Annotated in this window: 113 protein-coding genes (2 of these 113 only partly in view); 59 read left to right on the top strand and 54 right to left on the bottom strand. The window is 66.3% G+C overall.

Features of this window, described 5'->3' with window-relative positions; genetic code table 11:
- Positions 1–982, top strand: partial view of an HNH endonuclease signature motif containing protein gene (locus NWF22_RS23260; protein ID WP_160904283.1) — the 3' portion only. It extends 1,001 nt beyond the left edge of the window; only the last 982 of its 1,983 coding nucleotides appear in the window; the start codon falls outside the window, past its left edge; the stop codon is at positions 980–982.
- Positions 983–1,014: 32 nt separating this feature from the next.
- Here the strand turns inward: NWF22_RS23260 and NWF22_RS23255 are convergent, their stop codons facing one another.
- Positions 1,015–1,578 (bottom strand): dihydrofolate reductase family protein, encoded by a 564-nt coding sequence (locus NWF22_RS23255; protein WP_160904284.1) that lies wholly within the window; start codon positions 1,576–1,578, stop codon positions 1,015–1,017.
- A complete protein-coding gene (locus tag NWF22_RS23250; protein WP_160904285.1) occupies positions 1,575–2,516 on the bottom strand; it encodes a helix-turn-helix transcriptional regulator in 942 nt (313 codons plus the stop codon). The genes NWF22_RS23255 and NWF22_RS23250 overlap by 4 nt, the downstream gene beginning before the upstream one ends.
- Before the next feature lie 131 nt (positions 2,517–2,647).
- Between NWF22_RS23250 and NWF22_RS23245 the strand changes: the two genes are divergently transcribed.
- On the top strand, positions 2,648–4,513 hold the full coding sequence (locus tag NWF22_RS23245; protein ID WP_160904286.1) for an N-acyl-D-amino-acid deacylase family protein: 1,866 nt from the start codon (positions 2,648–2,650) through the stop codon (positions 4,511–4,513).
- On the top strand, positions 4,510–4,965 hold the full coding sequence (locus NWF22_RS23240) for a nuclear transport factor 2 family protein (protein WP_160904287.1): 456 nt from the start codon (positions 4,510–4,512) through the stop codon (positions 4,963–4,965). The genes NWF22_RS23245 and NWF22_RS23240 overlap by 4 nt, the downstream gene beginning before the upstream one ends.
- Before the next feature lie 3 nt (positions 4,966–4,968).
- Here NWF22_RS23240 and NWF22_RS23235 read toward each other — a convergent pair whose 3' ends face one another.
- On the bottom strand, positions 4,969–6,846 hold the full coding sequence (locus NWF22_RS23235; RefSeq protein WP_160904288.1) for an alpha/beta hydrolase: 1,878 nt from the start codon (positions 6,844–6,846) through the stop codon (positions 4,969–4,971).
- 11 nt (positions 6,847–6,857) lie between these two features.
- On the opposite strand from NWF22_RS23235, the gene NWF22_RS23230 reads away from it, so the two are divergent.
- From NWF22_RS23230 to NWF22_RS23210, 5 genes are read left to right on the top strand one after another with little or no spacing between them, the layout of a single operon-like run.
- Positions 6,858–7,934, top strand: a complete 1,077-nt coding sequence (locus NWF22_RS23230; RefSeq protein ID WP_160904289.1) for an ABC transporter permease — start codon at positions 6,858–6,860, stop codon at positions 7,932–7,934.
- Positions 7,931–8,752 carry an ABC transporter ATP-binding protein gene (locus NWF22_RS23225; protein WP_160904290.1) on the top strand — a complete coding sequence of 274 codons (822 nt, stop codon included), beginning with the start codon at positions 7,931–7,933 and terminating at the stop codon, positions 8,750–8,752. The genes NWF22_RS23230 and NWF22_RS23225 overlap by 4 nt, the downstream gene beginning before the upstream one ends.
- Positions 8,749–9,612 carry an ABC transporter ATP-binding protein gene (locus NWF22_RS23220; RefSeq protein ID WP_160904291.1) on the top strand — a complete coding sequence of 288 codons (864 nt, stop codon included), beginning with the start codon at positions 8,749–8,751 and terminating at the stop codon, positions 9,610–9,612. Before NWF22_RS23225 ends, NWF22_RS23220 begins: the two co-directional genes overlap by 4 nt.
- Positions 9,609–10,208, top strand: coding sequence for a TetR/AcrR family transcriptional regulator (locus NWF22_RS23215; RefSeq protein WP_160904292.1), 600 nt, complete (start codon positions 9,609–9,611; stop codon positions 10,206–10,208). The genes NWF22_RS23220 and NWF22_RS23215 overlap by 4 nt, the downstream gene beginning before the upstream one ends.
- The gene (locus tag NWF22_RS23210) at positions 10,205–10,915 is read left to right on the top strand and encodes a CPBP family intramembrane glutamic endopeptidase (RefSeq protein WP_160904293.1); all 711 of its coding nucleotides are present in this window, start codon (positions 10,205–10,207) and stop codon (positions 10,913–10,915) included. Before NWF22_RS23215 ends, NWF22_RS23210 begins: the two co-directional genes overlap by 4 nt.
- A 31-nt stretch (positions 10,916–10,946) precedes the next feature.
- Here the strand turns inward: NWF22_RS23210 and upp are convergent, their stop codons facing one another.
- The 4 genes from upp to NWF22_RS23190 all read right to left on the bottom strand — a co-directional run bounded on the left by upp (position 10,947) and on the right by NWF22_RS23190 (position 14,898).
- Positions 10,947–11,576 carry a uracil phosphoribosyltransferase gene (gene upp / locus NWF22_RS23205; RefSeq protein WP_160904294.1) on the bottom strand — a complete coding sequence of 210 codons (630 nt, stop codon included), beginning with the start codon at positions 11,574–11,576 and terminating at the stop codon, positions 10,947–10,949.
- A 15-nt stretch (positions 11,577–11,591) separates the two neighbouring features.
- Complete coding sequence (locus NWF22_RS23200) at positions 11,592–12,869, bottom strand: URC4/urg3 family protein (RefSeq protein ID WP_160904295.1); 1,278 nt, start codon at positions 12,867–12,869, stop codon at positions 11,592–11,594.
- Positions 12,866–14,143, bottom strand: a complete 1,278-nt coding sequence (locus NWF22_RS23195; protein WP_202399061.1) for a GTP cyclohydrolase II — start codon at positions 14,141–14,143, stop codon at positions 12,866–12,868. Before NWF22_RS23195 ends, NWF22_RS23200 begins: the two co-directional genes overlap by 4 nt.
- Before the next feature lie 167 nt (positions 14,144–14,310).
- Positions 14,311–14,898 carry a class I SAM-dependent DNA methyltransferase gene (locus NWF22_RS23190; RefSeq protein ID WP_160904296.1) on the bottom strand — a complete coding sequence of 196 codons (588 nt, stop codon included), beginning with the start codon at positions 14,896–14,898 and terminating at the stop codon, positions 14,311–14,313.
- Positions 14,899–14,990: 92 nt separating this feature from the next.
- Between NWF22_RS23190 and bluB the strand changes: the two genes are divergently transcribed.
- Positions 14,991–15,608, top strand: a complete 618-nt coding sequence (gene bluB, locus NWF22_RS23185) for a 5,6-dimethylbenzimidazole synthase (RefSeq protein WP_160904297.1) — start codon at positions 14,991–14,993, stop codon at positions 15,606–15,608.
- Between the two features lie 58 nt (positions 15,609–15,666).
- Here bluB and katG read toward each other — a convergent pair whose 3' ends face one another.
- From katG to NWF22_RS23165, 4 genes are all read right to left on the bottom strand, one after another.
- Positions 15,667–17,898: a catalase/peroxidase HPI gene (gene katG, locus NWF22_RS23180; RefSeq protein WP_160904298.1), complete on the bottom strand. Its 2,232-nt coding sequence runs from the start codon at positions 17,896–17,898 to the stop codon at positions 15,667–15,669.
- Between the two features lie 36 nt (positions 17,899–17,934).
- Positions 17,935–18,378, bottom strand: a complete 444-nt coding sequence (locus tag NWF22_RS23175; RefSeq protein ID WP_160904299.1) for a Fur family transcriptional regulator — start codon at positions 18,376–18,378, stop codon at positions 17,935–17,937.
- Positions 18,379–18,443: 65 nt separating this feature from the next.
- On the bottom strand, positions 18,444–18,668 hold the full coding sequence (locus NWF22_RS23170; RefSeq protein WP_160904300.1) for a dodecin: 225 nt from the start codon (positions 18,666–18,668) through the stop codon (positions 18,444–18,446).
- Between the two features lie 73 nt (positions 18,669–18,741).
- Positions 18,742–19,635: an MBL fold metallo-hydrolase gene (locus tag NWF22_RS23165; RefSeq protein ID WP_160904301.1), complete on the bottom strand. Its 894-nt coding sequence runs from the start codon at positions 19,633–19,635 to the stop codon at positions 18,742–18,744.
- 199 nt (positions 19,636–19,834) lie between these two features.
- On the opposite strand from NWF22_RS23165, the gene NWF22_RS23160 reads away from it, so the two are divergent.
- Together NWF22_RS23160 and NWF22_RS23155 are read left to right on the top strand one after the other, a co-directional pair.
- A complete protein-coding gene (locus NWF22_RS23160; RefSeq protein WP_160904302.1) occupies positions 19,835–20,698 on the top strand; it encodes a hypothetical protein in 864 nt (287 codons plus the stop codon).
- A gap of 3 nt (positions 20,699–20,701) precedes the next feature.
- Entirely contained in the window at positions 20,702–22,477 is a 1,776-nt protein-coding gene (locus NWF22_RS23155) for a GMC family oxidoreductase N-terminal domain-containing protein (RefSeq protein WP_160904303.1), read from the top strand.
- Between the two features lie 52 nt (positions 22,478–22,529).
- Here NWF22_RS23155 and NWF22_RS23150 read toward each other — a convergent pair whose 3' ends face one another.
- Positions 22,530–23,300, bottom strand: coding sequence for a TspO-related membrane protein (locus NWF22_RS23150; RefSeq protein WP_160904304.1), 771 nt, complete (start codon positions 23,298–23,300; stop codon positions 22,530–22,532).
- A 179-nt stretch (positions 23,301–23,479) separates the two neighbouring features.
- On the opposite strand from NWF22_RS23150, the gene NWF22_RS23145 reads away from it, so the two are divergent.
- Complete coding sequence (locus NWF22_RS23145; protein WP_160904305.1) at positions 23,480–24,352, top strand: hypothetical protein; 873 nt, start codon at positions 23,480–23,482, stop codon at positions 24,350–24,352.
- Positions 24,353–24,378: 26 nt separating this feature from the next.
- On the opposite strand, the gene NWF22_RS23140 is transcribed toward NWF22_RS23145, so the two are convergent.
- Positions 24,379–24,969: an FKBP-type peptidyl-prolyl cis-trans isomerase gene (locus NWF22_RS23140; RefSeq protein WP_160904341.1), complete on the bottom strand. Its 591-nt coding sequence runs from the start codon at positions 24,967–24,969 to the stop codon at positions 24,379–24,381.
- A gap of 139 nt (positions 24,970–25,108) precedes the next feature.
- Between NWF22_RS23140 and NWF22_RS23135 the strand changes: the two genes are divergently transcribed.
- Positions 25,109–25,546, top strand: a complete 438-nt coding sequence (locus NWF22_RS23135; protein ID WP_160904306.1) for a VOC family protein — start codon at positions 25,109–25,111, stop codon at positions 25,544–25,546.
- Positions 25,547–25,575: 29 nt separating this feature from the next.
- Here NWF22_RS23135 and NWF22_RS23130 read toward each other — a convergent pair whose 3' ends face one another.
- From NWF22_RS23130 to NWF22_RS23120, 3 genes are all read right to left on the bottom strand, one after another.
- On the bottom strand, positions 25,576–26,130 hold the full coding sequence (locus NWF22_RS23130; protein ID WP_160904307.1) for a DUF4334 domain-containing protein: 555 nt from the start codon (positions 26,128–26,130) through the stop codon (positions 25,576–25,578).
- 77 nt (positions 26,131–26,207) lie between these two features.
- The gene (ilvD, locus tag NWF22_RS23125; protein ID WP_160904308.1) at positions 26,208–27,923 is read right to left on the bottom strand and encodes a dihydroxy-acid dehydratase; all 1,716 of its coding nucleotides are present in this window, start codon (positions 27,921–27,923) and stop codon (positions 26,208–26,210) included.
- Between the two features lie 39 nt (positions 27,924–27,962).
- Positions 27,963–29,093, bottom strand: coding sequence for a carboxylate-amine ligase (locus tag NWF22_RS23120; RefSeq protein ID WP_160904309.1), 1,131 nt, complete (start codon positions 29,091–29,093; stop codon positions 27,963–27,965).
- A gap of 98 nt (positions 29,094–29,191) precedes the next feature.
- Here NWF22_RS23120 and NWF22_RS23115 point away from each other — a divergent pair, with 98 nt between their 5' ends.
- Complete coding sequence (locus tag NWF22_RS23115) at positions 29,192–29,638, top strand: type II toxin-antitoxin system Rv0910 family toxin (protein WP_160904310.1); 447 nt, start codon at positions 29,192–29,194, stop codon at positions 29,636–29,638.
- A 295-nt stretch (positions 29,639–29,933) separates the two neighbouring features.
- On the opposite strand, the gene NWF22_RS23110 is transcribed toward NWF22_RS23115, so the two are convergent.
- The gene (locus tag NWF22_RS23110) at positions 29,934–30,266 is read right to left on the bottom strand and encodes a hypothetical protein (protein ID WP_160904311.1); all 333 of its coding nucleotides are present in this window, start codon (positions 30,264–30,266) and stop codon (positions 29,934–29,936) included.
- A gap of 79 nt (positions 30,267–30,345) precedes the next feature.
- Positions 30,346–32,016 carry a cation:proton antiporter gene (locus NWF22_RS23105; protein WP_160904312.1) on the bottom strand — a complete coding sequence of 557 codons (1,671 nt, stop codon included), beginning with the start codon at positions 32,014–32,016 and terminating at the stop codon, positions 30,346–30,348.
- Between the two features lie 140 nt (positions 32,017–32,156).
- Between NWF22_RS23105 and NWF22_RS23100 the strand changes: the two genes are divergently transcribed.
- A complete protein-coding gene (locus NWF22_RS23100; RefSeq protein WP_160904313.1) occupies positions 32,157–32,588 on the top strand; it encodes a PPOX class F420-dependent oxidoreductase in 432 nt (143 codons plus the stop codon).
- 91 nt (positions 32,589–32,679) lie between these two features.
- Positions 32,680–34,260 carry an aspartate:alanine exchanger family transporter gene (locus tag NWF22_RS23095; RefSeq protein WP_160904314.1) on the top strand — a complete coding sequence of 527 codons (1,581 nt, stop codon included), beginning with the start codon at positions 32,680–32,682 and terminating at the stop codon, positions 34,258–34,260.
- Here the strand turns inward: NWF22_RS23095 and NWF22_RS23090 are convergent.
- Positions 34,229–35,956, bottom strand: coding sequence for an alkaline phosphatase D family protein (locus NWF22_RS23090; RefSeq protein ID WP_160904315.1), 1,728 nt, complete (start codon positions 35,954–35,956; stop codon positions 34,229–34,231). The two genes, NWF22_RS23095 and NWF22_RS23090, sit on opposite strands and share 32 nt — an antisense overlap.
- A gap of 29 nt (positions 35,957–35,985) precedes the next feature.
- Complete coding sequence (locus NWF22_RS23085; protein WP_160904316.1) at positions 35,986–36,747, bottom strand: alpha/beta fold hydrolase; 762 nt, start codon at positions 36,745–36,747, stop codon at positions 35,986–35,988.
- Positions 36,748–36,846: 99 nt separating this feature from the next.
- On the opposite strand from NWF22_RS23085, the gene NWF22_RS23080 reads away from it, so the two are divergent.
- The gene (locus tag NWF22_RS23080; RefSeq protein ID WP_202399088.1) at positions 36,847–37,152 is read left to right on the top strand and encodes a hypothetical protein; all 306 of its coding nucleotides are present in this window, start codon (positions 36,847–36,849) and stop codon (positions 37,150–37,152) included.
- Here the strand turns inward: NWF22_RS23080 and NWF22_RS23075 are convergent.
- Entirely contained in the window at positions 37,149–38,633 is a 1,485-nt protein-coding gene (locus tag NWF22_RS23075; RefSeq protein ID WP_160904317.1) for a multicopper oxidase family protein, read from the bottom strand. The genes NWF22_RS23080 and NWF22_RS23075 overlap by 4 nt on opposite strands.
- A 181-nt stretch (positions 38,634–38,814) precedes the next feature.
- Here NWF22_RS23075 and NWF22_RS23070 point away from each other — a divergent pair, with 181 nt between their 5' ends.
- Positions 38,815–39,282: a nitroreductase/quinone reductase family protein gene (locus tag NWF22_RS23070; RefSeq protein ID WP_160904318.1), complete on the top strand. Its 468-nt coding sequence runs from the start codon at positions 38,815–38,817 to the stop codon at positions 39,280–39,282.
- Positions 39,283–39,337: 55 nt separating this feature from the next.
- On the opposite strand, the gene NWF22_RS23065 is transcribed toward NWF22_RS23070, so the two are convergent.
- Positions 39,338–40,576, bottom strand: coding sequence for a wax ester/triacylglycerol synthase domain-containing protein (locus NWF22_RS23065; RefSeq protein ID WP_160904319.1), 1,239 nt, complete (start codon positions 40,574–40,576; stop codon positions 39,338–39,340).
- A gap of 102 nt (positions 40,577–40,678) precedes the next feature.
- Positions 40,679–41,200 (bottom strand): DUF421 domain-containing protein, encoded by a 522-nt coding sequence (locus NWF22_RS23060; protein WP_160904320.1) that lies wholly within the window; start codon positions 41,198–41,200, stop codon positions 40,679–40,681.
- 168 nt (positions 41,201–41,368) lie between these two features.
- Here NWF22_RS23060 and NWF22_RS23055 point away from each other — a divergent pair, with 168 nt between their 5' ends.
- The 4 genes from NWF22_RS23055 to NWF22_RS23040 all read left to right on the top strand — a co-directional run bounded on the left by NWF22_RS23055 (position 41,369) and on the right by NWF22_RS23040 (position 43,705).
- A complete protein-coding gene (locus NWF22_RS23055; RefSeq protein WP_160904321.1) occupies positions 41,369–42,046 on the top strand; it encodes an LGFP repeat-containing protein in 678 nt (225 codons plus the stop codon).
- A 171-nt stretch (positions 42,047–42,217) separates the two neighbouring features.
- Positions 42,218–42,895: a TIGR00266 family protein gene (locus tag NWF22_RS23050; protein WP_160904322.1), complete on the top strand. Its 678-nt coding sequence runs from the start codon at positions 42,218–42,220 to the stop codon at positions 42,893–42,895.
- A 275-nt stretch (positions 42,896–43,170) separates the two neighbouring features.
- Positions 43,171–43,404, top strand: coding sequence for a hypothetical protein (locus NWF22_RS23045; RefSeq protein ID WP_160904323.1), 234 nt, complete (start codon positions 43,171–43,173; stop codon positions 43,402–43,404).
- Entirely contained in the window at positions 43,394–43,705 is a 312-nt protein-coding gene (locus NWF22_RS23040; protein WP_160904324.1) for a type II toxin-antitoxin system PemK/MazF family toxin, read from the top strand. Before NWF22_RS23045 ends, NWF22_RS23040 begins: the two co-directional genes overlap by 11 nt.
- 75 nt (positions 43,706–43,780) lie before the next feature.
- On the opposite strand, the gene NWF22_RS24610 is transcribed toward NWF22_RS23040, so the two are convergent.
- Positions 43,781–44,122: a PIN domain-containing protein gene (locus NWF22_RS24610; protein WP_325064879.1), complete on the bottom strand. Its 342-nt coding sequence runs from the start codon at positions 44,120–44,122 to the stop codon at positions 43,781–43,783.
- Positions 44,123–44,952: 830 nt separating this feature from the next.
- On the opposite strand from NWF22_RS24610, the gene NWF22_RS23035 reads away from it, so the two are divergent.
- From NWF22_RS23035 to NWF22_RS22965, 15 genes are all read left to right on the top strand, one after another.
- Positions 44,953–45,594 (top strand): nucleotidyltransferase domain-containing protein, encoded by a 642-nt coding sequence (locus NWF22_RS23035; protein ID WP_160904325.1) that lies wholly within the window; start codon positions 44,953–44,955, stop codon positions 45,592–45,594.
- Complete coding sequence (locus tag NWF22_RS23030) at positions 45,594–45,980, top strand: hypothetical protein (protein WP_160904326.1); 387 nt, start codon at positions 45,594–45,596, stop codon at positions 45,978–45,980. Before NWF22_RS23035 ends, NWF22_RS23030 begins: the two co-directional genes overlap by 1 nt.
- 372 nt (positions 45,981–46,352) lie before the next feature.
- Positions 46,353–46,481, top strand: a complete 129-nt coding sequence (locus NWF22_RS23025) for a hypothetical protein (protein ID WP_258321256.1) — start codon at positions 46,353–46,355, stop codon at positions 46,479–46,481.
- Entirely contained in the window at positions 46,478–46,864 is a 387-nt protein-coding gene (locus tag NWF22_RS23020) for a type II toxin-antitoxin system VapC family toxin (protein ID WP_160904327.1), read from the top strand. Before NWF22_RS23025 ends, NWF22_RS23020 begins: the two co-directional genes overlap by 4 nt.
- A 170-nt stretch (positions 46,865–47,034) precedes the next feature.
- A complete protein-coding gene (locus NWF22_RS23015) occupies positions 47,035–47,199 on the top strand; it encodes an antitoxin MazE family protein (RefSeq protein ID WP_258321255.1) in 165 nt (54 codons plus the stop codon).
- An 89-nt stretch (positions 47,200–47,288) separates the two neighbouring features.
- Complete coding sequence (locus NWF22_RS23010) at positions 47,289–47,492, top strand: antitoxin MazE-like protein (protein ID WP_160902222.1); 204 nt, start codon at positions 47,289–47,291, stop codon at positions 47,490–47,492.
- Positions 47,489–47,821: a type II toxin-antitoxin system PemK/MazF family toxin gene (locus NWF22_RS23005; RefSeq protein ID WP_160902223.1), complete on the top strand. Its 333-nt coding sequence runs from the start codon at positions 47,489–47,491 to the stop codon at positions 47,819–47,821. The genes NWF22_RS23010 and NWF22_RS23005 overlap by 4 nt, the downstream gene beginning before the upstream one ends.
- Positions 47,822–47,989: 168 nt before the next feature.
- The gene (locus NWF22_RS23000) at positions 47,990–48,229 is read left to right on the top strand and encodes a type II toxin-antitoxin system Phd/YefM family antitoxin (RefSeq protein WP_160902224.1); all 240 of its coding nucleotides are present in this window, start codon (positions 47,990–47,992) and stop codon (positions 48,227–48,229) included.
- 26 nt (positions 48,230–48,255) lie between these two features.
- Complete coding sequence (locus NWF22_RS22995; protein ID WP_160902225.1) at positions 48,256–48,657, top strand: type II toxin-antitoxin system VapC family toxin; 402 nt, start codon at positions 48,256–48,258, stop codon at positions 48,655–48,657.
- A gap of 850 nt (positions 48,658–49,507) precedes the next feature.
- Positions 49,508–50,206 carry a MerR family transcriptional regulator gene (locus NWF22_RS22990; protein ID WP_160902226.1) on the top strand — a complete coding sequence of 233 codons (699 nt, stop codon included), beginning with the start codon at positions 49,508–49,510 and terminating at the stop codon, positions 50,204–50,206.
- Positions 50,203–50,880, top strand: coding sequence for a hypothetical protein (locus NWF22_RS22985; RefSeq protein WP_160902227.1), 678 nt, complete (start codon positions 50,203–50,205; stop codon positions 50,878–50,880). The genes NWF22_RS22990 and NWF22_RS22985 overlap by 4 nt, the downstream gene beginning before the upstream one ends.
- Positions 50,881–51,841: 961 nt before the next feature.
- Positions 51,842–52,336 (top strand): hypothetical protein, encoded by a 495-nt coding sequence (locus NWF22_RS22980; RefSeq protein ID WP_258321254.1) that lies wholly within the window; start codon positions 51,842–51,844, stop codon positions 52,334–52,336.
- A gap of 19 nt (positions 52,337–52,355) precedes the next feature.
- Complete coding sequence (locus tag NWF22_RS22975) at positions 52,356–53,630, top strand: flotillin family protein (RefSeq protein ID WP_160902229.1); 1,275 nt, start codon at positions 52,356–52,358, stop codon at positions 53,628–53,630.
- A 200-nt stretch (positions 53,631–53,830) separates the two neighbouring features.
- Entirely contained in the window at positions 53,831–54,700 is an 870-nt protein-coding gene (locus NWF22_RS22970; protein WP_160902230.1) for an urea carboxylase-associated family protein, read from the top strand.
- A 226-nt stretch (positions 54,701–54,926) separates the two neighbouring features.
- Positions 54,927–55,682 carry a hypothetical protein gene (locus NWF22_RS22965; RefSeq protein ID WP_160902231.1) on the top strand — a complete coding sequence of 252 codons (756 nt, stop codon included), beginning with the start codon at positions 54,927–54,929 and terminating at the stop codon, positions 55,680–55,682.
- Between the two features lie 34 nt (positions 55,683–55,716).
- Here the strand turns inward: NWF22_RS22965 and NWF22_RS22960 are convergent, their stop codons facing one another.
- Positions 55,717–56,094 (bottom strand): HepT-like ribonuclease domain-containing protein, encoded by a 378-nt coding sequence (locus tag NWF22_RS22960; RefSeq protein ID WP_160902232.1) that lies wholly within the window; start codon positions 56,092–56,094, stop codon positions 55,717–55,719.
- Positions 56,091–56,546, bottom strand: coding sequence for a helix-turn-helix domain-containing protein (locus NWF22_RS22955; RefSeq protein ID WP_160902233.1), 456 nt, complete (start codon positions 56,544–56,546; stop codon positions 56,091–56,093). Before NWF22_RS22955 ends, NWF22_RS22960 begins: the two co-directional genes overlap by 4 nt.
- A 123-nt stretch (positions 56,547–56,669) precedes the next feature.
- Between NWF22_RS22955 and NWF22_RS22950 the strand changes: the two genes are divergently transcribed.
- Entirely contained in the window at positions 56,670–58,178 is a 1,509-nt protein-coding gene (locus NWF22_RS22950) for a protein adenylyltransferase SelO (protein ID WP_160902234.1), read from the top strand.
- Between the two features lie 520 nt (positions 58,179–58,698).
- Complete coding sequence (locus tag NWF22_RS22945; protein WP_258321253.1) at positions 58,699–59,601, top strand: exodeoxyribonuclease III; 903 nt, start codon at positions 58,699–58,701, stop codon at positions 59,599–59,601.
- 42 nt (positions 59,602–59,643) lie between these two features.
- On the opposite strand, the gene NWF22_RS22940 is transcribed toward NWF22_RS22945, so the two are convergent.
- On the bottom strand, positions 59,644–59,982 hold the full coding sequence (locus tag NWF22_RS22940; protein WP_160902235.1) for a glutaredoxin domain-containing protein: 339 nt from the start codon (positions 59,980–59,982) through the stop codon (positions 59,644–59,646).
- Positions 59,983–60,163: 181 nt separating this feature from the next.
- On the opposite strand from NWF22_RS22940, the gene NWF22_RS22935 reads away from it, so the two are divergent.
- The gene (locus NWF22_RS22935) at positions 60,164–60,760 is read left to right on the top strand and encodes a hypothetical protein (protein ID WP_160902764.1); all 597 of its coding nucleotides are present in this window, start codon (positions 60,164–60,166) and stop codon (positions 60,758–60,760) included.
- 35 nt (positions 60,761–60,795) lie between these two features.
- Here the strand turns inward: NWF22_RS22935 and NWF22_RS22930 are convergent, their stop codons facing one another.
- From NWF22_RS22930 to NWF22_RS22900, 7 genes are all read right to left on the bottom strand, one after another.
- A complete protein-coding gene (locus tag NWF22_RS22930) occupies positions 60,796–61,188 on the bottom strand; it encodes a hypothetical protein (protein WP_160902236.1) in 393 nt (130 codons plus the stop codon).
- 96 nt (positions 61,189–61,284) lie between these two features.
- Positions 61,285–61,536 carry a hypothetical protein gene (locus NWF22_RS22925; RefSeq protein ID WP_160902237.1) on the bottom strand — a complete coding sequence of 84 codons (252 nt, stop codon included), beginning with the start codon at positions 61,534–61,536 and terminating at the stop codon, positions 61,285–61,287.
- A 540-nt stretch (positions 61,537–62,076) separates the two neighbouring features.
- Entirely contained in the window at positions 62,077–62,847 is a 771-nt protein-coding gene (locus NWF22_RS22920; RefSeq protein ID WP_202398622.1) for a DUF6319 family protein, read from the bottom strand.
- A gap of 35 nt (positions 62,848–62,882) precedes the next feature.
- Positions 62,883–63,803 (bottom strand): dienelactone hydrolase family protein, encoded by a 921-nt coding sequence (locus tag NWF22_RS22915; protein WP_160902238.1) that lies wholly within the window; start codon positions 63,801–63,803, stop codon positions 62,883–62,885.
- A 51-nt stretch (positions 63,804–63,854) separates the two neighbouring features.
- Positions 63,855–64,310, bottom strand: coding sequence for a hypothetical protein (locus tag NWF22_RS22910; RefSeq protein WP_160902239.1), 456 nt, complete (start codon positions 64,308–64,310; stop codon positions 63,855–63,857).
- A gap of 74 nt (positions 64,311–64,384) precedes the next feature.
- Complete coding sequence (locus NWF22_RS22905) at positions 64,385–64,879, bottom strand: hypothetical protein (RefSeq protein ID WP_160902240.1); 495 nt, start codon at positions 64,877–64,879, stop codon at positions 64,385–64,387.
- Positions 64,880–65,194: 315 nt separating this feature from the next.
- A complete protein-coding gene (locus tag NWF22_RS22900) occupies positions 65,195–67,390 on the bottom strand; it encodes an MMPL family transporter (protein ID WP_160902241.1) in 2,196 nt (731 codons plus the stop codon).
- A gap of 359 nt (positions 67,391–67,749) precedes the next feature.
- Between NWF22_RS22900 and rsgA the strand changes: the two genes are divergently transcribed.
- From rsgA to NWF22_RS22885, 3 genes are all read left to right on the top strand, one after another.
- Positions 67,750–68,871 carry a ribosome small subunit-dependent GTPase A gene (gene rsgA, locus NWF22_RS22895; RefSeq protein WP_373691967.1) on the top strand — a complete coding sequence of 374 codons (1,122 nt, stop codon included), beginning with the start codon at positions 67,750–67,752 and terminating at the stop codon, positions 68,869–68,871.
- A 130-nt stretch (positions 68,872–69,001) separates the two neighbouring features.
- Positions 69,002–69,694, top strand: coding sequence for a hypothetical protein (locus tag NWF22_RS22890; protein ID WP_258321252.1), 693 nt, complete (start codon positions 69,002–69,004; stop codon positions 69,692–69,694).
- 307 nt (positions 69,695–70,001) lie between these two features.
- Positions 70,002–71,606: a hypothetical protein gene (locus NWF22_RS22885; protein WP_160902243.1), complete on the top strand. Its 1,605-nt coding sequence runs from the start codon at positions 70,002–70,004 to the stop codon at positions 71,604–71,606.
- 166 nt (positions 71,607–71,772) lie between these two features.
- On the opposite strand, the gene NWF22_RS22880 is transcribed toward NWF22_RS22885, so the two are convergent.
- Complete coding sequence (locus tag NWF22_RS22880; protein ID WP_160902244.1) at positions 71,773–72,135, bottom strand: Rv2640c family ArsR-like transcriptional regulator; 363 nt, start codon at positions 72,133–72,135, stop codon at positions 71,773–71,775.
- Between the two features lie 100 nt (positions 72,136–72,235).
- On the opposite strand from NWF22_RS22880, the gene NWF22_RS22875 reads away from it, so the two are divergent.
- Entirely contained in the window at positions 72,236–72,748 is a 513-nt protein-coding gene (locus NWF22_RS22875; protein ID WP_202398587.1) for an ArsI/CadI family heavy metal resistance metalloenzyme, read from the top strand.
- 48 nt (positions 72,749–72,796) lie between these two features.
- On the opposite strand, the gene NWF22_RS22870 is transcribed toward NWF22_RS22875, so the two are convergent.
- From NWF22_RS22870 to NWF22_RS22840, 7 genes are read right to left on the bottom strand one after another with little or no spacing between them, the layout of a single operon-like run.
- Entirely contained in the window at positions 72,797–73,213 is a 417-nt protein-coding gene (locus tag NWF22_RS22870; RefSeq protein ID WP_160902246.1) for an arsenate-mycothiol transferase ArsC, read from the bottom strand.
- Positions 73,210–73,647, bottom strand: coding sequence for an arsenate reductase ArsC (locus NWF22_RS22865; RefSeq protein WP_160902247.1), 438 nt, complete (start codon positions 73,645–73,647; stop codon positions 73,210–73,212). Before NWF22_RS22865 ends, NWF22_RS22870 begins: the two co-directional genes overlap by 4 nt.
- A gap of 36 nt (positions 73,648–73,683) precedes the next feature.
- The gene (locus NWF22_RS22860; RefSeq protein WP_160902248.1) at positions 73,684–74,367 is read right to left on the bottom strand and encodes an arsenate reductase/protein-tyrosine-phosphatase family protein; all 684 of its coding nucleotides are present in this window, start codon (positions 74,365–74,367) and stop codon (positions 73,684–73,686) included.
- On the bottom strand, positions 74,360–75,463 hold the full coding sequence (gene arsB / locus NWF22_RS22855) for an ACR3 family arsenite efflux transporter (RefSeq protein ID WP_160902249.1): 1,104 nt from the start codon (positions 75,461–75,463) through the stop codon (positions 74,360–74,362). Before arsB ends, NWF22_RS22860 begins: the two co-directional genes overlap by 8 nt.
- Complete coding sequence (locus NWF22_RS22850) at positions 75,460–75,825, bottom strand: ArsR/SmtB family transcription factor (RefSeq protein ID WP_160902250.1); 366 nt, start codon at positions 75,823–75,825, stop codon at positions 75,460–75,462. Before NWF22_RS22850 ends, arsB begins: the two co-directional genes overlap by 4 nt.
- Positions 75,826–75,879: 54 nt before the next feature.
- Entirely contained in the window at positions 75,880–76,905 is a 1,026-nt protein-coding gene (locus NWF22_RS22845) for a potassium channel family protein (RefSeq protein ID WP_160902251.1), read from the bottom strand.
- On the bottom strand, positions 76,902–78,152 hold the full coding sequence (locus NWF22_RS22840; protein WP_160902767.1) for a PucR family transcriptional regulator: 1,251 nt from the start codon (positions 78,150–78,152) through the stop codon (positions 76,902–76,904). The genes NWF22_RS22845 and NWF22_RS22840 overlap by 4 nt, the downstream gene beginning before the upstream one ends.
- A 133-nt stretch (positions 78,153–78,285) precedes the next feature.
- Between NWF22_RS22840 and NWF22_RS22835 the strand changes: the two genes are divergently transcribed.
- The 4 genes from NWF22_RS22835 (at position 78,286) to NWF22_RS22820 (ending at position 82,508) form a co-directional block, all read left to right on the top strand.
- Positions 78,286–79,788, top strand: coding sequence for a flavin-containing monooxygenase (locus NWF22_RS22835; RefSeq protein ID WP_202398588.1), 1,503 nt, complete (start codon positions 78,286–78,288; stop codon positions 79,786–79,788).
- 334 nt (positions 79,789–80,122) lie between these two features.
- Positions 80,123–80,398 carry a DUF1918 domain-containing protein gene (locus NWF22_RS22830; protein ID WP_233751157.1) on the top strand — a complete coding sequence of 92 codons (276 nt, stop codon included), beginning with the start codon at positions 80,123–80,125 and terminating at the stop codon, positions 80,396–80,398.
- A 167-nt stretch (positions 80,399–80,565) separates the two neighbouring features.
- On the top strand, positions 80,566–81,573 hold the full coding sequence (locus tag NWF22_RS22825) for a YihY/virulence factor BrkB family protein (protein ID WP_160902252.1): 1,008 nt from the start codon (positions 80,566–80,568) through the stop codon (positions 81,571–81,573).
- A gap of 65 nt (positions 81,574–81,638) precedes the next feature.
- On the top strand, positions 81,639–82,508 hold the full coding sequence (locus NWF22_RS22820) for a D-hexose-6-phosphate mutarotase (RefSeq protein ID WP_258321251.1): 870 nt from the start codon (positions 81,639–81,641) through the stop codon (positions 82,506–82,508).
- Between the two features lie 37 nt (positions 82,509–82,545).
- Here NWF22_RS22820 and NWF22_RS22815 read toward each other — a convergent pair whose 3' ends face one another.
- A complete protein-coding gene (locus NWF22_RS22815; RefSeq protein ID WP_160902253.1) occupies positions 82,546–83,097 on the bottom strand; it encodes a YceI family protein in 552 nt (183 codons plus the stop codon).
- 141 nt (positions 83,098–83,238) lie between these two features.
- On the opposite strand from NWF22_RS22815, the gene NWF22_RS22810 reads away from it, so the two are divergent.
- Both NWF22_RS22810 and NWF22_RS22805 read left to right on the top strand, forming a co-directional pair.
- A complete protein-coding gene (locus NWF22_RS22810; protein ID WP_160902254.1) occupies positions 83,239–84,039 on the top strand; it encodes a crotonase/enoyl-CoA hydratase family protein in 801 nt (266 codons plus the stop codon).
- Between the two features lie 124 nt (positions 84,040–84,163).
- Positions 84,164–85,678 carry a phospholipase D-like domain-containing protein gene (locus tag NWF22_RS22805; RefSeq protein ID WP_373691966.1) on the top strand — a complete coding sequence of 505 codons (1,515 nt, stop codon included), beginning with the start codon at positions 84,164–84,166 and terminating at the stop codon, positions 85,676–85,678.
- 25 nt (positions 85,679–85,703) lie between these two features.
- On the opposite strand, the gene NWF22_RS22800 is transcribed toward NWF22_RS22805, so the two are convergent.
- On the bottom strand, positions 85,704–87,098 hold the full coding sequence (locus NWF22_RS22800; protein WP_258321250.1) for an NAD(P)-binding protein: 1,395 nt from the start codon (positions 87,096–87,098) through the stop codon (positions 85,704–85,706).
- Between the two features lie 130 nt (positions 87,099–87,228).
- On the opposite strand from NWF22_RS22800, the gene NWF22_RS22795 reads away from it, so the two are divergent.
- Together NWF22_RS22795 and NWF22_RS22790 are read left to right on the top strand one after the other, a co-directional pair.
- Entirely contained in the window at positions 87,229–87,894 is a 666-nt protein-coding gene (locus NWF22_RS22795; RefSeq protein ID WP_160902772.1) for a HEAT repeat domain-containing protein, read from the top strand.
- A 9-nt stretch (positions 87,895–87,903) separates the two neighbouring features.
- Entirely contained in the window at positions 87,904–88,899 is a 996-nt protein-coding gene (locus tag NWF22_RS22790; protein WP_160902255.1) for a MerR family transcriptional regulator, read from the top strand.
- A gap of 9 nt (positions 88,900–88,908) precedes the next feature.
- On the opposite strand, the gene NWF22_RS22785 is transcribed toward NWF22_RS22790, so the two are convergent.
- Both NWF22_RS22785 and NWF22_RS22780 read right to left on the bottom strand, forming a co-directional pair.
- A complete protein-coding gene (locus NWF22_RS22785) occupies positions 88,909–89,394 on the bottom strand; it encodes an SRPBCC family protein (protein ID WP_160902256.1) in 486 nt (161 codons plus the stop codon).
- Between the two features lie 3 nt (positions 89,395–89,397).
- The gene (locus tag NWF22_RS22780) at positions 89,398–89,739 is read right to left on the bottom strand and encodes an ArsR/SmtB family transcription factor (protein ID WP_160902257.1); all 342 of its coding nucleotides are present in this window, start codon (positions 89,737–89,739) and stop codon (positions 89,398–89,400) included.
- Positions 89,740–89,901: 162 nt separating this feature from the next.
- On the opposite strand from NWF22_RS22780, the gene NWF22_RS22775 reads away from it, so the two are divergent.
- Positions 89,902–90,609: a hypothetical protein gene (locus NWF22_RS22775; protein ID WP_160902258.1), complete on the top strand. Its 708-nt coding sequence runs from the start codon at positions 89,902–89,904 to the stop codon at positions 90,607–90,609.
- A gap of 75 nt (positions 90,610–90,684) precedes the next feature.
- On the opposite strand, the gene NWF22_RS22770 is transcribed toward NWF22_RS22775, so the two are convergent.
- On the bottom strand, positions 90,685–91,437 hold the full coding sequence (locus NWF22_RS22770) for a DUF4386 domain-containing protein (protein WP_160902259.1): 753 nt from the start codon (positions 91,435–91,437) through the stop codon (positions 90,685–90,687).
- Between the two features lie 218 nt (positions 91,438–91,655).
- Entirely contained in the window at positions 91,656–97,148 is a 5,493-nt protein-coding gene (locus NWF22_RS22765) for an ATP-binding protein (protein WP_160902260.1), read from the bottom strand.
- Positions 97,149–97,568: 420 nt separating this feature from the next.
- Here NWF22_RS22765 and NWF22_RS22760 point away from each other — a divergent pair, with 420 nt between their 5' ends.
- Positions 97,569–98,420, top strand: coding sequence for a 3-hydroxybutyryl-CoA dehydrogenase (locus NWF22_RS22760; RefSeq protein ID WP_160902261.1), 852 nt, complete (start codon positions 97,569–97,571; stop codon positions 98,418–98,420).
- A gap of 100 nt (positions 98,421–98,520) precedes the next feature.
- Here the strand turns inward: NWF22_RS22760 and fadD5 are convergent, their stop codons facing one another.
- The 3 genes from fadD5 to NWF22_RS22745 all read right to left on the bottom strand — a co-directional run bounded on the left by fadD5 (position 98,521) and on the right by NWF22_RS22745 (position 102,820).
- Positions 98,521–100,131, bottom strand: a complete 1,611-nt coding sequence (gene fadD5, locus NWF22_RS22755) for a fatty-acid--CoA ligase FadD5 (protein ID WP_160902262.1) — start codon at positions 100,129–100,131, stop codon at positions 98,521–98,523.
- Between the two features lie 138 nt (positions 100,132–100,269).
- The gene (locus NWF22_RS22750) at positions 100,270–101,685 is read right to left on the bottom strand and encodes an aldehyde dehydrogenase family protein (RefSeq protein WP_160902263.1); all 1,416 of its coding nucleotides are present in this window, start codon (positions 101,683–101,685) and stop codon (positions 100,270–100,272) included.
- A gap of 10 nt (positions 101,686–101,695) precedes the next feature.
- Positions 101,696–102,820 (bottom strand): NDMA-dependent alcohol dehydrogenase, encoded by a 1,125-nt coding sequence (locus NWF22_RS22745; protein WP_160902264.1) that lies wholly within the window; start codon positions 102,818–102,820, stop codon positions 101,696–101,698.
- 290 nt (positions 102,821–103,110) lie between these two features.
- Here NWF22_RS22745 and NWF22_RS22740 point away from each other — a divergent pair, with 290 nt between their 5' ends.
- Complete coding sequence (locus NWF22_RS22740; RefSeq protein ID WP_202398631.1) at positions 103,111–104,187, top strand: AraC family transcriptional regulator; 1,077 nt, start codon at positions 103,111–103,113, stop codon at positions 104,185–104,187.
- Between the two features lie 62 nt (positions 104,188–104,249).
- Here the strand turns inward: NWF22_RS22740 and NWF22_RS22735 are convergent, their stop codons facing one another.
- Together NWF22_RS22735 and NWF22_RS22730 are read right to left on the bottom strand one after the other, a co-directional pair.
- Positions 104,250–105,836 carry a flavin-containing monooxygenase gene (locus tag NWF22_RS22735; protein ID WP_160902266.1) on the bottom strand — a complete coding sequence of 529 codons (1,587 nt, stop codon included), beginning with the start codon at positions 105,834–105,836 and terminating at the stop codon, positions 104,250–104,252.
- Complete coding sequence (locus tag NWF22_RS22730; RefSeq protein WP_160902267.1) at positions 105,829–106,815, bottom strand: alpha/beta hydrolase; 987 nt, start codon at positions 106,813–106,815, stop codon at positions 105,829–105,831. The genes NWF22_RS22735 and NWF22_RS22730 overlap by 8 nt, the downstream gene beginning before the upstream one ends.
- A gap of 161 nt (positions 106,816–106,976) precedes the next feature.
- On the opposite strand from NWF22_RS22730, the gene NWF22_RS22725 reads away from it, so the two are divergent.
- From NWF22_RS22725 to NWF22_RS22710, 4 genes are all read left to right on the top strand, one after another.
- Positions 106,977–107,837 carry an LLM class F420-dependent oxidoreductase gene (locus tag NWF22_RS22725; RefSeq protein WP_160902268.1) on the top strand — a complete coding sequence of 287 codons (861 nt, stop codon included), beginning with the start codon at positions 106,977–106,979 and terminating at the stop codon, positions 107,835–107,837.
- 81 nt (positions 107,838–107,918) lie between these two features.
- Positions 107,919–108,296, top strand: a complete 378-nt coding sequence (trxA, locus tag NWF22_RS22720) for a thioredoxin (RefSeq protein WP_160902269.1) — start codon at positions 107,919–107,921, stop codon at positions 108,294–108,296.
- Between the two features lie 142 nt (positions 108,297–108,438).
- Positions 108,439–109,773, top strand: coding sequence for an NAD(P)H-binding protein (locus NWF22_RS22715; protein WP_160902270.1), 1,335 nt, complete (start codon positions 108,439–108,441; stop codon positions 109,771–109,773).
- 139 nt (positions 109,774–109,912) lie between these two features.
- Positions 109,913–112,150, top strand: coding sequence for an NADP-dependent isocitrate dehydrogenase (locus NWF22_RS22710; protein ID WP_160902271.1), 2,238 nt, complete (start codon positions 109,913–109,915; stop codon positions 112,148–112,150).
- Positions 112,151–112,253: 103 nt separating this feature from the next.
- On the opposite strand, the gene NWF22_RS22705 is transcribed toward NWF22_RS22710, so the two are convergent.
- Positions 112,254–115,343, bottom strand: partial view of an ATP-binding protein gene (locus NWF22_RS22705; RefSeq protein ID WP_160902272.1) — the 3' portion only. Its footprint extends 270 nt past the window's final position; the window shows 3,090 of its 3,360 coding nt (coding positions 271–3,360); its start codon lies beyond the right edge, outside the window — the gene reads right to left on this strand; its stop codon occupies positions 112,254–112,256.

The following is a 115,343-nucleotide window of genomic DNA, read 5'->3' as shown; positions in this document are numbered from 1 at the left end:
TGTCCGCGACTCGTCGGTCACCGGCAGAGACCGCGACTCGTCGGTCGACACCAGCACGGCCGGCGACGCCAACACACCCGTCGACACCGCCGACGAACCCGCAGTGGGTGGGCCTGACGCGGCCGAAGAACAGCCGATCACCCTCGCCGACCTCGACGATGACCGTGACATCGACTCGGACATCGGGCCCACCGCGGAATCCCGACGAGACTTCATCACCGCACCTCGCGCCGAGCACGACACCGACGGGGCCGATACGGAGCCGACCCACGACCCCGACGCGAACAGCACCGACGACGCGGACACCGACAACACCGCGGCACCAGCAGCCGAACTCGCCACGGACGCCGAACACGCCGAGGACACAGCAGACGCCGCGGTAGCCGATGACTCTGACGACGACCCCGCCGACACCGACCCGGACTCCGACACCGACTCCGGCCTCGTCGTCCCCGGCCTGACGCTGCTGCGCGACCCGACCGGCCTGGACCCGACCCGGCTGATGGGTTACGGGGCGATCGATCCTGCCCACGCCGCACGTCTGGCACTCCACGCCACCACCATCACCGCCCCACCGAGTGAAACCCGCACCGCCAGCGGCCTGATCATCTTCGGCAACCGGACACCGGCACCACCCATCGACCCGACTGGGCACGGCGGTTTCGCCACCCCACCGCCCGGGGCACTGACCTACGCACCCTCAGCAGCACTGCGTGCCGAGATCATCCAACTCGACCGACGCTGCCGCTACCCCTACTGCGGCCGACCGTCCGAGGAGTGCGAACTCGACCACCTGCACAAATTCCTCCACGCCGACCCGCTGGCCGGCGGCTGGACCGTGGCCTTCAACCTCGCACCCCTATGCCGACCCGACCACGACCGCAAACACGACGGCCCGTGGATCCCCACCATGCACACCGACCGCACCATCACCTGGCGCAACGCCCGCACCGGCCAGGTCATCATCACCTATCCGAGGTGATGACGCCGTCGGTGGGGTTGAGCAGACTGCGGTCACGAAGAGATTCGCGACCGCGGACCGACTACCGCATATCGAGCACACACGAACGCCCGGTTGCGTGCTGTGTCAATGAGCTCCAGGTCGAAACGGCGGGGGAAGAGCGGGCGGCCCGCGCCGACGGTGACCGGGGCGAAGGACACCACGATCTCGTCCAGCATTCCGGCCTCGGCGAACTGTGCCGCAAGATCGCCGCCACCGACGATCCAGACGTCCTTGTCCCCGGCGGCCGCGATAAGCAGGTCCCGATGATCGGCCGGGCTTCCGGCCACTACGGAAATCGACTCTGCAACCGGAACCACGTCACGATGAGTGAACACGAAGCACGGCATGTCGTACGGCCAGGGCTTGCCGTCACTCACCTCGTTGTCGAGTAGCCAGCGATAGGTGGTCCATCCCATCACCATTGCGCCAATGTCGGCGATGAACTCCGTGTAGTTCATCGGACCGTTCTCGTCGATGGGTTGGGTCAGCAGCCAGTCCAACGAGTCGTCCAGATCGGCCAGGTAGCCATCGAGCGTGCTGGCCGTGTAGTAGCGAAACTTCGGTCGTGCACTCATGGCGTCCCTCCAGATCGTTGTCGATGCCACATGATGGGGTCGGGATCGGCGTCGCTGATGTCAACGCCCGCGTCGGCGAGCATCCAGCGGATCAGTTGTCTGCGGTGAGCGGAGAAGGTCAACACATGCGCCCAGATCTGCGACAGCAGAAATGATTCCGGCGGCTCACAGATCGCGTCGACGATACGGTCCGACCATGCGGCGCGGCGGTCGATGTCGCGGGTCAGCGCCAGCCAACGCGGCGCGATCTCGCCGTGCAGATCTGTCAACGTCGCCACATCCATCGCATCACCGAACTCTGGGGTGTCGTCGCCCGCTATGCTCGCCAACCATGGCGCCTTTCCGGCGACCAAACCGGTGAGAACCTCGGCGATTGATTCCTCCGACCCGCTCCATGCCAGTGGTCGGTGACCGGGCAGGCGCCTCGCGTGATAGTCGGTGTCATCGACCGCCTTTGCGATGTCGAGCAGCGCGGAGGTGTCGTCGAGGTCATGGCGCACCATCAGCGCGAGAACGTCACCAGCAGATTCCTCCAACGGATTGCCGTTGTCGACGTAAAGAACAGTGGGCGAATGGAAGTGGATCCCATTGGGCGACGGCAGCCAGTGTCCACGAACGTCCCGCGATCCGAGGCGGCTCGGCGCATGCCCGAACGCCCGCGAGAACGCACGGGCAAATCCTTCGACCGAATCGTAGCCCGCTGCGAAAGCGGCGTCGGTGACCGACGACCCGCGCTGGAGCTGCCATGCGGCACGCTCGAGCATCACGCGGCGTCGTAGCGCAACCGGCGCCTCGCCGACATGACGGGTGAACTGGCGGCTGAAGTGGAAGGCCGACGCATGTGCGCCGGCGGCCATGTCGTCGAGTCGGTGATGGTCGTCGTTCAGCACCGCGTCGAGCAACTCACGGATGCGATCGCGCCCGGTTTCCTGGCTCATTCACCCAGTATCCGCCGGTAGCCGTAGCGCCGCCCGACCGTTCTTGCCCAGTGGCGTCGCCGCCTGTTCCGCACGATGACGGATCGCCGGAGCCGCGGCGCCGAGTGGGTCGGGTGTACAGAAATCCAGAAATGTCTACTGAATCGTTGACACTCATCCTGGCGAGTGTCTCTAATGATCGAGTGACCTACGACACAATCATTCGTGACGGGCTCTGGTTCGACGGTAGCGGTAGCCCGGCGGCCATCCGATCCATCGGTATCCGTGACGGCGCGGTCGTCGTGGTCTCGGCAGATCAGCTCGACGAGACGGGCTGCGCAGACGTGATCGACGCGAGCGGCAAATGGGTGATGCCGGGGATGGTCGACATCCACACCCACTACGACGTCGAGGTGCTCGCACAACCGGAACTCGCCGAGTCACTGCGGCACGGCGTGACCACGGTCCTGGTCGGTTCGTGCTCCCTGTCGACCATTCACGTCGACGGCACCGAGGCGGGGGATCTGTTCGGTCGGGTGGAGGCGATTCCACGCCGACACGTCATCGACACGATCGACAGCCACAAGACGTGGTCGACTCCGTCAGAGTACGTCGACGCGCTCGAACATCGCGCCCTCGGCCCGAATGTCGCCGCGTTCATCGGCCACTCCGACATGCGGACCGCGGCCATGGGTCTCGATCGTGCCACGCTGGAGACCGTCCGCCCGACCGCCGCCGAGCAGGCACAGATGGAGCGCTGGTTGGCCGATGCCCTCGACGCGGGCTTCGTGGGCATGTCCTCACAGCAACTGTTGTTCGACAAACTCGACGGCGACACCTGCCGATCGCGCACTCTCCCGTCGACCTACGCAAAGCCGCGAGAACTGCGACGTCTCAAATCGCTGCTCCGCAAGACCGGTCGGATCCTGCAGGCCGGCCCGGATATCACCAACCCGGCCAACGTCGCTTCACAAGCCTTCACCTCGCTGGGCATCGGACGGCGCAACCTCAAGACGAGTCTGCTGTCTGCTGCCGACATCAAGGCCAACCCGTATGCCATCAAGATCATGGGACCACTTGCGGGACTGGTCAACCGGCTCGGCGGCAACTTCCGCTGGCAGCACCTTCCGGTGCCCTTTGAGGTGTACGCCGACGGCATCGACCTGGTGATCTTCGAAGAGTTCGGTTCCGGCGCAGCCGCCCTCCATCTCAAGGAACAGCTCGCCCGTGATGAGTTGTTGCGTGACGAGAACTACCGACGACGGTTCCGAAAGGACTACGAGTCGAAATTCGGTACACGGGTTTGGCACCGTGACTTCTTCGACGCCGAGATCGTCGCCTGCCCGGACGGGTCGGTGGTCGGGAAATCATTCGGACAGGTAGGACTCGATCGGGGCGGACTGCATCCGGTCGACGCCTTCCTCGACCTCGTGCTCGAACACGGCACCGACATCCGTTGGCGCACCACCATCTCCAACCACCGGCCAGAAGTCCTCAAGCAGATGGCCCGTGAGCCCGGAATCCAACTCGGCTTCTCCGATGCCGGCGCCCACCTGCGGAACATGGCTTTCTACAACTTCGGGCTGCGGCTGCTCAAACACGTCCACACCGCCGAACAGCGCGGTGAACCGTTCATGGACGTCGCCGCTGCCGTGCATCGCATGACCGGTGAGCTCGCCGACTGGTACGGCATCGATGCCGGTCACCTACGGCCGGGGGACCGGGCGGACCTGGTGATCATCGACCCCGATCGCCTCGACGACTCACTCGACACCTATGCCGAGGCAATCATTCCGGCGTTCGGCGGGATGTCGCGAATGGTCAACCGCAACGACGACACGGTGGTCGCGGTCTTCGTGAGTGGACACAAGGTGATCGAGCGGGGCTCACCGACCGCCGTGGTGGGGGAGACTCGAACGGGCCAGTTCCTCCGTGCGGGACGGCGCGGAGATCCGGTGGCCAGTCCTGCGCAGACATCTCGGGGAACAACCCTCGCCGAGGCCGGGGTCGTCGAGTGACCGTCGTCCCGGCCCCGGCTGATACGGTTCTCGGCCTGTGGCGGGCGCTGTCGGATCGCGACTGGGATGCGGTGGCCCCGTTCCTGGCCGACGGTTGCATCTACCTCGACGTCCCCTTCGGCCCGGCCCTCGCGGCCCGCGGCCCCGCCGACATCGTCGCACGTCTCAAGGTGGGGCTCGAAGAGTTGTCGTCGTACCGCAACCACGACGGGCTGATCGTGGCCGACGGCGACGACGTCACCTATGAGCATTCCGAGACCTGGACGTGGACCACGGGCGAAGTCGCCGAACTACCGTTCGTCACGGTGCACCGGGTGCGCGACGGCCAGATCACCCTCTGGAAGGACTATTGGGACTCGACGACCCTGATGAACAACGCCCCGCCGAGTTGGATGGACGACCTGCTGTCCGCCGACACGAGTTGGGTCTACGACGCGACGGGCCAGATCTGAGCGTCAGTCCCGGTTGAGACGCGGCAGCAACGCCGCGGTCTTCGCCTCGGTCCACCCCGGCGGCTCCAGAATGTCGGCCCACGCATAGGGGATCGCCGACATGTAGTCGTGGCCATGGCCGTCCGGCACGTTCACCGCGACTGCCATGTCCGCCGATACCTGCAGGAAGGTCACGAACGGAATCCATCGCGTCGATGACAGCACATCCCGTCCCCGCGGTTCCGACAGCCACGCCGGTTCGTTGAGGATGAGGTTCGGATTCCACCACGTGATGGGGTCGCTGGCGTGCTGGAGGTACACGATGCGCGATGGTTTCCACTCCGAGTCGGGCTCCGACAGGTCGGTTTCGTCGGCGATGAACCGGACGTGTGTGCCGTCGTCGTAGACCGGCAGCACCTGGGGCGAACCCTCGTCCCGGTTGTTGGTGGTGTCACGCCACAGGGTGTTGTTGAACGTGGGACCGCTGAACAGGGCGCCGTCGGTGCGGGCGGCCAATGCCGGGATGGTGCCGAAGGCTGCCTCACCGGCGAACGATCCCAGACTCTCGCCGAACACGACCAGCTTCGGACGGTCCGCCTCCGGCACCGCACGAATGCGCTCGGACACCGCCTCGAACAGTGCGCGACCTGCCTGGCGGGCGCGCTCCTTGTCGACGAGGAAGGACAACCAGCTCGGCAGGTACGAGTACTGCATGCTGACGGTTGCGGTATCGCCGTTGTACATGTACTCCAGTGAGTCCACCGTCGCCTTGTTGACCCAACCGCTGCCGGTGGTGGACGCCACCGCGACGACGGCCCGGTCCAGACCGCCGGTGCGCACCAGTTCATCGGCCGCCAACTCCGCCTCCTCGCGCAGACTGTCCGCCGACTCCAGCCCGGCATACACCCGGATCGGTTCCTGCGCCGGCGCGCCGTTGAACACCGAGAGAGCGCCCACATCGGGACCCTTGGCGACAAAGACGCGGCCCTCGCGGCCGAGCGAGTCCCAGGTGACCAGCGAGTCGGGGCCGCCGGAGCGCAACGACGACGTGGGCGGTGACGTCTCGGCCTTCGTCTCCTCGTTGGCCGCCGCGAAGCTCGCGTTCAGCCACTGCATCGAGTACTTGGCGACCACACCGTTGAGGATGAAGATCGTCAACAGCAGCACCACCACGGCACCCACCGCCGCCGACACGCGCGGCGGGGCAACTCGGTTGAGGTGGCGAACGCACCACCGCACGGAGTATCCGAACAGACGTCCGAGACTGACGAGGATCAGGAACACCACCACACCCACGACCGGGATGAGCGGGTACGAACCCCAACTCAGGCGGTCGACGCCCATCAGATCGCGGATGTCGTCCTGCCACTGGGAGAACCACACCAGCATCAGCACGGTGCCGGTCACCGCGATCACACCCAACACGATCCACGACCGCCGCGACGGCGGCCGCCAGGGTTCGTCGCGCGACATCATGTACCGGATGAACCAGCTGGCGAACGCGCCGAGGCAATAGCCCACGGCCGCAGACGCGCCGCTCACCACACCTTGGAAGAACGCGCCCCGCGGCAGCAGGGACGGTGTCATCGAGAACCAGACGAACACCAGGGCGACCGAGACCGGCACATATCGGTAGCGGCCCAGGTGACGCCGCCACCAGGGTGCCGCCGGCTTGCCCTCGCCTGGCGAATCGGCATCGTCGTCGACCGGGTGGCCGTCATCGGTCGAGGTGGGGTTCTCCGAAGTCACGGTGCTCCTCCGCTGTAGTCGGCGCGATGACACTACCAGCGCGGTCAGCGGCACGCCCGGATCCCGGTTCAGACGGCAACCCGGCACCGGCGCCTCCACCGAGGCGCCGAGGAATTTATTCAACAAGCGTTGACCTCTGATATCCCAGGTCATACGCTCGCAGCATGCGCGCAATGATTCTCAAAGAGTTTCGCGAACTGCGGCGCGACCGCCGCACGCTGGCCATGCTGATCGTTCTGCCGTTGCTGCTGCTGGTGATCTTCGGCTACGCGGCCAACTTCTATGTGTCCTCGGTTCAGACGGCCGTGCTCGGCCCGTCGGCCGAACGGGTGGCCACTGCGCTGCCCCCCTTCTTCGAGGTCACCGAGACCGACGCCGCCGACGGCGCCACGCATGCGCAGGACATGCTGCGCGAGAACACCGTCGACGTGGCCGTGGTGACCGGCAATCCGGGTGAGCAACCCACTGCCTACGTCGACGGCTCCAATCTGTTCGCCGCGCAGTCGACGGTCTCGATCCTGAACAAGCTCGGCGGGCAGATCCGCACGGAAGTGTTGTTCAATCCGGATCTCAAGACCTCATGGGTGATGGTCCCGGCCATCATCGGCCTCATCCTCACCTTCATCGGCACCATCATCACCAGCATCGGACTGGTCCGCGAACGCGAGGCGGGTACGCTCGAGCAGCTCGCGGTGATGCCCATCGCGCCGAGTCAGGTGATCCTGGGCAAGATCGTGCCCTACTTCATCCTCGCCGCGATCGACATGACCGTGGTGACCGTGCTGGGCATGCTCCTGTTCGACGTCCCGTTCAACGGCAATGTGTTGGTCTTCGCGCTCGGCGCGGCCATTTTCCTGTTCGTCGTCCTCGGGCTCGGCGTGCTGATCTCCACCATCTCCCAGACGACCGGTCAGGCCATTCAGACGGCGTTCTTCTTCCTACTGCCGCAGATACTGTTATCCGGCATGATCTTTCCGCTCGATGCCATGGCGGCGGGAGTCCGGTGGATCGGCTACCTGTTACCGCTGACCTACTTCACGATGATCTCGCAGGGTGTGATGCTGCGTGGCGCCCCGATCGAGTCGCTCTGGTTGCCTCTGGTGGTACTGACCGCGATGGCGGTGGTCGTGTTCACCGCTGCCACCCTGCGGTTCCGTCGGGACCTGGCCCCCGACGTGTCGAAGCCGTCGCCGCCGCAACAAGAGACCTCGGCGGGGTCGACTGGCGCGGACGTCGCATGATCGCGGCAGCCCGGTCGGTGACCGTGACCTTCGGTGCGACAACCGCCCTCGACGGCGTCAGCGTCGCGGTGGCACCGGGGCAGGTGGTCGCGCTGGTCGGCGGCGACGGTGCCGGCAAGACCACGTTGTTGCGCACATTCGTCGGGGAGATAGCCCCCGACAGTGGGGATGTCGAGGCACCGGGCAAGCACCGGATCGGATACCTGTCGGCCGGTCCGGGGAGTTGGTCGGCGCTGACCGTCCGGCAGAATCTCGACTTCGTCGGCGGCATATACGGATTGACGGGTGACGAGCTCGTCGGGCGGCGTGAGGACGTCATCGACCGCGCCGGCCTGCGAATCGCGGCCGATCGACTGGCATCGGCGCTGTCCGGCGGGATGCGCCGCAAGCTCGGTGCCGCGATGGCGATGCTGCATCATCCGGACCTGCTCGTCCTCGACGAGCCGAGTACCGGCGTCGATCCGGTGAGTCGTATCGATCTGTGGCGCATGATTTCCGAGGCCGCCGCCGCCGGCGCCGGCGTGCTGATGTCGACAACCTACCTCGACGAGGCCGAACGGGCAGCCGAACTCGTCGTCCTCGACCGGGGCCGTGCGCTGGCCACCGGTTCCTACGACGATGTGCGGGCCGGCTTCACCGGCACGGTCACCTCATCGAGCGTCCCCACCCGGTCGGATTGGTCGTGGCGGCGAGGACGGCAGCGGCGCGAGTACTGGCCCGACGGTGACCCTGCCTGCGATGCCGACGTGGTGACGCCGGACCTGGAGGACATCGTCATCGCGCTGTCGATGACACGGCGCCACCAGGAGGTGTCATGACAACCGACCAGGCGCTGCGCGCACAATCGGTGACCCGTCGATTCGGCGACTTCACCGCCGTCGACGCGGTGTCGATGGAGGTGTCGTCGGGAGAGGTCGTGGGCCTGCTCGGCGCCAACGGAGCCGGCAAGACCACGCTGATCCGCCTGCTGTTGGGACTCCTGGCCCCCAACGAGGGCAGGGTCGAACTCCTCGGCGGGCCACCGGATCGTGCCCACCGCGCGCGGATGGGCTACGTCCCACAGAATCTCGGCCTCTATCGCGACCTCACGGTGGCGGAGAACCTGGCATTCAGCGCCGACGCCTACAACGCCGCGGTTCCGGAGATCCCACCGTCGCTGCGCGATGCCCGGAACACGCTGGTCGGCGACCTGGCGCTGGGTGCGCAGCGACAAGCGGCGTTTCTGGTTGCCCTGGCACATCAGCCCGAGGTGCTGGTCCTCGACGAGCCGACCTCCGGGGTGGACGCATTGTCGCGGGCCGAACTGTGGGACACCATCCGTGCACAGGCCGACGACGGGGTGGGGGTGCTGGTCACCACGCACTACATGGAGGAGGCACAACACTGCGACCGGCTGTTGCTGATGGCCGGTGGCGCACTCGTCGCCTCGGGTAGTGAAGACGACATCGTCGGTGACACCCGCGCCGTGGCCGTGCACACCGCGGATTGGGCCCGCACATTCGCGGTGCTCAACGCCGCAGACATTCCGGTGATCCTGGACGGCAGGGCGATCCGGGTGCCCGACACGGATCCGGCAACGATCTCCTCGGCGTTGGACGACGCCGGCGTCGAGGCCGAGATCCGGCCGGTCCCGGCCACCATCGAGGAGCGGATGCTGGTCCTCGCCCGGTCCCGATGAGCTCGGCCCGCCGCCGTGGCCGGCCCAGACTCGGTCCGACCGTCGACAATCGCGAACGGATTCTGACCACCGCACGAGAAATGTTCTCCGAGAGCGGTTTCGAACGGACCACCATGCGGGCGATCGGTCGGCGGGCCGGAGTGGATCCGGCGCTCATCCACCACTATTTCGGGACCAAGAACGACCTGCTGGTCGCGGCGCTGCGTCCCGAGGTCGACGTTTCGACCGTCTTCGCCGGGATCGCCGAGGCCGACACCTCCGTGGGATGTGAGTTCGTCCATCGGGTCGTCGACTTGTGGGAGAGCGACCCACAGCAACGTGCTCGCGCGGTCGCGTTGCTGCGAATCGCGGTGACCCACGAGGAGATCGCCGACCGTCTGCGGGAGTTCTTCCTCGGTGTCGCGACGGGGGTCCTCGGCCAGTTCGTGCATGCCGACCAACTCGAGCGGCGCGTGGCGTTGGTGATGTCGCAGATGTTGGGCCTGGTGCTGGCACGATATGTGATGAGAGTGCCCGGCATCGCGGAAGCCTCTGCCGCCGAGTTGAGTCGCTGGGTGGGTCCCACCATCGACAACTACCTGTTCGGGGAGCAATGAACGCGTGGCCCACACGGTCCATCCTGCTGGTGGTGGGTGTCGTGGCAGCGCTGATCGGGATCAATATCCTCGCGCATTTCACGACCGGCCCGGCATCGGTCCTGGTGATCCCGGTTGCGGCCATCGTCCTGGTCGCCGCTGCGCGGCTGGCAGGTCTGGGTTGGCGCGAGATGGGATTGAGTCGAACCGAATTGCGTGCCGGCATCCCCTATGCCGTCGGCGCCGTGGTCGCGGTGTTCGCGATCGTGTCGGTGGCCGTGGCCATCCCGGCCACTCGACAGTTCTTCTTGTCCGACCGATTCGACAGCGCCTCCGCGGCAGCGGTGGCCGCGTTGGTGACGATTCCGTTGCAGACCGTGCTACCCGAGGAACTGATGTTCCGTGGCGTGTTGCAAGGCGGCCTCGGCCGCCTGTTCGGGGTGCGGTGGACCCTCTCCCTGGGGGCGGTTGCCTTCGGTCTGTGGCATGTCACGTCGTCCTTGGGTCTCACCGCGGGGAATGCGGGTCTGAGCGGCGTGCTCGGTTCCGGGTCTGTCGGTCAGGTCGCGGGAGTGCTCGGTGCCGTCGCAGCAACCACGGCCGCCGGATTTGTGTTCGGTTGGCTACGGCACCGGACGACGAGTCTGCTCGCGCCGGTCGCGCTGCACTGGGCGCTCAATGCCACCGGTGCGGTGGGTGCCGCGGTCGCCTGGCACCTGCCGTCGTGACCGTGCTCTCGTACACGGTCGGTGTGGGTTGTCAGGTCGTACCGAATATGCGGTCTCCGGCGTCGCCGATACCGGGCACGATGTACCCGTCGTCGTTGAGTCCCCGGTCGACGGCCGCGGTGAAGATGTGGACATCGGGATGTGCGGTGTGCAGGGTCGAGATACCCTGCGGGCAGGTCAGCAGGCAGACGAATTTGATCGATCGCGGGGAGTACTCCTTGATCCGATCCACCGCGGCGACCGCCGAATGTCCGGTCGCCAGCATGGGATCCACGATCACCACATCCCGCTCGGCCAGGTCGCCGGGCATCTTGAAATAGTATTCGACGGCGATGTGGGTCTTCGGATCCCGGTAGAGCCCGATGTGTCCGACACGCGCGCCGGGCACCACGGTCAGCATGCCGTCGACGATGCCGGTACCGGCTCGCAGGATCGATGCGAAAACGACCTTCTTGCCGTCGATGACGTTGGCGGTCATCGTCTCGAGCGGTGTCTCGATCGTGACCGGATGCATCGGGATGTCGTGCAGCACCTCATAGGCCATCAACGTGGAGATCTCGGTCAGCAGCCGACGGAAGTCGTTGGTGGAGGTGTCCTTGCGTCGCAGCAGGGTGAGCTTGTGCTGCACCAGCGGGTGGTCGATCAGCACCACGTCGTCCATGTCATGTCCTTCGGGTCAGAAAACTGTTCCGTCACTGGCGATGTCGAGGGGTGGAAGGCCGGAGCGGAGCTTGCCGGCGAGCTCTCGGCCGGCGGCCCAGGTGCCGCCTTCGAGGACACACGCCAGCGGCATTCGCGTCTCGTCGACGTTCAGTTCGGTGCGTACCAGGGACGCGAGCTCGTCGATCAGGGTGATCGTCAGCGCCCGCCACTCGACGACGAGTTCGTCGCCGACGAGGTGGCGATGATGCGCCTGTGCGGGATCGCGCAGACGGAGGACCCCGGTGTCGAGCAACAGTCCACCGTTGCGGTATTCGGGCAACGCAGTCAGGTCGGCCAGGCCGCCGACGCGATGCCCCGCCCACGCGAAGGGCTCGAGTAGCGAATAGGTCAACCACTGACTCAGCTTGTGGAACGGCATCCACCCGTCCGAGGGCCCCTCGCCCCGCACCGCGTCGTGTCGCCAACAGTCACCGACCGGGATCCCGTCGAGAACGTTGTCGGACAACCAGATACCGGAGGTGCAAGACAGCAGCAGCGAGAGGATGGTGTGCGCGTCGACGTCGGCCGTCGACGCGCCCAGCACCGCATCGTAGAGATGACCCGGACGTGGCTGCTCGCCGAAGACGTCGGGATGTGCGGTCAATGCGGTACCGAGACGGCGAAGCAATTCGACGCGACCGTCGAGCCCGACCAGCGGATTGCGTCGGTTGACCTGAAACGCGGCCGACAGCGCGTCGACCGTCAGTTCGGCCAGGCCGATCGCGTCGACCCGCAGCCGGTGGCCCGGATCGCCGGAGAACAGACCAGCGGTGAAGGCATGCCATCCGGCCACCGCGAGGCCTTCGGACCGACCGATCTGCAGGCCGGAATCGGCCTCGAGGTAGGACCAGTCCGGGCCGGCGCCGGCGTCGAGCAGCACGCTGACGACGGCGAGATCGATGAGGGTTCGTGCCTGCTCGGCCGGATCGTCGCCGAGTCGGCTTCGCAGCATCGACGTCCGGTCCACGCCGCCGGCCTCGAAATGTCGCCACCGGCTGTGGAACGGGATGTCGAGGTCGGGGTAGCGGCGGCGTGTGACGCCGGCGACCTCGGCGGCCGCCGCCGGGAGCGCCGCGTCATCGATCACGAACCACGGAGAATCACCGGCTCGCGCACGATCGGTCAGCTGCCCGGCACGCTCGCGGATCGCGGCGGTGGAGCGAAGGACGTGGGGGGACCCCGGAGCCGGCGGCCGCCCCGATCCGGGGTCGGTCCGTGGCACCCTGTCCCGGCCGGAGATCTCGACACTCATGTGTCGAGCCCTCGCCCTTTGGCCTTACCGAGTTCGGTCGCGTCCGGAACCTGACCCGGCGTGAAGTAGCCGGCCGCCATCTTGGCGTCGATCTCCACCTGCGCGTCGGCCGGGACGAGTGCGTCGGGGATGTTGACCCGCTCCCCGACCTCGATCCCGGAGCCGGTGATCGCGTCATACTTCATGTTGCTCATCGACACCAGCCGGTGGATCTTGCGGATTCCGAGCCAATGCAGCACATCGGGCATCAGTTCCTGGAAGCGCATGTCCTGTACTCCGGCAACGCATTCCGTTCGGGCGAAGTATTGTTCAGCGGTGTCTCCGCCGACCTGTCGTTTGCGGGCGTTGTAGACGAGGAATTTGGTCACCTCGCCCAGTGCGCGTCCCTCCTTGCGGGAGTAGGCAACCAGTCCCACCCCGCCGCGCTGCGCGCCGAGGATGCACTCCTCGATCGCGTGGGTCAGGTAGGGACGGCAGGTGCAGATGTCGGAACCGAACACATCCGAACCGTTGCATTCGTCGTGGACTCGTGCGGTCAGTTCCACGTCGGGATCGGCCAGATCTGCCGGTCGGCCGAAGATGTAGACGGTCTGTCCGCCGATGGGCGGTAGGAAGACGTCGAGGTCGGAGCGGGTGACCAGTTCCGGGTACATGCCGCCGGTCTCCTCGAACAGGACACGACGGAGATCTGCTTCGCTACAGCCGAAACGGCGTGCAACCCCGGGTAGATGCCAGACGGGTTCGACGGCGGCCTTCGTCACCAGGGCGGCACCGGTGTCGAGCAAGTACCGACCATCCGGTTGCAGCCGACCTTTGGCGATGGCGTCGGCGATCTCGGGCAGGATGACGTGCGCCTTGGTGATCGCGATGGTGGGCCGGATGTCGTGTCCGGCGGCGAGATGTTCAGCGAACACGTCGGCGGTGACCGCGCCCCACGGGTCGAGGCTGACGATGCGTTCCGGATCAGACCATTGTGGATGGGGTCCGACGACGTCGGTGGGCGCGGTGTCGGTGAGGTCGGCGCGATGCGCACGGGACAACGCGCCGGCCGCGACGGCAAGCGCGCGGTACACACTGTACGAGCCGCTGTGCGTGCCGATCACATTGCGGTGCGACCGGCGCGACGTGGTGCCGACCACCGGCCCGCGCTGCGCGGCGGTGGCAGCTCCCCAACGGATGGGGAGCGCATCGAGTCCACCGCTGTGTGAGGTCAACCGGATATGGCCGCCGGCGGCCGACGGCCCGACGGCGTCCGGACTCAGATCTGCGGTCATCGTCGCTCCTGTCCGTCAGCGGCTGATCCGGCGGATGCCGAATCGTCTGGCCGCTCCGTTCGGAGCCGAGTACTCGGCGCCGGGTGGAAAGCGCCAGCATAGCGATTGCCGGGAACGGTTGCTGGACGAGAAAGGTAACGGATTCCCCACGATCGCTGACCGAACCGTCAGCCCCGCCGATGCACCGAGACGGCGTAGTCCTCCTCGTGGAACGGGTCTCGCTCCCAGGTGGACCAGCGCGCCTCGAGTTCGAAACCATTGCGCGCGGCGAGCCGGTCGTAGTCCGCCAGGGTCAGACGGTCGTCGCGCAGACTGAAGCCCGCGACGAGCAGACCACCGGATGGGAGTCGATCCGCGAGCTGGGCCAGCACGGCGTCCTCGGTGCCCGGGTCGACGAAGATCATCACGTTGCCGGCGAGCAGCGCCACATCGAACTCGCTGTCCACGTGGGTTCCCAGCGAGGTGAGATCCGCAAGTATCCAGACGACCTCCGGGCCGTTTCGGCGTGCGGTCGCGAGCATGGTGTCGTCGGCGTCCACACCCACCACCGCGAGGCCGCGCCGACGCAGCTCGATCGCCACCCGGCCGGTCCCGCAGCCCGCGTCGAGTACACGTTGACCGCCGTGATCATGTAAGAGCGCCTCGACGAGATCGGCCTCACCGTGGATGTTCTGACCGGCGGCCACCAGGTGTTGCCAGCGTTCGTCGTACTCGTCGCCCTTGGGGGCGTTGGTGTCATCCCATCGTGTGGCCACCAGCCCATGGTGGCACAGGCCCTGCGTGTCGACAGGTGTGCAGCCGCTGGCGCGTGGTTGGTTGGTTCGGGCATGGCACGAGAGGGGAGTGGATGGACGTCTACGAGGCGATCGCACGGCGACGCGATGTACGCAGCGAGTTCAGCGGTGCGTTGATCGACGAGAACCGGCTGTGGCGGGTGCTGGAGGCCGCGCACGCCGCGCCGAGTGTCGGCAACACCCAGCCGTGGGATTTCGTGGTGATCCAGGACCGTACCGTGCTGTCGCGGTTCGCCGAGCACGTCGCCGGATGTCGGGCGGATTTCGCGCGGTCGCTGCCCGGCGATCGGGCCGCCACCTTCGGGCCGATCGTCGTCGAGGGGATCGAACAGGCAGGGACCGGGGTGGTGGTGACCTATCAGTCGGCACGCGGGGGCGCACACGTGCTCGGTCGGCACACCATCGACGCCACCGGGCGCCTGTCGGTGGGGCTGGCGATCCAGAATCTCTGGTTGGCGGCCACGGCCGAAGGACTCGGAGTCGGGTGGGTCTCGTTCTACCGAGAAGATTTCCTTCGGGATCTGATCGGTGTGCCGGAGTCGATGGATGTGGTCGCTTGGCTGTGCCTGGGCCCCGTCACGGGGCTGCAGACGGTTCCCGACCTCGAACGGTTCGGTTGGCGGACCCGGCGCCCGCTTGCCGACGCGGTACATCGAGAGGGTTTCCGGTGAGACAGATGCTGCCCTCCGGCGAGGCCGGAGGGCAGCATCGTCACTGCTCAGGTGCGACTCAGGCGTCGAACCGATCGAGGTTCATCACCTTGTCCCACGCGGCGACGAAATCCTTGACGAACTTCTCGGTGGCGTCGTCCTCGGCGTAGACCTCGGCCAGGGCCCGCAGCTGCGAGTTGGCACCGAAGACGAGGTCGGCACGGGTGCCGGTCCACGTGGTCGCGCCGCTCTCGCGGTTCTTGCCGATGTAGGTCCCGTCGTCGGCCGGCGATGCCGACCAGTCGGTGCTCATGTCGAGCACGTTGACGAAGAAGTCATTCGTCAGGCGGCCGGGCGTCTCGGTGAGGACACCGAGCGACGATCCCTTGTAGGTCGCGCCGAGCACACGCAGACCACCGACGAGCACGGTCATCTCCGGCGCCGACAGCGTCAGCAGGTTCGCGCGATCCAGCAGGCGGTACTCCGCGGGCATCTCACTGGCCTTGCCCTCATAGTTGCGGAAACCGTCGGCCTTGGGCTCCAGGTAGGAGAAGGACTCCTCGTCGGTCATCTCCTGGGTCGCATCGGTGCGGCCCGGGGTGAACGGCACCGTGATGTCCACGCCGGCGTCCTTGGCGGCCTTCTCCACCGCGGCCACACCACCGAGCACCACCAGATCCGCGAACGAGACCTTGGCGCCGGCCTCGGCGTTGAAGCTCTCCTGGAGTCGCTCGAGGGTGCCGATCACCTGGGCGAGTTCCTCGGGCTCGTTGGCCTCCCAGGCCACCTGCGGCTGCAGGCGGATGCGACCACCGTTGGCGCCGCCGCGGAAATCGCTGCCACGGAACGACGATGCCGCCTTCCACGCGGTCGACACGAGCTGTGCGACCGTCAGACCCGAGTCGAGCAGCTGCGCCTTGAGGGAGTCGATGTCGGCGTCCGACAGGGTCGGTCCCTCCTGGGCGGGCACATTGTCCTGCCAGAGGTAGGTCTCCGACGGAACCAGCGGGCCGCGATAGCGGACGGCCGGACCCATGTCGCGGTGCAGCAGCTTGAACCAGGCCTTGGCGAACTCGTCGGCGAGTTCCTCGGGATGCTCGAGCCACCGGCGGGTGATCTTCTCGAAGCCGGGATCCATCCGCATGGACAGGTCGGTGGTCAGCATCGACGGGTGGGTCTTGCCGTCGCCGAACGCATTCGGGACGGTGCCGTCGCCGGCCGAGTCCTTCGGGCGCCACTGGTTGGCGCCGGCCGGGCTCTTGAAGAGCTCCCACTCGTAGCCGTAGAGGATCTCCAGGAAGCTGTTGTCCCAGGCGGTCGGGGTGTTGGTCCAGGTGACCTCCAGACCGCTGGTGATCGCATCGGCGCCCACGCCGGTGCCCTGCGGGTTCACCCAGCCCAGACCCATCTGCTCGATGGGAGCGGCCTCCGGCTCGGGGCCGACGAGTTCGGCGTCGCCGTTGCCGTGGGTCTTGCCGAAGGTGTGTCCGCCGACGATCAGCGCGGCGGTCTCGACATCGTTCATGGCCATCCGGGCGAAGGTCTCGCGGATGTCGACAGCAGCGGCAAGGGGATCCGGATTACCGTTGGGCCCTTCCGGATTGACATAGATCAGACCCATCTGCACAGCGGCGAGCGGATTCTCCAGGTCGCGCTGGCCGCTGTAGCGGCTGTCGCCGAGCCACTCGGCCTCCGGGCCCCAGTACACCTCTTCGGGTTCCCACTCGTCGGCGCGGCCGAAGGCGAAACCGGCGGTCTTGAAGCCCATGGACTCCAGTGCGACGTTGCCGGCCAGCACCAGCAGGTCGGCCCACGAGATGGCCTTGCCGTACTTCTTCTTGACCGGCCACAGCAGGCGGCGGGCCTTGTCGAGGCTGGCGTTGTCGGGCCAGCTGTTGAGCGGCGCGAAGCGCTGCATACCCGATCCCGCACCACCGCGTCCGTCCTCGACTCGATAGGTGCCGGCAGCATGCCACGACATGCGGATGAAAAGTGGGCCGTAGTTCCCGAAGTCGGCCGGCCACCACGACTGCGAGGTCTTCATCACATCCACGAGGTCGGCCTTGAGGGCATCCACGTCGAGGGTCTGCAGCGCGGCATCGTAGTCATAGTCGGTGTCGAGCGGGTTGACGACGTCGGGGTTGTGCGCCAGCAGCTTCAGGTTGAGCTGGTTGGGCCACCAGTCGCGGTTGCCGCCGCCCTCGACCGGCGGCTTGATGCGCATCGGGCAGCCGCCCTTGTCGGCGGCCTCGGTATTGGCTTCCGCGATCGGCGGATGCTCGGTGGCGTGAGCGGGGTTTTCCTCAGACACGACAAACCTTTCAGGAGAGAGCGATTCGGGCTGTGATCACGGTTGTGACCCCGAAACGGGAGCGGCTGCGCACTCGGCGCAGAGTCCCCAGTAGATGACCTCGGCCTCGTCGAGGACGAAGCCGTGGTGGTCCGACGGAGTGAGGCACGGTGCCTCCCCGACGGCGCAATCAACGTCGCCGATGATGCCGCATGATCGGCAGATGACGTGATGATGATTGTCGCCGACCCGCGACTCGTAACGAGCCACATGGCCGGACGGCTGGATTCGCCGGATCAGGCCTGCGGTCGTCAACGCGCGCAGCACGTCGTAGACCGCTTGACGTGAGACATCCGGCAACTCGGTGCGGACTGCCCCGACGATTGTGTCGGTGTCGGCATGGGGATGTGCGCACACCGCATCGAGAACGGCGAGTCGCGGGCGGGTCACCCGCAAATCGGCTTCACGCAACCGCGTTACGTGATCTGGCTGTGATGGCACGAGACCATCATGCCGGTTTTCTGGACTGAGTCAAGTTTTATCGGGGTGGTGTCTCGAATCGAGACTCAGCCGAGGGCGTCGTCGGGTTCGATCCGGAAGCCGACCTTCAGCGTCACCTGCGTGTGCGCGATGGCGCCGTCGACGATGTGGCCGCGCGTACTCACCACCTCGAACCACTCGACATTTCGGGTGGTCTGGGTGACGCGCGTGATCGCGTTGGCGATGGCTGCATCCGTGCCGTCCGACGAGGACCCGACTACCTCGATGACTCGATATGTGTGATCACTCATGGGCCGATGCTCCCATGGCGCGGACCTGCGCCACCGGAGATTTCGCAGACCGGTGCGAGCGTGACGCGGCCGGTCAGGTCGCGGCGTACCTGCCGTCGTGGCTCTCGACTGCGTCCTGACCGATCAATCGGTCGAGGTGGAGTTGCGCGGTGCGGCGCTCGACGGCGTCGACGAACGGCAACTCGACGTGCGGGCGATATACCAGCCGGTGGCGCACGATGTCGTCGAGGGTGCGCGGGACCTCCAGAAATGCCAGCAACCGGTCCTCGCGCCGACCGATGACCTGCACGTAGTCGTCGAGCCGACGACGGAACTCGGCCGCACCGTCGATGACCCCCTTCTGATGAAAGGTGCCATACCATCGTGCGTCGATCGATCGGACGGTCTCGATGGAGCGGAGATAGTCTTCGACGCTGCTGCCGACATCGCCGTACATTGGCCCGAACGACGTCAGGTCGATATCGGCGACGTAGAGAAAGCCCGTGGGCTCCACCAGCACACCGCAATGGCCGGCGGTGTGGCCGGGAAGATGGATCACGCTCGCTCGCACACCGCCGAGGTCGAACTCGTGTGCGGCATCGACCCCGACGGCGTCCGGGAACCCCGGCGGCAGGTGAAACTGGTCATCAATCTGCTCACCGACCGCGGTCGTCTCCGCGGTGGTCAGCCCATATCCCTCGAGCAATACCTCCAGCGACCGTACTGCCTGCACGTCGGCGTGGTGGCAGTACGTGGTCGCACTGAAGTGCCGGAGGCCGGCGAGGTGATCCTCGTGTGCATGGCTGATCATCACCGCATCGGCCCCCACTGGGTCGCGGTCGACCTCCAGTGACGGATCGACCACCAGCGTCGCTTCCGAGCCCATCACGACCACCGAGTTGCCGTAGGGATACGCACCGCCATGCGCGGAGGTCAGCACGGTGACCTCGCCATACTCGGTGGCACCGAAGGACGGGTTGTTGTACATCTCCGCTTCGTACCGTCGCCGCGTCGGCGTTGTCAACGAGTCGCGGTCGTGCCAACCGGACATCCTGGTCTGTTTTGCCGGAACCGAGCGTTTCCGGTCTCTCTGCCGTAACGTGCGGATGCAATGCCACGCGCGGTGTCGCTCGAGACCGTGGCGTTGTCCGGCGACGTGGCGGTGACCGACAAGAGTTAGGTCGGGCGTGCTTTCACCCATCAGTCGTAGGGATTTGCTGGTCACCACCGGATTGACTGCGGTCCTCGCAGCGATCTCGCGGGGGCCGGCGGCAACGGCCGCACCACCCGACGGCTACGCGGATATGCCCGCGGCCGCGCGGCAGGTGCTCGGCGGTCTGCGCATCTCCTCGCGTGACGCATTGCGGGGGGTCGCGGTGATGGTGATGCCCGGCGACGACCCCTACTCGGTGCGGCAGGGTGTCAGTGTGCGCGGCGGCGGAGCCATGAGTGATGGCGCCGCCGACGAGTTCATCGGCCTGGTCGACCGTTTCTTGCCCCAGGGAGACCAACTCGTGCGCCCCGTCGCAGTGGCGTTGTCGGTGACGCTTGCCGATCTGGGCGCCGGCTCCGTGCCGCTGCCGGACCAACGGACCGCCGACGCGGTCGATCGCGGGCTCGGGATCGCCGACAACGAGCGCACTTTCCCGCTGTCGCTGCTGGCAGGGCTCGTGGTGGATGTGGCCGCGGTGCTGGCGGGGGCGCCGTTGGCCGGACCGTTCGCCTCGCCGTTCGCCAACGCCGACTACCGAACCAAATGTCGCACCTTCGAACTGATCGAGCGTCCACTCGCCGATCTCGCCGCGATCTTCGACAACGCACTGCCCCAACCGCTGCGCGGGTCGGCGTCGGGAGTGTTGCGGTTCGTCGGCGGAATCCTCCTCGACGGTTCGGCATTCACCGTCTGGAGCGAACACCGCCTCTACGATCAGTCCGCGGGCCGCCTGCTCAAACGCCCTGTCGCCTGGGATATCACCCGCTATCGGACGCAGGGGCTCGTCGACGGCCACGACGATTTCATCGGCTACTACCAGGGATTCGAGGAGTTCTGATCTGTGCGTGACGTGATCGTGATCGGTGCCGGTGGTGGTGGCCCGGTGGTGGCCGCCGAACTCGCCGGCCAAGGCCTCGACGTGCTGCTTCTCGAAGGCGGTCCGCGGCAGGCGAATCCGGAGAGTCAGTGGTCGCACCTGGAGTTCGACGCCAATGACCCGACGGCCGGATTCCTGCGCTTCGGGCCCGCGGACCGCAGCAAGGCGGGCTGGTATCGGGAGTGGGCGCAGAACAGCTTCGTCTGGGAGCTGGCCGGCGTCGGCGGCACCACCCAACACTTCTTCGGCAACAGTCCACGACCGTACCCGGGTGTGTTCGCCGACTATCGAGGTGCTGATGCGGCCCGGTACGACACGGCACACCGTTTCCCGTTCGGTTACCGGGAACTGGTGCCCTATCTGGAATGGGTGGAGGAGACCCTTCCGGTCAAGCCGGCGCCGATGGGCACCAAGGAAGCGCTGTTCTTCCGGGGATGTGAGGGGCTGGGGCTGCCGCTGCAGCGGTCCCGGGACACCACCCGTGCTTCCTTTCGCCCGCAACCGAATTGCATCCTGCACCCAGGGGGCACCGCGGGGAGGACCTCGCAGTCGGAACTCCTCGTCCATCCTCAGGCCAGCGGGTGCACCTTCTGCGGTCACTGCTTTCAGGGCTGTTACCAACCTGCGCGGGCGCCACGCAATCTCTTCGCCCGCAGGTCGACCGACAACAGTTACGTCCCGCTCGGTCTGGCCGCCGACGCGGTGCGACCGGGCGGACGGGCGGTCGAACTCAAGACCGACTGCTTCGTGGTGCAGATCCATTCCGAGAAACGAGGCGAGAAGACCCGCGCCACCGGTGTCACGTGGCGCGACAACACGACCGGCGCCGAATCGCGCGAAGACGCCCGGGTCGTGGTGCTGTCGGCCGGCGCCACCGAGAGTCCGCGGCTGTGGTTCAACAGCGGCCTGCCCAACCCGAACGACTGGGTGGGGCGTGGACACACCGATCATTGGTTCGACTGGGTCGTCGGCCTGTTCGATGTGGACACCGGCAACACCCGGGGTGCGAACTCGTGTGCGCGGGTCGAATTGCCCGGCTACGGGTGTCTGGAGAACTCGGGTGTCACGCCCGCGATCCAGGCGTTCACGATGACGTTGTCCAACAGTGGGATTCGTGGTCAGTACACCAACGGGCGCGGGATGCGGGGAGCCTGGGACGGGCCGACCGGTCGCCTGGCCGGTGCGGAACTGCGCGAGTTCATGGCGCACGGCATCGATCGGATGCTGAACATCCTGTGTATCACCGACGACCATGTGGAGCCGGAATGCCGGATCGTCCCCTCGGCGATGCCCGCCGACTCGAATGGAGCGGTCGCGAAGATCGACATCGACATCCGGAAACGATCCGCGCCGACCCGACGTAACCGCGAATACGTAGCGACCAGGGCCGCACAGCTGCTACGCAAGGCCGGGGCGCGGACTGTCTACCGACTGGATTGGGCGCCGTTGCTGCTGCATGTGCATTCGTCGATGCGGATGGGGGACTCGGCCACCAATTCGGTGGCCCGGCCCAGCGGGGAGGCGAGGTTTGTCGATCGGCTGTTCATCGCCGACAACTCGGTGCTCGCCAATTCGCTCGGCGGACCCAATCCCACGCTCACCACCCAGGCGATCGCCACCCGCACCGCCGAGAAGATCATGACCACCTACTTCGGCGGTGACGCCTGGGTGGGTTCGGACGCGCCGGTGGTCACCACCGACGATCGGATCACCCGCCGGATGGTCGAACTCGGCCTCTGAGTCGGGGGTCGGCGTCGCAGAATGGCGTGGCGGCCAATGCGGTGTCGTCACGTCACACGTTGTCAGCGCGCAAGCGGATCGCGTAGAGCGAGATCCCGGTGGCGATCACCAACACGAAGATCGTGGCCAGGCAGACTGCGGCGACGGTCGGTGTCTCACCGGCAGCGGTGACGATGATGCCGATCAACGCCCAGATCACCGTGAGGGGATAGCCGATCAGAACCCCGCCCAGAAACAACGTGACGATGATCGCGAACACCGCGGCCGCCAGCAATATGGCGATCTGCCATCCCAGCGCGTCGGCATCGGCGCCGGCGGCGGCGACATCCGACGCCCAGTTCTGGAACACGGCGGCGGTCGCCCAGCCGGCGTAGATGCCGACCAGCACGCGGGTGAGGGCGGCACGCCACGCAGGTGTGTCCGGATCGCGCGGACCGGCAGCGATGCGGGCGGCGTCGATGAGGGCCACGGTCATGATCGTCAGGACGATCGAGGTGATCCACCGCCACTCGGCCGCCGACAACAGAATCCAGACGGCAGCGCCGAAGAACGCGACCGAGACGTCGGCGGTGACCCGTGCCGGGGCGCCGGTGCCCGTCGATCTGGTCAGCACCATCATTCCGCCGAACACCAACGACAGTAGGTAGATCACACTCCAGATCGAGAAAGTGTAGCCGGCGGGGGTGATCAGCAGATCTACGGTCGACTCGTTGGGAGATGCGCCGATACCCGCGAACGGGACCACGGGAGCCAGGATTTGGGCTATCGCACCCACGAGCGCGACGATGGCCAGGGATGTGTTCACACGCGTTTGGGCAGCCATGCCGCCCAGGGTAGGCATATTCTCGGCGGGCCATCACCGACGGCCGGGCGGGGTGGTGGCAGGGGCCGACCGCGGTCACCACCCTAGGACGATGCGGTAGTGATGAGGTGTGCGAGTGAGCGGTAAGCGATGAGCCGGGCGCCCGGCCGGACCGTCGTCGGCTGCGTCGGGATGGGCCGATGACCATCGACGAGGTGACCGACGAGCTGTACGGGATGATGCCCGGCGAGTTCGTCGGGCGACGCACCGAACTCGCCCGCGAGGCTCGAGCGGCCGGCGATCGCGAGTTGGCTCGGAAGATCACGTCACTGCGACGGCCCACGCAGGTCGCCTGGGCGATCAATCAATGGGTACGTACCGATCCCGACGGCGTCGCGGCGCTGCTCGACCTGGCGGCCGAACTGCTCGCTGCACAGCGCAGGTCGTCGGCGGATCGATTGCGCGAGTTGGCCGGCCGGCGACAGACACTGGTCGCCGAGTGCGCGACGTCGGTCGCGCGCGGCGCCCGGCAGCAGGGTGTGTCACTGTCGGACAACGCGACCCGCGAGGTGGGACAGTCTCTGCGCGCCGCGGTGGCCGACGAGGAGATAGCCGAGCTGCTGCGGCGTGGACATTTCGTGACCGCAGCCGAGTACAGCGGCTTCGGGCCGGCCGCGGTCTTCGTCGTACCCGACGCCGACACCGAGCCGGCCGCTGCGGAGCCCGAGTCCGAAGCGCCGGAACCGGCGCGCGCGAGCGACAAGGATCTGGCGCTGCGACGAGCCCGGCAAGCTCTCGCCGAGGCCGAGGATGCCGAACGATCGGCCACCGCCGACGTCGCCGAACACGAGGAGGAGATGGCCGCGGCACGTGCTCGTGCCGACGAACTCGCCGAGGACTGCGCACGGCTACGCGCTGAGCTGGAACGGCGAGATGCCGAGCTGCGGTTCGCGCTGCGTCAGGTCGACGCGGCCGCCGAGCAACTCCGTACGGCCGGCGACGCTCTCGACCGCGCACACGATGAGCTCGACGTGGCGCGGAACGACGTGGCGCGGCTGGAGTCCGACGGGTAGGGCCGCGATCTGCGGGGTTTCGCCGATCAGCCCTCGGCGCCGAGGATCTCGATGACGAACACCAGGGTGTCGCCCTGTTGGATTCCGGCTTGCGGATTGCCCTGCGGATACCCGTCCGCCGAGGTCATCGCGACCGCCACGGTGGCACCGACATTCTGTCCGGCGATGGCCTTCTGGAAGCCGGTCACCACGCCGTCGAGGGGGAACTCGGCGGGGGCGCCGCGTTCGTAGCTGCTGTCGAACACCGAGCCGTCACGCCCGTTGACCCCGAGGTAGCACACCGAGACGGTTGCGGTGTCCTCCACGATCGCGCCGGACGCGGGCTCCAACGTCTGCACGGTGGTCTCGTCGACCGAGAAGGGTGTGGTGACCTCGACGCCCGGGGCGGCGTCATCGGTGGGGGCGATCACGGCGATCGCGCCGGTCGCCCCGCTGAACTCCCACGCCGGGGTGGCCGAGGTGTCGGGTGCACCCGAGGGACAGTCCGTGGTCGCGACGGTGCTCGCCGCGGCCTGCCCGGTCGACTCCGAGGTGGCGTCGTCGGTGGAGTTGCAGGCGCTCAGCGCCATGGTCAGCAGCAGGGTCGAGGCCAGCGCCGCTCGGCGCACCGTGAACATGGCCGCAACGCTACCGAGCGAGTCGGCAATAGCGGACACCGGCTGTCCTGGTGGCCGGGCAGGATGGGTACTGCGATCCCGCCGCTCGCCGATGACCAGTGGTGGGTCGCGCACCGACCATCGTGGGAGTGAGGCAGATATGTCCCGGGAACTTCAGGTCACGATCGACTGCGCCGATCCGGGCACGCTGGCCGAATTCTGGAGCGCGGCCCTGGGATATCGGGTACAGAGTCCGCCGCCGGGATTCGATTCCTGGGATGCGGCCCTCGACGCGCTGGGCATCCCGCCGGATCGTCGCAACGACGCGTCCGGGATCGTCGACCCCGACGGTCACGGGCCACGCGTGTTCTTCCAGCGGGTGCCCGAGTCCAAGGTCGGCAAGAACCGCCTGCACCTCGATGTGCGCGCGGCACCGGGCCTGACCGGCGAGGAACGGATGGCCGCGCTCGAGGCCGAATGTGCTGGACTGCTGAGAGCGGGAGCCACCCGCATCGCCCGATACGAACCGGCGCCACCGCTGGAAGGCGGCCACATCGTGATGGCTGATCCGGAAGGCAACGAGTTCTGCCTCGACTGACCGCAGATCCGTCGGCGAGCCGGTGCCGATCAGCGTACGGGCAGAGAGTTGTCGCGCCGCAGGGCGAAGAAGTACGGCCGATCCGAACCCTTCAGGTCCATCGCGCCGAGCACGGCGTCGTCGGCGAGCCGCCGGAACACGTCATTGATCGGTAGCTGGTCGTAGAGCATCGTGGCGGTGTCGACGCCGCGGTATCGGGTCGTGCGCAGGCGCGCCTTGGCCGACCGGGCCCGCCACAGCAGTCGGGTGGCGGCGATCGGTGTACCGAAGGACATCGACTTGATCGACGGAGCCTTGGCGGCCAGCGGCACCCCACTGAATGCAAAGGCCGGATTCATCGGCCACAACGCCTGGCCGTCGGGAGTGGGAAACAACAGTGGATGCACCGTCTCGGCGTCCACGAACTGCTTGCCCCACCATCCGCTCGCCGCCAGCAGACCGTCCATCGGATGGTTCGTCGGGAGCTCGGCGCCGCGCCACGTGCCGATCATGGCGTCGGTCTCGACAGCGGGTGCCGAGTCGAAGAGTTCCAGTGCCGCTTCCGTGGTGGACGGAACGTTGTCCATCAATTCGGTCAGGTGCATGGCACGATCCTACGCAGCAAGACACAGATGGACCATCATGTGTCATCACCTGCCCGTCGAGCGGTCCGCATGGTCGGTCATCGACAGACGGCGCCCTCCGACGCGGATGTGACCAGCTTCGAATACTTCGCCAACACGCCGCGGGTGTAGCGCGGCGGCAACGGCTCGAAGGCGTCGGCGCGCCGCGCCAATTCGTCCGGATCGACCAACAGATCCAGCGTGCCCTTGCCCACGTCCAGGCGGATGCGGTCGCCGTCGCGCACCAGGGCGATCGGGCCGCCGTCGACGGCCTCCGGGGCCACATGGCCCACGCACAGGCCGGTGGTGCCGCCGGAGAATCGGCCGTCGGTCATCAGGAGTACGTCCTTGCCGAGGCCGGCACCTTTGATGGCCCCGGTGATCGCCAGCATCTCGCGCATGCCGGGGCCGCCCTTGGGGCCCTCATAGCGGATCACCACGACGTCGCCGGCGGTGATCGTGCCGTCCTCGAGTGCATCCATCGCCGCGCGTTCGCGATCGAAGACCCGGGCGACCCCCTCGAAGACGTCTGAGTCGAAGCCGGCCGATTTCACCACGGCGCCCTGCGGGGCGAGTGATCCCTTCAAGATGGTGATGCCGCCGGTCGGATGGATCGGCTCACTGGTGGCGCGCAGCACCAGCCCGTCGGGGTCGGGCGGCGCGATGCCCGCGAGGTTCTGTGCGACGGTCTCGCCGGTCACCGTCAGGCAGTCGCCGTGCAGCAGGTCGGCGTCGAGCAGCGCCTTCATCACGACCGGAACACCGCCGATCCGGTCCACATCGGTCATCACGTGCCGGCCGAACGGTTTGACGTCGGCCAGGTGCGGCACCTTGGCGCCGATACGTGCGAAGTCGTCGAGTGACAGGGGTACTTCGGCCTCGTTGGCAATGGCGAGCAGGTGCAGGACCGCGTTGGTGGACCCGCCGAACGCCATCACCACGGCGATGGCATTCTCGAACGCCTCGCGGGTCATGATGTCGCGGGCGGTGATGCCGCGGCGCAGCATCTGCACGACCGCCTCACCGCTCTCCCGTGCATACCGGTCACGACGCCGATCAGGGGCCGGGGGAGCGGCGCTGCCGGGTAGCGACATCCCCAACGCTTCGGCGGCGCTGGCCATCGTGTTCGCCGTGTACATCCCACCGCAGGCGCCCTCGCCCGGGCAGATCGCCCGTTCGATCGTGTCCACGTCCTCGCGGCTCATCAGGCCCCGTGAGCAGGCCCCGACCGCCTCGAACGCATCGATGATCGTCACCTGCCGCTCGGCCCCGTCGGACAGCGTGGCGTAGCCGGGCAATGTGGAACCGGCGTAGAGGAATACGTTCGCCAGGTCCAGCCGGGCCGCCGCCATCAACATCCCGGGCAGCGACTTGTCGCAGCCGGCGAGCAGCACCGATCCGTCGAGTCGCTCGGCGTTCATGACGGTCTCCACGCTGTCGGCGATCACCTCTCGAGAGACCAGTGAGAAGTGCATGCCTTCATGGCCCATCGAGATACCGTCGGAGACCGAGATCGTGCCGAACTCCAGTGGATAGCCGCCGGCGGCATACACACCCTCCTTGACGGCCTTCGCGAGGCGGTCGAGCGAGAGATTGCACGGGGTGATCTCGTTCCACGACGAGCCGACCCCGATCTGCGGTTTGACCCAGTCGTCGTCGCCCATCCCGACCGCTCGCAGCATGCCGCGCGCTGCGGTCTTCTCGAGCCCGTCGGTGACGTCGCGACTGCGGGGCTTGATGTCGATGTCCGTGTCGGGCTGAGTTGGATCGGTCATGACGGCAACCCTAGTGCCGTGCCCGGGTGATCGGTGGCGTCACTCGGTGAAAGCGAGCATGGCGGCCGCCACGACCGCCGATCCGCGGCCGTGCTCGGAAAACCGGGCACGCTGCCGGACGGCGCCGTTGCCGTGCCGATCCAGGCGGGTCAGGTAGTGCTCGATCTGATCCTGGTCGCCGAGCTTCGCCACACTCGGTCCGATGTCGGCGATGAGCCCGGCGACCATGTCGCGCGCGGCTGCGGACTGCTGCGTCAGCACATCGATCCCGTCACCGTCGATGCCGTCGTGGGCCGCCTTCCAGAGCGCTGCGGAGAGGACCGCGTCGTCCACCTCCGGAGCGACGCGACCGGCGGCGAGGTCGGCGGTCGCGGTCATCACCAGCGCCCGTACCAGCGTGGCGAGACCTGCTGCGTCCGCGGCATGTTGTTGGACGTCGCCGATCCGGATCTCGATGGTGGGCAGATGGTCCGACGGCCGGATGTCCCAATAGACCATATGGTCGTCGAGGATCGCGCCCGACGACACGAACATGTCGACGAGTTGCTCGAAGTGCTGTCGGGAGCGCAGATGCGGTGGGGGACCCGACGCCGGCCAGCGGTTCCACAGCACCGAACGCCAACTGGCATGCCCGGTGTCGGAGTCGCGGTAGATGGCCGAATTGGCCGACAGGGCGAGCAGAACCGGGAGCCGCCGACGCAGATGATTGCTGACGCCGACGGCGACGTCGCGGTCGACGACGTCGACGTGGATGTGACAGCCGGAGATGCCCTGTTCGTGCGCGAGCATGCCGAAGTGTTCCCCGATGCGGCGATACCGCTCGGTGTCGGTGATCGGAAAGGCATCGGGCACCGTCGGTGGCACGCCGGTCGCGATGACGCCGACGCCCACCTCGTGCGCGGCAGCCGCCACCACCGACCTCAGACGCCGCAGCTCAGCGAGTACCTCCCCACTCGTCGAGCACGCGGGGGTTGCGATCTCCACCTGGCAGGTCGTCAATTCCAGATCCAGATGCACGTCGCGGCGCGCGGCCGCCTCGGCGACCTCCCGGTTGCGTCCCACCGGATGGCCGGTCGACGTGTCGACCAGGATGAATTCTTCTTCGACACCGATCCTCGGGATGCCGGCCGAGTCGGTACCGTCGGTGGTCGACACATCTGCGGGGCACATCACGACATCGTCCGGTCGAGACGTACGGCCGAATTCTGGGTCGGGATCCGCAGGTTCACGACAAAGATCCGTAGGTTCACGACAAAGGGGAGGCACGTGTGGCAGGAGTCGATGTCGGCATCCGTTCGGAGATGAGCCCGGAGGAGGCCTGGAAGCTGGCTTCCGACCTGCACCGCTTCTCGGAATGGATGACCATATTCGGAGGATGGAAGAGCGACGTGCCGGACGAGATCGACGAGGGGACCGAGGTGTCCTCGCTGATCAAGGTCAAGGGATTTCGCAATGTGATCCACTGGCGGGTGACCTGCTACGAGGAGCCCACGGCGATCGCGCTGTCCGGCAAGGGCCGCGGTGGTGTTCACATCGATCTCACCATGCGGGTCGACGGCGTCGATGAGGGCTCTCGGTTCACGCTGGACGCCACGCTGCGCGGCGGGCTCCTCAACGGACCGGTGGGCCGGTTCGTGGCGCGGTTGATGGAGTCCGATGTGCGTGAATCCATCGAGAATCTGGCCCACTTGGGCGGTTCGACCGAAGGCCGCTGATCGCTGTCGACAATCGCTCAACTGTCGGTACCTCCGACCCGAGTGCGAAGCTCGTCGAACAACCCTGCGGTCGCCGGAACGAGATGTGCACGCGATGCGGCCCCCAGCCCGACCTCGACCAGGCAGGGGGAACACCGCAACCGGACGGGCATCGCAGTACTCGGCCACACTCGTCCCCACATTGCCGGTGGCACCGACCACCACGACGGTCAGATCGGCGGCCTCGTTGCTCGACATGATCGGGGGATACCCGCAGCCGGAAATGCAGAAACGGCGGCACCGGCGAACATGGCTGTCAGTCCTGGCCGCCCTCGTTGTGGGTCGGGCGAACGCGTGCGAAGTACCGCCGCAGTGCCATTGCCGACACCACCGCGCTTGCGCCCCCGACGCCGACGAAGGCGGGATCTGTCAGTCGCGCGCGGCCCGCGTAGAGAAGGCCCACAGCCGCGGCCGCGTTCATCGATGCCCACACCACGTTGAGTCCGGGCGAGGAGTCGCCGACTCCCGGCGGGTCGGCGAACGGCGTCGGAAATGGTGTGCCGGTGAGCCCGTGGGCGAGGTGCGGCACCACATTGGCGGCGACTGCCCCGGCGGCTCCGGCAGTGAGCAGTACACGAAAGTCGGGCATGAATCTCCTCACGGTGGGACCTGGTGTCGTGCGTGGCCAGCGCCAGCCTAACCACATGCGGATGCGGTGCTCGACACGACTACTCGTCGCGGGAGGGGTCCTCCGGTTCGCGTCCTGGATCACCGGTGATCAGGTGATCGAGCAGGTCGGTGGTCGCCTCGGCGGCCATCGAGAAGGGTTCGAGGACGATGTCCGCACCGGCGGCACGCAACTGCTCGGCATCATGTGGATGATGGGCGGTCATCACCACATGGCCGCCGTAGCCGTGATGGTGCAACGCATGCAAGAGCGCGTGATTGGCGTCCATTGTCGGGATCGTGCTGATGATGAAGCGTGCCCGGGACAGTGGCAGCGTTTCCAGGAAGTGCAGGTCGGACGCGCTGCCGTAGACGGACCTGACGCCCGGACGCGCGTTCGACGCCAGGCGGTGCGGGTCGAAATCGACCGCGAGCACCCGGTGTCCGGCGGCACTGAATTCGTCGGCGATGTGGCGGCCGAAGCGGCCCAGTCCGTACAGGATCGCGTCGACGTCGACCTCCGTGTCGTCTGGCGGCAGGTGGCGGGTCGGAGAGCGGTCGAAGATTCCCAGCCACCGTTCGAGATATCGGTAGAGCCGGTGGGAGAACCGGATCAGATATGTGGATCCGGCGATGGTCACCAGAGCGACCACGGTGATCACGCTCGAAGTGGTGTCGGTGATGTGTCCGAGACCGAGGCCGAGTGCTGCCAGGATGAGCGAGAACTCGGAGATCTGACCCAGCGGCAGCCCCGTCATGAATCCGACTTGCGGCGGGTATCGCTGAACAGCCATCAGGATCATGATGATCAGCGGTTTGGCGATCAGGACGAACAACGACAGCACCACGATCTGCGGGATACGTCCGGACGCGTCGGCGAAGTTCAGACCGGCACCGAGATCGAGGAAGAAGAACAACAGCATGAAATCGCGCAGACTCACCAAGCGGGCGCCGAGCGCATCTCGATACGGCGTGGCAGCCAGCGACACCCCCGCCAGGAAGGCGCCGACTTCGGAGCTGAAACCGAGCGCCTCGGTGCCCGCGGCGAGGGCGATCGCGTAGGCCACGCCGAACAGCACGAGCAACTCTTGGGACCTCGCCACCTGATGGAGTAACCAGGGCAACACGTATCGCATCAGCAGGGCGATACCGACCAGTAGCCCGATGCCCTTGGCCAGCACCAGCGCCACGCTGACCATCATCGTGTCGTCGGTTTCTCGGCCGAACGCATTGATCGCGATCATCACCACCACGACGACGAGATCCTGCACGATCAGCAGTCCGACGGCGATCCGGCCGTGCAACTGTTCGATCTCACGGTTGTCGGAGAGGAGTTTGACAATGATGATCGTGGACGAAAACGTCAGGGCCATCGCAACATAGAACGCGGGGACAGCGCTCATCCCGAACGCGATGCCCAGCAGGTAACCCAATATGCCGGTGATCAACACCTGCCCGACACCGGTGATCAAGGCCACTGGTCCGGTGGTCCGGATGAGGTTCATGTCCAGGCGCAGACCGACGAGGAACAGCAGGATCGCGATGCCGAGGCGGGCCAACAGGTCGATGGTCTCGTTGGTGGTGACCCACCCGGTGCCGGTGGGACCCACCAGAATGCCGACGCCGATGAACGCCACGATCATCGGCTGCCGCAGCTTGGTCGCCACCAGACCGGCAACCGCCGCGATGGCCAGGATGCCCGCGATCAGCACGAAGTCGTGCGGTTCCACCACGTTGCAACTCTTTCGTCCGACACTGTGCCCCTAAACCTAACGCGCGAATCGGACACGGCAACCCAACCCGGCGCGTCGGTTCTCAACGTCCTGCTCCGACCGGTCGGAATGCGCCGTGCACAACCCTGGTTGGCCATGACATGACCGAACACGACTTCGATCCCCGCGACCTGATCGCCGAGACCCGCATCGGCATCCTGGCCACCATCAAGCGCAGCGGTCTACCGCAACTGTCTCCCGTCACGTGCGTCTACGACCGCGACGACGACACCATCTACGTCTCGATGACCGAGGGACGGGCGAAAACCGCCAATCTGCGCCGGGACCCGCGGGCGGCAGTCGAGTTCACCGGGCCCGACGGATACACCTGGGCGACCGCGGAGGGGCACGTCACCTTGATCGGGCCGGCCGACGCGCCGGACTCCGCCGAGGTCGACGCGCTGGTCGAGTACTACCGACTCGGCGCCGGCGAGCATCCCGATTGGGACGAGTACCGCGCCGTGATGGTGGCCGACCGACGGGTATTGATGGTCCTGAAGGTGTCACATGTGTACGGGGCCAGATTGCGCTGACGGGTGGCCACACCGATTCCCCAGCACGATCGGATACGTCGCAATAGAGTGACTTACGCCAGGACGCGACCTGCCTTCCCCAGGAGATCCGATGCAGTGGTTCGTGGACAGTCCGTTGCTCACCCTGTTCTTCTGCGTCGGTGTCGGTGCACTCATCGGCCGGATTCCCTTCGGGCCCGTATCATTCGGCCCGGCCGGAGCACTGTTCGTGGCGCTGGCGCTGTCGGCCATCGACGAAGACGTCGCGTTGCCACAGATCGTCACGAACCTGTCGCTGTGCGTGTTCTGCTACATGGTCGGCATCGCGGCCGGACCGTCGTTCGTTCGTGCGTTGCGGACCGGGTGGAAACCGGTGCTGGTATCGGTGGTGGCGATCCTCGCGATGGCGGGTACTGCGCTCGGTCTGGGCAAGGCCCTCGGCTTCGACATCGGGACGATCGCCGGCGCCTTCTCGGGGGCGGGCACGGCGACGGCCGCACTCGGTGCGGTGCAGCAGCAACTCGCCGACGGCGGTGACATCCCGCCCCAACCCGCCATCGGATATGCGGTGGCCTATCCGATCACCGTCCTGTTGACCATTCTCGCGTGTGCCTACCTGATCGGGGTCGGCCGGCGTCGGCCCACCGCCGAAGACCAGGAGAAGGTCGCGCCGATCGTGATCCGCACCCTGGAGATCGTCGGGGAGCCCGATCTGACGGTGCACGGGTTGGGCGAACGCTACGACGCGGTCGTGTCGCGGTTGACCCGCGGCGGCCGCACCGTCATCGCACACGATTCCGAGCAGCTGTCGGCCGGAGACCTGCTCACCGTCACAGCTCGCGAGGACGTCGTCGACGGCTTGGTGGCGGACCTCGGTCGTGAGAGCGGTGACGAATTCTGGCGCGATCGCTCCGACATCGACTTCCGTCGCATCATCATGTCGAACCGCACCCACGCGGGCCGGCAGTTGCACGAGCTGCGACTCGAGGAACGTTTCGACGCCGTTGTGAGCCGGGTGCGCCGCGGCGACGTGGATCTGATCGCCACTCCCGATCTGGTGCTGCAGACCGGGGATCGGCTGCGCGTGACCGCACCAAGGGACCGCCTGCGTGACGTCGCCGACGATCTCGGGGATTCCGAACGGACCGCCGGCGACATCAACCCCATCGGTCTCGGACTCGGGCTGACGATCGGACTGATGCTGGCGTTTGTGGAGATCCCGATGCCCGGCGGTGGGACGTTGGTGCTGGGTACCGCGACCGCCCCGCTGATCGCGGGCGTCGTGCTCGGGGCGCTGGGCCGGACCGGCCCGATCGTCTGGACGTTGCCGGGCAACGTGTCCAACACGCTCAACCAGTTCACCCTGATGGTCTTCTTGGTGGCGGTCGGTACCGGTGCCGGTTCAGGGCTCGTGGACGCGCTCGCCGACGACGGGCTGCAACTTGTCCTGCTCGGCGTGGCCATCTCGGCGGCACATGCGCTGATCTGTGTGTTCGCTCTGCGTTCGTTGCTGCAGTACGGAACCGCCCGCGCACTCGGCGGCCTCACCGGTTCACAACTCAACCCGGCGCCGTATGCGTATGCGATGGGCAAGGTCCCCGACCAGCGGGTCGCGCTGGGTTACGCGGTGCTGTTCCCGGTCAGCATGATCATCAAGGTGTTCATCGCCCAGTTGATGGTGGTGTACTTCTGAGGCTTTTCTGATCGGCCGCCGGCACGAGTGCGTCGGATGACGCGTGGACCGGGCCGGGCGAGCGCTGCTCCTGCGACGTGGTCAGCGGGATATCCGACACCGTGGACAGTTCGCCGTCGTCGCCGGGTTGCTCGAAGATCGCGCGTGCCGAGCGGCCGGACGACTCGACGGTGGCGATGGTGTTGCCGAAGATGGGGCCGTTCACCTTCGACCAGGTCATCGGCAACGCGGGCGCGCCCCGGTGGCGTGCCCACCGTCTCGTCAGCCGGGCCACCCTCGACGACCAGCCGGCGATGAACATCGGTCTGACGAAGGCGGGCACCATGTTGTGCACCGGCGAGCACACGAGTTGGTACACGTCGGAATGCACAGCGGCGCGAAAGTCGACGCGCGCCGCGTAGCTGTGGTGGACATCGCCAGACAGGACGGTGATGGTTGCCGGTGCATGCGCCGGCCGGGCGGCGAGGTCGCCGATCAATGCGGTCAGCCGCTCGAACGAGCGACCGAACGCCTGCCAGTGTTCCAGATCGGCTGCCTGCCGGATCTTCTCGGCGATCCGTCCCCGAATGCCCGGGTGCGCTGCCGCGATCTCGTTCACCGTCTCCGCGTCGCCGAGTACCGGGGGCAGCAGCCACGGCAGCGACGAGCCGATCATCAGATGATCGACGTCGTCGGGTCGGTCGTTCATCTGCTCGGCCAGCCAGTCGAACTCGTTGTCGCTGAGCATGTTACGGGTGCCATCGGTGAACACTCGGCCGTTGCGGGAATCGACCATGATGAGACGTGCACGACCCAGATCCCAGCGGAAACTGAACCGCAGGCCCTTGCGCCCGTCGACCTCGGTGTCGGCGCGATCGGCGAGATCAACCAGCTGGGTCCAGCAATCACCCTCGGCGGCGAGTACCGATTGGTATTCCGGGTCCGCGGCAAGGGACGCCGGACTGAGATTGCCGATGTGCTGATACACCCAGTACGAGGCGAGGCCCGCGCGGATCCGCTCTCGCCACCACGGTTCGCGGTTGATCTGTTCCCGCCACGCCGCCGATGTGTTCCAGTCATCGCGGATGTCGTGGTCGTCGAAGATCATCGCGGTCGGCACCGTGGAAAGAATCCACCGGATCTCGGGATCGCCCCAGGTGTGACGGTAGAGGCTGGCGTACTCGTCGAATGTGACCACCTCGTCCTCGGGATGTTCGGTGGCGCGCCGTCTGCCGGCGAGGTTGCGCCGTGCGTGTGGGGTGAGCTCGTCGGCGTACACCTGGTCACCCAGCAGGAGTAGCGCGTCCGGCCAGAGTTCGTGCGACAGTCCGGCGAGGCGCGCCGCGTAGGAGTCGAGTGCGTCGACGCCCAGTCGCGCGTCCAGGTCCGGGTCGTCGGTTCGCGGGAACCGGCAGGAACCGAACACGACACGCTTGCGGGTCGCCGAACGCGGACCGCGCGTACGGATGACGCTCGGCGGGAACGGCGAGTCGGCTGCCGGCCACTGCACCGCACCGTCGACGGTGACCTCATAGGGCGTGGTGGAATCCGGAGCGAGACCGTCGACGACGACCAGGGCGAAGTGGTGGCCGTGCACCTCGAAAGTTCGGGCTCGGCACCCGAGTATCTCCACGTCACCTGGATTGTCGGTCTGAACCCACACGACTGCCGTCGTCTCCCCGACGTGTCGGAGGACCGGTCCGAGAACAAGAGCCATCGGACCAGCCTAGGTGGAGTTCCTGTGAACTAGCCCGGCTCGTCGTCGAGGAACCCGCGGATCAACGTCAGGCACGACTCGGTCAGGGCCCGGTCCACGGGCCCGGAGTCGGTGCTGCCGAGGTAGTCGCCGTGTCCGGCGGGCACGATCAGTGCTCGGCCGCCGGGCGTCGCATACGCCATGCGGATCGTGTGCTGGGGGAGCACCACATCCTGATCGCCGCTCGCGTAGAGCACGGGTCCGCGCAGGCCGGCGAGCTCGACGTCGTCCCAGTCCCGAAACCCGCGCATGACGGCGACGTCGAGGTCGAACATGCGGCGCAGATCGGCGGGATCCGGGTTGATGGCCCGATAGGCCTCGACCAGCGCGCCGGGCATGGAGTCGATCGTCGGGTCGTCGAAACCGTCCCAGAAGCCGTCGATGAACCCATCGCGGCGATAGAAGCCTGAGGCCACCACGGTGCGGTTGACCAAGTCGGCATGCCGCTGAGCGAACCGCAGGACCGTGGGACCGCCATTGCTGAAGCCCATGATGTCGACAGGGGAGAGGCCGAGCGAACACACCACCGCAGCGATGTCGTCTGCCGAGTTCTCGAAGCTGTACTCGCGGGCCGCATGTGGCGTGTGGCCGTGACCCTGTAGTTCGACGCCGACCACGAGGCGATCGGTGGACAGGTATGGGATCGCTGCGCCCCAGTGCGATCCGATCGTGCCTGCTCCACCGTGTACGAGGACCAGCGGGATGCGCGCACTCGCTGTGCCATAGGTCTCGTGGTGCAGGTCGACAATCATCGGTCCTCCGTGGGCTCGCTTGTGGGCGTTCTGGTCTGGTGGACTCCGCACATGCGCGGAAATCATTGGTGTCCGATGCAGCGGGTCGACCATGAGTCCATGATCCTGTCGCCGCAGCGCGATCCTCGGTTGATCACCATCCGTCGGGGCGGGATGCTCACCGACCACGACCATCACCTGCGGGCGAGGGGTATCCCGGTGCAGGATCGCCGGCGGCATGGCCGTGCGTGCCCACGACGTGGACGTGCTGAGTGGGATCTCGCCGAAGCCGTGATGATCATGCGGTCTGTGTCCCAGATGGCACCTCAGCGGCCCGCCGGACCTTCACTCGGGGTGGTGGGCCGCTGGAGTGCCATCTGGGACACGTCTCCGGAAGATCTCGACGCGACCGCGCTCGAGGTCTAACTCGACGCCATTCGGATGACGCCCATCATCCCGAGATCCTCGTGGTCGAGGATGTGGCAGTGATACACCGTCTTCCCGGGGAACCGGTCGAACGCGATCCGGACGGTGATCGACTGGCGTGCGGGCACATCGATGACGTCACGGACGTCGACGTCGGCGACGTCCACCGTGCCCTGCCGGATCAGTTGCATCGGCCAGATATGAAGGTGGAAAGGATGATTCATAGGCGACTGGTTGGCGATCGTCCACTCCTCGACGGTGCCCGGTCGCACGTTCTGGTCGATCCGGCCGTGATCGAACGTGCGCCCGTCGATCAGAAACTGGCCGCCGCCCATGCCCCCGTTTCCCATGCCCCCGCCACCCGCCATACCGCCGCCCATGCTGAACGTCAGTGTCCGAGTGGCGTCGGCAGGGCGATCCCGCAGATCGGTGGCGACCGCCCGAGTCGGCTCGGCGATCGTCGACCGCTGCACACCGGTGTCCGGGACCAACGACAGCACGGTCGCCTCGGGGGACACGGTGGACTGCCCGCCCATCATGCCCATACCCATCTGGCCGCGGTCGTAGGTGGCCGAGACCAGGTCGGCCGGTGCGGCTGGCACGGTGACCACCAGATCTGCCCGATTGCCCGGTGCGAGTAGCAATCGATCCGCGGTGGTCGGCGCGGACAGGCGTGCGCTATCGAGGCCACGGATCTCCGCGTTCAGGCCGGCGAGTTGCAGATCGAGGTAGCGACTCGCGCACGCGTTGATCAGCAGCAGCCGCTCATTGCTGCCGGCGGGTGCGTGCAGCGCCGGGCGGATCCGTCCGTTGGTCAGCAGCGTTTCGCCGGTCCGTCCGGCCCTGCGCTCCATCGGCGTGACGGCGGCGACCTGCCCGCCGCGGTAGGTCACATCCGAGATGACGACCACTCGAGGTGCACCTGCGGTCCAGTCCTCCTCGTCGACGATGATGGCGCCGTAGAGCCCGGCGAACAGCTGGTCGGCCACCGTGCCGTGGTGGTGGGGGTGATACCAGCAGACCCCCGACGGGTGATCGTCGGGGAGGACGATCTCGTAGTCGAAGGTGTCGCCGGGACCGATGCGGATGAACGGGTTGTCACTGTTGCCGTCCGCGGAGACCACCAGGCCGTGGGTGTGCAGGTTGGTGGGGTGGTCGAGACCGTTGTGCAGATGTACGAGCAGGCGATCGCCCGGATGCAGATGCAGGGTGGGGCCGGGGACGGTTCCGTTGTAGGTCAGCATCCGGACGGTCGTCCCGCCGACCGTCACGTCGGACTCGGCGAGGGTGAGATCGAGCTCGAGGATGCCGTCCTCGGAGGTGATGACCTGGGGTTCGGCCCATGCGGCGGACGAACCGTCGGAGTCCGCCGGCGACGACGATCGCGTGCCGACTATCAGTCCGGTGGCCCCCGCCGCGACCGCGCCGAGACCGAGCGCCCCGACGGTCAGGACCTGCCGTCGGGAGATCGGTTCGCTCATCGGTGCTGAATCCCCTCTCGGTCGCGTACTCGCGATCGTCTGTTCCGTCACCTCTATACCCAGAGGGGTATAAGACTCAGCGTACGCGTCGCCTGGAAGTTGTACCGCCCGGCGGCAACAGGACGATACGAGATGACCTACGCCTCTCGTCGTGGACCTGCCGGACGAGTGAGATGAGGTCATGGCGGTTCACATATTGTCCGAGGAACGCAAGACCCGGCTCGAGCATGCGCTCGACACCAAGTCGGTGGCCATCGGAGTGTGGCTGTATCGACGAACCCACGGTCGGATCACGTCATTGTGGCGGCGCCGGGCGATCGTGCTGACCACCACCGGCCGCCGGTCGGGTCGCGACCGCACCGTTCTGGTCCAGGTCTTCGAGGACGGCTCGCAGTTGTACGTCGTCGCCGCCAACAGCGGGATGGACCGACCACCGGGCTGGTTTCACAATCTGCGCGCTCACCCGCAGCTGATCGGCGAGTTGGACGGTCGCCGACTGCAGTTGCGCGCCGACCTCCTCACCGAGGATGACGCGGCCGACAAGTGGCCGTGGATACTCACCATCGCACCCGACTACGACCGCTACGAACGTCGACTCGGCCGGATTCCGCCGATCTTTCGGCTCGTTGCCGATGAGCAGCATCAGTGATTCTCGAGAAGAGATCACGGAACAGATGGGGCGGGACACGGGGAGATGACCGATGTCAGTGTGCGAGGCGGGCGATGGCGTCGACTTCCGTCGAGAGGGCGTCGGCCATCGTGTCGGCGGGAATCGCGGCTGCGGTGTGCACACCCCAGGACAGCATTCCGGCGTACGAGGCCGCGACGATGCTGATGCGCACGTTGCCACCGAGCGTTCCGACCGCATGCATGTCGAGAAGGGGCGCACCATCGAAGCTGAGGCGATGTGCCGGACCCCGTACGTCACTGGTGACCATACCGATTCGGCGTTGATGCAGGCTGTAGCGAACGAATTGACGCATCATCCAACGACTGTGGACCGGTGGGAACTCACCTGCGTGACGTGCGTCGGCGATCGCGGGTGCGGCGCCGGTGTGGATCGCACGTATGCGCTCGACACGGTCGTCGATGCGCAGCGGCAGAGGCACGAGCGCCGAACCGATGGCGTTGCCCTGTCCCTGACGCCGGGCGAGAGCCACCGGGACCGACACCGCCACCGATTCCGGAGGGTTCTCGCCGAGCGACCGCAACGTCGTGCTCACCGCGCCGGCGACGGCCGCCAGCACGCCCTCGTTGACCGTGCCATCGGCGGCGAGCGCCCCGGCACGCAATGCTGACAGCCCGATTTCGCCGAACCGGACCGAATGGGGCCCATCGGTCGTGCCCAGCAGCGAACTCGTCGTGGGCACCCGACTGCCGGTGACGACCTTCCAGAGTTGGCCGAGACCTCGGCGCCGCGCCGCATCATCGCCGATGGTCGGCGGTCGGACAGCGGTGAGAGCGGGATCTGGGTCGGCCAGCGAGGCGAGCATCGCCGCGGCGGCCAGGCCGTCGGCCACGGCATGGTGGATGCGGATGACGACTCCGGCATGCCCGGGGCTGATCCGCGGGACCAGGACTATCTCCCACAGTGGATATGCCCGGTCCAGTCGTACGGCCATGCGTTGTGCGCACAGTCCTTCGAGGCTTGTCGCGGCGACTGTACGGATGTGGCGATCCGGGTCGACGGTGGCGTCGCGCCAGCGCCACACGCGGCCTGCGGTGTCGGCGATCTGGCACAGACGCGGCACTCCCAGTGCGCGGCGGCCCAAGATCTGCCGGGCCCGGTTGAGATCGATACCGCCGTCTGGGTCGACGAATCCGCCCGGACCCAGATGCCCGGCCAGCGCAAACGTGTTGACACGGTCGGCGGAGTCGAACACCAGGTTGGCGACATCGGCCGGGCCGATCACGGCGTCACCGGGTGGACGTATCTCACTCACGTCTCGATTGTTCCCGACCCGGGTGATTGTCACGGCCGGAACGCGACGAATCAGCGTGCAGGAGAGGTGAAGAAGAGCCACAGCTGTGTCGCACGTGGTCGATCAGATGGACTCTTCGGGTCTGTCCACATCCTCGAGCGCCGAGCCGTCGCCGAGTTTGCCGGTCGCGACGACGCTGATGCTGCCATCGGTTTCGAGGACGACGGCGGCGACCGCGTCCACATCGCCGACTCCTGCCGCGCGGATCGCCTGGTGCACCTCGGCGACGGCGACACGTTGTCGGGCGAGCGCGCCGGCGAGGACGATGCCGTTGTCGACCAGCAAGGTCGGCCGTGCGGTCACCGCCGAACGTACGCCGGGCCGCCGCGTCGTGACCCATGCGACCACGTACTGCAGGGCGGCGAGAACTGCCAGGGCGACGACACCTTCGGCGAACGACACGTCCGAACTGAGCAGGATGGTGGCCAGCGTGGAACCCAACGCCACGGTCACCACGAGATCGAAGGCATTGAGTTTGGCCAACGTGCGTTTGCCGGAGATGCGCAGGGTGACGACCAGCGTCGCATAAGCCGCGGTGCCCACGGCGAGTACCCGGATGATGTCAGACCACGAATCGAACCACATGAGCCCTACATACCCGCTTGCCCGACCGGCGACACCGACGCGGCGAGACCCGTGCCACGAGGGCTCATGCGCGTCGTCATGCCGATAGGGTCGAACAGGATTCCCGGTTCGACCGCGCGTGATCGGCCGTGTTGGATCGGCAATGTGTCGAAGATTCGAGAGGAATACATGAGGCAGATCGCTTCCCGTCGCACCACATTCGTTGCCGGACTGTCCGCGGTCACGTTGATCGCGGCGGCATGCGGCAGCGACGAGTCGACAGACGACGCCACATCGCAGGCCCCGTCGGTCGCGGCATCGTCGTCAGTGGCATCGTCGTCGATGGCAGTGCCCAGCGAGGAGACCACAACAGAAGAGGTTGTCGAGACGACAGCCGAGGCCGCTGGAGCCGACGTGACGATCATGGGGGAGCGCGACGTCGAGGTGACGCTGACCGGTCCGCTGGCCGTCAAGTACGCGTCGGCGACCGACGCTCAGAAAGACGCCCTCGGCAAGCCGCTGACCGGCGATCACAACGCCGGAACCCGCGAGAGCGGCGTGGTGTTCCAGCAGTTCCAGGGTGGCGTGATCATCGCGAAGAACGACGATCCCGGGACGCCGGCGTATGTGGTCACGTCGGGTGGGATCCGGGATGCCTGGAACACCGAGCGTGCCCCAGACGGCACCCCGTCGCTCACCGGCAAGAACGGCTCGCCCGGGCCGCTGGGAGTGCCCACCAGTGACCTGACCACCGACGGTGACATGGAGGTGGTGATCTTCGAGTACGGCAAGGTCACCGAGAACACCACGACCGGCGAGGTCACCGTGACCGTCAACGGCAAGGTCGTGCCATTGGGTCTGAATTAGCCAGACTTTCGCGAGGAACTGAGGCAGTTGGACAGGCGGAGGACTCCCGCCGGCCCTGCGCCTCAGGCGGTCCGAACCTTCGCGGCCACTGTATTCCTCGGTGCGGTGATTGTGGTTACAGTTGGATGCCCCCGACGGGCTCACAGACCGCGCGACGCCGAGGAGTACATCATGGATGTTGACATCAGTGCCGGACCCGCCTTCGCCATGGGCACGATCACCGTTCCGCCGGGTGGATCGGTTCGGGTCGAGGCCGGCGCGATGGCGATGACCCGTGGTGACATTCAGATCGAGACCTCCACCCGCGGTGGCTTTTTCAAGGGTCTGCGGCGCAGCCTCGGCGGGGAGAGCTTCTTTGTCAACGACTTTCACTCCGGGTCCGGAGGGCAAGTGGGTGTCGCCGCGACCCTGCCCGGCGACATGACCTCGCTCATGCTCGACGGAAGGACGGCGCTGCTGGTGCAATCCGGGTCCTGGATAGCGTCGGATCCCAGTATCGACGTCGATTCGAAATGGGGCGGACACAAGTCGTTCTTCAGCGGTGAAGGGCTCATCCTGCTCCGCTGCACCGGTGCGGGCGGGCTGCTGTTGTCGTCCTACGGCGCGATCGTCGCCACCGAGCTCGCCGCCGGCGAGGCGCTGACTCTCGACACCGGCCACGTGGTGGCCTTCGACGAGTCGGTGCAGTACAAGGTCCGCAAGGCCGGAAGCTGGAAATCGACACTGCTCGGTGGCGAGGGACTGGTCACCGACTTCGTGGGCCCCGGACGCGTCTGGTTGCAGACGCGGTCGAGCAACGACCTGATCGATTGGATCAAGGAGGTCAACCCCCAGCGGTCCAGCTCCTAGTGGTGGTCATCACAGTTCGCGACGTACCAGATGCGGTGCGCGATCCGAGGCGACACCTGAACCCAAATTGGCAGTAGCCGCTCGCGGATAAGGTATACGCCACGCCGACGGCATTCGTATATGTCGTTCATTCGACGGCACTCGAGGAATTCAGCTGCGGCGCAGCACAATAGCAGGGCATTTTGCAGTTGACCCTGCATATTCGATTGCTGCAAATTCCTCAGGCTTCAACGGGCCCACACCACTTGTCTTACAGATTGTCCTACAATTGGACGATGGCTGACACCATCACATTCCGACCCGATGAAGACACCTCTCGGGCGCTGTCGATCCTGACGGAAGACGGTACGCCCGTATCTGCCGCGGTCCGTGCTGCGCTCATCGACGCAGCAAGGCTCAAGGCTGCCAAGTCGCTACGCGAGGAGGCGGAAGCGCTGGCCGGGGACCCGATCGATCGAGCTGAGGTCGCGCAGGTGCTTCGGGACATGGAGGCGCTACGTGCGAGGTGAGGTGTACCGACTTCGCGCTCCCAAGGATGTCCGCGGCCATGAACAGGTAGGCCCCCGCTACGCGGTGGTGGCGCAATCCGACCAGTTGCCGCTTTCGACCTGGCTGGTCGCGCCGACATCGACGTCGGCGCGTGCCGCGACATTCAGGCCTGAAGTAGAGGTCGCAGGTCGGACAACGAGGGTCCTGGCTGAGCAGGTTGCGGCGGTTGATCCTGGGCGACTCGGAGGCAGCGTGGGCTACCTGACTCATGAAGAGTTGCGGCGCGTCGACGCTGCACTCCGGGTGGTTCTCGAGTTGTAGATGGCTGACAAAACTCACCGCGGTGCGTCGGTTTCTCTGGCCCCTGTCGATTAGAGACTCGAGCTGAGGTCAGTCTCAGGGGCGACTCACGGGTATGACGCGAACGATGTCGTCCAAGCCTTCGAAGTCGTTGGGGTTGGTGGTGTAGAGGGGGAGCCTGGCTGCGGACGAAACAGATGCGATCATGAGGTCCGCTACTCGTCTCCGCGGCGTTCTTCCGCGAGCTTGGACCGCGGCGCTGATGCGGCCGAATGCGCGAGCAGCATCGGCGCCGAACGGTAAGGGGTCGAACTCGTTCTCGACGCGCTGGAGAACATCGGCGCGGCGTGCGCGTTCGTCGGAGGCCTGTGGGTCGTCGCCAGTTACCAGGTGTACGCCAGCGGAGAGCACAGCCAAGGTGATCGCACTAATTGCCATCTCGTCCGGCCCCGCCGTGCTTCGTCAGGCATACGGGTCGCTCAACGTCCCGTCGGATACGCGGTCCTGATCAGATCGGAACTTCTCTACATCAATCAATGGAGCCGACACCGAGCCGCGGGCGAACTCTGCGCGGGAAACTAAGCTACGTCGTCGACGTAGGGGGACGAGTTCCCCCAATCCCACGGCCGTCGCGGGTAACCGTGAACGAATCGCCGGACTCCACCGCGTCCATGATCTCTTTGGAACGCATGCGGAGGTCGCGTTGGCTTACTTCGCGCGGCGCACTCATGTGCTACAGGATAGGACGGAATGGCACGAGGTACGTGCGAACGCCAGCGTTCGCCGCGCAAGCCCACAAGCAGTCGGTTCTCGTGGCAGAGGCCGACGCGGACGGGGATGAGCAGGATCTGGTCGAGGCTGTCGCCGCGCCTTGGAGTGCGCCGATGACGAGCCGACTCATCGAGGGGTCGGCAGCCGAATCCATGGCCACCAGTAACGGCGCGCTCCTGAATAGTGTTGCAGCGCAATATGCAGGAATTTGCTGGTTACGCTGCATATTCAATTGCTGCATATTCCAATCACTCGAACCGGGGCGCGCAGCCTGGCTAACTGGTAGCTTCGCGCGGGAGCAAGCCTAGGCGTAGGAAGTGGTGCGGCGTGGCGAACGAACGAGCGGGGTGCTGACCGGTCAGATAGGCCGCTTCGCTGTGCCGTACGACTCCGGTTCGCAGGAATCTCCCGCGTGACTCTTGGGCAACTCCATGCGACCAAAGTCAACTATAGTTGTGTTACTCTAACTTTAGTTGCAACCTCAGGAGGTGTCGTGCGTGCAATTGAACAAACCATTTGCCACGGTAACGCCGACCCTGGACGGAGACGTACTCGCGGTGTTGGCGTCCGCAGACGCTACGTTCACGATCAGCCAGGTCCATCGTATTCTCACCACGGCGTCGGCTGAGGGCATCCGCAAGGTCCTCAACCGACTCGCCATTCAGGGCGTGGTGTTGCACGACCAGGTGGGTAGGACGAATACCTATCGACTCAACACTGAACACCTCGCCGCTGAGCCGATCATGGCGTTGGCACGTCTGAACTCCGCGTTTCTGAACCGTCTCGAAGAGCACCTCCGAGAGTGGGGTAAGACGCTGCGGTACGCTGCGGTTTTCGGGTCGGCGGCGACGGGGCATATGCGGCGAGACAGCGACATTGACCTGATCCTGGTGCGCGCCGGGGACTGGGGCCGCGAAGGTGACGACGTGTGGGGGCATCGGGTGACAGAGGTTGCCCGGCTCATCACAGCGTGGACCGGCAACGACGGCCGCATAGTCGAGTACGCTGCGGACGAATTCCGCGCCGCGGCTGCCGCGGGTGAACCTCTGCTTCGTGACGTAGCGAAGCAAGGCCTCACCGTTGCGGGTACGCGGTCCTGGTTCAACGCGCAGCTGCGCCCCGCGTCGGGGAGGTTCTGATGGCGTCGCAGCGCGACTGTGACTCCGCGGTCATCGCAGGGCGGATGTCGAAGGCGAACGAGTTCTTGGATGCCGCTGACCATCTCGGGGAGGAGATGCCCAACGCCGCTGGGGACTTGTACGTCGACGCTGGCATCGCAGCCTCAGACGTTATCTGCTGTGTTCGCCTTGGTGTGCACTCCAATACCGGCAACCACGCCGAGGCTGCAGCCCTCCTGAAGCGTGCGGACAGCGGATCCGAGCGACACCTGAACACGCTGTTGAACCTGAAGAACAAGGCTGCGTACACGCATCAGGACCTAACCTCCGCGGAGCTAAAGCGGATGATCCGCGCAGCGCAGCACTTGGATGAGTCGGCCAAACTGGCCGTAGCCGCTCGCGGATAGCGCACACGCCGGCTCACTGAGTTCGGAGTCTCAGATCTGTGTCATCGAGTCTCAACTTGGGTGTCAAAGTCTCATCTACCTTGTCATCCGACAACGGCACGCTGCTGAATATAGTGTTGCGGCGCAGCGCTATACGCAGCCATTTACTGGTAACCCTGCATATTCGATTGCTGCATATCACCATTGGCGCGGAGCAGGCCGGTGTATCACCGGACTGCCAGGTGGTACACTCGTCTGGTGCCGACAACGCGTCCCAGATATCAGGTGACAGAGACACCGGCGATTGCCCGCGCCTTGGACAGGGCGGCGAGGCGATGGCCCGGAGAGCCTCGATCAAGGCTGCTCGTGCGACTTGTCGAGGTGGGAGGAAACGTGCTCGAGAGTGACGAGAACGCCGACAAGCAGGACCACCAGGCCGCGGTTTTGGCCAGTGCGGGCCGCTATCCCGAGGCATTCGGTCGCGACTATCTCACGGAGCTGAGAGCGGACTGGCCGGCGTGATTGCATTGGATGCCAGTGTGCTGATCGCTCATTTGAATCCTGCCGATCCGCATCATCGAGCTGCCACCGAAGTCTTATTGGCCGGCACGCCCGGGGAGATGTTCGTGCACACGATCACAATGGCGGAGGTTCTGGTTGGCGGCGTCCGGGTGGGACAAGGCGCCTCGATGCGCGAAGACATCACTGCCGCTGGCATCGCGATCGCAGCCCACGATGACCTAGAGCCGCTACGCCTTGCCGAACTACGCGCCAGCACTGGGCTGAAGTTGCCCGACTGTTGCGTCCTCGATGTCGCGATACGACACCAAGCAAGCCTTGCAACCTTCGACAATGCCCTGGCCGCGGAGGCCGCGAAGCGCGGCGTGTCTGCGGTCCGAGGTTGAGTGCATAACCCGTTGGGCAACAGGTCAATACACAGCAGGCTACTGGCAACCCTGCATATTCGGTTGCTGCATAGTCGTCGCCGGATTTCACACGCTGGCCACTCGGCAGCGTTACATGTAACATGTTGACCAGGGCAGTCAGGGACAGGGTCGGTGAGTATCGCCGCCGAATGCGGGAGCGCGGATTGCGACCGTTGCAGGTCTGGGTTCCCGATGTACGTACTCCGGAGTTTGCTGCGCAAGCCCACGCGCAGTCGGTTCTCGTCGCGCAAGCCGATGAGGGCGAGCAGGGTTTCGTCGAGGCTGTTGCGGCACCCTGGGACGACGAGGCGTGATTCGCGGCGAGATCTGGACCGTGGCGGGTGGTATGTATGCGCCTAAGCACAGCCTGGCCACTCCGTGGCGTTACATGTAACATTGGGCCATGGCAGTGAGGGACAGGGTGGGTGAGTATCGCCGCCGGATGCGGGAGCGCGGTTTGCGACCGTTGCAGGTCTGGGTTCCCGATGTACGTACTCCGGAGTTTGCTGCGCAAGCCCACGCGCAGTCGGTTCTCGTCGCGCAAGCCGATGAGGGCGAGCAGGGTTTCGTCGAGGCTGTTGCGGCACCCTGGGACGACGAGGCGTGATTCGCGGCGAGATCTGGACCGTGGCGGGTGGCGTGTATGCATCCAAGCCGCGGCCTGCTGTCATCGTCCAGGACGACCTCTTCGATTCAACGCTGTCGGTGGTGGTTGCGCCGATGACGAGCCAGCTCATCGAGGCGCCATTGTTGCGGATTCGTATCCCAGGAGACCGGGATACGATCTCGGGCCTCGATCGGGACAGCGACGTGATGATTGACAAGCTGACCGCGGTCCGGCGGTCGAATGTACTGACGCGTGTTGGCCGTCTGACATCCGAGCAGCTCGTGGAAGTCGAACGCTCGTTGATGGCGTTCCTGGGACTCGCCCGATGATGACGTGTAGGCAAATAGGGGGCCGGCGAATCACATAGCCGACGAAAACGACGCACCTGACTAGTGTTGCGGCGCGGCGCAATACGCAGTGGATTACTGGTAACCCTGCATATTCGATTGCTGCATATTCTCCGACGGCGTGTGTATCACCGGTGATACACTAGTAGCATGACCGACCTGGTGAGTGTCAGAGACCTTCGTAACAACGGTGGCGAGGTGCTGCGCAGGGTCGCGCGTGGCGAGCGTGTCGTCGTCACGCGCGACGGCGAGCCAGTGGCCGAACTCAGGTCTCTGCCCAGAAAGAGTGTGAACGCGGCCGAGCTGATTCGGCGGCGCGCCCATCTTCCGCAGATCGACCCGGACGCCCTGCGGTCTGACATCGATAGCGTGTTGGATTCGTCCCTGTGACGGGGCCGGTCGATACAACGCGGGGGATGCTTGACACCTCCACGGTGATTTTGCTCGGCAGACTGGCGGATCCCGGCGAGCTGCCCCAGGAGTCGGTGATAAGTGCGATTACCCTTGCGGAGCTTTCGGTTGGCCCGCACGTCGCGCGAACCCACCGCGAGCGAAGTGCTCGGCAACAGCACGTACAGCAGGCGGAAGCGGATTTCGAGGTGCTGGCATTCACTGCCGAGAGCGCGCGAGCTTTCGGCGGCGTCGCGGCGGCACTACGCTCATCGGGGCGAAAGCCCAGTGCGCGGGCATATGACGCATTAATCGCGGCCTGCGCCATCGCGAACGGCATTCCGCTGTACACCTGCAACCCAAGTGATTTTCTTGGCATACCCCAACTAGAGCTACGTTCGGTGACGCATCCAGATGCTGGAGCCTGAGGGCTGCGTTTCCTTCATTTCTGATGCGCGAGGTCATTGGCACCCGTGACGCGGCACTTGACCGCCGGGTGTCGCGGGTGTTCCGCCAGCGCAGTCTCATCGCGGTGTCACCTGAGTCCCAAGTAGGGTGACCAACCTCCCGAGTACGTTGTCATCAAACAGGCACTCCGGCACCTGAATACCGTTGTACTGCAAGCAATACGCAGTGGGTTACTTGACATAATGTATCTTATCGGCATACAACCAGGCGAATCGAAGCAGGCGCGCGAGAACTGGGTGTCGATGATCGCCCAAATTGGCGAAATTTCATCGAGGTGGCGAATCCGACGTCTGTTTGTCGGCGTCTCACTACACAGCGGCCGAGTGTCTGCCATTAGCCAAGTAGGCGACACAGTTGACGCTGCTAGAAGTTGTTGCCGACCTGCATGTTTCGTCAATCTTCCTGCCAGCGACCCCGCTCGCAGTTCCCCAACGAGTGCCCCCACCAAAACGTCACAGTGACGAATCTCGCGCTCGCGACGGGCACTACACTCTTGCGGTCACTCCACCAGATCCCGGTCGACGTTTCGCTCAGCGCTGCCACCGGCACCCACCTCGAGATCGCCAGTCAACTGTGGACGGAGGTGCGCCATCGCTGCGTTGTCGGAGGGAACGGCGTCGTGAACGGCGTAGCCGGTTGTGCCGCACCGATATCGACGGATCGGCAGGGTGGATCCGCGGGAACTCGTGCAGCTACTCGGTTCAAAATTCGTCGCAGCGCCACAGGACTGTGTCCGGCAGGCGGTAGACGGCGAAGCCCCCGACGCTATCGTGCGCTATCGTTGAAGCGTAAGCGTTAGGAGGGGTTGTGATGAGTAACCCGGCACGTGCCCGCCGTCCCGCCGCGGTCAGCCAAGGCATGAAGGACCTCGACGAGATCTTGCTGGCGGTGAACCGTGGGGAGCGCCCACACCTTGACGAACTCACAACTATCGTGACGAGTCTGCACCAGATCGAGAACTCCACCCGCGTACCGATGGTCGACCTTCTTCGGGCCCTCGCCGAGAGCGTCTCCCCCGTCCCGTCGTCACCGTCGTCGCAGACGATCACCGCTGATCAGGAATCCGCACTGCGGGCGGCTGGATCATTCGTGGATGAGATGCCGCCCGCAGCGCAGCGGGCCTCGACGACCACCATCCAACGCACCAGTGACCTTCTCGCGACCGCGCTGACCACCGATGAGGCCGCCGCCAGGCTAGGGGTGACGGCGGGACGCGTTCGGCAGCGAGTGTCGAACCGCACGCTCTTGGCGGTGAAGGTCAGCACGGCACATCGGCTTCCTGCCTTCCAGTTCACCGACGACGGGGATCTCCCCGGCTGGGATCGAGTCGCGCCGGCATTCCCCACGACCGCGCACCCGACTGCAGTCGCGTGGTTCATGCAGACTCCGCACCCCGACCTCACCGTCGGCGGCGAGCTGCTGTCGCCTCGCGGCTGGCTGCGCAGCGGGGGAGACGCCGAGCATGTCGTTGACATCATCACGACCGCGTTCGTGGTCCACGCTTCGTGACCGAGTACCTACCGCCACCGGACCCATCCCGATTCCCACGCCTCGACGACGACCACCTACGGGAACTTGGGACCGGCGTGTCGGTTGGCCGCATCTACTTCGCTGGCGGCCGATACCCGGCGCCATGGGACGACTTCCGGTGGTTTGGTCCCACCAAGTCCCGCTTCGACCATCACCTGCCTCCGGCAGGCATGCACGACGATCGCGCGATCATGTACCTGGGGGCCGGGCTTCGCGACAGCCGGGGGCGCACCATGTCCGTGCTGGAAACTGCGCTGGTGGAGTGTTTCCGCGACACCGGTACCGTCGACGCGCGTACAGACCTGCCCCACCTCGTACTATTCACCCCCGTCCGGCCGCTGCGGCTCCTGGACCTCGCCGACAGCGAGTGGGTGACCGCCGCCGGCGGCAACGCCGCCATCTCCAGCGGTCGCCGCGACATCTCCCGACAGTGGGCGACCGCGATCCACGCCCACTACACCGGCCACCATGCTGTCGATGGGCTGATCTACACCACCTCCAACAAACCCGCCAACCGCTCGATCGCACTCTGGGAACGCGCAGTCGACGCACTCCCAGCCAGGCCAGCCTTCAACGAACCCCTCGACCACCTCGCTTTGCGTCCTGCAGTCGAAACTTTCGCCCACCGCATCGGACTCTCCCTCATCACCTAGTGTCCCGCGTCGGAAATTCGTTTCATGAGTTCGGCGGTCCAGGTGGATGCATCGCGAGGCGGCGGAGGAAGCAGGTACTGGATGTACCTGCGACGACGCCAACGAAGAGAGGCGCCGCCTGGGCGTCGAAATCATCAACGAACTTCCGACGCGGGACACTAGCAGGCGCAGCAACACCGCAATCGGCGCCCACCGATCACGTGCGGACCGGACAAGTAGACAATTATATGAGCGGATGTACTCGCCCCTGATGTCTGCCGGGGCGGTCCAGATAGTATGCTCGACAAAGCATCTCGGCGTCCACGTCTTGTGTCCGACCGCTCTGCCAACATTTGGCGGAGGCCACCCAGCACGTCACTACCGCACGGCTGAAAACCCCTCTCCTACCGTGGACTCACCAGCTTGAGTACGCACGGTTAGACCCGTTGGCGCACTGCGGGAGAGGAGAAGAACAATGAATCCGACGGCCACCGAGGACACGCGGGCCCCCGAGAACCCCGATAGCCAGTCGATGTCGAATCGATTCCTCAAGGTTCCGAGCGGGTGGAAGTAGCATCACGCGGGCTTCGCTTGCCCGTTGCGGACGAATCGCTCGAATTCATGCAGGTCAGCGCGTCGCCGTTCGCCCACTCCCCTGCGCGCTAACTAGCAGAGCTCGCTGTGTTGCCTGGCCTCACCCATACGCTCTTGCGCCGCGCGTCATCAGACTCTCCATGTCGTCGCGTCCGGCGATATGTCAGCACCCTCGACGTGGGATTTGCGGCCGACACATCAGCTGCCGGAGAACGATGCCCATCGGCCGCCGCCCTGGACCGCAGAGCGGCTCGTCGACGAAAAACGGGAGATGACTATTCGATCGGTTGACTGACGACCGTTGGCACAACCCAGGCACCATTCGGGCTAGAGTGAGCGGGTTCGCGGTATCGATCGAGGGGGGCGACCGTTGGGACTGGTCCTACTGGTGATCGGCCTTGTCGGGCTCACGTTCTCGGTGCTGTCCATCATCGGCTTCGACATCGGCGAGGTCGACATCGATCTCGGCGACAGCGGTGTCGGCCTGTTGTCGGTGCTCTCCCCCTTCGTCACCGGGTTCGGGGTGATCGGCGGGGTGCTGCTCACCTTCACCTCAGCGAACCCCCTGGTGGTGCTGGGCGCCGGACTGGCAACCGGCCTGGTGTTCGCGGTGGCGTCCTTCGCGGTGCTGGGCTACCTCGTCGGAGCCGAGGAGGAGTTGCCCTCGGTGGACATGCTGGGTCGCGAGGTCCGGATCGTGGAACCGGTGACGCCCGGCCGCATCGGCAGCGGCGAGGTGCAGACCCCGCTCGGAGCCCGTCGGGTGTCGGTCACAGCCCGCGAGTCATTCGGCCACAACGACGTGGTCAACATCGTCGCCCGGGTCGATGAACGCGACCTCTACCTCGTGGAGCGCATCTTCGAACTACCCGACTCCACCTGAGACACATTGAAAGGGATTCATGTCTGAGTCGCTGTGGACGGTCGTCATCGCCGTCGGACTGTTGGTGATCATCGTACTGGGACTGATGTCGCGGTACCGGGTTCCGGGTGCCGAGGAGGCCTTCATCGTCACCGGCACCGGTAAGGGCCACCAGGGCAAGGTTTATCGGGGCACGGGCACCTTCGTACTCCCGGTGGTGCAGAAGTCGACGCGGGTGCGGTTGACATCGATCAAGGCCGACCTGGACACCAAGACGCCGGCCAACGACGGCATCGAACTCACCGTCCGCGGTGTCGCGGTGGTCAAGGTGGGTGATGCCCCGGAGGCGATCCTCAAGGCCGGCCCGCGTTTCGGCGATGACCTCGCTCGGGTGAACGCCCTGGTCACCGAACAACTCTCCGGTGAGTTGCGTTCCATCGTGGGCACCATGACCGCCAAGAGCATATTGGTCGACCGCCAGGCCCTCGTCGATCAGGTGGCACGGTCGGTGCAGGAGACGCTGCAGAATCAGGGGCTGGTGCTCGACAGTTTCTCCATCAACGACATCCAGGACACCGACGGGCAGTACTTCAACGATCTCGCGGCCCGCGAACGTTCGGATCAGGCCGCCATCGCCGCCCGGTCCCGCGCCGAGGCCCACCGGGTCGCCGAGGAGAGTCGAATCGCCAACGAGCAGGCGGTGATCGAGCAGCAACGTGAACTCGACATCGAACGGGAGACCGCCCGCGAGGCGACCGACCGGGCGCGCGCCGAAGCCGACGCTGTGCGACCGCTCGTCGAGGCGGAGCGTCGCCGGATCCAGGTCGAGAAGGACAACGAGGTCGCCGAGCAGCAGGCCCGGCTGCGTGAGACCCAGCTCGACGCCGAGGTCCGCCGGCCGGCCGAAGCCGAGCTGTTCGCCGCCCAGCAGCGCGCGGCGGCCAAGAAGGCCGAGATCACCGCGGAGGCCGAAGCCAAGGCCACCAGTATCCGCATCACCGGCGAAGCCGAGGCCGAAGCTCTCGAGAAGCGGGCCGACGCCCTCGGCAGGCTCGACCGGGTCGGACAGCTCGAACTCGTCCTCGACAAGCTGCCGGCGATCGTCGCCGCGGCCACCGAACCGCTCGCCGATGCCAACGTCACCCTCGTCGGTGAGTCGCTGCATCCATTGGCGAAGGGCGCCGGCACCGGTCTGACCAGCACGCTGGAGATCATCAAGAGCACGACCGGCATCGACGTGGCCGGGATGCTCACCGCGACCGCCGGACACACCGAAGACGACGACCCCGACGGTGCGGTGACGCAGCCGACCTGAGACCACCTCCGGTGCGCGTCGAGTATCCGAGCGCGTCCCGGACGCCGTCCATGATCTGTTCGATGGCGCCGGTGCAGAACTCACGGGTGACGGCAACACGCGGGCGGCCCATTCTCGGTCCGGTGCTTTCTGTGCGGATCTGTCCTCTCTCCGCACGTAGTCCCTAGGCTGGACCACACACCACTACAGGAGGGTGCAGCATGGGCAACTATCCCGCGGCCTACCAGGCGACCGAGAACGGCGCGCTGAGTGTCGACCGCGCCTTCTACGATCGGCTCGCCGACGCCACTGACGGTCGAGAACTGATCGAGCAGTTCACGGTTCCGATCCGGTCCGGTCGGGCCTGGGTCGTTCCGGCTGGGCACGTCTGTCGGCTGCTCACCCCGGAAGGCCCACAGGTCGGTGACTTCAACGTGTGGAACCTGCACGATCCGCGAGAACGGATGTGGGCGGCTCGCACCCGACAACTCCAACGCGCCCACGTCAGCACCTACGACCGGATCTGGTCGAACCTGCCGTTCCTGCGTCCCCTGCTGACCGTGGTCGCCGACTCGCTGGCCGACTACGGCGTCGACGGCGACGGTGGACGCGTCCACGATCTGCTCGGCACCCGGTGCGACCCGTATGTCAATCGGATGCTCACCGGGGAGGACTTCGACTTCCACTGCCACTCGAACCTTACTCGCGCCGTCCTCCCCTACGGCCTGACCGAGTTCGACGTGCACGACGTGCTCAACGTGTTCCAGTGCACCGGCCTCAACGACGAGGACCGCTACTTCATGAAAGCGTGCCCCGCCCAGGCGGGCGACTACTTCGAGTTCTTCGCCGAGACCGACCTGCTGTGTGCGATGTCGACGTGTCCGGGCGGGGATCTGTCGGTGCACATGTGGGGACCCGACGCCGGGGATCCTCTCGAGGTGTGTCGGCCGCTGGCGGTCGAGGTCCACCGGGTGCCCGGCACCCTGCTCGATGGTTGGCACGAACCCCCACGGGCGGCCTATCGCAATGTGCACGGTATGCGCATGCCGAATTGGGGTGACGACGCCCGAGGAACTCGGTGGCAGGAGTGACAAGAGCGCTTGCGCGGGTTGTGCGGCTGAGGCCCATACATTTCCCGCGTCTTGTGTAAGGCTGTGCGTCCGCTGTGGATGGACGGTAGGCCTGTGGATACGGACGAGGGGCTCAGCGCCCAATGCCCCTACTGTTGCCCCCATGTCGAGGAAACACCGCACACCGAGACCGGGCCGCCGAGGCCGCACGCATGGCAGGCGCGAGGTCGATCGCGCACGTCCGTGGTTGGCCGGCGGTCTGCCGCGAATACACCGGGAACTGGTCCAGGCATATCGCGATCTGTCTGTCGAATGGGCGGCGTACCTGGACATGATCGGTGCGCGCGACACCGCGTACAAAACTGAGCTGGACGCGCTTGCCGGCGCCGGGCGTGGTCCAGGCGACGCCGATTTCGATGAGGTCGTGACACAGCAACTGGACAACGACTCGCTCAACCGCATGCTCTGCGGGAACCTGATGCACACGACCACGGCGGTTGAGGTGCTGCGCAACCTGACGCCGGTTTGGGTGCCCCAAGCGGTGAATGACGCGCTCGCGTCGATCGAGGTTTCGGCAGGAGACGCGCGAAGCCTGACGGGCATAGGCGGGTCCGGACTGTTCGTCTTCAGCAAGTCCCCGATCCGGGCTCGCGAGAGCCTTCCCGGCGGAGCGACGATGCCCGAGGTCGACGTCGACGGCGTGCTGTGGTGGACGAAAACCCTGGAGCGCGGTGGTGCGTCTGCAGTCACGGCAGACCGTCCGCGCCGACTGATGCTGGCACCACTGACGCGCAGTCGTGATCTGCAATGGCTGCGCGGCGACGGATGGCGGTCGTCGACCCTCACCGAGGTGACATGTTTCGACGTCACCACAGTCCGTGGTGCCGATGTGCCAGGGCCGCTCTGGCCCTGTGTCGAGCTGCTGGCGAGAATCGGAACCGCGCTGCAGGACAACATCCTCCACTACACCGACGGATCGATCGCCACGCTCGACGCGGCCTGAGGAGGGGTGGGCCCGACGGTCGGGAGGCGAACCCCTACGCTCCGCTGCCGAAAACGTCGTCTTCGATGTATCGGCGTAGAGCGTCCGCCGCTTCTAACGCTGTCCAGACCTGGTTGTAGTCCAGGCTACGGTACCGATGGTCGACGACTATGCGTATTCCGATGATCAGATCCCAAGGCTGCCCGGCGTAAGCGTTGCGGAACTCCACGGGAAGGTGGCTAGCGGCCTCGCCGATCCGCCCGACGACAGCTTCGGCAGCGCGCTGCTGGCGCCACTGTGTCAGCAGAACGGATCTTCCGTCGTCGACCAACTGCCGGGCTTCGCCGCAGTAGTCGATGAGGTCGTGGAGTCGGTCGACAACACGGTCCCCATATCGCTCGCGGAGTGCATCACCGACGCCGTAGGACGTCACAGAGGTACCGCGTCGCTGAGCACACGCCGGGAAAAGCGATCATCAACGAGCGCGCCTTCGCTGACCACATCGACGTCAATGCCGAGCAGGTCGCTGAGTTCGGACATCAAGACGCCCACTTCGCCAAGGTGCGTGTCCGGAAGGAACGTGACGAGTAGATCGAGGTCACTGTCAAGCGTGTCGATACCCCTTGCGGCGCTACCGAACACCCGGACATTCGAGCCTCGGTGGGCGCTGACCAGGTCACGGATCTCGTTGCGATACCGGCGGAGCAGAACCGTTGGACGCTGCCTGGTGGCCGCCTCGACGCGATTGGCTACATCTGGGGTTATCGTCCGCCCGCCGCTCTCGTACGCGGATATGTGGGGTTGCGCGATCCCGCATGCAATAGCCAATTGCGACTGTGTCATGCCGGCGCGCTGCCGTCGGCTACTGAATTCGGCGGCATCCATAACACGACGATATACCACTCTTGGTATATCGTCGTCCGGTTCGCTGACTTGCGGCCGGCGCTCGCCGACAATGGGGACACTGCTGATCAGAGCGGTGCGAAAACCTGTGGTTACCCTGGAACGGTGTCTGCAGGTCCCGACTCCCCCACCCGCACGAGCCCCGCGATCACCGGCTTCGAGCGCACGTTCGCCGATGAACTGTCGCCGCTGACCGTGGCGTGGAAGGGCGCCGACGTGCCCGATCCGCGGCTGCTGGTGCTGAACGAGGAATTGGCCGAGACCTTGGGGTTGGACGCGGCAGCGCTGCGTGCAGAAGACGGCATCGCACTCCTGTCGGGTGCGGCGGCTCCAGCGGGCGCCGATCCGGTGGCCACTGCTTACTCGGGCCACCAGTTCGGCAACTACGCGCCGCTGCTCGGTGACGGTCGTGCGTTGCTTCTCGGTGAACTTGTCGACATGAACGGTCATCGAGTCGACGTGCAGCTCAAGGGTTCTGGTCCGACACCGTTCTCGCGTGGCGGTGATGGTTTCGCAGTGGTCGGTCCGATGCTTCGCGAGTACCTGGTGAGCGAGGCGATGCATGCGTTGGGTATCCCCACGACCCGTTCGCTCGCGGTCGTCGCGACCGGACGAGACGTCCGCCGCGAGCGCCTCGAACCCGGCGCCGTCCTCACCCGAGTGGCTGCCAGCCACCTTCGCGTGGGAACCTTCGAGCTCGCGGCCCGCAACACCGAGCTGGTCCAGCCATTGTCCGACTACGCGATCAGTCGCCACTACCCGGATCTCGCCGGGCTCGCACCCAACGGAAGTCGCAACCGATACCTCGCGTTCTTCGAGGCGGTGCTCGAGCGGCAGGCGGCACTCGTCGCCGACTGGATGCTGGTCGGGTTCGTCCATGGCGTCATGAACACCGACAACACCACCATCTCCGGTGAAACCATCGACTATGGTCCGTGCGCCTTCCTCGACGCGTTCGACCCGGCCGCGGTCTTCAGCTCCATCGATCATGGTGGGCGCTACGCCTTCGCCAATCAGTCCGACGTGCTGAAGTGGAACCTGGCGCGTCTCGCCGAAACGCTACTCCCGCTGGTCGGTCCGACGGCGGACGAGGCGATCGCCGTGATGACCGCGGCACTGTCCACTTTCGACACCCGGTACCAGCAGCACTTCCTCGCCGGGATGGCGAGGAAGATCGGGCTGACCGACACCTTCGGCGAGCCAGAACTCGTCGACGACCTGGTGACCCTGATGGCCGCTCACCGTGCCGACTGGACGGGAACCTTCCGGGCACTCGCGGCCGAGCTCCGCGGCGACCCGACAGCGCTGGCCGACGCCATCCCCCGAGAGCACACCGACCCCTGGCTGCGCCGCTGGCATGGAACTCTCGATCGCCTCGGGCGCGATCCAGCTCAAACAGCCGCGGCGATGGATCGCGTCAATCCGCTCTACATCCCGCGTAACCACCAAGTGGATTTCGCCTTGCGTGCCGCCACCGACGGCGACCTGACGCCGTACGAGCGCTTGATGGACGCTGTCACGCATCCGTACGAGCCGCGCAGCGAGTGGGCGCACTTCGGTGCGCCCGCCCCGGCGTCCTTCAATGACAGTTTCCAGACCTTCTGCGGGACCTGACGTGGTACGCGAACCGAGTATTTGGCTCGGCACGGCCGGCTAGCTGCTGCCGGCGCTACCCGTGGAAAGGAGCGCGAGTAGCAGATCATAGGCGCCGATGTGAAGGTCTCTGATCGCCTCAACAATAGCGATAAGCATGGGATGCCTTTCTGAACAATGAGCGATTGCGCGTGCATCACCGGCAGCCTGCGATTCTCCAAAGGATTGCCCGGGAACATCTTTGAGCAACCGACGGAGCACTGTCGGTGGAGATGTCCTCGTGCAATCCGGAGCTGAAACCCCCGATGACTCACAACTACCACAGTGACGTGGGCGTGACTGTGGATCGAAGGGATTGACCGAGATCCATCGAACTGCCGATTGCGGATCAGCGACTGACATCGTCGTAGCAGGATGGTCCGAAGTCGTGGACGTCAGACCACGTGCCGACAGTTCGATGTGCGAAGCGCCCATCGACGTGGCCCGTCGTGATGTTCGACCCCGGCGTCCGGCTCTCCTACCAATCCGGCACAGTGTCGTTGTGGGTTCCGCAGGCATCGATTCGTTCACGGTCGTTTCGTTCAACGTCAACGGGATCCGGGCGGCGCGTCGTCGTGGCTTCGATCGCTGGCTGACGGAGCGGTCCGCCGATATCGTCGCGATTCAGGAGTTGCGTTGTCCTGCGGGTGAGCTCGGTGACTTTCCGGGTTACTCGGTGGCGGCAGACGTCGGATCGGTGGCCGGTCGCAACGGTGTTGCCGTGCTCACACGACTGCCTCCCGTGGCTGTGCGCACGTGGGTGACGCACCCACCGCGAGCACGCGGGCTCCGCGAGTTTGCCACTCACGGCCGCTACCTCGAGGTCGACCTCGCCGACAGACCCGTGACCGTCGCCTGCCTCTACCTGCCCAAGGGCGGATTACCCGCGGAGCGTCAACGTCGGGGAACAATGCGAGATCAGCCGGACGGCGGCGCAAAGTACGAGCGCAAACAGCGATTCCTCACGTCCTTCGCCCGCGAACTCAATCGGAACCGTGTCGCGGCCCTACGCGCTGGGCGTGAATTCCTCCTCGCCGGCGACCTCAACATCGCCCACACACAGCACGACGTGACGAACTGGCGCGCCGCCCGCACCATGGACGGATTCCTCCCCGAAGACCGCGACTGGTTCGATGCGATCCTCGGTCGGCGACGGCTCATCGACGTCGTGAGGCGGGTGCACGGAGATCATGCCGGGCCGCTGACATGGTGGAGCTGGGCGGGACAGTCGTTCACCAAGGATGTGGGTTGGCGCGTGGACCACCAACTCGCGACACCCGATCTCGCGCGCCGCGCGATCGAGGTCGTGGTGGACAAGGAACCGTCGCCGGCCGACCGTCTGTCCGATCATGCCCCGCTGGTGGTGACCTACCGGGAATGCGCAGCGGGTGGGTCCGGGCCCTGATCGATCGCCGCGCACAGGCGGCTCACCTCATCGGATCGGGCACTAGCTGCGCCATCGCAGACGTGACCACCACGACCGCCGCGTCGTGTCTCGGTCACCGAGGAACTCGCGTGCGCGATCGGGAAACTCCGATTCGATAGCGGCGACAACCTGTCGCACACTCGGATTGACCATGGCAACCGACCCGACAAACACTGTCGGCACCGTCTCGTCGCCGCCGGTGACGTTGCGGACGCGTGCGGCGGCGTTCTCGTCGTCCCAGATGTTGAGTTCAGTGGTCGAGATGTTGTGCCGGCGCAGACCTCTGCGCAGTCGCGCACAGAAGGCGCAACCAGGGCGCCACAACACCTCGACGCCGTCGACATGATCAGTGGCGCGCATCAGTCGTCCTTCCTCATCGTCGACTCCTTGCCCGCGGTCTGCAGGAAAATCTCACTGTGGCCTCGACACGAACTCGACCTTTCAATTCTCGCACGACGGGGCGAAGTGAACCCGATTGTGAGGTGAAAACCTCTGTGTCGTAGTCTCTTCACCCGTGACTTCTCTCGCTGCCGATGCTGTCATGACCGACGTCACTCCGGTGAAATGCGTGTGGTGCTCGTCCGACCAGGACGTCGCGGAGTTCCGCAACGAACCGCGGTGCGGGCGCTGCCGCGCCGCGGAACAGGCGATCTCGGAGGCACGCGAATTCGTCGGCTTCTATGGTCTGCGACCTCTGGGTGGGTCCGTGGAGTCCGACGACGACGAAGAGCGCGAGCATCGTGTCGCGGCGCGCGAGGCGTCGGCGGAACTCACCCGCATCCGCACACACAGGCCGCCGCGCCGTACATCGCGGTCCGGACAGCGTGCCCCCGCCGCCCGACCCGCGTCCACCGCCGCGAAAGCCGAGGCCAAGGCGGCTGCCGGCAAGACGCAGACTGCCAGGTCGGGAGCGGCTCGCCCCGCAGACGTCTCCCGCCCCGACCACGACGAGCTCGCGAGCCGGGCGCAGCGCCTGCTGGCGCAGCTCACAGACATCGAGGAACGCCTCGCGGTCGCACAGAAGGAATCCGGTCTCAGCGGCAAGGCCAAAGTGTCCGATCTGACCGCGAAACGTGAATCCGTGCTGCGGACGCTCGCCGCGTTGGAGAAGGCCAAGCGTGCACTTGCGCCGGCCTGAGGTCGCGTCGCGGTAGCACTGTCACCCGGAGTAACTCAGAGCACGAGGCACGAGCTGCCGAGATCGAGGCCCTGACGCACGTCCACGGTCAGGAACTCGCTGTGACCTGAACCCTCCTGATACGCACGCAACTGGTGTTCGCCCGTACTGGTCGGCGTCCACTCAACCGTGGCAGCGAGTACGCGGGCTGTCGCGCTGCCGATCAAGCTCGTCTCATCGTAAAAGTGCACCATGACGGGCGAGGCAGTATCCACCTGCGCGGTGAGTGTGTACGTGCAGTTGGTGCCGAAGGTTCCTTCGGGTCCGGGGGCAGCAGCAAGACTGGTTGTGGCCGCACCCGCCGACGCCGGGTTGACGGCGCCGATGATGCAGGCGGCGGCAAGCGCCGTCGCAACCATGACGAGACGATGAAGGTGCCACGGCATCATGTGCTTTCCCTCTCCTCGATGACTTCCCGGACCTGGGTGTCCGCCGGTGAACACGTCATAGTCCAAAGCAGACACTGCCGAGGTTCAGCCCTTGGGTCACCTGCACCGGAAGCGGCAATCCCGGTACACCGCTCTGGAAAGCGTTGAGGATGTGTGTACCTGGGTCTGCGGGGTCCAGTCGATTGTTGCCACTCCGTCGCGCGGCGTGACACCGCCGGAGCCGATCAGATCGCCGTCATCGTAGAAATAGACATCGGCCTCGTCGGTGGAGGTCAGCGCAGTCAGTTCGTAGCTGCAACTGGTGCCGAAGCTGCCGCCCGGCGACGAGAGGATGGAGAAGTTGGTCACCGCTGCGGTTGCGGTTCCTGCGCCATGGTGACCGCGGCGAGGACTATGGCGGCGGCAAGCGCCGACGCCGTTGCGACGACTGTATTTCGACGACGTGCTCTGGCTCTGAACATGAACTCTCCCGACCGAATCGTCTCCGGCGAGTGCGAAGTCTCCGTCGACCGACACCGTCCCAAGCGCAGACGGCGCAACAGACCGAGTAGCGGTGCACACAAATTCGTGTGCCGGTCCAACCCGCCAAAGCAGCTGTGCATCTGTCGACTCGAACGCTAGACGAATCTCGCGTGCAGCGCAGGACGTATGACCGTCTCCGGCTCGATCAGCACGTCGAGTGGGGCGGAGTCGGGCGACCGGCGTAGTGGAGTTCGATTCCGCAGCAATGGTATTCATTCGTTGCAGAGTCTCTCGGGTGGGAATGACCGATTCATTGGTCTGAATGACTGCGTGCACTCTCCATCAACGGGTCTCTGGCCCGATGTGGTTGTGCGACAACAGTTCGCTGACGAAGGTGCCGGAGGCGCTACCGCGGATCGCGCCTTCTCAACCAGGCCGGTCAGTACCTGTACGGGTGGTGGCGCCGCTGCCGCCGAGTCGATCGTCGAGCTGAGCCAACGCTGCGCGCGCATTCTCGAGTTCGTCGTTGAGCTCCTCGATTCGTTTCTGCGCCGCCGCGCGTGCCGACTCGATCACGCCATCCACCGCCGCGATCGCGGTGGTGTCGCCGAGCTCGCGCATGGCGCGAGCCACCCGATCGGCCGTCACCTCGGTGGCCTTGCCCGACCTCTTGGTGCCGTGCATCACCGATACCTTCCAGGTGGTCGCATCTACCGACGTCACGGTGACGCTGACGGCTGCTGTTCCCGGCTTGCCACGTCGCGTCGTCTTCGCGGCTGCGGGCGGCGCCGGCTGGCGGGGCATTTTCGGAGGCGCCGACTCTGACTGCTTCACCGCGCCCGGTGGGCGTCGTGGTGACTTCGCTGGTGGTGCAGTTGTGGGGCCCGATGACGACGCGCGGGTCCGCGGTGCGGTGGCAGATACTGCCGCGGCTCGAGTCCGATGCAGTTCGTCGGCTTCGAACGGCAACTGATCATCCACGCCCTTCGGGCTCGCGATTACCGTGGTCCCGTCGATGGACACCACCCTCGCCGATACTCCGGCCTCGAGACCGAGGGCAGGCATCGGGTCGCGGAGGTAGACAGTCACCCGCTTGCCCGCGGCGAGACCCGCGGACAGCGATTCGAGGTCGTCGGCGGTCAGTCCGGTTTTGCTGCGCGAAGTCACCACACCATGTTCGCACACGTGTGCGAACATGGTGGCCGGGACGTCGACGGCTGTGCCGAGACCACTCACCTCAGGTATTCGGCGAACCAGTCCTGCAAGCGCTGCCACGCGTCGGCCGCGGCGGTCGGGTCGTAGCGCTGTCCGGTGTCATTGAAGAACGCGTGGTCGGCGTCGGGTTCCACCACCAGTTCGTTGACCATTCCGGCCTGTTCGAGGGCCTGCTGGGCGGTGGCCTGGGTGGCGTTGACCCTGGCGTCGTTCGCGCCGTAGAAGCCGAGCACCGCAGCCTGCCGCGACCCTGCGAAGTCGGGGTTGTCGGGAGCGGGCCCGTAGAACGGTACGGCCGCGGCGATGCGCGGCTCGCCGGCCGCGAGCAACTGCCAGGTCAACCCGCCGCCGAAGCAGAAGCCGACGACGGCGAGCGGTGCTTCCCGTAACCGCTGCGCGATCTCGTCGAGGCCCGACCGGACGTCGGCGATCAACCTGTCGGGTGACGCATTGCCCAGTGCTGCGGTGGCCGCCGCCGGGTCGTCGAACGACGCGGTGCCGCCTTCCTCGGACAGCAGGTCCACAGCCAGAGCTGAATAGCCGATGCCGGCGATCCGACCGACGACGGAACGAGTCCAGTCGTTGAGCCCCTTGTTCTCGTGGATGACCAGCACACCGCCCTGCGGGTCCGCGGCGTCGGCCCACGCGCCCTGCAGTTCGCCGCGCGGCCCCGCCCAGGTGATCGCTTCGGTGGACACGGCGGTGTCCATGCCCGGAGCGTCGGAGTCGGGACCAGCGGTAGATGGCTTGGCTGTGGCCGCGCTACTCGTGGCCGCGGTTTCGTCGTCACCTCCCCCACACGCGGTGAGCAAGGACGACGCGCCGATCGCAGACATTCCGAGCAGACCCAAGCGACGTAGCGCTTCACGCCGGGACATCAACCCGTCGGCGTGATCGGTCGCGATCTCTTCCGCAATGTAGCGCTGCAGCGGCGTCACGGTGCCGATTATGCGCCGTTGTGCCGCGGATCGGGGCTGAATGCGGCCGGATCACCTGTGTGGGCTGTCGGTTTGGCCGACACGAGCGCTGAGCCGGTCGAGGCCTTCGCGGATGAGTCTTCCGTAGCCGTCGTCGGGCAGGCGGTCGGCCAGGGTACGCCCGGCCGCCGCGTGCTCGCGCGCCAACGCCACCCGGCCCTGCCGGAGGTACCCGTCCCCCAGGTTCAGGTGAAGGCTCGGTGCCATCCCGCGGGCGTCGTCGATCCCGACCGGCGCGAGTTCCGCATCGTGGATCCGTGCGTACGCGTCCAATGCCCTTTGGTCCCACAGTACTTCGTCGGCGAGGTCGGATTGAAGGTCAGCGAGATAGTGCGCGATCACGCACCGCTGCCCAGCTTCGGACTCCCCGGTGGCAGACCAGCAGGCCAGGAGTTCGGCACGACCCCGTTCTCGCTCGCCTCGCAGCGCGATGCCGACAGCTGTGGTGATCGCCTCCCATGTGGTCATGGGCCTGACGCTACGACACGCCACCGACAGGGGGTCTTCCCGAGTTGGTGCCGCATAATGCGCGGCGTAGCCGATCAGGGCATCTCGACGGTCTGAGACCGTCGTATCTCGTCCACGGCGCGCACCAGATAGGGCTGATGATCCAGTGCGGCTTCCGCCGCCAGATCGACGATCACCAGGATCGCTGCGCTGTGGAGCCGTGCCGGCGGGATGTCACTTGTCGCTCCATCGCTGTCGGGACTGTCGGTCACGCCCAGGCTGCCGGTGAGGACAACCACCACCGCCGAGGGATCGACGGGCGCATCCCACGCGCCGGCGCCGTCGATCGTGTGAGTCAGTACCCCAGCGAGGTCGTCCCCGGAGAGTCCGTCCGGGAACCGTGTCTCGAGCAACTCACGCACCATGTGGGCATGGACCTCGCGCGCCTCGGGATGAATTTCGAGCTGTTGGATAGCCTCGCCGAATGCGTCGAGGTCGTGTGTGCGGGCCGCGCGAATGCCCCGACCGCTGGCCTCGGCGATGGTCCGAGCCTTCAGCGGCCATTCGGCCGCCGACTGATTGTTGGCCACAGCTTCTCTCCTGTCTGAGCGTCCGGGTATCGATATCCGCTTGCTCACGGTGTCGTCGCCGAGCCGGCCATACGAGGTGACGCGGAGTCTCGTGACCGATCGTAGTGATGTCTTACTGACTGTTCGGCAAGCCGGGCCCGGCGATGAACCCGCATCGGCGTTTCACGCGAATGCATGCGAGTAGGCCCAACTCGCCCCGCGCTCGGCCGATCGCCGCCAAGCCCAGGAGTGCCGTCCCGGGCGCGTCCGGTCGGATGAGCGACATTGCCGCCGCGTGACCGGAGTGCCACCGCGTGACCGGCACAGACTCGCTGTCTAGTGGACGTCGGCGCGTGCCGGGACGGCCGCGAGTACATCGGGCTCGTGGGCGCTCCGATGCACCCCATCGAGCGACGGAACGCGCGCCAGCCACGACGGCCAATACCAGTTGTAGCGACCCAGGATCTCCATCGTCGCGGGTACCAACAGCATCCGTACCACCGTCGCGTCGATGAACACAGCGGTCGCCAGCCCCAGTCCCATCGCCTTGAGGCCGCGGTCGTCGAAGAAGACGAAGCTCGCGAACACGCACACCATGATGGCGGCGGCCGCGGTGATCACCCGCGCGGTCTTCGCCAGCCCCTCGGTGACTGAGCCCGTCGCATCGCCGGTTGCCAGGTACCGCTCGCGGATTCGCGAGACGAGGAACACCTCGTAGTCCATTGCGAGACCGAAGGCGACCGCGAACAGCACGATCGGTACCCAGGCCTCGGTGGGCCCGACCTTGCCGACCCCGATGAGTTCCATCCCCCAGCCCCACTGGAACACCGCGACGATCACACCGAACGCGGCGCCCAGCGACAGCAGGTTCATCACGATGGCCTTCGTCGGAATGACGATGGAGCGAAACGCCAACGCCAACAGCACGAACGAACAGATCAACACCACCGCGATCATGAGTGGCAGTCGGCTGAGCGTGAGTTCGGCGAAGTCGTTGCCGCCCACCGCCACCCCGGTGAGCTCCACCGGCAGCCCCGACTGTGGGACCACCGTGTCGCGGATGTGGTGTATCAGGTCGAGTGTGGCCAACTCCTGGGGTCCGGTGGTCGGCGTAACCGTGAGCATCGTGACGGGGTTGCCGTCGACTCGTCCCAGCGGGATCGGCGGACTGACCGCTGCCACGCCGCTCGTGCTCTCGAGGCTTGCGGCGAGTGTCTGGACCCGCTCGGTATCAGCAGCGCCATCGGGTAGCTCGGTGACCAGGAACAGTGGACCGTTGGCTCCGTCACCGAAGCCACGCGCGAGGTCGTCGTAGGCGATGCGGGTGGTGTCCTCGGCCGGCCGGTTGCCGGCATCGCCGAATCCGAGACGGAGATCGAGCACCGGTATGGACAACACGATCAGAATGGCCAGTGCCACCAGCACCCCGCCCCACGGGTGTCGTTGCACGGTCTGGCTCCACCGCAGGGCGAGCGCACCGTCGGTGCCGGGTCGGGTCCGCAGTCCGGGTATGGCCAGCTTGTTGACTCGGGTGCCGATGATCGCCAACAGGGCCGGCAGCAGGGTGAGGGCGGCCAGCATCACGGCCAGCACACCGGCGCACCCCGCCAATGTCATCGTCGGCCCGATCACGCCGCCCTGCGTCAGCAAGCCGGCGATCGCAATCGTGACGGTCGCGCCGGCGAACGCCACCGAGCGTCCGGCGGTGTCCATCGCCGCGACCACCGCATCGGGAACCGAGGTACCGTCTGCCAGCGCGGCGCGGAAACGCGTCAGGATGAGCAGCGCGTAGTCGATACCCACGCCGATTCCGAGCATCACGGTCAGCGAGACCGCGAAGTTCGGGGTGTCCACCACGTTCTGCAGCAGCAGGAGCACCGACGCCCCGACCCCGACACCGAACAGCGCGGTCAGTAGCGGAAGTCCCGCCGCCACCAGTGTGCCGAAAGCGATGAGCAGGATGATCATCGCCAGGCCGATGCCGATGGCCTCGCCCATTCCCGCCGGAGCCTGCTCGGCGAACCAGTCGCCCGCGAAATTCACGCGCGTGTCGGGGACGTCGAATTGTGCGGCCGCATCCTTGATCTCGGCGACGAGATCCGCGCGCTCGCTGTCGGACCGCGCCGGCACGGTCACCGTGGTGTAGCCCACGGTTGCATCCGGCGAGATCGCGGTGTCGTTGGTGACTTCGGCCGCGTAGAGGTCAGCCATCCGGGTGTCGGGATCGATGGTGGTGATGAGGTCGCGCAGCGCATCGACCTCGGTGCGGACTATCGGATTTCGTACACCGCCGGGCATGGATGGGTCGGTGGCCACCACGACCCGCGCCTCGTCGGCCGCCGATCCCCCGGCCGCCGCGTTGAGGGTGGCGAGCGCCCTTCCGGATTCCGTGCGCTCGTCGTCGGCGAAGTTCGTGATCGAGTCACCGCCGAACATGCCCGCCAACACAACACAACTGACGAGCGCGACCGCCCATGCGGCCACCACCGACCAGCGATTGCGAACCGTCCATCCCGCCACCGATGTGAACATGAATCGATGGTGACGCAGCGGATCACCTCAGGGAATCAGGGAAACCACCCAATATGTCCCCCGGAATTCGTGGTCGGCCCCCGACTCGGCGAGCAGCTCGGCGTCGACAATGTCACAGCGAAACCCGTGGATAAAGCGCCGCCGGATACCTAGACTGAATGGTGCGGCAGGCGAAGGCTTGCCGCTGTGACACAGGAGTGTGAGTTGATGACCGCCGGCACCGCTGCGCAGTGCAGCGTTCCCTTCGTCCTCATTTCCCGGGCATTGTCCTGACGCACACCACGCAACCTGCTCGCTCCATCTGAGTTCGCCATGCGTGGTCACTGATTCAGGAGGCCCCTGTCTCAAAGGTCTCTCCTGTGTTTCACGAACCCGATTTTCAGCAACCCACACCCCACCTCATCCCCAGGCCCGAGCTGACTCCCGCAGCATTCGGTTGGGACACGCACCGCGAAGAGGCGTTCGTCGGCTACCGAGCCGACGGCCTCGTGCCGGGCCGGGTCGTGCGCGCCGAGCGTGGTCTCTGCGACGTCGTCGCCGAGACCGGTCCGGTGCGGGCGGCAACAAGCCTCGCCTCACATGCCGAGGATTCGTTGTCTCCGTGCACCGGTGACTGGGTGGCACTGCGACCCGCCACCGCGACCGACGCGGCAACCATTGTGACGGTCTTGCCACGCCGCACCGCTGTGGTTCGTGCCACCGCCTCCCGCACCTCACAAGGTCAGGTCCTTGCCGCCAACGTCGACACTGTGGCCGTGGTCGTCTCTCTCGCCGATCGGATCCGGCCCGGACGCATCGAGCGGTTGCTGGCGCTGGCCTGGGAGAGCGGCGCCACCCCGGTGGTGGTGTTGACCAAGGCCGACCGATGCGCCGACGTCCCGCAGGCGGTCGCGGAGGTGTCGAGTGTCGCGCCGGGCGTCCAGGTACTGGTCACCAGCGCGACCACCGGCGAGGGTATGGACACAGTGGTCGACGCACTGTCGGGCACGGTCGTTCTGCTCGGTCCGTCCGGCGTGGGCAAGTCCACTCTCGGCAATTGCCTGCTCGGCGAGGACCGGCTGGCGACCGGGGCCGTGCGCAGCAGTGACGGCAAGGGCCGCCACACCACCGCATGGCGGGAGTTGTTGCCGTTGCCCACCGGTGGCGTGCTACTGGACACGCCCGGTTTGCGTGGTGTCGGCGTACTGGAGGTCGACGAGGGACTCGATCAGACCTTCCCCGAGATCATCGAGTTGGCCGGTGACTGCCGATTCGGCGACTGCGCGCACACCGTTGAGCCGGGCTGTGCGGTCCTGGCGGCCGTCGAGTCCGGTGACCTCCCTCAGCGACGCCTCGACAACTACCGTCGGCTCTTGCGGGAGAACGCCTATGCCGCCTCCCGCACCGATGCGCGGCTTCGTGCCGAGCGGGAACGAGAGACCAAGAAAGAGATCGCCCGAATGCGTCGCGCCATCAACCGGTCGGGAAACCGCAAACGGTGACCGACGCCGCATAGCCGACGGTAGTGCCAGGCAGCGTTCGGGAGTCTGCGGAAAGCGCACGGTACAGACCGAACACGCGGCGACGTCGACGAGCCGATCCGGTGGGTTGGATCCGGGCTATGGTGACTTCGTGTCGACGTCACCGGACCGATCGGATGGGAATCAGAAACATGCGGATCTCTCACTCGACCTGGGAATCTCGGCCGGCGTCGCCGCGCTTTTCCTTCTCCTGCGTGTTCTCGCAGTCTCGGAGTGGGACTGGCACACTGCGGCCGATGTCGCGGAGACCATTGATTTCGGCGACGCGATCCCGCTCGCGTTCGGTACCCTATTCGCCTGGCCCGCCCTCACCGGGACTCTGCTCGTCATCGTCCTACCGCTGGCGCTGATCTCAATCCTGAGATCGGGCAGAGGTGCGGTGCGGCAGTTGCGCCTGTCGGACCTCGTGCTCGTCGCGGCCGCGATGGCCGGTGTGGCGGCCCTGGTGACCAGCCTGAACGACTGGTGGGTCCTCGTCTGCGTGGTCGTTCTCCCGGTGGTGTTCGTCGGCGTGTGGCTGCTGAATACCCACGAGGGGGCACAAGCGATCACTACCGCGCTGACCCGGCGGGTCGGGCTCATCGGCATCATGGGCATTCTCGTGATAGCCGCGGTGGTGGACACACCGTGGATGTCTCGGGAGTCGATAGTCACGACTGCCGGGGAGTTCGAAGTGTACGTGCTCGAAACGGAGCCGGGATTCTTGAAGGTCCTTACCGTTGACGGTCGGCAGTTCGAAATCATCGACACATCGACGGTGCTGTCGCGAACCGTGGTGGACTGAGGGTCTCGGCAGCCGACCTCCGACAGGAGAATCACCGGTTGCACCGTCTTCGACAACCTCCGCGACGAAGTCGACCGTAAGGCGCGCAGTTGGTTTCGTGTGAGATCGTGGCCCGGCTCCTGGAGAGACCGATGTTGTCGGAACCCGTCGATAGTCTGCATCTGTTCGATCTACTCGCAACTGACCTTGGCTGGACCACAGCCAACCGTTGTTGTCGGTGCCGTCCGATAGCCTGACCGTAGTTCTCGTTTCCGCTCCGTTCGACGTTTCCGTGGCCCGCCTCGGGCTCGTGCAGAAAGGTCCGCTCGTGTTCTCCTTCACCGATCACGACGCCGACGACACGGTGTTGTCGGCGCCGCTCGACGGTGTCGCCGAGGAGATGGCCTACACCGACGGCGTGCGCGACATGCTGCGCCTGAGCCGCCAGTCCGAGGCCCGAGCCGTGCTCGGCGCCGGCATGATCGGCGACCGCGCCTACAACGACCGCATGAACGGCCAGGGCCCCTACGACAACTCCCGCTCACACACCAAAGCCCACAAACACGCCATCGGCGAGATCTCCCTACAACTGGGTATCACCCGCGGCAAAGCCGGCGAATGGTCCTCACTCGCGCAGATGCTGGCGCACCTGCCCAAGATCCGGTTGGCCTACCTCGCCGGGGACTTCAGCACCCACCGCGTCACCGAACTGGCCAAAAGCTCCCAAACCGCGCCCACAGGAGACCTACGCCCGCGCCTCAACGAAATCCTCGATGAAGCCCTTGGCCCCCGACCCACCCACAACGCCGGCACCAACGACGATGCGGCACAGGACCAACCGACCCCAGACGAGGCCGCCTGTGCCGATGGCGAAGCGACCCAGGACGCCGAGGCCCCGGCCGAGGCCCCGATTGATTTCGAGGACATCGCGCTGGAACTGGCCTACCGGCCCACCCCCGACACCGTGCTACGCGACGAACTCGACAGTGCGCTGATCAGCCTGGACCCCGACGCTCATGCCGAAGCGCGTGAGGACGTCGCCCAGATGTTCCAGAACGTCACCTTCGCCAAAGAAGCCTTCGGCCACATGGAGATGTCGGCCTGCCTGAGCGCCGAACACGCCATCCACCTGCAACACCGCATCGCCGCCCTCCTCGACGAACGCGTCTGCCGTCGCGACCCCCGCCGCGTCGGACACCGCCGCGCCGTCGCCCTCGCCGAAATCCACGGCGTCCCCGACGTGCGCCTGCAATGCGAATGCGGCTACGACACCTGCACCGCCCGCACCCATGTCCGTCCCGCACCTGCCGGCCGCGCGACCGCATCGGCGGCGAGCACGCCTCCGGCGACCGACGGCAAGAACGGCGTCGAACAGACCGGCGCCCACGGCGACAGCGCCCACAAGGACGACGCCGCAGAGAACGACGCCGCAGAGAAGGACGCCGCAGAGAAGGACGCCGCAGAGAAGGACGCCGAAAGGGCCGCGGAGGAAGTAGTTCTCGTCGACCACGCGGCGGTGACACCGGCCGCTGAAGGGTCGGTCACAGAGGACTCGGTTGCCGACAGGTCGGATACTGACGCCCCAGGCGAAGACGCAACCTCGACAGCTACCCCACCGGGTGATCACGACGAACCCCGTGGCCGCCGCGCCGAGTGTCGGCGTCCCGACACCATCGAGGCATTCGGCAGCGACGACGCGTGCGCCGACGAGCCCAAGAGCACCGACTCGGGTGGCATCGACTCAGGTGAGGCCACTCCTATCCTGGCCTGTCCTGACGCCCTGGCCGTCAGCGGCGCTGTCCGAACACGGTTCGCACCACCACCACCACCACCTGCCGGCTCATCAGCCCATTCTCGCCTCTGTCGGCCGTCGACCACGCCGCGCGCCGGCATGTTGCACCTGTATCGAGACCGGCGTTGTCGCCACCCCTAGAGGTGCGATGCCTCTTCGCGAGGCACGCACCGAACACTGAGCTCAGCCGACCTACCCGGCCGGCGGCTGCAGTGCGCCATCGCACTGCAGGGCCGTCTGTTCGCTGCAGTCTCGACGGCGATGCACACACGTCGACTTCGATTGCGCGGCAGGCTCTCGGTCCGTATTAGCCGCAGTTCGCCGACGTCCCCAGCACAGTGCACAACGCGTTCAGCGACTCGGGTTGTGCCCGGTAGTAGACGTTCATCCCTCGTCGCTCGGGTATCACCATGCCGGCCTTGCGCAATTGACCGAGGTGATGGCTGGTGGTGGCCTCGGTCAACCCGAGGCCGGTCGCGAGGTCGCAGGTACACACACCGTCGGCGTCGTCGGCGAGCAGGATGGACAGCAACTTGATTCGCGCCGGGTCTGCGAGTGCCTTGAGCCGCAGTGCGATCTCGAGGGCCGCCGCGTCGTCCACGGGAGCAGCGGAGACGGGTGCACAACATATCGGGCCACTGACATCGATGACGGGCAGAGACTTCGGCATGCATTCAGCTTACTCTGGCTATTGACATATGTCGAAAAGGTGGCACTCTGAGGTACGCCGGTAATTCGATATATGTCTCACTACAGAAGGTTGGTTGGTCATGTCCCGCATGCAACTCGCACTCAACGTCGACGATATGGATCAAGCCGTCGAGTTCTACTCGAAGCTGTTCAACACCGCGCCGGCGAAACTCAAGCCGGGCTACGCGAACTTCGCCATCGCCGAGCCGCCGCTGAAACTGGTCTTGCTGGAGAACCCCGGCCGGGGTGGCTCGATCAACCACCTGGGCGTGGAGGTCGAGTCCAGTGAACAGGTGCACGCCGAGATCGAACGACTGTCGGCCGAAGGGCTTTTCACCGAAGAGGAGATGAATACCACCTGTTGCTTCGCCACACAGGACAAGGTGTGGGTGACCGGCCCCGGCGACGAGAAGTGGGAGGTGTACACCGTGCTCGCCGACGCCGACCGGTTTGGTGACAGTCCGACACTGCTGGCGCAGGGTGGTGATGCGTCAGGGGATGCCGAATGCGGTTCGGTGTGCTGCAGCAGCACCGCCGCCGCGGACTCCTCGGTTGCCCACGACGCCGCCGATGCAAAGGCCGCATGCTGCTGAATTCGAGTGTGGAGCGGGCGTCGCCGCGGTGACCGCCCGCTCCACGCGTCAGGACGCGAGCCGCCGGGACAGATCGTTGATCCGGTCGACCAGCTCATCGCGGATGAGTCTCATCCGATCGATCCCCTCGATACCGCGTGCAGAGGGCTCGTCGATATCCCACACCTCGACCCGGGAATTGTCAGGTCCCTCGACCACGGCGGATGTACCGACCACAACGGTGAGGTCGGCGGACCGCATGAGGTCGTCGGTGAGTTGTCGGGGCGTGTGCCGGCTGATATCGGCGCCGACCTCGGCGAGCACCTCCACCGACAGATCATTGGGTGTGGCACCGAGCTTGGCCTCGGTGCCCGCCGACGAAGAGGTGATGGTGTCTGCGGCCAGCGCACGTGCGAGCCCCTCGGCCATCGCCGATTTTCCGCGATTGCTGACGCAGACGAACAACACCGAGGGAGCGCCGGTCATGGGGCGGTGCCTTGCTCCGCACGATCGAGTTCGGCGTCGAGTTCCTCGAGGAGTTCGACGACGAGCTGACGGATCTGATCCCGGATCGGCCGGACCGAGTCGACGCCCTTGCCGGCGGGGTCGTCCAAGGCCCAGTCCCGGTAGCTGACACCGGGAAACACCGGACACGCATCGCCGCAGCCCATGGTGATGACGACGTCGGATGTCTCGACGGTTTCCGGGGTCAGGATCTTGGGTGACTGTGCGGAGATGTCGATGCCGATCTCCGCCATCGCTTCGACGGCCGCTGGGTTGATGGTGTCAGCGGGTGCGGATCCGGCCGACCGGACCTCCACCCGATCGCCCCCGAGGGCGGCGAGGAAACCGGCCGCCATCTGGGAACGGCCGGCGTTGTGGACACACACGAACAGCACACTCGGAGTGGTCGCAGGCATGAAGACAGACCCCTTTCACGGGAAACGGCTAGAGATTCAGGCAGGTTGAACGGCAAGCTCGGCGAGCAGCTCTCGTACACGTGCGTCGAGATCGTCGCGGATGGCGCGTACCTCGTCGATGGGTCGACCGTCGGGGTCGGAGACCTTCCAGTCCAAGTAGCGTTTGCCCGGATAGATCGGGCACGCATCCCCGCAGCCCATCGAGACCACCACGTCGGCGGCGGCCACCACATCGTCGGTGAGCGGTTTGGGAAACTCGGCTCCCAGATCGATGTCGATTTCACCCATCGCTTGCACCACGGTCGGGTTGATCGAACCGACCGGCGCCGACCCGGCCGAGCGCACGTGAACCCGGCCTTGCGCGTGCCGCGCCAGCAGGCCGGCCGCCATCTGTGACCGGCCCGCATTGTGGACGCAGATGAACAGCACCTCCGGTACATCCTTCGGCAGCATCCCCTCGGCCTGCGCCAGCGCCTGCAGTCGGTCCGCGGCGAACCGACCCGCCAACGTCGTCAGATGGGCCTGGATTCGGGCGGTGCGACGCAGTGCCGCATAGGATTCGAACACACAGCGTTCGACCGTTTGCCGCGACACGATCCCCTCGTACTTGATTGCCAGGTTCCCGGCAATGCGCGCGAGCGTGGTGTGCGGCATCAGAAGCTCGGGTTGGGCTCGATGCTCACCGTGCCGTAACTCTTCTTCGAGCGGGTTCTCAGACATCGCGAACAGACTCCTTCGATTCATCAAGTGATGGCTCCTGTCGGCCACCGGTGAAGCGTTTGCGCAGTGCGAGTGACACGTAGACGAGCGCCACCAACACCGGGACCTCGATGAGCGGACCGATCACGCCGGCCAACGCCTGACCCGACGACGCCCCATAGGTCGCGATCGCAACGGCGATGGCCAGCTCGAAGTTGTTGCCGGCTGCGGTGAACGCCAACGTGGTGGTCCGTGCGTAGCCGAGACCCATCACAGCGCCCAGGAGGAAACCGCCACCCCACATCACCGCGAAGTAGATCAGCAGCGGCAGGGCGATCCGGACGACGTCCCACGGATGAGAGGTGATCTGCTCTCCCTGCAGCGCGAACAGAATGACGATCGTGAACAACAATCCGTACAGAGCCCACGGTCCCAGTCGCGGCAAGAAGGTGCTCTCGTACCATTCCCGGCCCTTGGCGCGCTCGCCCAGCCGGCGGGTCAGGTAGCCGGCCAACAGCGGGATCCCGAGGAAGATCAGCACCGATTTGGCGATCGCCCACGGCGATGTGTCGATCGTGGTCTGCTCGAGTCCGAGCCAGCCGGGCAGCACCGAGAGGTAGAACCATCCGAGCACGGCGAACATCACGACCTGGAAGATCGAGTTCAACGCCACAAGAACAGCCGCGGCCTCGCGATCGCCACAGGCCAGGTCGTTCCAGATGATGACCATCGCGATACACCGCGCCAGCCCCACGATGATCAGGCCGGTGCGATACTCCGGCAGATCCGGCAATAACAGCCAGGCCAGGGTGAACATCAATGCGGGACCGATGATCCAGTTCAGCAGCAGGGAGCCGATCAGCAGACGCCGGTCGCCGGTCACCGAATCGAGCCGGTCATAGCGGACCTTGGCCAGCACCGGGTACATCATGATCAGCAGGCCGAGCGCGATCGGCAGTGATATGCCGTCGATCTCGACCGAGGCGAGCGCGTCACCGAGCCCCGGAATGATCCGGCCGAGAAGCAGCCCCGCCACCATCGCCGCGCCGATCCATACCGGCAGGAATCGGTCGAGTACTGACAGGCGTCCGGCAACCCCGGTGTCCGCGGCGCTCATTCGGGCACCTCGCAGGAACGCGACTCCCCCACCACCGAGGACAGCTCACCCAACAGTCCGGCGAGTTGCGCCAGCGCCTCGGTATTGACCCGGTAATACACCCACGTCGCGCGGCGTTCACTGGTCACCAGCCCCGCCTCGCGCAGCACCTTCAGGTGATGGCTGATCGTCGGCTGTGACAAGTCGAACGGTCCCGAGATGTCGCAGACGCAGGCTTCACCGCCGGGCGACGCCGCGACTTCGCTGAGGAGTCGTAACCGCACCGGGTCGCCGAGCGCCTTCAGGGCCGGCGCCGATGACGCCGCCCGCGCTGCACTCAGGCCACCACCAACGGTGGCCAGGGAAAGCTCTTGATTCGACATGCGTCAATATTCACACACATCGAAGTAAGGTGACAATCGGATGCACCCGGCCGCTCACATCGGGTGATGCGGATACAGGTGCCAGCGCTCCAGCTCGGTGAGGAAGATGTGCGAGCGGCCGAGCAGCCCGGCCAGTGCGGCGCGATCAGGAGCGTCCTCGGCCGACGCCCCGGTCACGTCGGTTGCGGCCCGCCGTAGGTCGCGCAGTCTCCGGTCGATCTCGGGGTCGTCTGGTCCCCAATCCGAGTTGGAGTCTCCGTCGGGGTGATAGCGATGGCGGAAGTGCTCGATCACCCGGGTGACCGCACTGTCGAGCAGAACGCCGTGCCAACGCGCCGTCGGCAGCACCTCGGTGGCGGTCGCGAACCGCAGTTGCAGCGTGATCAGGCTGGCCGCGTGAATTGCGGTCGCGAGCGACGCCTCGGGGTCGCGGGAGTGGAAGTAGTACAGGATCGGAAACCGCTGAGTGCTCTCATCGAGCTGGATCAGATCGTGATGCAGTGCCTGCAGACGCGACGGTCCGCCGTTGGCGACCAGTTGTGCAGCCTCGTGGTCGTTGCGCACACAAGCGAGTTCGCCGGCCATGACCCGGATTTCGGAGACGCGTGGATAGACCGCGAGCACGTAGGCGATCGCGGCACCGAAGACAGCGAGCCCTGCGCCGGCCTCGGCCACCGTCAGCAGTTGCAGCACATCGTTCTCGGCGACCAGATCCCCGAAGCCGACCGTCGTCAACGAGGCGCCGCTCAGGTACAGCGCTTCGGGCAGAGCCTGCACGACCGTGCGCCCCGGCGGCAGGGAACTCAGCTGATCTGGATAACCCGCGAAGACCAGACCGAACCCGAGCCACAGCCCGAGAACCCAGCCGGCGAGCTGGGCCAGCATCATCGTAGGTGCCGCGAAACCGACGATCGCTTCACGATGCAGTCGCCCCGCCGCCGTCAACGACATCCGCCAGATCATCTTCATGGTCGACTGGCTCAACGGTCCCCGACGCGTCGGATGCAGGACGGTCAGCAGCAGATCGGTTGTCGTGAGCGCGATCAGCACAACGCCGACGACAACCGCAACGGCCGTCATCGGGCGCCGGTGGGAGTCGGGGCACCACCGGTCAGAACACGCGGCCCGAGGTAATGGACCACGTCGAGCGCGGTCATCAGCCCCAACCGGCGTTGGCCCGGCGGATGACCGAGCAATTCGGTCGCCTTGCCGACGCGTTGCAGGATCGTGTTGCGGTGGGTGTGCATGTGCTCGGCTGCCACCGAAGCATTGTCGGCCGCGGCGAGGTACACCCGCAGCGTGGCGCGCAGCCGTGCGCCTCGTTCGTCGTCGGAGGCGAGTGCACCCAGTGTGGCGGCGACGAACTGGGCAGCGTCCCGTTCGTCACGCGCAAGCGCGGCGATCGGCGCGATGTCGTCGAAGGCGACCAGGCGTTCGCCGCCCGGATTCTCGGCGACGAGCTGTTCGACGACGAGCGCGTCGGCGTGCGACGACCGAAAGCCGGCAAGACCCTCGCGTGTGGGCCCCATGGCCACCCGGACACCGGCGGGCGCCCGGGTCACGGTGTGCCGCAGCTCCGCGACCGAGGTGAACGCTTCGCCGGGAAGCCATGCCCACACCGCGCGGACGCCGGCCGAGATGGTCAACGGCGGGCGAGCCCGCACGGCGCGGGCGAGCGAGGTGGCAACCGATTCCAGGGTGCCGTCATCACCGGCCGAATCCTGGAGCCACAGGACCGCGGCGGTGTGTCGCTGCGCCAGTTCGTAGCCGAGTCGGCCGGCGGCCACCCGTTCGTCGATCGGTGCGCCATCGAGGATGAGGCGGACGGTCTCGGTCCGACGCGCGAGCGCACCGCCCTGCATCTCCTCGCGAATCCGTTGCGCCTCGGCCACCAGTTCGAGGAGTACGCGGTCGACATAGGTGAACATGACTTCCGCGAAGCGGTCGATCACGTCCACGAGCTCCGGTCCCGGCGGTGTCATGGTGGGTGCGAGTCGCATGAAGTGCTGCCACACCACGGTCTGACCGCGCCGGTATGCCTGGAACATCACGTCGAGGTCGAGTCCGCGGCGCACCACCGTGCGCAACACGTCGAGCGCTTCGCGCGGCGGCGTAGCGGGACCTGTGCTGCGGGTGTCAAAGCGCAGTCCGTGCAGCACTGCGGTGATATTGGCGCGGTTGCTCGCCGACATCTCCTCCGCGATGGCCCGGTCGGCGGCCAGACTCGGCACGATCTCGGACTCGGCGTCGTTCATGGCCTCGACGAGCTCGTCGAGGTCGGCGAGCATGCGATCGGCAATGTCGGCAATGAGCCGGTCCTGGGCCATCGTCACGATGTCACTCTATGTGCCCAGAGCCATGCGGGATGGGAAAATATGTACCTGGTGACATAGTTCGCGCCGTGTGGCGACCCTACCGTGATCTCCATCACGATGTCACCGATCATCCAGGAGGCTCACCATGGTCCCCCACACACCCACATTCGCCACCGATTTCGAGGTCGTCATCATCGGCGCCGGCATTTCCGGGATCGGCGCGGCCTACCACCTCAAGACCAAGCGACCGACCACATCGTTCGCGATCCTCGAGGGACGCTCGGCGCTCGGCGGCACCTGGGACCTATTTCGCTATCCGGGCATCCGGTCGGATTCGGACATGCCCTCGTTCGGGTTCGGGTTCAAGCCGTGGACGCACCGGCAGTCCATCGCCGACGCCCAGGTCATCCTCGACTACCTCAACGAGACCGTCGACGAGAACGACATCCGCACGCACATCCACCACGACACCAAGGTCGAGGGCGCCGATTTCGATTCCCGGACCGGACGTTGGACGATCCACGCCATCGACGCGCACACGCACGAACCCAGGTCGTACACGGCCCGCTTCGTCTACTCCGGCACCGGCTACTACAACTACGAGGCCGGCTATACCCCGGAGTTCCCGGGCCGTGACACGTTCAGCGGTCAGATCATCCATCCCCAGCACTGGCCCGAGGATCTCGACTACACCGGCAAGAAGGTCGTGGTGATCGGCAGCGGTGCCACCGCGGTGACGCTGATCCCGGCGATGGCTGCCGAGGCGTCCCACGTCACGATGCTGCAGCGCTCCCCCAGCTATGTCCTGTCGCTGCCCGGTGAGGATGCCATCGCCAACACGATGAACAGGGTCATCGGACCCGACAAGGCCTATCGAATCATCCGGCGCAAGAACATCGCGCTCAACCGGGGCATCTTCAAGGCCAGCAAGCGCGCGCCGACGCTCATCCGCACGCTGCTGATGGCCGACGTGAAGCGGCGACTGCCCAAGGGATATGACGTCGACACCCACTTCAACCCCAGCTACGACCCGTGGGATCAGCGGCTGTGCATGGTGCCCAACGGTGATCTGTTCACGGCGATCTCGTCCGGCCGGGCGTCGGTGGTGACCGACCACATCGACAGCTTCACCGAGACCGGTATCGCGCTGACATCCGGTCAGCATCTCGATGCCGACATCATCGTGACAGCCACCGGCCTGGACCTGTTGCCGTTCGGCGGCATCGACCTGAGCGTCGACGGCGAGCAGGTCGACGTGAGGGACACGGTCGTCTACAAGTCCATGATGCTCAGCGGTGTACCCAATTTCGTCTTCGCGATCGGCTACACGAACATCGCCTGGACCTTGAAGGTCGACCTCGTCTGCTCCCATATGGTGAGGCTGCTCGATCACATGGACGAGCAGGGTCGCGACGTCGTGACCCCCGTCCTGGCCGACTCGACAATGGACCGCGCCCCGCTGCTCGACATGAGCTCGGGCTACGTGCAGCGCCGAATCGGCGCGTTCCCGAAGGCAGGCACCACCGGACCGTGGACGGTCAAGATGTCGTATGAGGCCGACATCGAGCGTCTCGAGCACGGCCCCGTCGACGACCCCGAGCTGAAGTTCGACGTGGTCGAGGTCGCGACCGTGGCGGTCGCCTCATGACGCAACGAGGTCTGCGCGCGCACCTCGCTGGAGGTCGCATTCAACCGGCCGATCACACAGGCGCCACAGGTCACCTGCCCGATGCTCGTGCAGATCGGCAGCAACGACCGGGTGGCCCCACCGGATGCGGCCCGCAGGGCCGCGCCGCGCCGGTGGCCCGACCGTCAAGACGATGGCCTGACGACGCCGCCGATGCAGCTCGAATGTGTTGTCGGCCCAATGTGATAGACGAATTGGCCGGAACTCTGCGGTTCCCGGCGGTGGTTGCGGCCGTTGCCTCTGCCCCGCTCATGCGAGAAGCTGGAAGTGTCATCACACTCTCGCATCAGGAGGAATGATGCACGCGCAAGCAGGAGATTGGCTCGAGGTCGAACAATCGGTGCTCGGCAAGGAACCGGAGCGCGGGTTGATCGAGGAAGTGCGGTCGAGCGATGGCTCGCCTCCGTACGTCGTCCGCTGGGAGGATGCCGACCATACTGCCCTGGTATATCCGGGGCCGGACGCGATCATACGAACCGCTGCGGAGGTCGAGGCGCTGAACTCCGCGCGAGCCGAACAGGTGTCCCACCTGCAGGAGGAGCTCGCGCGTCGGCAGCACGCCGACGGGTGACGGCCGACGGTCCGGTATCGGACGGTCAGCGGGACCGTCCGACCCGGTCGGCGTGTGCACTGCGTCGACCCTGATACTGCACATAGACTCGGTGCAGCGGTGCCGCAGGGAGTGTCGAATCGGCCGACCGATCACGGGGCGCCGGATTCGACGAGAGGTGGCGCAGGGTGTCGGTGGCGGTGCGCATCGACGGCTTTCAGCGCCGCCATCCCCGCACGGGGTATCCCCTCGCGGTCGCGTACAAGTTCTTCGATGATCAGGGCGGCTACCTCGCCGCGCTGATCACGTATTACGGCTTCATCTCACTGTTTCCGCTGATGCTGGTGTTCACGTCGGTACTGGGTTTCGTCCTCGAGGGGAATCCCGAACTCCAGGAACAGATCGTCGACTCGGCGCTCTCCCAGATCCCGGTCGTCGGTGATCAGCTCGGCGAACAGGGTCAACTAAGCGGTTCGGCGACCGCGGTGACCATCGGTGTGGTGAGCGCCGTCTACGGTGCGCTGGGTGTCTCGGTCGCGATCCAGAACGCGATGAACATCGTATGGGCGGTGCCGCGTAACAAGCGGCCCAATCCGATCCAGGTCCGGCTCAGGGGTGCGATGCTGCTGTCCACGGTGGGGCTCGCGGTCATCGGGCTGACCATCCTCAATGGTGTCACCGCGGCCATCGATCTCGGCGGGGATGGACGTCTCCTGGCGCTGGTGGGCCCGGTGATCCTGTATGCCGCCGTGTTCGTCGTCGGATTCCGGTTCGGCACCGCCCGGGAGGTGAGCGTTCGCGACGTTCTTCCCGGCGCCATCACCGCCGCGATCGGCTGGCAGGCGTTGCAGACCTTCGGCAGCGTGTTCGTTCAGCGGGTCATCGCCAATGCCACCGCCACCAACGGCGTGTTCGCGGTCGTCCTGGGCCTGCTGGCCTTCCTCTACCTCGCCTCGGTGATGGCGGTCGTGTGTATGGAGATCAACACAGTACGGGTCGACCGACTCTACCCGCGATCCCTGCTGACCCCGTTCACCGACAATGTGGTGCTCACCCGCGGGGATCGAGCGGCCTACCAGGCTCAAGCGCAGGCTCAGCGGCACAAAGGGTTCCAGGAGATCGATGTGACATTCGGTCGGCGCGACCGCAGCGATTCACCGCCCGTCGATGACCCGACCCCGCCAGCCACCCGGTGACGTCGCTGCGACTCCGGACACTTCGGGCTCGGCGCACTCCCGGCCCGCTGTGACATGCTGAACGCGTGACGTTATCCGGCAACATCGACGGCGTGCGCTACGACACGATCCACGGGCTCGACGTGGTCGTGGTGGAGACACCCACGGCCACCGCGTCCATCTCCCTGTTCGGTGGGCAGGTGGTGTCCTTTGTGGCGGCGGGTGCCACCACCGACGTCATGTGGTTGTCGCCTCTCGTCGCCTCCCCGCCCACCCCGATCCGCGGTGGCGTGCCGGTGTGCTGGCCGTATTTCGGCCGCGAGGGACAGCCCGACGATGCGCCGTCGCACGGATATGCGCGCACCGCGATGTGGGAGGTGATCGATGGTCGGACAACCGATTTCGGAGGCACCGAACTCACATTCGCACCGCAAGGGATCGAGCAGGTGGCGCTGCACGTGCAGCTGACGGTGCGGGTGGGTGACGCTCTGGAACAACAACTGCGCACCCACAACCCCGGTTCCGAGACGATCACGATGACCGAGGCCTTCCACAACTACCTCCGGGTGGCCGATGTCGGTTCGGTGCGGGTCGCCGGGCTGGGCGGATTGACCTACCTGGACAAGTTCGACGACATGAGAACCCACCCACAGCACGGTGATTGGGTCCTCCCCGCCGATGACCCGCGCAGCGACCGCATCTATCCCGGGGCAGGCGGCGAGTACCGGCTCATCGACCCGGTCCTGCAGCGGGCGATCGACGTGACGGTGCACGGCGGTCAGAGCGCGGTGGTGTGGAATCCCGGCGAACACGGTGCGGCGGGTATGGCCGATGTCGGCCCGCACTGGCGAGAGTTCGTGTGCGTTGAGGCCGCCAATGCCGGACCTGACGTGATCGATGTTCCGGCCGGCGGCACCCACACGCTGACCCAGACGATTTCGGTCACACCCCTGTGACGCGGCACTGACCACATCATGTTTCGCCGCGGATGTGTTACGGCTGTTTGGCGTGGGATACGCCGACCACCACCCGGACCTCGTCGGCGACCTTCAGCGACCCCATCATCAGTGAGTACGGGCGGATGCCGAAGTCCTTCTGCGAGATCGTGGTTTCCGCCGCGATCTCCCACCGATCGTCGATGTCGGTGACGAGCAGATCGATCGTCCGGGGACGGCTGCGCCCGTGGATGGTGAGGGAGCCGTCGGCACGGAACCCGTCGGCCGTTGCCGTGAGCTCGTGGGAGACATAGCTGATCTCGCCGAACTTGTCCGCGTCCAACGACTTCAGCGCGTTGCCCCGGGCCACCGATCTCTCCGCGGCGGTCATCGGGGTCAGTCCGCCCGCACCGGAGACGACGGTCAGGGAGTCAACCGACACGGTCGCCGCGAGCCCGGTCGGTTCGTCACCTTCCCAGGTCACCTCCGCCGACCACTCCCGCATCTCGATGGTCAGTCGGTGTCCGGCCCGTGATGCGCGACCGGCCACGCCGGTGTGGACGGTGACCGACCCGGACGACCCATTCAGATGCCAGTTCGTGTCCGCCACGGCTGACAGCCTACGTCGGTTCCGGGTGAGTCGATATCCGCCGCCACGGATCGCAAACCCGGCGAGGCCACAATCCTGCACCCCCGGCCAAAAGCCGGCGACTCGCCCCACGCCTTCCACCGTCCCCGTAGCATCGCGCCGGTGAACGAAGACAGGATTGCGCTCGCCATCGACGACGCGGGCGTTGCACAGGTCACCCTGAATCGCGCAGACAAACACAACGCACTCGACAGCGCCATGTTCGATGCCCTCCTGGAGGTCACCGCCGCCCTGCGTGTGGATCGCCGGGTGCGTGCGGTGGTCGTGCACGGGGCGGGCAAGAGTTTCTGCTCCGGCCTGGACATCACGAGTCTCGGCCAAGGCGGTGGCGCGGCGTCGCTGCTCGACCGCGACGACGACCAGATCGCCAACCGGGCGCAACGTGTGTCGGTCGACTGGGCGACGGTGCCGGCGCCGGTCATCGCCGCGATCACCGGCAACTGCTTCGGCGGCGGTCTGCAGATCGCGCTCGGCGCCGACATCCGATACGCCACACCCGACGCCCGGCTGTCGATCATGGAGATCAAATGGGGTCTCGTGCCGGACATGGGAATCACCCAGACCCTTCCGCGGCTGTTGCCGGCGGACGTAGCCAAGGAACTCACCTTCACCGGTCGAATCGTGTCGGGCACCGAAGCACACGCCCTGGGGCTGGTGACGCGTGCCGTCGACGACCCACTGGCGGCAGCGCTCGACCTGGCCCACGACATCGCGGCGAAGTCCCCGCACGCGATCCAGGCCGCCAAGAAGCTCTACGACCAGACGTGGTCGGGTGCGGATCCGGCCGCCGCTCTGATGCTGGAAAGCGAGTTGCAGGTGGGGCTGATGGGTTCGCCCAATCAGCTCGAAGCGGTGCACGCCGGCATGGCGCGGCGCGACCCCAGCTACGCCGACCCCGACTGACCTTCCGGCAGGTCCGCCGGCCGAGCCCGGCGCCGGCACAGCGCTCCGATCCGGCCCTCGCTAGGCTGCGGGAGGTGAGTGCGCCGGCCGGCGGACTCGACGCCGAGCAACACCTGAGGTGAACGTGAACGACGACGTGCAGTGGGTCGGTGATGCTTCGCTGTTCGAACCGGGACTGAACTGCTGCGAGGTCGCTCACGCTGATCGGTTGGCCTGCATCGTCGACGCCGCCGACTATTTTCGTCTCGCCAAATCGGCGATGCTCGGTGCACGTCGGCGCATCATGTTGATCGGATGGGATTTCGACACCCGCATCGAGCTCGAACCGGATGGAGCGACCCTGGACGGGCCCAACAAGTTGGGCGATTTCCTGAATTGGCTACCGGACAACAAGCCCGATCTGGACGTGTACCTGCTCAAGTGGAGTGTGGGCGCGCTGGCCGCGATCACCCGCGGGATGACCCCGATCTTCATCCTGAACTGGCTGAATCACCCGCGGGTCCACCTCCAGATCGACACCCGGCACCCGGTGAAGGCGGCACATCATCAGAAGATCGTCGTCATCGACGACACCATCGCGTTCTGCGGCGGAATCGACATGACCGTCGACAGGTGGGACCGCTCCGGACATCCCGACGACGACCGTCACCGGATCACACCCAACGGCAAGACCTACAGTCCGTGGCACGACGCGACCACCGCGGTCGACGGGGCCGCAGCGCGCGCGGTGGCTGCCATTGCCCGCAGCCGCTGGGAGGTGGCCACCGGCGAGAGTCTCGAGCCGGTCACCGACGTCACCGAGACACACTGGCCCGACGATCTGGAGCCGACGATGCGCGCGGTGGACGTTGCGGTGGCCCGCACTCTGCCTCGGCTGGGTGACCGCAGCGAGGTCCGCGAGATCGAACAGCTGTATCTCACCGTGATCCGCAGTGCGCGCCGCCACCTCTACATCGAGAGCCAGTATCTGGCCGCCCGGACGCTCGTCGACGCGATGATCGAACGACTTGGCGAACCTGACGGCCCGGAGATCGTGGTGGTATTGCCCCGCAACGCCGACGGCTGGCTGGAGCAGAAGGCGATGGACGGCGCCCGCGAGAGGTTGCTGCGCGCGCTCTGGAACGCTGATCGCCACGATCGGTTCCGGGCGTTCTACCCGGTGACCGAGGGCGGGCAGCCGATCTACGTGCACGCCAAGGTACTGGTGATGGACGACGCATTGTTGCGTGTCGGTTCGTCGAACCTGAACAACCGGTCCCTGGGTCTGGACAGTGAATGCGATCTGGCCGTCGAGGTCACCGCCGACGACCCGCTCCGCGACGAGCATCGCCGGCAGATCCGAGAGGTGCGCGACCGACTGGTGGCCGAGCACCTGGGCATGTCGGCGGATCGGTGGCGTGCGGAGTTCGAAGCCTGGGGCTCACTGGTCGGGGCCATCGACGCGCTGCGCGGCTCGGGCAAGACGCTGCGCGAGTTCGACCGCGCCACGGTCGAGGGCGAGGCCAGTCCCCTCGCCGAGAACGATCTGGTCGACCCGGAGACCGCCACGCGCTCAGCGATTCTCGAACGCAGCTATCGCATCCTGGCGTCTGCGCCGCTGCGCCGGCAGGCACGGCACGCCCACCGCACGCGCAGTTGACGACTGCCGTGGCGGGACGTGCTCGTCAGACCGGTCCCGCGTGGCTCAACCGGACCAGACCGTCCACGCCGGCCGCCGAGCACTCGGCGAGGCGGGCGGTTGCGGCACGGACATGCGGGGTGTCGCGCTCCGACGGGTCGATGCGCGAGGGATTCAGCGCGCACGCGTGTGCCCAGGCCGCGATATCGGGCTCGGCGTTGAACACGCGCGTCGCCGCGCTGCCCCGGGCCTGCATCTGTATCCAGTCGAGCGGGCGGTCGGGCAGGCGGTTGGGCGGACACAGCCGGTTGCGCTCGCGGTCGTCGTCGCGGGTGGCCGCCACATAGCCGGCGAGCGCGGCATTGAAACAGGGGAACCCGGCCCGGACCTGTTGGAGCCGAATCCGATCGGTGCCGAAGATCGGCACCAGTGGTGGGTAGTGTAGCCCCGACGCTGCGCAATGCACCACCACGGAACCGGGTGGCAGTGCCACCGAACCGTGCTCGAGCACGATCTCGCGCGCGGTCACCGAACGGATGTGGCCGAGCCGGACCACTCGCTCGATGGTCCGCAGCAGCGCCAACTCCCATTCGGCGAGTGTCGGGGCCTTGGCCATCGTCGGGGTCACCGCCGGGTCGATGCGCAGCATGACTCCGGCGTCCTCGAGACGCACAAACAGGTCGTCGACGTCGGTCGCCTGCGCGGCGGCGACCATGGTGTCGGCGGCCAGATGCAGTGCGACCAAGGGATCCGGTTGCACCACCGACCGATTCAACATCCACGGCTCGCGTGGCCGCACCCAGACAATGCGGTCGGGATCCACGTCGTGGCCGAGCAACCACACGATGGCGTCGGTGGCCGTCTTCCCCGAACCGACGATGACGAAGTGATCGGGCACGGTGGTCAACGTCGCGAGCTCGCCGACCGGTATCACCGGCACGTCGTCGGCGACGGCGAACGGGGCCGGTGTTGTCGCCGGGATCGTCGGCGCCGAATACGTCGCGTCCACCACCCGGCGGCGGACGTCGATCGAGCAGGTCCGACCCGAGACCCGGGAGGTCACCAGATGGGTGTCGTGCTCGACGTGATGCTCGCTGGACCCCAGGAAGGTGACCCGGCCGGAGTCCACGAGTCGACGTCGCAGGACGTCGTCGAAATAGGCGACTATCTCGGGTTGCCGAGCCCGTTCACCGAGACCACGTTCGGGTCCTCCTTGTTGGATGGCACCGGTTCCCAGCGCAGTGGAGGCCACTCCGTAGAACACCGAAGCCTGGTGCAGCTGTACGAACGGGTAGGTGTCGAGCCAGTGGCCGCCGGCAGTATGCCGACGATCCACGAGGGTCACGTGTACGTCGGCGTGATCGACCAGGGCATCGGTGAACGCCATACCCATCGCCCCAGCCCCGACGACGAGATAGTCGGTGGTGATCGTTGCGCTCACCGGGGCTCGCCTCCCTGTCGTCCGACGCGAGGATGGTCTTTGTATCGTAGCCGAGCGAAGCCGCGAAACCCGATGCTTGACCTTGACACTGTGACAAGGTGTTGCATGGTCGGTGAAGGAGGTGATCGTGATGATCACACAGGCTCAGTACATCGAGATCCGCCATGCGTTCGGTGCTGCGGCGGCATCGACCCGACTGAAGGCCGCGATCGCCGTGGGCACAAGCACCGACGAGCGCTTTCTGGACCTCGTCGTGCAGCGGTGCGGCGTCGAGACGGACTTCTTCGTCCGCGACATGATGACGTGGGCGCTGTGCCGGTTGCCCACCGGCACGGTCGTCGAGAGGCTGGTCGACGAACTGGCCTCGGACAACCCGCAAGCGCGTGGTCAGGCACTGCACACCTTGTCCAAAATCGGTGATCGGCAGGCATTCTCGGCAGTGGCGCCGTTGGTCCATGACACCGACGACGAGGTCGCGCGGGCGGCCTGGCGGGCCGCGGTGGCGTTGGTCGACCCCGCCGCCGGGCGAGGTCTCGCCGAGCAACTCGCGATCGAGTTGGGCCGCGGCGACGAGGACCTGCAGCTCAGTCTGGCCCGGGCGTTTGTCGCCCTGGGCGACGCGGGTGAGCAGGTCCTCGATGCCGCAGCATCCGCTGCGGACGACCGCATTCGTTCGCAAGTCGCGGCCACCCAACGCCTCATCCGTGATCCCGACTCGGGTTTCGATCTGGCGCTCGAGACGGCCCGGCGGGTGTCGGTGAGTGCGATGTGCAAGCGGCACAGTGCTGATCGGTGAGGTGTCATAGTGCTGATCGGTGAGGTCGCGCAGCGTTGCGGTGTCAGTGCGCGAATGCTGCGTCACTACGATCGGCTGGGTCTGGTCACCCCCACCGGTCGCACCTCGGGTGGCTATCGGGAGTACTCGGCCGATGACGTGCGCAGACTCTTCCATGTGGAGAGTCTGCGCACGTTGGGCCTCACTCTCGACGAGGTGAAAGACGCGCTCGCCGAACCCGATTTCACCCCGGACGCGCTGATCACCGAGGTGATGTCGCGAACCCGCGAGCGGATTGCGGCCGAGCAGGCGGTGCTCACCCGGCTGGAGCGCGTGCAACGGTCTGCGCCGGCCGATTGGGCGGACGTGGTGCACGTCGTCACCCGGGCCCGCGCACTGGAGTCCGACTCGGGCGCCCGGCGCCAACAGGCCGTGCTCGCCGCGGCCGCCGACACCGCCATTGCGGTCGACGACCTGGTGGCCGCGGTCCTCGCCGAGCAGGACGTGAATGTTGCCGGTGCCCTTCGATGGGCGCTGGCGCGTCACGGTGTTCGGGCACTGCCCGGGCTGGTCGATGGTCTGGATGCGGCAGACGCCGCCATTCGGCGCCGAGCGGTGGTCGCCATCGCCGGGATCGAGGACCCGAAAGCCCTGGTGCCGTTGCGGAGCGCTCTCGGCGATGGCGACATCGACGTCCAGGACCGCGCCGCGGTCGCGCTGGCGCATCGCGGCGATGCCACCGGACTGTCCGTGCTTATCGCCATGGTCGGCGCCGGGCGACGCGATGTCGAGGCGGCTGAAGCTCTCGGTCGGCTCAGCGTGCACGAACCCACCGACATCGTCGACCTTGTGCAGGAGTCCTACGACGCGGCTACCGACGACGCGTCCCGGGTCCGGATCACCCAGGCGCTCGGCGAGATCGACTCTCCCGCTGCGGGTGTGATGCTCGCCAGACTGTCCGCGGCCCCGAACCGGACCGTCGCGGCCACCGCACGGGTCATCCTCGATGGCCGGACCGGTCGGTGACGCACGGCGTCAGGCCGCCAGCAGCGCATCGATCTGGTTGATCGCACTGGATGCGCCCTCGACAACCCCCATCTCGAGGACCTTCTGGAGCCCTTCGGCGGTCTCATAGGTGCTCGTGTACGTGGCCACCGTGCGGCCGCCCTCCGCCCGGAATCGGTAGACGTTGTAGGAGACCGGGAGCGACTCGACGGGATTGAACTCGTCGTCGGCGAAACCGTCGTCGAAGGTGAACTCGGTGGGTGCGTCGACGGTCCGGATCACCCAGTAGCCGGCGAACTTCTCCCCTTCCGGGCTGGTCATGTAGTACGTGACACGTGCGCCGGGCTCGAGGCTGTGCTCCACGAAGGTCGCCGGGTATGTCGGCGGTCCCCAGATCGTCTCCAGTTGACGCGGATCGGCGTAGATCTGCCAGATGCGTTCCACCGGAGCGTCGAATTTCGCGGTGATGGTGAGTGTCCGGCTGTCGATATCATGAGAGACGTTGGTGACAGGCATGATTCAGTCCTTCGATGGTGATTCGGTTGCGATGAGTTCGTCGATCCGTGCGATCCGGCCCCGCCACACCTGTTCGAGCTCGGTCAGCAGGTCCGACACCGCGCGCACGGCGGTCACGTCGCCAGAGGCCAGCTGTTCTCGGCCGCTCCGCCGTTTGGTCAACAGACCGGCTCGTTCGAGCACGGCGACGTGCTTCTGCACTGCGGCGAAACTCATGTCGTACTTCGCCGCCAGCACCGAGACCGAATGCTCCCCCGCCAGCACCCGGCGCATGATGTCGCGCCGAGTGCGGTCGGACAGCGCGTGGAAGAGGGCGTCGGTCCGGTCCTCATCCGTGTCGGTCACCTCTCAAACATACAACCAATTAGTTGTATGTCAAGCGCTACTCGGTATCCGGTTCGTTCCGTCGGAGATTGATTTGTCCACGTCATGCGGCGCAGTCTGCAACCCTGAGACCATGGCACGCTGCCGACAGCCGACCGCTCACCCGAAGCTCAGGACGGGCCGATGAGTGCCACGGTTCTCGAGCCGGAGTCCGACGTCGACTCGGGACAAGCCATGCCGCTGGTGACTCTTGCCGGGGCCGGACTGACCGCCTGGGCGGCGTGGCAGAGCGCGCAACACGACTGGCGACCGCTCTGGCTGTATCCCCCACTGCTCCTCGTCCTGATGTCGGGCGTGATCGGGCTCACCGCGCTGAGCGTGGTGGGTATCCGCCAACGTCGGGGACTGAAGCATGTGACCACCACGCTGGATCGAAGCCATCTCGTCATCGGCGACGACGCGCGGCTGACGGTTGTCACGGGAGCAGGCCCCGCGACCGCGGTGCGCGTCGACGTACATCTCGAGGGGCGCGAATACACCCGAACCGTTGAGCCCAAGAACGTGCATTCGGGCTCCGGCGGCGGGTGGAAACAGAAGGAGCGCCTGATTTTTCGCTCGCGTGTCGCTCGGACCGTGACGCCCGGGCGTGGCCGCGTGGACAATCTCTACTTCGTGGTTCCGTCCGACATCCACCCATCGGTGACCGACAAACCGCACGGCATCGACTGGCTCCTACGCGTGCGGGTCAAGGCGGGGTCGGTGCCCGGTTGGGAGGGGCTCTACCCCGTGTCGGTCCGCGGCCGCAATGGGTCCGGCCACAACATCGACGCCTCGATCCGGTCTTTCGAGTTCCCTCGCCGCCCTCGCACGCCACTTCCCAAACAGTTGTGACATGGTGAGCGGCGGCCTCATCCTGGCCGCCGCTCACCATGCGATCACTCGGGTGAATGCACTGGGTCCGAAGAGTCAATCCCGCAGGGCCGACACATGCTCCGGCTCAGCGGCTCGTGCGGCCGGAACCGCGATGCGCTGGGCGCCGATCAGGAGCAGCCACACGGTCAATCCGAATTCACCGATCACCGAGGGTACGGCGACGACGGCCAGAAAGACGTCGGCGTACGCCGCGTAGTCGGCGATCAGGATGTGGGCGACGGTGTCGGCGACGTAGGCGGCGCCGGCCACTGCGAGCACAACCGCCAGCCACCGCGGGGCTCCGCTGGTTGCCCACAGCAGGCGGGCCAGCAGGACCAGGTGCACGCCGAATGCGGTCAGCCCGATGAGCCAGGTCATCTCGAACGAGCGCATGGCGAGCTGAACGTCTGTTGCTGTCCCCTCGCTCGGGGAATCCTCGGCGATCATCAGGGCGGCGAAGGCAAAGACCAGCCCCACCCCGAGGAATACGGTGTAGACGAGCCGTGCCCACGCGGTCAGCAGGGACAGGTCTCGCCGAACGGGGCGGAACAGCACGTACAACCACCACGCAATGGCGATGTCGATCAGGAACACGGCAAGGAATGCGATGATCCCCCATCGCAGCAAGTCACCGTCGGCGGTCACGCCGTCCAGCGTCGCCTGCGCGTCCTCCAGGTCGTACACGGATTCCAGCACGAAGAAGTTGGCGAACATGGCCAGCACGAAGATGGCCAGATAGCCCAGGCCGGCCCAACGGGCTGCCGAACGTGCGGGACTGCTCTGGTCGGCTGTGCTCGGTGCGGTCATGAGGTGACTCCGATCGTGGGGGCAGCATCTGCCTTACGTTGTATGGGTGGTCTGGTGACCACATTAGACTTACTATGTAAGGCGCGTCAAGGGCGAGAAGCAGAAGTGCCGGGTCGGAGGGGAATCCTCCGACCCGGCACCTGGCCCGGTCGTGCGGCGCGATGGCCGCGCGAGCTATCGAATTATGTTGGGGCCCTTCGCGACACTCGGCCGTTGCGTCACGACATGGCGGCGTGCGCCCCGCGATCCGACCAACTCGAGGTGCCCTCGATCGCGCCGATGATGCGCGGGCGCAGTTCGTCGGCGCGGATCACCGCGTCGACCGAGCCGACCTCGACGGCGCGGCGGATGCTGTGCACCTTGTCGAACTCGGCGGCGATCTCGCTGATCTTCTCCGCCCGGACCGACTGACGGACGTCGGCCAGCTCCGCGTTGAGAGCGGAACGATCGGTGCCCGTCGCCTCGACCGACCGCGCCTCGAGGTCGCGGACCCGAGGATCGGCGGCCACCCGTTTGGCGACCTCGCCGGCGAACACCACCGCGGCAGCCGGGGCGCCACCGAGCACCGACGCGAACGACCCATCGATCGCGAGCACCGTCATGTTCGGGTTCAGTGCCTTCGAGAACACCACGAACGCGCCGCCGTGGTAGCGCGAGATGACGCAGAACACGATCGGGCCACGGAAGTTGACGATCGCGCGGCCGATCTCGGCGCCGTACTCCAGCTGCAGTTTGCGCATCGACTCGGGTGAACCGTCGAAGCCGGACAGGTTGGCCAGCACCACCAGCGGGCGGTTACCGCTGGCCACGTTGATCGCACGCGCCGCCTTCTTCGACGACTGCGGGAACAGCGTGCCCGCGGTGTAGGTGTCCGGTCCGTCGGTGGGCTTGTAGCCGCGTCGCTGGACCTCGCGCGACTCGATACCCAACAGGCACACCGGGATACCGCCCAGGTGGACATCGCACACGACCGCGGTCTCCGCGTCGGCCATGCCCGCCCAGCGCTCGAGCACCGGATGATCCTGATCGGCAACCGCACGCATCACCGTGCGGATGTCGAAGGGCTTCTTGCGATCCGGGTTGCTCTCGGCCGAGAAGATCTGGCCGACAGTGGTGAAGTCGCTACCCGCCAACACATGCGGGAAGTCGGAGATGTCGCGGTCGCTGGGGTCAGTGGTCACCGCCCGTCGCGGCGACTGCTCACCGGGCGCCACATAGGTGTGGTCGTAGTGCGACATCAGGACGTCGCGGGCCGCACCGAGGTTCGGTGCCCAGTACTGGGCCTGGCCGTTGGGTCCCATCACGCGGTCGTAGCCGCCGATACCGAAGTTGTCCTCGGCCGAGACACCGCCGGAGAAGTCGAGCGACTGCTTGCCGGTCAGCACCATCGCCGAGTCCGGGGTCATCACCAGGACACCCTTGGTGTGCATGAGCATCGTCGCCTCGGCATTCCAGTAGGGCTGTGCGCCCACGTTGATGCCGGCGACGACGATGTTGATCTCGCCGCCCGCTTGGGTGTACTCGACGACCCGCTTGAGCGCCCGTGCCACCCAGTCCATGTTCTCGGTGCCGGAGTCCATGGAGATGCGGGCACCCGAGGACAACGCGTACCACTCGAGCGGTACCTGCATCTGCTCGGCGAGGTCGAGCGCGGCGATCACCCGTGCACACTCGGGCTCGGAGAGCGCGCCCAGCGATTTGGTCGGATCGCCGAGCAGCACCACCCGGGTGACGCCGTCGGGATGTTTCTCCGTCGCCGTGGTGATCACACCGGCCACCATCGCGGACGCGTTGCGGCCACGTGGCCGGTCCACCGGGACCAGTCGCTGCTCGGCGTCGAGGTCGTACTCGGCGAAGTCGCCGAGCAGTCCGGCCAGTTCGTACGGGTAGACGGTGTTGCGCTTGGCGGCCCGCAGCACCTTCTGCCGGTACTCGTCGACGGGCTCGATCGGCTCGTCGTTCGGCTCCCCGACCGACACGTCGAAACCACCGGTTGCATTGACGGAGAAGCGCACGGCGACCTTGGACAACTCGCCGGTCTCGCGATCGCGCCGCCGCGCGATCAGCAGCACCTCTTCGAGGCCGACGCCGGTCGCGGAACCGCGGAAGTAGTCGGCGATCGTGTTCAGGTCGTCGTCGACCGCGTCGATCGGCGGCCACACGTACATGATGATGCGGTTGGTGGACGACGACTGACGCGACCCACGCTGCGCACGCCGGATCGAGTCGACGCAGGAGGCCAGCGTGGTCTCCGCGGTCGGCAGGGTCAATAGGCGCCCGTCGTGCTCACGCATGGCGGTGAGGTCGCGCACCTGGGCGAAGGCGATGAGCCGTTCGTCGGACGGGTTCTCCTTGGCGACACACCGGAACAGGTAGACCTCTTCGTCGTCGGAGGACGGCAGCTGGGTGAGGTCGAATTTGCGCAAGCGCTCCATCTGCATGCGCTGCGCGATGTAGGGGTGCAGTCCGCGGATGAGCCGCTCCTCGGACATCCCGGTCGCCGACGGACGGAATGTGAAGTGGTTGTGCATCCGCGCGTCGCCACTGCCCGCGACGGTCACCGTGATCCGGTGCACCTGGGGCGGCATCGATGTCGCCGAGATGATCTCGTGCAGCGTACCCGCCATCGCATCGAAGTCGTCGGGCTGCTGCTCCCAGCTGAGGTAGATGTCGGCATCGACGGATGCGGCGTCGCGGGCGAGGTCGGCCAGACCACCCATCGTGGCGGGCAATTCATCAAAGCCCACCGCTGCCGACACCAGGTTCGCGCCCTGCCGCTCGGCGACCACGAAGCTCGCCCCGCCGGACGGCTGGATACGGATGTCGCGCAACCCCTTGTTGCCGTAGTAGCGACGCGTGAGAACTTCCAGCATCACCGAGTTGTCGAGGTTGCCCCGCACGATGCGCTGGCCGAGCAGTCGGACCAGCGGCTCGGTGCTGCGGACCATCTCGGCGATGCGCTCGGCGCGGTCGGCCGCGGCCGGGTTCTCGTCGAGGTAACGGAGCTGCTTGCGCACGTTGTTGTAGACGCGCGCCCGGTCGCGCCGCAGCAGCGGCTGGCCGTACCAGGAGTAGATGACGCCGCGGGCCAGATCGGCGACGGCCGGGAAACGGACCTGCGTCGCCGCGACCAGACGGTCCAGTGCGCTGCCGACGGCATCCTGCAGTTCGTCGCGCGGTGTCGGTTCCCGCAGCCATTCCCTGAGCAACGTGGTGATCACGGTGACCGAGTCGGCCGGCTTCTGCAGCGCGAGGAAGATCCGGAAGACCGCCGCCTCCAGCTCCGGGCTGTGATCGAGGTCGGGCACGCCGTAGTGGCCGAGCGCCCGGCCGAGTTGGGCGTGGAAGGTCTCGGGCAGACCGTCACGTTCGACGTCGAGGCTCTGCAGATAGGTGTGGAAGTTCTCGCGCGCGCTGTGCACGTGCTCGACCCCGAGCAGTTCGCCCGACGGACGATTCTGACTCAGCTCGGCGAGGTCGGCGAACACGGTGATGAGCTCCAGCTCGTCGGCCAGCGGGCGGCGGCCGCTCTCCAGCGCGTCGTGCCGGACGGCGAGATAGTCGTTGAGCAGACGCGACCGGTCGTGCGGATCCACGTCGAAGCCCAGCAGTTGGCTGCGCAGATCTTCCTGGGTACGTGTGGTGCGCTCGTGGGCCTGGACGTCGGTCCGCTGCTCGGGCAGTTCCAGGTCGACGGACTCGGTGGTCTCCTCGGCCGCCTCGGCGTCGTCATCGTCGGCGAGCGGCTCCAGCCGCAGCAGGGTCGCGCCGGTCTCGACCTGGGTTCCCACCGACACCATCGACTCCTTGAGCCGGGAGCGCACCGGGGCCCGCAGCACCGTCTCCATCTTCATGCTCTCCAGCACCAGGACTGGCGCGCCGGCCTCGACCTCGGCGCCCACCTCCAGTGGTGTCGCCACCACCAGCGCCGGAGCCGGTGAGCGCAGGACGCCGCCTTCGTCACGGCTCACCCGATGGGTGACGCCGTCGACGTCGACCAGGTGAATCGGGCCGTGGGTATCGGTGACCAGGCGGTAGCGGACGTGGTTGACGACCATCTGCGCGGTGTGGTCGTCGAAGCGCTCCAGATCGACGTCGGCGGTGTGGGTCTCGGCTCCGGCCTCGATCGCGACCCGGAAGCGGTGTGCGCCGATGCGGGCGACGCGTACCCGGTAGCCGACGCCCCGCAGCTTGAGGTCGAGCGGCCGTCCGCTGTCGTGCTGCACCTGTGGGCGTCCACCGGACGCCGTGGACAGCAGTCGCTGCCGCTCGACGAGTTCCTCTTCCTCGTAGGCGTCGATGGCCGCGGCCGCGAGCGCGATGGCCGAGTGCCGGTTGGCCACCAGGCCGCCCTCGGCGCGGACCCGGTCGATCCAGCCGGTGTCGGCGCTGCCGTCGATGACCTCGGGCCGGCTGAGCAGCTCGAGGACGAAACTCTTGTTGGTGGCGCCGCCGGCGATGATGACGCGGGTCTCGCGCATGGCGCGGCGCAACCGGCCGAGCGCCTCGTCGCGGTCGCGTCCGTAGGCGATGATCTTGGCGATCATCGAGTCGAAGTCCGCCGGGATGGTGTCGCCCTCGCTGACGCCGGTGTCGACACGGATACCGGGTCCGGCCGGCAGTTCCAGCATCGCGATGCGGCCCGGGGCCGGCGCGAAGTCGCGGTCGGGATCCTCGGCGTTGAGTCGCGCCTCGATCGCGTGGCCGCGTTCGACAGGCGGCTCGCCCTCGAGTCGGCCGCCGGAGGCGACGTGCAGCTGGGCACGGACCAGATCGAATCCGGTCGTGGTCTCGGTGATCGGGTGCTCGACCTGCAGCCGGGTGTTCACCTCGAGGAAGGCCAGCAGGTTCTCGCCCGGGTGATAGAGGAACTCCACAGTGGCCGCGCCCCGATAGCCCACGGCGACGGCCAGACGCTCGGCCGATGCCTTGAGATTGGCGACCTGGTCGGCGGGCAGCACGGGGCTCGCCGATTCCTCGATGATCTTCTGGTTGCGCCGCTGGACCGAGCAGTCGCGCACGCCCAACGCCCAGGCGGTGCCCTGCCCGTCGGCGATCACCTGCACCTCGACGTGGCGGGCACCGGTGACGAGGCGTTCCAGGAACACCACGCCGCTGCCGAAGGCTCGTTCGGCTTCGTCGCGGGTACGGGTGTAGGCGTCGCGCAGATCGCCGTCGTTGGTGACCTTGCGGATCCCTCGACCGCCACCACCGGCGGTCGCCTTCAGCATCAACGGATAGCCGATCTCGGCTGCTGCGGTCACCGCGTCCTCGAGGGTGTCCACACCGCCGCGGCTCCAGGCGGCCACCGGCACGCCGACCTCCTCGGCGATCAGCTTGGCGCCGATCTTGTCGCCGAGCTTGCGCATCGCCTCGGCGGACGGCCCGACGAAGGTGACCCCGATGCGTTCGCACAGTTCGGCGAACAGCGGATCCTCGGCGACGAAGCCCCAGCCGACCCACGCCGCCTCGGCGCCGGTCTCCAGCAGGGCACGCTCGAGCACCTTCAGATTGAGGTAGGGGCGTGACGCGGCCGGGCCCAGGTCATAGGTGACGTCGGCGGCCCGCACGAATGAGGCGTTGCGGTCGACGTCGGTGTGCAGGGCGATCACCTCGATCGGCTGCCCGGTCTCCGCGGACAGGCCGCGCACGGCGTGGATGAGCCGCATCGCGGCCTCACCCCGGTTCACGATGGCAATGCGAGTGAACATCGCCGACTCCCTTCTGTGTGGTCCTGTCGGTCGGTCCGCGCGGTGTCGCGCTCCCCGCCGAGCGGGTCGTGACGATTACCAGGTCGGGTGGCACCGGCCGACGATTCGGGTACGTCGGCGACGGACTCCGCTCGATTGTTGCGAATCGTTTCCCTACGCGCGAGTACGTTCGCCAACTCCGCGTGGCTCGGCTCCCCGACATTCCTGCCCGGCGGTGTGCCTTGGTCTCCCTCTCGCGCCGGTAGCGGGCCTGCAACGGCGCCGATCCGGGTTCGGGTGGTGGGGCGGCTTGCCCGATTCACGAGAAAGATGAGGGATTGCTCACATTTTTGGTCGGTGGCCTGAGCGATCGCCGGTCGGCACGTCCCACGCACCCGTCTATTCTGGCCACGACCCATCCTCGAGATCTGGAGTGAATGCATGACACAGCTGGGAGTGGTCGGCGGCGGCACCATGGGTGCCGGGATCGCCGAGGTCGCGATCCGCGCCGGCGATGACGTCCTCGTCCTCGAACGTGACGACGCCGCGGCCGACGCCGCCCGTCAGCGCATCGACAAGTCGCTCGCACGCGGTGTGGCGAAGGCCAAGATCACCGAAGACGACGCGCAGCAGGGACTGGATCGGCTGCGGGTCACCACTGCGATCGCGGACTTCGGAGATCGCGAACTCGTCATCGAAGCCCTGCCGGAGATCGAGTCGCTCAAGGTCGGGTTCTTCGCCGAACTCGACAAGGTGACCGCACCCGAGGCGATTCTGGCGACCAACACGTCGTCGATCCCGATCATCCGGGTCGCCAAGGATGTCGCCGATCCGTCCCGGGTCGTCGGTGTCCACTTCTTCAACCCGGTGCCGGTGATGCCGCTGGTGGAGATCATCAGCAGTCTCGCGAGTTCACCGGAGGCCATCGAGACGGTCACCGCCTACGCCCGCGACCACCTCGGCAAGAAGACCATCCAGGCCGGTGACCGCGGCGGCTTCGTCGTCAACGCCCTGCTCGTCCCCTACCTGGTGAGCGCAATCCGCATGTACGAGAGCGGCTACGCGTCCAAGGAGGACATCGACACCGGCATGATCAACGGTTGTGCCCACCCGATGGGGCCGTTGACCCTGACCGACACCATCGGCCTCGACGTGATCCTGGATGTGATCGAGTCGCTGTACCAGGAGTTCCGCGAGCCGCACCTCGCGCCGCCGCCGCTGTTGCGGCGCATGGTGGAGGCCGGCTACCTCGGCAAGAAGAGCGGCAAGGGCTTCTACGACTACTCGGGATAGACCGCCCTTCGTGACAGTGAGGATGCTCGCTCCTCATGGATCGGTCCGCTGATCCCTGAGGAGGCCGTCACGAAGGGTCGGCGCCGCAACGTTATCCCGCTCAGTGCGCGAGGCCTTCGTCCTTGCTGCCGAAGGCATCGCGGAGCTTGGGCTTGACCACCTTGCCGCCGGCGTTACGGGGCAGTTCGTCGATGATGACCAGATCCTTGGGCTGCTTGAAGCGGGCCAGGTTCTCGTCGAGGTGGGGCGAGAGTTCGTCGAGGGTCAGGTCCTCGACGCCCTCGGCGAGCACGACGACCGCGACCGGCACCTCGCCCCACTTGTCGTGGGCCCGCCCGATCACCGCGGCCTCGGTGATCTTGGGATGGGAGAACAGCACGTTCTCCACCTCGGCGCAGTAAACGTTCTCGCCACCGGAGATGATCATGTCCTTGGCACGGTCGACGACATAGAGGAAGCCCTCTTCGTCCTCACGGACCAGGTCACCGGAGTGAAACCACCCACCGCGGAAGGCATCCGCGGTGCCCTGCGGGTTCTGCCAGTAGCCCTTCATCATGTTCGGCCCGCGATAGACGATCTCGCCGACCTCGCCGCGCTTCACGTCGTTCATCATCGGATCGACGATGCGTGCGGTCACCGCCGGCACCACCTTGCCGACCGACCCGATCTTGCGCAGCGCGTCCTTGCCTTCGAGGATGCAGGTGATCGGCGACATCTCCGTCTGGCCGAAGGCGGTCATGTTCATCGCCTGCGGGAAGTTCTCGTTCATCGCGTTCAGGACGGTGTCGGATGCGGGAGCCGCACCCCAGCTGATGGTCCGCAGCTTCAGGTCACGCGGCCGGGCCTGCTGTGCGGCGCACACCGCCTGCCATTGGGCGGGCACCATGAACACCGATGTCGTGCCCTCGCGTTCGAGGGTGTCGAGCATGTCGTCGGGGTCGAAGGCGCCCAGCGGGTGGATCACCGATCGCACCCCGCGGTAGAACATCGGAGCGAAGGCCGCGACCCCGGCAATGTGGAAGATCGGCGGTACCACCGAGGCGACGTCGTTCTCGTCCCCCTCGCCGGAGGTGGCGATGACCGTCATCGCCTGGGCCTGCAGATTCTGGTGGGTCAGCATGGCGCCCTTGGGTTTACCCGTCGTGCCCGAGGTGTACATGATGAGCGCGACGGTGTCCTCGGGGACATCGATCTCCGGCAGATCGGAGGGATCCTCGGTCAGTAGTTCCGCATAGTCGAGGTGGCCGGAGTCAGCAGGCCGATCGACCACGATGGTGGCCTCGACTCCGCCGGTGGACGCGACGGCCGCATCCATCAGTGGCGCGAGGAGCGCTTCGGTCACCACCACCTTCGAACCGCTGTCGGTGAGCAGGAACGCGACCTCGGCCGGGCTCATCCGGATGTTCACCGGGACCGGGATGGCGCCGATGAGATTGGCCCCGAGGACGGCCTCGATGTATTCGGTGCGATTCAACATCGCCATCAGCACGCGATCCCCGAATCGGACGCCGCGCCGGTGCAGGGCAGCCGCAAAGGCGTGGGTCCGTTCCTCGAGTTGCCGCCACGTGGTCGCCCGGTCGAGGTACTTCACCGCGACCTGATCGGGCACCATGAACGAGTGTCGGCGGATCTGGTTGTTCCAATGGTTGCGCCGTGAACGCATCGGTTCGGTGGTGAGTTCGCTGGTCTGTCCGCTGGCGGTGGCAGTCATCCTCGTCTGTTCCCCTGTCGTGAAAGTGTGGGGCCATCGGGCGCCCCGGAATTGTGGCCTCGACCACACAGTAGGTCGCGCTGCCGGTGTTCCGAGGGCGAATCGGCGATTCGCCGGGCGCCCGATGCCCCATGGTCGTCAGCCTTGGATCGACTTCACTTCCAAGAACTCTTCAAGCCCGAATTGGCCTGCCTCGCGGCCGATTCCGGACTGCTTGTATCCGCCGAACGGCGCGTCGAGATTCATCCCGGCGTCGTTGACGGCGATCTGGCCGGCGCGGATCTTGCGCGCGACCTGCTGGGCGCGCTCCGTCGAGCCCGACCACACCCCACCGGCCAGTCCGTAGATCGTGTCGTTGGCGATCGCGACGGCCTCCTCCTCGGTGTCGTATGGCTCGATCGCCAATACCGGGCCGAAGATCTCCTCGCGGTGGATCGTCATCTCCGGTGTGACATCGGAGAACACCGTCGGCTGCACGTAGGCACCCCCGGCCTCCGCGGGTTCGGTCTGGCCGCCGGTCACCACCCGGGCGCCCTCGTCGATACCCTTACGGATGTAACCGAGTACGCGTTCCTGCTGGGTGCGCGAGGACAACGGGCCCAGGACGGTGGTCTCGTCCGTCGGGTCACCCACCGCGATCGATTCGGTGACCGCCTTGGCGATGCCCTCGACCTCGGCCAGCTTGGCGCGAGGCACCAGCAGGCGGGTCAACGCCGAACACGTCTGGCCGGAGTTGATCATCGCCGCCTGCACGGCGGCCGGCACCGCGGCGTTCAGGTCGGCATCGTCGAGCAGGATGTTGGGGCTCTTGCCGCCGAGTTCGAGGGACACCCGCTTCACGGTCCCCGATGCCAGTTCGCTGACCCGCCGTCCGGCGCGGGTGGATCCGGTGAAGCTCACCAGGTCGACGTCGGGATGAGATGCGATCGCCTCCCCCACCTCGGGTCCGGTGCCGAACACGACGTTGAAGACACCGGCCGGAAGCCCGGCCGCCTCGACGATCTCGGCGAGAATGATCGCGTTGAGCGGAGTGTTCTCACTCGGTTTCACGACGACGGTGTTGCCCGCGGCCATGCCGTAGGCGGCTTTCAGGGCGATCTGATGCAGCGGGTAGTTCCACGGAGTGATCGCGCCGATGACGCCGTAGGGTTCGCGGACGATCGTCGAACCCCGGTAGCTCTGTTCAAAGTCGAACTCGGTGACGATCGTGGCCGATTGGGCAAAGCTGTTGATCGGCAACGGAACCTGAGCGGCCCGAGCGAAGGAGAGGGGTGAGCCCATCTCGCTGGAGATCACTTTTGCCAGTTCGTCGGCCCGCTCGGTGAGTCCCTGTGCGATGGCACCGAGGTAACGGGCGCGTTCGGACACCGGCGTGGCCGCCCAGCCGTCGAATGCCGCACGTGCGGCGGCGACGGCACGGTCGACGTCGTCGGCGGAGCCGACCGCGACCTCGGCGATGATCTCGTCGGTCGCGGGGTTGGTCACCGGCAGCAGCGAACTTCCCGTCGCGGGAACCCATTGGCCGTTGATGTAGTGGTCCTTGTGTGTCCGCATGTGGTTCTCCTCAGTAGTCCTGATCGGTGTAGACGACGACTCCGCGCAGGTTCTTGCCGTCGGCCATGTCGCGATAGCCCTGATTGATGTCCTCGAGTCGATACGTCGTGGTCACGAGTTCGTCGAGCTTGAGGTGTCCGGTCCGATACAGGTGCAACAGCTTGGGGATCTGCGTGCGCGGACCGACGCCGCCGAAGATGGCCCCCTGCACCCGCTTCTGCAGCAAGGTCAGCTCGAACAGATTGAGATCGACCTGCCCGTCCTGGAAATCGCCCATGCCGGTGACCACCTGCCCGCCCTTGGCGGTCAGTCCCAGGGCCTGCTGGACGTGCTCACCGGAGATCACACCGACGGTGATGATCACGACGTCGGCCATGTGCCCCCAGGTGAGGTCCGGCAACTCGGCGATCGCCTCGTCCACCGTGGAGTAGGTGTGTGTCGCACCGAACTCCATGGCCTTCTTCTGCTTGAACTCGACCGGGTCGATGGCGATGACGTAGCGGGCACCGGCGAACGCCGCGCCCTGGACGGCATTGATGCCGACGCCGCCCACGCCCATCACCACGACGACGTCGCCGGGACGGGTGTCACCGATCTCGGTCGCCGACCCCCAGCCGGTCGAGACGCCGCAGCCGAGCAGTGCAGCCTTGTCCAGCGGGATGTCCTTCTCGATCTTGACGACCGATGCCTGATGAACCGTCACGTACGGCGCGAACGTGCCCAACAGGCACATCTGCAGGACGGGCTGCCCGTCCCGGCTGACCCGATAGCCCTTGTCCGCAATGGCCTGACCCGAGAGGAGACCGGCACCTTCGTCGCACAGGTTCTGCCGCCCGGTCGCGCAGGACGGGCACGTCCCGCAAGCGGGGATGAACGCCAGCACGACGTGATCGCCCTCGTCGAGACCGGTGACACCGGGGCCGACCTTGGTGATGACACCCGCTCCCTCGTGGCCGCCGAGGACCGGCATGAACGGTACCGGGCTCGACCCGTTCTGCAGGTGAGCATCCGAGTGGCAGAGGCCGGATGCCGCGAGCTTGACCTGCACCTCCCCCGCGACCGGGTCACCCAGGTCGACGTCGGCAATCGTCCAGTCGCCGCCGACATCCTCGAGGATCGCTGCCTTGGTCTTCATTGCCTGCTCCTTCGACTCGAGTGGCTGAGGTTTGCGCACGTCTGTGGCGTCCCCGCGAAACCGTGAACTATGTGACACCTGTCACTCCGGTTGTGGATGAGCGTATGGTCGGACTCCCGGGTGGCAACAGGCCATCCGCGGCCAGAACCACGGCAATTGCGGCCATCCCCGATCTGGACGCTTGACCCAAAACGCGCAGGTCACGAGGTTGAGGTCATTGCCTCGATCGGGGTGACGCGTGATACTGCTCACAGGGCAGGGCCGCGCGAGGAAAGGATGACAGCGTGACGATGATCGTCGAACTTGGCGGGGAGCTTGACGACTCCGATCGCTCGGACTCCGTGTTCGCTCGGATGCCGGACCCGTGGGATCACCCCCGTACCACCGCCGGCGTGGCCATCATCTGCGACTGGGCTCAGCAGCAGGGGTGTGCGACCGATCGGCTCCTCGTCGGCAGCGGACTGACGCCGGCGACGTTGGGCGACGCGACCGTCCTGATCGAGGCACAGCAGGAGATCGTGGTCATCCGAAACCTACTGGCCGCGCTCGGGGACCGACCCGCGATCGGCGCCCGGATCGGGCGGGAGTATCACCTCACGTCCTACGGCTACTACGGCTACCTGTTGCAGGCCTGCGAGATCGTCGCCGACATGGTGCGTTGCGGTCTGCGCTACTCACCGCTGACGTTCGCCTTCGCCACGATGACCGGCGAACTCCTCTCCGATGCCCGGTGGTCGCTCGCCGCGCACACCGAGGGCGTCCCCGACGACATCGCTGCATTCGTGATCGAACGCGACCTGAGCGCCAGCGTGCAGATGCAGCGCGAACTCTTCGCCGGCACCGGCGTCACACCGCTCCGCGAGGTGCGGTTCACCCACCGCGTCGACGACGCGGCGGCCCGGGCTGCGTACGCGGACGCGTTCGAGGCGCCGGTGATATTCGGCTGTGCGCGTGACGAATTGATCTTTGATCGGTCCTACCTGGACCTGCCGCTGCCGATGGCAAATCCCCACACGGCTGCGGTGATCGTCGAACAGTGCGAACGGCTTCGCGCAGAGAGGTTGCACGCCAACGGGATCGCGGGCCGCGTGCGCGCCTACCTACTGGAACGGCCGTCGCTGGACTGCACGCTCGAGGAGTGTGCGGCCGACCTGCACTATTCCGCCCGCACCCTGCGTCGGGGCCTGATGCGCGAGGGTACGTCCTACCGCGCGATCCACGACGATGTGCGCCGCAGCCTGGCCCACGACCTCATGCGTGACACGAGCCTGCCGCGGACCCAGATCGCCGAACGGTTGGGTTATCGCGACTGGTCGAGCTTTTCCCGCGCGATGCGGCGGTGGGCCGGCACGTCACATCCGGAATGAGCCCCGACCGCTGATGCCCGGCGGTGTTCCGCCGGGCATCAGACGGCGAGATCGATGAGCCCTCAGACGAGTTCGAACCCGTGGTAGCCGGTGACGGCGATACCGTCGAGGATCTGCTGATAGGTTCCGACGCCACCCACGAACGGCAGTGCGGCGCGCGGTTTGCCGGGCACGTTGGCACCCATGTACCACGACGGCGCCTGCCCGAGCAGAGTCAGATCCGCGGCGTCATTGGTCGTGTTGACCCAGTTGTCCTCGGCGGCCACATCCGGCTCGATGCGGGTCAGACCGTGCTCGCGCAGGTACTCCAGTGCGGCACTGATCCATTCCACGTGAACCTCGATCGAGGTCACCATGTTCGACAGCACCGACGGGCTCTGCGGCCCGGTCACGGTGAACAGATTCGGGAACCCGGCCGACATGAGTCCGAGGTAGGTTCGCGGACCGTCGGACCACTTGTCCCGCAGCGTCTGTGAGCCATGACGGATATCGATGGCCTGTAATGCGCCGGTCATCGCGTCGAAGCCGGTGGCCAGGATGATCACGTCGAACTCGTGCTCGGTGTCCCCGGCGAGAATTCCCCGTTCGGTGATGCGTTCGATCGGCTGTTCGTTGACGTCGATCAAGGACACATTGGGCTGGTTGTAGACCTCGTAGTAACCGGTGTCCACACACATCCGCTTGGCCGCGATCGGATATGACCGGGGCGTCAGCTTCTCGGCGACCGCCGGGTCATTCACCTTCTCCTTGATGCGGTCGCGCACATACTCGGCGGCGTGATCGTTGGCCTCCTGACTCTGCAGCAGGTCGCGGAACGACTGCTGGAAGCACAGCCCGCCGTCGTCGTAGCGCAGCTGCAGTTCCTTGCCGATGCCCCCCTCGTCGAGATCCTCGAAGAACGGCGGGAGTTCGTCGCCACACGGTATGCCGCCGACCGAGAGCCGGCTCTCGGCACGAAAATCCTCGTAGTGGGTCTTCAACTCGGCGAGTTCCTCGGCGATGAGCCGATTCTGCGCAGGGACGGCATAGGTGGGTGTGCGCTGGAACACCGTCAGCGAGCCCACCGTGGGTGCGATCGCGGTGATGGTCTGGATCCCCGACGATCCGGTACCGACGACGGCGACGCGCTTACCGGTGAAATCCACGTCACCCTTGGGCCAGTCCCATGTCCAGTAGATGTCACCGGCGAAGTCGTCGATCCCGTCGAAGGACGGGGTCAGCGGCTTGGACAGGCACCCGGTGGCGGCGACGACGTAATGTGCGGTGATCGTCTCCCCGCTGTCGGTGGTGGCGGTCCAGGTGTCCTCGGCGTCGTCGAATTCCAACGATTCGACACGGGTGTCGAAGGAGATGTCCTTGCGGAGATCGAGTCTGTCCGCGACGTGTTCGAGGTAGGCCAGGATCTCCGGCTGCGCCGCATAGCGCTCGGTCCAGTTCCATTCCTGCTGCAGTTCGGGATCGAATGAGTACGAGTATCCGATCGATTCGATGTCGCATCGCGCCCCCGGATACCGGTTCCAGTACCAGGTACCACCCACCTGCGGACCGGCCTCCACGATGTGGGCATCGAACCCGAGTCCGCGCAGTTTGTGCAGTTGGTAGAGACCGGAGAAACCGGCTCCGATGATCAGTACGTCGCGGTCAGGCATCGCTGGTCGCCTCCTCCTGTGCGGAGCTCGCGCTCTCGGTGGTGTGGTTGTCGATGAATGTGTTGATATGGCCGGCAACGAGTTCGATACCGGTCTGGTAGCCCGGCAGGATGTTCGCCATTTGGAAGTAGATGTGCATCTGGCCCTCGGCTTCGTCGAGGATGACCGGCACACCGGCCTGCTCGAGCGCCTTGGCGTAGGCCACGCCCTCGTCGCGCAACGGGTCGTACTGGCAGACGTAGACCAGGGCGGGCGGCAGACCCGAGAGGTCGTCGGCCCGTAGCGGCGACGCGTCGGGGTGGGTTCGGGCCTCGGCATCGGGCAGGTAGTGATCCCAGAACCAGATCATCGTGTCCCGGTTGAGCATCAGCTGATTCTCCGGGTCGAGGTAGGACGCCGTGTCGACATCGCAGTCGGTGACCGGGTACACGAGTGCCTGATAGTCGATCTGTGGCCCCTGGCGATCCCGGGCCCACCGGGTCATCACCGCGGCGATGTTGCCGCCGGCGCTGTCGCCGGCCACGATCAGTGGCGCACCGGGTTCGGCGAATTCGGCGGCATGCTCTGCGGCCCAGCACAATCCGAGGTAGCTGTCCTCGATCGCGGTCGGGAAGCGATGTTCGGGAGCCTTGCGGTAGTTGACGAGGACGACCGTCGACCGCGTGCGGTTCGCCAGATCACGCCCCACGTGGTCGTACTGCAGGTCGATGTCACCCAGCACCCAGCCGCCGCCGTGGAAGTACACGATGACCGCTTCGGGTTGGCCGTCGGGAATGAGTGCGCGAACCCGGAACAGGCCGCCGTCGCGGCCCTCGAGCTTGACGTTGCGGACCTCGCTCACCTCCGGTCCGCGACCGCTCATGCCCGCGAAGATGGGCCCGGTCATCCGGGCCAGTGCCGGCGTCTGTTCGCTGATGGGTGGCTGGCGTTCCTCGGCGAGTTGTTGCAACAAGCCCTGTGATACCGGTTCGAGCGGCATTCTTGTCCCCTTCTGACTCGGCGGGCACCGGTCGATACCCGGCGGCCGAACTGTGATGTCGATCACCATCAACATAGGTCGGCGGCGGTCTCCGACGACAGCACCGCGGGGGCCAAGACTCGGCAATTCGGGCCATCCGGGACGGCCGGTAGGGTCGAGCCATGGATCTCAACGGGGTAGGTATCTGGAGTTCACCGCTGCGCTACGGCGATCCCGCGGAGGCGACCGAGGCGGCAACCGAGCTCGACGAACTCGGTTTCACAGCCTTGTGGGTGCCCGACGTCGGTGGGCCGCTGATGGATTCGGTGGAGAACCTGCTCGGCGCCACCAGCAAGGCCGTGATCGCCACCGGCATCCTGAACATGTGGATGCATGAGCCCGCCGACGTCGCCGCGGCGCACGCTCGCCTCACCGCCGAACATGGTCCGCGGTTCCTGCTGGGTCTGGGCATCAGCCATGCGCCGCTGATCGATGCCCAGGAGGCGGGTCGATACCGAAAGCCGTTGGCCACCACCAAGGCCTTTCTCGACGGTCTCGACGCCGCAGATGATCCGGTCCCCGTCGACAGCCGTGTCCTTGCGGCACTGGGACCGAAGATGCTGGCCCTGTCATCGGAACGCAGCCGCGGCGCGCATCCCTACCTGGTGACGCCCGAGCACACCGCGACAGCGCGGGCGGCCGTGGGCGCCGGCCCGCTCGTCGCTCCGGAACAGACCGCGATCCTGGCATCCGATCGCGACGAGGCGCGCGCGATCGGCACCAAATGGCTGCGCGGATACCTCGCGATGCCCAACTATGCGAACAACCTCCGGCGGCTGGGCTTCACCGAGGACGATCTGCAGACGGTCAGCGACCGACTCTTCGACGCGCTCATCGCCTGGGGCGACGAATCGGCCGTGCTCGCCCGGATCGAGGAACACCGCGCCGCCGGTGCCGATCATGTCTGCGTGCAGATCCTGCAGTCCGACCATCGCGCGATGCCCCGTGAGCAGTGGCGACGATTGGCTGCGGCGTTGCGGTAGTGCCCTGCGCCGAACGTGCGTAACGTGGCACCCGGACTGCACCCGAGGAATATACCCATAGGGGTATGCATTGGAAGTGTCATGAGCACTCGTGAAATCACCATCGACAATCTGCAAGAGACCATCGGCCAGGACGGCATCGTGCTGCTCGACTTCTGGGCTGGGTGGTGCGGACCATGCCGCATGTTCGCACCCGTGTTCGAGAAGGCGTCGGAGTCGAACACCGACATCGTGTTCGGGAAGGTCGACACCGAGGCGGAGCAGCAACTCGCCGGCGGCTTCGGCATCCGGTCGATCCCGACCCTGATGGCCTTCCGGGACGGCGTGCTGGTCTTCAACCAGCCCGGTGCGCTGCCCGCCGCACAGCTCGACGAGCTGATCGGCGCCGTCCGCGATCTCGACATGGACAAGGTGCGCGCCGAGATCGCCGCCGCCGAGAAGGAGCAGGCCAACAGCTGAGCGCTGGTGCCGGCAGGGCCCGGCAGCGCAGTGAGGTGAAGGCAGTGAGGTGAACGTGCCGAGTGTCGGTACGTTCACCTCACTTTCGACGTCGAGACGAAACGCGACCGTGGTCTGTCGGGCGAATCCGTAGTGTGGGGGCGTGGACGACTCACGACGGTGCCTGGTGACCGGAGCCACGGGATATGTCGGCGGGCGACTGGCGCCTCGACTGTTGGCGCGGGGACATCGGGTACGTGCCCTTGCTCGCAACCCGGCCAAACTGGCGGACGCACCGTGGACCGCGGATCCCCGGGCCGAGGTCGTGCGCGGCGACCTGTCCGATCGTGACTCGCTCGTCGCCGCCTTCACCGACGTCGATGTGGTCTATCACCTGGTGCATTCGATGAGCACCGATGCCGATTTCGCCGCGGAGGAACGACGCTCGGCCGAGAACGTCGTGGCAGCAGCGAAGGCGTGCGGGGTGTCGCGCATCGTGTACCTGGGCGGCCTGCACCCCGAGGGCGTGACGCTGTCCGAACATCTGGCCTCGCGCGCCGAGGTCGGCGAGATCCTGATCGACTCCGGCATCGAGACCCTGGCGCTGCAGGCCGGCACGCTGATCGGCTCCGGTTCGGCGTCCTTCGAGTTGATCCGCCACCTGACCGAGCGCCTGCCCGCGATGACCACCCCGCGGTGGGTCCACAACAAGATCCAGCCGATTGCTGTCGGCGACGCACTTCACTACCTGGTGGAGGCGGCCACCGCCGACGTACCGAGGTCACGAACGTGGGATCTGGGCGGCCCGGATGTTCTCGAGTACGGCGAGATGATGCAGCGCTACGCCGAAGTCGCGGGCCTGCCACCACGACGGATGATCGTGCTGCCCTACCTCACCCCCACCATCGCGAGTCGCTGGGTGCGCCTGGTCACCCCGATCCGCGGCAAGATCGCCCGGCCCCTGATCGAGTCCCTCGAATGCGACGCGGTCTGCCGCGAGCACGACATCGATGCGGTGATCGCCGCGCCACCAGGCGGACTGATGACCTATCGGGCGGCGCTGGAGGCAACACTGCAACGCGTGGCCCGCGGCGACAACTCGGTGGACTGGTCGAATGCGACGGCGCAGACCCCCGCAGCCGAACCCCTGCCCACCGATCCGTCGTGGGCCGGCGAGGTGTCGTTCGGCGACGTCGAGCGCCACGTCGTCGACCGGGCACCAGACGACCTCTGGCGCCGGCTGCGCCCGCACGCCGGATCGCGCTGGGAGGTCGTGGCGTCGACCCAGCCGACACACCTTCGGCTACGGAACGACCGGAGAACAGGCCGCGCATTCCTCGATCACGCGATCACCGACAGATCTGCCGACGGCCGCGGCGGTGCCGAACTCGTCACGACGTCGACGTTCTTCCCACGGGGGCTCGGGGGCCTCCTGTATTGGCGAATCGGCGTAGCGTTACGAACGCTCGGGGCACCGCGCTGGGACCCGTTCCGATGACAGGCTCGATCTCGCCCTCGCCGGCGGGCGCGAACCGGTCGGTGCACACAACGCCCGCTTCGACGTGATACTGGTAACGCCGAGACAAAATCTCGCACCAATTGCATACGCGACCAAGAACTGGAGTTGAGAAGAGAACATGAGCGCGGAGAAGCCGACCATCATCTACACGCTGACCGACGAGGCGCCGATGCTCGCGACCTACGCCTTCTTGCCGGTGATACGCGCGTTCGCCGACGCGGCCGACATCACCATCGAGACCAGTGACATCTCGGTCGCCGCGCGCATCCTCGCCGAGTTCTCCGATCTCCTCCCCGACGATCAGAAGGTGCCCGACAACCTCGGCGAGCTGGGTCGGCTGACGCAGCTGCCCGACACGAACATCATCAAGCTGCCGAACATCAGCGCCTCGGTCCCGCAGCTGCTGGCGGCCATCAAGGAGCTGCAGGAGAAGGGCTACGACCTACCCGAGTTCCCCGGTAACCCGAAGACCGACGAGGAGAAGGCGATCCGCGACCGGTACACCAAGTGCCTGGGCAGCGCGGTCAACCCGGTGCTGCGCGAGGGCAACTCCGACCGACGCGCACCCAAGGCCGTCAAGGAGTACGCCCGGAAGCATCCGCACAGCATGGGCGAATGGTCGATGGCCTCACGCACCCACGTCGCGCATATGACCGAGGGCGATTTCTACCACGGCGAGAAGTCGATGACCGTCTCCGGTGACCGCGAGGTCAAGATGGAGCTCATCACCTCCGGGGGCGAGACACTCGTCCTCAAGCCGAAGGTGTCGCTGACCGACGGCGACGTCATCGACAGCATGTTCATGAGCAAGAAGGCTCTCGTCGAGTTCTACGAGGAGCAGATCGAGGACGCCTACAAGACCGGCGTCATGTTCTCCCTGCACGTCAAGGCCACCATGATGCGGGTGTCACACCCGATCGTCTTCGGGCATGCGGTGAAGGTGTTCTACAAGGATGCGTTCGCCAAGCACGGAGAGTTGTTCGACGAACTCGGCGTGAACGTCAACAACGGTCTCTCCGATCTGTACAGCAAGCTCGAATCGCTGCCGAGCGCGCAGCGCGAAGAGATCATCGACGATCTGCACAAGTGCCACGAACACCGTCCCGAACTCGCGATGGTCGATTCGGCCCGCGGGATCTCCAACTTCCACTCCCCCAGCGACGTCATCGTCGACGCGTCGATGCCGGCGATGATCCGTGCGGGCGGCAAGATGTACGGCGCCGACGGGCGGCTCAAGGACACCAAGGCCGTCAACCCCGAATCGACCTTCTCCCGGATCTACCAGGAGATGATCAACTTCTGTAAGACCAACGGCGCGTTCGATCCGACCACCATGGGCACGGTCCCCAACGTCGGACTCATGGCGCAGAAGGCCGAAGAGTACGGCTCCCACGACAAGACTTTTGAGGTCCCTGAGCCCGGCGTCGCGAACATCGTCGATCTCGCCACCGGCGAGGTACTGCTCACCCAGAACGTGGAAGAGGGCGATATCTGGCGTCTGTGCATCGTGAAGGACGCACCGATCCAGGACTGGGTGAAGCTGGCCGTCACCCGAAGCCGTGATTCGGGAATGCCGGTCGTGTTCTGGCTCGACCCGTACCGTCCGCACGAGAACGAGCTGATCGGCAAGGTCCACAAGTACCTGAAGGACCATGACACCGAGGGACTCGACATCCAGATCATGTCCCAGGTCCGGGCGATTCGATACACGATGGAGCGGCTCATCCGCGGGATGGACACCATCTCGGCGACCGGTAACATCCTGCGCGACTACCTCACCGACCTGTTCCCGATCCTCGAACTGGGCACCAGCGCCAAGATGCTGTCCATCGTGCCGCTGATGGCCGGTGGCGGACTGTACGAGACCGGCGCGGGCGGCTCGGCACCCAAGCACGTCAAGCAGCTCATCGAGGAGAACCACCTGCGGTGGGATTCGCTCGGCGAGTTCCTGGCGCTCGCAGTGAGCCTCGAGGAGCTGGGTAAGAAGACCGACGACAAGCGCGCGGTCCTGCTGGCCAAGGCGCTCGACGCGGCCACCGGCAAGCTGTTGGAGAACGACAAGGGACCCTCACGCACCGCCGGTGAACTCGACAACCGGGGCAGTCAGTTCTACCTGGCCATGTACTGGGCCCAGGAACTGGCCCAGCAGACCGAGGACGCCGAACTCGCAAAGCATTTCGGATCGTTGGCCGAAACCCTCGCCGAGAACGAGGAGGCCATCGTGGCCGAGCTCAACGGCGCACAGGGTGGACACGCCGACATCGGTGGCTACTACTACCCGGACCCGGAGATGACCGCAGCGGTGATGCGGCCGAGCAAGACCTTCAACGAGGCGCTGTCGGCGGCGCGGGACTGATCTGAGCAGAAACCACATGGGGAACTGACATCCACGGCGGTTACTACCGGTGTGGATGTCAGTTCCCCATGTGGTTGCGCGGGTGCGGCGTCAGACCGCAACGTCAGACCGGCAGTTGTCCGCCGCTGGACCGCCGCAGGTCCGAGAATGCCCGGATCGATGTCGACATCGCGGTGGCCACCGGCCGGGACTCGGCGCTGCCCTGCTCGGTCACCTCGGATTTCGACACCATCACCACGTTGTCGATGTAGGGCTGGATCGTGCTGGTGTTCTGCACGGTCGCGACGATGATGAGCTGGAATCCGAACTTGCGGAACGCTGACAGCGCCTGCTGCGCGAATTGGGGATCCGACTTCGAGAACGCCTCGTCCAACATCAACTGCGCGAAGATCGGGCGGTTGTCGTCGCCGTCGGGGCTTGCGAGATTGAAGCTGAGCGCACCGGCCAGGCAGAACGCCATCAGCTTCTCCTGCTCGCCGCCGGAGTTGTCGCCGGCATTGCTGTAGGTGCGGATCGTCTCGCCCGTCACCGCATCGTGCTCTTCGCAGTAGAAATCGAAGCGGTTGCGCACGTCGAGGGCGTCGCGCGTCCACTGGCGATCCTCCGGGGTGACCCCGGCGAGACGCTCCCGCAACATCAGGATGTCCGCATACTGTTCCAGGATCGCCTGTTCGTCGCCGAAGCTCACCGCGGTGGTGCGCCGCGAGATCTGTCTGGCCCGCTCGCTGAGATCGACGACCGCCGCGAGGTTCTTGCGCCCCGGATGCAGCCGTAGCCGCGTACCGCGATTGAACGCCACCGCTCCCAGACCGGTGTTGACCCGCTCGATCTGCTCGACGATGCGCCGTTCCTCGGCGTCGGCAGCCATGTGCAGGTTCAGGATTGCGCCCGGGGCCTGCTCGGTGATCAGCCGACGCATCCGCTCGTAGGCGGCCGGCAGTTCCCGCTCGTCGATCCGGCGGCTCACCGCGACGTAGTCGTGAATGCGTTCGTCGAAGTCGTCGCTGTCGTTCGGGACGGCGTCGGGGAACTCCTCGTCGTAGGTGTCGAGGATGCGTGCCAGCTCGTCGCGAGATCGGCGGGCGTCGGTGCGCATCCGGTCCCGGTCCTTGGCCACCAGTTTCAGCAATTCCTGCCGATACGGTTCCGGGGCCAGCACATCCAGGGCCGCGGCCGATTCTTCGCGGAAACCGTCCAGCGTCTGCTCCGCCTGGGTGGCGATGTCCTCGATGTCGAGACGGTCGAGCAGATCGAGGAGTTGGGTGCGCCGACGATCGTGGCCGGCGATCTTGTCGCGGACCAGCGCGGCCTGCGAGATCGCCGCGCGCACCTGATCCCAGATGTCGTCGGCCTTGCGTTGCAATGCCTCCACATCCGGGTGTTCGTCCATCAGCAGTTCGTACTGTTCGGTGAGTTGTTCCACCCGCTCGTCCGCCGAGTCGGTGTCGATCTCACTCCACTGGGTGAACTGTTCACACACCCGGCGATAGGAGTCCCGCCGTTGTTGCTTGTCGGTGCGCTCGCGGTCAAGCGCGGCGCTGACCTCCCGCGCGGCGTCGTAGGCCCGCTGTTCGTCGGCGAACTCGGCGTGGAGCGCAGCGATCTTCGCGTCGACGTTGCCGACGAAGATGTGCTGCGACGGGCGCAGCGACTGCCGGTCGTCCTTGACCGCGAGCTTCGCCGAATCCTTGCGCAGACCGCGGTCGGTGACGGCCTTGGTGTGGTCGGCGAAGTCCGTCGGCGAGTCGACGCATACATGGTTACCGAGCCGGGCGAGGATGGCCATCGCCTCGGCCGCACATGGATGACCCGGGTCCACCGACCGCAGCGTCGCGCCCAGCGTTCCGGGTTCGGGAGTCGGTGCGGTGCGACTGTCGGCATGGTGCAGCTGGATGCGACCTCGCATGTCGTGGGTGTTGACGAAACGCAGGGCGGCCCGGAAGTTCTTGTCGGGCACCAGCAGCCGCAGGCCGGCCGAACGCAGCACCTTCTCGACCGCGAGTCGCCAGCGCTCGTGTTCGGGTGGCAGTTCGACGAGTTCGGCGACATAGCGCAAGTCGGTCTCGTCGATCTGCAATGCCTGGGCGATCACGCGGCGCATCTCGTGTTCGGCACGCGGCAGCGCCGACCCGGCCTCGGTCACCCGCTGCAACTCGTCGTGTGCCGCGTCGCGCTGGGTGCGGGCGGCCACCTCCCGGGCGAGCGCGTCGGCGTAGTGGGCCTTCCCGGCGTCGAGTTGCCCGTCGATCCGGGTGGCCTCCTCCATCAGATGTTCGCGCAACGACCAGAACTGTTCGGCATCGTCGGGAAGGTCCATACCGAGTGCCACGACCTTGTTCTCATAGGAACTGCGTCGTGCCGCGACCTCGTTGGCGGCACGCTGCGCAGTGGTCAACTGCTCCTGGAGCGGCGCGAGATCACCGGTCGAGGTGGCGATCCGCGACAGCAGATGACTGTGGTCCTGGCGGAGCTGGTCATGTTGTCCGGTGAGGGCGGCGAGATCCGAGTCGAGACGCGCGATCTGGTCGTCGAGATCGGCGATCTCGGGTTCCGCTCTACGCCGCCGCAGGTTGTTGAGATAGGCGCGGACCGAGGCCGTGTCTATCGTGTCGAGGACCGAGAACGTGGCCGACTCGGCCGCATACCGCTCATGCACGGCCTCGATGTTGCCGAGGATGGTGCGCTTGCGCCGGGCCACATCGAGGAGCTCGCGGGCCTCGACCAACGGGTCGATCTGCTCGAGGGCGTCGGTGATCCCCACGATGCTGCTCGGTTCGTCGAGCATGAACTCGCGTACGAACTGCGCGAGGCCGCCGACACTCTTGAGGGACTTGGCCTTACCCAGCAACTGCTGGGCGGCGTCCGAACCCCGGATACCGATCAACGAATAGAGGGAGGCGAGGTACTTGCCCTCCCCCGGACCGCCGCGCCACCCGAGATCGCGGAAGATGCCCGAGTTGTGGTTCGCCCGAGCCCATTCGTTGCACACGTCGACGATGTCGACGTCGCCGTCGTGGATGAAGTAGGTGCTGTGCGCGTCGGTCATCTTGCCCGCCGCCAACCATTTCAGGACCAGCCCGGTGATCGCCGCACCCGAGCTGGAGGTGTATGTCACGGCGATCGCGGCCCAGGCCGGTCCGGAGCCGCGCAAGTACATCATCTCGCGTTGCGCGCCGGTGCCGGTGCGGCGTTC

The sequence above is a fragment of the Gordonia mangrovi genome, assembly GCF_024734075.1.
GTDB classification, from domain to species: Bacteria; Actinomycetota; Actinomycetes; order Mycobacteriales; family Mycobacteriaceae; genus Gordonia; species Gordonia mangrovi.
This window is presented reverse-complemented; position numbering and strand designations above follow the sequence as displayed.

Coding starts and splice junctions, on each gene's coding strand:
- NWF22_RS23255 (WP_160904284.1), bottom strand. CDS start 1,578: ATGAGTGCACGACCGAAGTTTCGCTACTACACGGCCAGCACGCTCGAT.
- NWF22_RS23250 (WP_160904285.1), bottom strand. CDS start 2,516: ATGAGCCAGGAAACCGGGCGCGATCGCATCCGTGAGTTGCTCGACGCG.
- NWF22_RS23245 (WP_160904286.1), top strand. CDS start 2,648: ATGTCTACTGAATCGTTGACACTCATCCTGGCGAGTGTCTCTAATGAT.
- NWF22_RS23235 (WP_160904288.1), bottom strand. CDS start 6,846: ATGACCTGGGATATCAGAGGTCAACGCTTGTTGAATAAATTCCTCGGC.
- NWF22_RS23230 (WP_160904289.1), top strand. CDS start 6,858: ATGCGCGCAATGATTCTCAAAGAGTTTCGCGAACTGCGGCGCGACCGC.
- NWF22_RS23225 (WP_160904290.1), top strand. CDS start 7,931: ATGATCGCGGCAGCCCGGTCGGTGACCGTGACCTTCGGTGCGACAACC.
- NWF22_RS23220 (WP_160904291.1), top strand. CDS start 8,749: ATGACAACCGACCAGGCGCTGCGCGCACAATCGGTGACCCGTCGATTC.
- NWF22_RS23215 (WP_160904292.1), top strand. CDS start 9,609: ATGAGCTCGGCCCGCCGCCGTGGCCGGCCCAGACTCGGTCCGACCGTC.
- NWF22_RS23210 (WP_160904293.1), top strand. CDS start 10,205: ATGAACGCGTGGCCCACACGGTCCATCCTGCTGGTGGTGGGTGTCGTG.
- upp (WP_160904294.1), bottom strand. CDS start 11,576: ATGGACGACGTGGTGCTGATCGACCACCCGCTGGTGCAGCACAAGCTC.
- NWF22_RS23200 (WP_160904295.1), bottom strand. CDS start 12,869: ATGAGTGTCGAGATCTCCGGCCGGGACAGGGTGCCACGGACCGACCCC.
- NWF22_RS23195 (WP_202399061.1), bottom strand. CDS start 14,143: ATGACCGCAGATCTGAGTCCGGACGCCGTCGGGCCGTCGGCCGCCGGC.
- bluB (WP_160904297.1), top strand. CDS start 14,991: ATGGACGTCTACGAGGCGATCGCACGGCGACGCGATGTACGCAGCGAG.
- NWF22_RS23170 (WP_160904300.1), bottom strand. CDS start 18,668: ATGAGTGATCACACATATCGAGTCATCGAGGTAGTCGGGTCCTCGTCG.
- NWF22_RS23165 (WP_160904301.1), bottom strand. CDS start 19,635: ATGTACAACAACCCGTCCTTCGGTGCCACCGAGTATGGCGAGGTCACC.
- NWF22_RS23150 (WP_160904304.1), bottom strand. CDS start 23,300: ATGGCTGCCCAAACGCGTGTGAACACATCCCTGGCCATCGTCGCGCTC.
- NWF22_RS23145 (WP_160904305.1), top strand. CDS start 23,480: ATGACCATCGACGAGGTGACCGACGAGCTGTACGGGATGATGCCCGGC.
- NWF22_RS23140 (WP_160904341.1), bottom strand. CDS start 24,969: ATGTTCACGGTGCGCCGAGCGGCGCTGGCCTCGACCCTGCTGCTGACC.
- NWF22_RS23135 (WP_160904306.1), top strand. CDS start 25,109: ATGTCCCGGGAACTTCAGGTCACGATCGACTGCGCCGATCCGGGCACG.
- NWF22_RS23130 (WP_160904307.1), bottom strand. CDS start 26,130: ATGCACCTGACCGAATTGATGGACAACGTTCCGTCCACCACGGAAGCG.
- ilvD (WP_160904308.1), bottom strand. CDS start 27,923: ATGACCGATCCAACTCAGCCCGACACGGACATCGACATCAAGCCCCGC.
- NWF22_RS23120 (WP_160904309.1), bottom strand. CDS start 29,093: ATGTGCCCCGCAGATGTGTCGACCACCGACGGTACCGACTCGGCCGGC.
- NWF22_RS23110 (WP_160904311.1), bottom strand. CDS start 30,266: ATGCCCGACTTTCGTGTACTGCTCACTGCCGGAGCCGCCGGGGCAGTC.
- NWF22_RS23100 (WP_160904313.1), top strand. CDS start 32,157: ATGACCGAACACGACTTCGATCCCCGCGACCTGATCGCCGAGACCCGC.
- NWF22_RS23095 (WP_160904314.1), top strand. CDS start 32,680: ATGCAGTGGTTCGTGGACAGTCCGTTGCTCACCCTGTTCTTCTGCGTC.
- NWF22_RS23090 (WP_160904315.1), bottom strand. CDS start 35,956: ATGGCTCTTGTTCTCGGACCGGTCCTCCGACACGTCGGGGAGACGACG.
- NWF22_RS23085 (WP_160904316.1), bottom strand. CDS start 36,747: ATGATTGTCGACCTGCACCACGAGACCTATGGCACAGCGAGTGCGCGC.
- NWF22_RS23080 (WP_202399088.1), top strand. CDS start 36,847: ATGATCCTGTCGCCGCAGCGCGATCCTCGGTTGATCACCATCCGTCGG.
- NWF22_RS23075 (WP_160904317.1), bottom strand. CDS start 38,633: ATGAGCGAACCGATCTCCCGACGGCAGGTCCTGACCGTCGGGGCGCTC.
- NWF22_RS23070 (WP_160904318.1), top strand. CDS start 38,815: ATGGCGGTTCACATATTGTCCGAGGAACGCAAGACCCGGCTCGAGCAT.
- NWF22_RS23060 (WP_160904320.1), bottom strand. CDS start 41,200: ATGTGGTTCGATTCGTGGTCTGACATCATCCGGGTACTCGCCGTGGGC.
- NWF22_RS23055 (WP_160904321.1), top strand. CDS start 41,369: ATGAGGCAGATCGCTTCCCGTCGCACCACATTCGTTGCCGGACTGTCC.
- NWF22_RS23050 (WP_160904322.1), top strand. CDS start 42,218: ATGGATGTTGACATCAGTGCCGGACCCGCCTTCGCCATGGGCACGATC.
- NWF22_RS23045 (WP_160904323.1), top strand. CDS start 43,171: ATGGCTGACACCATCACATTCCGACCCGATGAAGACACCTCTCGGGCG.
- NWF22_RS24610 (WP_325064879.1), bottom strand. CDS start 44,122: ATGGCAATTAGTGCGATCACCTTGGCTGTGCTCTCCGCTGGCGTACAC.
- NWF22_RS23030 (WP_160904326.1), top strand. CDS start 45,594: ATGGCGTCGCAGCGCGACTGTGACTCCGCGGTCATCGCAGGGCGGATG.
- NWF22_RS23015 (WP_258321255.1), top strand. CDS start 47,035: ATGCGGGAGCGCGGATTGCGACCGTTGCAGGTCTGGGTTCCCGATGTA.
- NWF22_RS23010 (WP_160902222.1), top strand. CDS start 47,289: ATGGCAGTGAGGGACAGGGTGGGTGAGTATCGCCGCCGGATGCGGGAG.
- NWF22_RS23000 (WP_160902224.1), top strand. CDS start 47,990: ATGACCGACCTGGTGAGTGTCAGAGACCTTCGTAACAACGGTGGCGAG.
- NWF22_RS22995 (WP_160902225.1), top strand. CDS start 48,256: ATGCTTGACACCTCCACGGTGATTTTGCTCGGCAGACTGGCGGATCCC.
- NWF22_RS22990 (WP_160902226.1), top strand. CDS start 49,508: ATGAGTAACCCGGCACGTGCCCGCCGTCCCGCCGCGGTCAGCCAAGGC.
- NWF22_RS22975 (WP_160902229.1), top strand. CDS start 52,356: ATGTCTGAGTCGCTGTGGACGGTCGTCATCGCCGTCGGACTGTTGGTG.
- NWF22_RS22970 (WP_160902230.1), top strand. CDS start 53,831: ATGGGCAACTATCCCGCGGCCTACCAGGCGACCGAGAACGGCGCGCTG.
- NWF22_RS22955 (WP_160902233.1), bottom strand. CDS start 56,546: ATGGATGCCGCCGAATTCAGTAGCCGACGGCAGCGCGCCGGCATGACA.
- NWF22_RS22940 (WP_160902235.1), bottom strand. CDS start 59,982: ATGCGCGCCACTGATCATGTCGACGGCGTCGAGGTGTTGTGGCGCCCT.
- NWF22_RS22935 (WP_160902764.1), top strand. CDS start 60,164: ATGACCGACGTCACTCCGGTGAAATGCGTGTGGTGCTCGTCCGACCAG.
- NWF22_RS22930 (WP_160902236.1), bottom strand. CDS start 61,188: ATGATGCCGTGGCACCTTCATCGTCTCGTCATGGTTGCGACGGCGCTT.
- NWF22_RS22920 (WP_202398622.1), bottom strand. CDS start 62,847: ATGTTCGCACACGTGTGCGAACATGGTGTGGTGACTTCGCGCAGCAAA.
- NWF22_RS22910 (WP_160902239.1), bottom strand. CDS start 64,310: ATGACCACATGGGAGGCGATCACCACAGCTGTCGGCATCGCGCTGCGA.
- NWF22_RS22900 (WP_160902241.1), bottom strand. CDS start 67,390: ATGTTCACATCGGTGGCGGGATGGACGGTTCGCAATCGCTGGTCGGTG.
- NWF22_RS22880 (WP_160902244.1), bottom strand. CDS start 72,135: ATGCCGAAGTCTCTGCCCGTCATCGATGTCAGTGGCCCGATATGTTGT.
- NWF22_RS22875 (WP_202398587.1), top strand. CDS start 72,236: ATGTCCCGCATGCAACTCGCACTCAACGTCGACGATATGGATCAAGCC.
- NWF22_RS22870 (WP_160902246.1), bottom strand. CDS start 73,213: ATGACCGGCGCTCCCTCGGTGTTGTTCGTCTGCGTCAGCAATCGCGGA.
- NWF22_RS22865 (WP_160902247.1), bottom strand. CDS start 73,647: ATGCCTGCGACCACTCCGAGTGTGCTGTTCGTGTGTGTCCACAACGCC.
- NWF22_RS22860 (WP_160902248.1), bottom strand. CDS start 74,367: ATGTCTGAGAACCCGCTCGAAGAAGAGTTACGGCACGGTGAGCATCGA.
- arsB (WP_160902249.1), bottom strand. CDS start 75,463: ATGAGCGCCGCGGACACCGGGGTTGCCGGACGCCTGTCAGTACTCGAC.
- NWF22_RS22850 (WP_160902250.1), bottom strand. CDS start 75,825: ATGTCGAATCAAGAGCTTTCCCTGGCCACCGTTGGTGGTGGCCTGAGT.
- NWF22_RS22845 (WP_160902251.1), bottom strand. CDS start 76,905: ATGACGGCCGTTGCGGTTGTCGTCGGCGTTGTGCTGATCGCGCTCACG.
- NWF22_RS22840 (WP_160902767.1), bottom strand. CDS start 78,152: ATGGCCCAGGACCGGCTCATTGCCGACATTGCCGATCGCATGCTCGCC.
- NWF22_RS22835 (WP_202398588.1), top strand. CDS start 78,286: ATGGTCCCCCACACACCCACATTCGCCACCGATTTCGAGGTCGTCATC.
- NWF22_RS22830 (WP_233751157.1), top strand. CDS start 80,123: ATGATGCACGCGCAAGCAGGAGATTGGCTCGAGGTCGAACAATCGGTG.
- NWF22_RS22795 (WP_160902772.1), top strand. CDS start 87,229: ATGATCACACAGGCTCAGTACATCGAGATCCGCCATGCGTTCGGTGCT.
- NWF22_RS22785 (WP_160902256.1), bottom strand. CDS start 89,394: ATGCCTGTCACCAACGTCTCTCATGATATCGACAGCCGGACACTCACC.
- NWF22_RS22775 (WP_160902258.1), top strand. CDS start 89,902: ATGAGTGCCACGGTTCTCGAGCCGGAGTCCGACGTCGACTCGGGACAA.
- NWF22_RS22770 (WP_160902259.1), bottom strand. CDS start 91,437: ATGACCGCACCGAGCACAGCCGACCAGAGCAGTCCCGCACGTTCGGCA.
- NWF22_RS22765 (WP_160902260.1), bottom strand. CDS start 97,148: ATGTTCACTCGCATTGCCATCGTGAACCGGGGTGAGGCCGCGATGCGG.
- NWF22_RS22760 (WP_160902261.1), top strand. CDS start 97,569: ATGACACAGCTGGGAGTGGTCGGCGGCGGCACCATGGGTGCCGGGATC.
- fadD5 (WP_160902262.1), bottom strand. CDS start 100,131: ATGACTGCCACCGCCAGCGGACAGACCAGCGAACTCACCACCGAACCG.
- NWF22_RS22750 (WP_160902263.1), bottom strand. CDS start 101,685: ATGCGGACACACAAGGACCACTACATCAACGGCCAATGGGTTCCCGCG.
- NWF22_RS22745 (WP_160902264.1), bottom strand. CDS start 102,820: ATGAAGACCAAGGCAGCGATCCTCGAGGATGTCGGCGGCGACTGGACG.
- NWF22_RS22740 (WP_202398631.1), top strand. CDS start 103,111: ATGATCGTCGAACTTGGCGGGGAGCTTGACGACTCCGATCGCTCGGAC.
- NWF22_RS22735 (WP_160902266.1), bottom strand. CDS start 105,836: ATGCCTGACCGCGACGTACTGATCATCGGAGCCGGTTTCTCCGGTCTC.
- NWF22_RS22730 (WP_160902267.1), bottom strand. CDS start 106,815: ATGCCGCTCGAACCGGTATCACAGGGCTTGTTGCAACAACTCGCCGAG.
- NWF22_RS22725 (WP_160902268.1), top strand. CDS start 106,977: ATGGATCTCAACGGGGTAGGTATCTGGAGTTCACCGCTGCGCTACGGC.
- trxA (WP_160902269.1), top strand. CDS start 107,919: ATGAGCACTCGTGAAATCACCATCGACAATCTGCAAGAGACCATCGGC.
- NWF22_RS22710 (WP_160902271.1), top strand. CDS start 109,913: ATGAGCGCGGAGAAGCCGACCATCATCTACACGCTGACCGACGAGGCG.